Below are 110,025 nucleotides of genomic sequence, written 5' to 3' on the forward strand. Positions count from 1 at the left end.
GCATCTGGCGATCGTCGTGGCGGCGCCGACGCTGATCGCACAGCTGAGCGCAGACAGGGACCGCGGGTTTACCCTGACGCTATGGGGCACCTTCTTTGGCGTGGCGTTTGCCGTGATGGCGGTCGCAGGCCGACCACTGGCGCTGAGCTATGGGGTCCCGGCGGTCTTTGCCGCCCATGGGGCGTATATGGCGATCTGTGCGCTGTATCTGTCGTCGCGGCTGCGCAGCCTTCCTGACGAGGGGCCGCTGCCCGCGCTGTCGGTCGGGCGGCTGCTGCGGGACCATGTGGCGATCTACCGCTCGCCGCGGCAATCGGCGGCGGGTCTGGGGTGGCTGTTCTATACCTTCAGCTTCGTGTCGATCCTGACTGTCCTGCCGCCCTATCTGACCCCCGCCGCGCGGGGCTGGATCATGGGGGCGATGCCGCTGGTCAGCATCGCGGTGTCGATGACGTTCGGCGTTGTCTTGCTGCGCCGGATCTCTGCGGTCCGGGTGGTCGAGGCGGGCTTCGCCGGGTCGCTGGCGGCGGCGCTGTGGCTCTGGCTCAGTCCCGGCGCACCGCTGGCCTGTCTGGCGCTGGCGGCGGCAATGGGGCTGATCCAGGGGGCGAGCTTTGCCGCCGTGGCGCAGCTGAACGACAGCGCCGCCGCCCGGGCGCGGGCCAACGGGGCGATGGCGCAGATGGGCAATCTGGGCAACACCATCGGCACCCCGGTGATGGCCGCCGGGCTGCTCTGGCTGGGCTATGCCGCCCTGCCGGTGCTGGCCGGGGGCGCGTTCGCGGCGGGACTGCTGGTCCATCTGTGGCTGGGCCAGCGCCGCGCCGCCTGAATGTTCGCTATTGGTTCTTTATTTGCCATTGGAGAATCCGGTGCAGGCGCCTATATCGCTTGTGGGAAACGGGGTGCTGTATGGCTGAGCTGAAGAACATCGAAGTGCGCGGCGCGCGCGAACACAATCTCAAGAACATCGACGTGGACATTCCGCGCGATCAGCTGGTGGTCATCACCGGGCTGTCCGGGTCGGGCAAGTCCAGCCTGGCCTTCGACACGATCTATGCCGAGGGGCAGCGCCGCTACGTGGAATCCCTGTCCGCCTACGCGCGCCAGTTCCTCGACATGATGCAAAAGCCGGATGTGGACCACATCAGCGGCCTCTCGCCCGCGATCAGCATCGAACAGAAGACGACGTCGAAGAACCCGCGCTCGACCGTGGGCACCGTGACCGAGATCTACGACTACATGCGCCTGCTGTTCGCCCGCGTCGGCACGCCCTATTCCCCCGCCACCGGCAAGCCCATCGAGGCGCAGCAGGTGCAGGACATGGTGGACCGCATCATGACGATGGAGGAGGGGACCCGCGCCTATCTGCTGGCCCCGATCATCCGCGACCGCAAGGGAGAATACCGCAAGGAATTCGCCGAGCTGCGCAAGCAGGGCTTCCAGCGGGTCAAGGTGGACGGGGCGTTCTACGAGCTGGACGCGCCGCCGACGCTGGACAAGAAGTTCCGCCATGACATCGACGTGGTGGTGGACCGGATCGTGGTCCGCGAGGGGCTGGAGACGCGGCTGGCCGACAGCCTGCGCACCGCGCTGGATCTGGCCGATGGCATCGCGGTGCTGGAAACCGCCCCGTCCGAAGGCGAGCCCGAGCGGCACACATTCTCCGAGAAATTCGCTTGCCCGGTCAGCGGTTTCACCATCCCCGAGATCGAGCCGCGGCTGTTTTCCTTCAACGCGCCGTTCGGGGCCTGCCCGGATTGCGACGGGCTGGGGGTGGAGCTGTTCTTTGACGAACGCCTCATCGTGCCGGACCAGAACCTCAAGATCTACGACGGGGCGCTGGCGCCCTGGCGCAAGGGCAAGAGCCCGTATTTCAAGCAGACCATCGAGGCGATCGCGAAGCATTACCAGTTTGACCAGCAGACCCGCTGGAAGGATCTGCCCGACAAGGTGCAGCAGGTGTTTCTCTACGGGTCCGGCAAGGAAGAGATCAAGTTCCGCTACGACGAGGGCGGGCGCGTCTACGAGGTCAGCCGCGTGTTCGAAGGGGTGATCCCCAATATGGAGCGACGCTACCGCGAAACGGACAGCAGCTGGATCCGCGAGGAATTCGAACGCTACCAGAACAACCGGCCCTGCGGCACCTGCAACGGCTACCGTCTGCGGGCAGAGGCGCTGGCGGTCAAGATCGGCACGCCGGACGATCTGCGGCACGCGGGCCAGGTGGTGCAGATGTCGATCCGCGAAGCCTTCGACTGGTGCAACACGGTCCCCGATGCGCTGACCCCGCAGAAGAACGAGATCGCCCGCGCCATCCTCAAGGAAATCCGCGAACGGCTTGGCTTCCTGAACAACGTCGGCCTTGAATACCTGACGCTCGCCCGGTCAAGCGGGACACTGTCCGGCGGGGAAAGCCAGCGTATCCGCCTGGCGTCGCAGATCGGGTCCGGGCTGACCGGGGTGCTCTACGTGCTAGACGAGCCCTCCATCGGTCTGCACCAGCGCGACAACGACCGGCTGCTGGGCACGCTGAAGAACCTGCGCGACCAGGGCAATACCGTGATCGTGGTTGAACACGACGAAGAAGCGATCCGCGAGGCGGATTATGTCTTTGATATCGGACCCGGCGCGGGGGTGCACGGCGGTCAGGTGGTCAGCCACGGCACACCGGACCAGATTGCCGCCGACACGAATTCCGTCACCGGCCAATACCTGACAGGCACCCGCGAAATCGCCGTGCCCGCCACCCGGCGCAAAGGCAAGAAAAAGTCGGTCAAGGTCGTCAAGGCGACCGGCAACAACCTGCAGAATGTCACCGTCGATTTTCCGCTGGGCAAGTTCGTCTGCGTGACCGGCGTGTCAGGCGGCGGCAAATCCACACTGACCATCGAAACCCTGTTCAAGACCGCGTCGATGAACCTCAATGGCGCGCGGCAGACCCCGGCCCCCTGCGAGACCATCAAGGGGCTTGAACACCTCGACAAGGTCATCGACATCGACCAGCGCCCCATCGGGCGCACGCCGCGCTCGAACCCGGCGACCTACACCGGCGCCTTCACCCCGATCCGCGACTGGTTCGCGGGCCTGCCCGAAGCCAAGGCGCGCGGCTACAAGCCGGGCCGGTTCAGCTTCAACGTCAAAGGGGGGCGCTGCGAGGCCTGCCAGGGCGACGGGGTGATCAAGATCGAGATGCACTTCCTGCCGGACGTCTACGTCGAATGCGAAACCTGCAAGGGCGCGCGCTATAACCGCGAGACGCTGGAAATCAGGTTCAAGGGCAAGAGCATCGCGGATGTCCTCGACATGACGGTAGAGGACGCGCAGGACTTCTTCGCCGCCGTCCCGTCCATCCGCGAAAAGATGGATGCGCTGATGCGCGTGGGCCTTGGCTATATCAAGGTCGGCCAGCAGGCGACGACGCTTTCGGGCGGCGAGGCGCAGCGCGTGAAGCTGTCCAAGGAACTCAGCAAACGCTCAACCGGACGCACGCTCTATATCCTGGACGAACCGACCACGGGTCTGCATTTCGAAGACGTGCGCAAGCTGCTCGAAGTGCTGCATGAACTGGTGGATCAGGGCAATTCAGTCGTGGTGATCGAACATAATCTCGACGTGGTGAAAACCGCCGATCACATCATCGACATCGGCCCCGAAGGCGGCGATGGCGGGGGCCGTGTGGTGGCCACCGGGACCCCCGAAGAGGTGTCCGAGGTCACGGAAAGCTATACCGGCCAATACCTCAAACCGATGCTGACCAAGGCCCGGGCCAAGGTCGCGGCAGAGTAGGTCGCGCCCGCCCCGGCCTTCGCGCCCATCCCTAGTTTCATTGTTCAAGAAATACACCACGGGGGTCCGGGGGTGTGAAACCCCCGGTCCGCCCGTTATTCAAATGCTACCGGCCCGGATCAGAGCGCCGCGCGCGCGATCCGGATCAGTTGCAACGTCTCGTACTGGCTGTCACTCAAGCGGATCACCTGGCCGTTCAGCACCGCGTAATTCACATCCGGGGCCGGGGAGGGCAGCCGATAAAGACGGCTCAGTTCCGATTGTGTCAACGCCGCGGTGGGGGCGACGTTCACGCCGCTGTCGATGTCGACCACCTGGGCCAGCTCGTTGATCAGCAGCAGACCGTTGTAGTCGTCCTGCTCCAGAAGCACCGGCATCCCGTCGATCAGCGCATACCGCTGTCCATTCGGCGCGGGGTCGAGACCGAAAAGCCCTGCGATCTGCGCTGATTGCAACAGCAGGTTCTCGGTCGGGGTCGGGTATCTTTGCAGGTAATCGTCGCGCTGGCGAAGCCAGAGGCGGTCGTATTCCGCGTCATCATAGCTCAGCCACTGGTCCTGGGTCACACCCTGTTTCGCCAGACCCGGCGGCACGCAGGCCGGGGTCTTCTTGGCCAGGCCCGGCGGACAGTTGCGATAGGTGATCAGCTCTTCGACGGGCGTATCCGCCACCACCAGCTGCGGCCCGGCCAAGGCCAGCGCGGTCGCGCCGAGAATTTTCAGCACGTCGCGGTCGGCAGGGGCAGTCACGCGCAGCACCTCCTCCGCACGACGATCCCAGTCCTCACCGCGCACCTTGCGATTCTCTGCCTTTTGGGCCTTTTTCGCCTGTCCGGGCGCGTCGTTCTTGGCCTGCGTCGGACGATTTTTGTCGGCCTTTCCAGCCTTCTCCGGCTTGCCCTTTGCCTTTTTCGGCTTGGCCTCCTTCTTGGGGCCCTTGCCGCTGCGGGGCGACGCCTGCTTGGCCTTCTTGGGGCCACCATTGCCTTTCGCGGCTTTGGGACCCTTGCCGTTGCCATTTCCCTTGCCCTGGGTCAGCCAGACCTGCGCGCTGCCGTCACCCGCCGCCAGTGCGGCGCTGGATGTCGATGCGCCAGCAGGCAGTGTCACAGCAGGTGCCGCAAAACCGGATGATGCCATGCCCGCGCTCAGAAGGGTGGCGATTACGATATGTTTCATTTTCTTCCCTCATAAGTCTCTGCGCGGAACACGCGTCATCGTGGACCAATGATTGAAGTGGAAAGAGGTTCCGCCGTCGCGATCAGGCACCGCGTCCGCGCGCGGCCAGGCGCGGCAGCATCGCGGAAAAATCCTTGCCCTTACCATCCTCTTCCTCGACGAACGCCTTGTAAAGTTCCAGTGCGCGCGCCCCCATCGGCGTGTCCGCATCCACCAGCTCTGCCGCCTGCTGCGACAGTCCAAGGTCCTTGAGCATCAGTTCGGCGGCGAAACCCGGTTTGTACCCGTTGTCGGCGGGAGATGTCGGCCCGACCCCGGGCGCGGGGCAATAGGCGTTCATCGACCAGGAATACCCCGAAGAGGTGCTGACCACGTCAAACATGCGCTGCCGGTCCAGCCCCAGCTTGTCCGCAAGGGCGAAGGCCTCGCAGGTGGCGATCATGGTCGCGCCCAGGATCATGTTGTTGCAGATCTTGGCGGATTGGCCCGCGCCGGCCTCACCGCAGTGCACGGCCTTTTGCCCCATGATGTCGAACAGGGGGGCGGCGGCGGCAAAGGCCGCTTCGGACCCGCCTGCCATAAAGGTCAGGGTGCCGGCCTCCGCCCCGCCGACACCGCCTGAAACCGGCGCATCCACCGAAAGAAGCCCTGATTTTTCAGCAGCTTCCGAGGTGTTCCTGGCGCTTTCCACGTCAACTGTCGAACAGTCGATGAAAACCGCGCCTTCGCGCATGTGACCGATCGCCTCTGCCGCGACCTGGCGCAGGATCGACCCGTTCGGCAGCATGGTGATGACCACGTCCGCCCCGGTGACGGCCTCGGCGATGGTCTGCGCCACCTCCACACCGTCGGCGGTGGTGCCCGCCACGTCGAAACCGCGCACCTTGTGCCCGGCCTTGGCCAGGTTGACTGCCATCGGTGCCCCCATGTTGCCGAGACCGATGAAACCGATGTTGAGCGAGGCCATGATGTATCCTTTCAGAGTTTTACTGCATCTGCACCCAGGGGATGCAGCATGTCGGAGATTGCCGCCGGTGGCACCTGACCGCTGGCATGTTGCCAGCGCGGGTTCCGGTCCTTGTCGATGATCGCGGCGCGTATCCCTTCCAGAAAGTCGCCCTGCGCCATCGCGCGGTAGGTGAACCTGTATTCGAGATCCAGCGCCGCCGCCATCGTCGGCCCCGCATCGCGCAGGCGGCGGACGATCTCGATGCAGCAGGCCGCGGACAGGGGAGAGACGCGGGAGATTTTCTTGAGCGCATCCTTTGCAAATTCGCTGTCATCAGTTTGCAAACTGCTCAGAACCGCACCCAGGTCTTCGCCTGCAAAGAGCCGGTCAACCGCGTCGATCTGGTCGCGTAGGGGGCCGGATGGCGGTGTTTGCCCTGATATTTCAGACACATCACCCGAACTTTCCAATTTTGCAATCAATGCGGGCCATTGATCCTCCGGCACATAGGTATCTGCAAACCCTGCAAATATCGCGTCGTCCGGCTCCATCCGCGTCCCGGTCGTGCCCAGGTATTCGCCCAGCCTGCCGGGGGCGCGGGCCAGGATCAACGTCCCCCCCACGTCCGGCACCAGCCCGATGCCGCATTCCGGCATGGCGACCTGGCTGCTGTCACCCACGATCCGGTGCGACCCGTGACAGCCGATCCCGACCCCGCCGCCCATGGTGAACCCCTGCAGCAAGGAAACGATGGGCTTGGCGTAGCTGAACATCTTGTTGTTGAGCCGGTATTCATCGGCCCAGAACCGGCGGCCGTAGGCGTAGTCACCCTTTGTGCCGGTCTCGTACAGCTCGGCGATATCGCCGCCCGAACAGAAGGCGCGGTCTCCTTCGGCGTCGATGATCACCAGGGCCACGGCATCCTGCGTCGCCCAGTCGTCCAGCGCGGCTTCGATGGCGAGGCACATGTCATAGGTCATGGCGTTCAGCGCCTTGGGACGGGTCAGGGTGATGCGCCCCGCGCGCCCGGTGATGCGGATGTCGATGTCACTCATGGCGGCCCTCAGCGGTTCTTGAGCATGTCGCGGGCGACGATCACGCGCATGATTTCGTTGGTGCCTTCGAGGATCTGATGTACGCGCAGATCGCGCACCAGTTTCTCGATCCCGTAGTCGGCAAGATACCCGTAACCGCCGTGCAGTTGCAGGCACTGATCGACCACTTTGCTGCCGGTCTCGGTCAAGAATTTCTTGGCCATGGCGCAGAACTTGGTCGCATCCGGCGCCTTGGTGTCCAGCTTCCAGGCGGCCTGCCGCAGGAAAACCCGCGCCGCCTGAAGCTCGATCTCCATGTCGGCCAGACGAAACTGAAGCCCCTGGAACTGGTCGATGCTCTGCCCGAAAGCACGCCGTTCGCCCATGTAGTCGAGCGTCTTGGTCAGCGCCGTCTGCGCAGCGCCCAGCGAACAGGCGGCGATGTTCAACCGTCCGCCATCCAGCCCGATCATCGCATATTTGAAACCGTCACCCTCATTTCCCACAAGATTGGCAGAGGAAACATCGCAATTGTCGAACTGAACCTGCGCCGTGGGTTGGCTGCGCCAGCCCATCTTGTCCTCCAGCCCGCCAAAGCTGAGGCCCTTTGTCCCGTCCTCGACCAGCAGCGTCGACACGCCCGCCGCCCCATCGTCCGAGGTGCGCGCCATCACCACATAGGCGTCGGAATACCCCCCGCCCGAGATGAAAGCCTTGGTTCCGTTCAGCCGGTAGCCTGCGTTGGTGCGCTCGGCGCGGGTCTTGAGGGCCGCGGCGTCCGAACCGGCGCCGGGTTCGGTCAGGCAGTAGCTGAGCACCGTCTTCATCGCGACCACATCGGGCAGCACCCGGCCTTTCAGCGCGTCGCTGCCGAAGGCGTCGATCATCCGGGCGCACATGTTGTGGATCGACAGGAACGCCGCGACCGACGGGCAGGCCATCGACAGCGCCTCGAACACCAGTGTCGCGTCCAGCCGAGCAAGGCCCGCGCCGCCCGCGTCCTCCGATACGTAAAGCCCGCCAAAGCCCAGCTCGCCGACCTGCAGCCACAGATCCTTGGGGATCGTGCCTTGCTTTTCCCAGGTATGGGCGTGGGGCGCAATCTGCTCCTGCCCGAAATCGCGGGCCATGTCGAAAATGGCGGTCTGTTCCTCGTTCAGTCCGAATTCCATTGTGCCAGGCCTCCTCCGCCCGCAGTTATTGAACGTATGTTTAATTTCCTTCTTTGAGCCTGCAATGCAAGCAGGGATTTCAGGCGGTCACAGGTCGGCATGGAATTCCTCGATCAGGTGGCGCACCACGGCGGCACCGCCTGTGCCATCGGGGGCCGCGTCATGTACCGCGCGCTGGCGCTGCGCGCTGGTGCCCTCCGTCGCCAGGTCGCGCAGGCGCACGATCTCGTCAAGCGTGCCAAGTGCCTCGGCATCCTCGGCCAGCAGGGCAATCAACTCGTCCATCAGCTCGGCGAAGGGCCGGATGCGGCGCTCGCCAAAGTCGATCAGACCTTCGGTCACGCCGTAACGCTGCGCGCGCCAGCGGTTTTCGGAGATCAGGAAACGGTCGTATTCGCGCCAGGTCAGATTGCGGTCGCGCAGGCGCATCAGCATCCTGACCAGCGCCTGCGTCAACCCGGCGAGGGCGATGGAATCCGCCAGCCGGGGCTGTACATCGCAGATCCGTGCCTCCAGCGTGGGATAGCGGTCGGAGGGGCGCAGGTCCCACCAGATCTTGGTCGTGTCCTCGATCAGACCGAGGTCGATCAGCGTGCCGGTGGTGCGTTCGTATTCGCCCCAACTGGCGAAACGGGGCGGCAGGCCGGTGCGCGGCAGGTTGTCGAAGACCGACAGCCGGTAGGAGGCGAGCCCGGTGTCATCCCCCTTCCAGTAGGGCGAGGAGGTCGACAGCGCCAGCAGATGCGGCAGGAAATACGAAAGCTGCGGCATCAGATCCATGCGCAGGCGTTTCTCCTCGACGCCCACATGCACATGCATCCCGCAGATCAGCATCCTACGGGCCACCGCCTCCATCTCGCGCTGCAAGGCGTCGTAGCGGTCCTTTTCGGTGAAATCCTGGTTCTTCCAGTCCGAAAACGGGTGGCAGGACACGGCAATGGGGGCGAGGTTGTGTTGTTTCGCATGCCGCGAGATGCAGCTGCGTAGCCGGGACAGGTCGTCGCGCGCTTCGGCCACGGTTTCGCAGACCTTGGTGCCGACCTCGATCTGGCATTGCAGGAACTCGGGGCTGACCTGTTCCTGCAATTCCTCCCGACAGGCCTGCATCAGCGCATCCGGCGCCGCGGCAAGCGCAAGGCTGTCGCGGTCGACGAGCAGATATTCCTCTTCGATCCCGATGGTAAAGCTGGACTGCATGGCATCTCCCTGCCGCGCGGGGATGGACCGGCGGTGCGTCACAACCTAGCGCGGGACCGGACGCGCATCCAGTCGGATGCGCTGCGCCGACGGGACGCGGCGCCCGACCCCCGCAGGTATGCCGGGCCAGGAAAAGCAGGGCCGGGCGCGACCGGCAAAGCCTGCGCCCGGCCCGAACCGGTCATTCCATCGGGCGGAAGTTGAATTCGCCACCTTCCTTGATCCCGCTCGGCCAGCGCGCGGTCACGGTCTTGGTCCGGGTGTAGAACTTGAACGCGTCCGGCCCGTGCTGGTTCAGGTCGCCAAAGACGGATTTCTTCCAGCCGCCGAAGGTGTGGTAGGCCAGCGGCACCGGGATCGGCACGTTGACGCCCACCATGCCGATGTTGATCCGGTTGGCGAAATCGCGGGCCGCGTCGCCGTCACGGGTAAAGATCGCGGTGCCGTTGCCGTATTCGTGGTCCATCGCGAGGCTCAGCGCCTCTTCATAGTCCTTTGCCCGGACGCAGGTCAGCACGGGGCCAAAGATTTCCTGGGTGTAGATGTCCATATCCTTGGTTGCGCGGTCAAAGAGGTGCGGGCCGACGAAATAGCCATCCTCGTAGCCCTGCAGTTTGAAATCGCGTCCGTCGACAACCAGTTCCGCGCCCTGGTCGATGCCGGTCTGCACCAGCCGTTCGATGTTGGCCTTGGCAGCGGCGGTGACAACGGGGCCATAGTCCACGTCCTTGCCGGCGGTGTAGGGGCCGACTTTCAGCTTTTCGATGCGCGGCACCAGCTTTTCGATCAGCCGGTCGGCGGTTTCCTCGCCCACGGGCACGGCGACCGAGATCGCCATGCAGCGTTCGCCCGCCGCGCCGTAGCCTGCGCCCACCAGCGCATCGGCGGCCTGATCCATGTCCGCGTCGGGCATGATGATCATGTGGTTCTTGGCCCCGCCAAAGCACTGCACCCGCTTGCCGTTGGCGCAGCCCGTGGCATAGATGTATTCCGCGATCGGGGTCGATCCGACAAAGCCGACGGACTGGATCACGTCATGGTGCAGGATCGCGTCCACTGCTTCCTTGTCGCCGTTGACGACCTGCAGGATGCCCTTGGGCAGGCCCGCTTCTTCCATCAGTTCGGCCAGCATCAGCGGCACGGAGGGGTCGCGTTCGGAAGGTTTCAGGATAAAGGCGTTGCCGCAGGCGATGGCGGGCGCGAACATCCACATCGGGATCATGGCGGGGAAGTTGAAGGGCGTGATGCCCGCCGTCACACCCAGCGCCTGACGCATGGAGTACATGTCGATGCCGGGGCCCGCGCTGTCGGTGTATTCACCTTTCAGCAGTTGCGGCGCGCCGATGCAGTATTCGACCACCTCCAGCCCGCGCTGCACGTCGCCGGCAGCATCGGGCAGGGTCTTGCCATGCTCGCGGGACAGTGCCTCGGCCAGCTTGTCCATGTCGCGGTTCAGCAGATCGACGAATTTCATCAGCACCCGCGCACGGCGCTGCGGATTGGTGGCGGCCCATGCGGGCTGGGCGGCGCTGGCGTATTCGACGGCCTTGTTCATCTCGTCCCCGTTGGCCAGCGGGACCTTGGCCTGAACCTCGCCGGTGGCCGGGTTCATCACGTCGGCAAAACGGCCGGAGGTGCCTTTGACGTGGGCACCGTTGAGGTAGTGGGTCAATTCTTGCATATCGGGTCTCCCTTGGGTTTGCGGCAGATTAGTCTTGCAAAAAGGCATGAGAAAGAGGCAAGTTCTCAAAATGGCTTTGCATTTTTGCAATATGAGCGGGGCCGGGGTCTGACGCTTTGGAAAACTGGGACGACATGCGCCTGTTCCTCGCGGTGGCGCGCGAAAGCAGCCTGTCCGGCGCGGGCAAGGTGCTGCGGCTGGATCCCGCCACGCTGGGCCGCCGCGTCGCGCGGTTGGAAAAGGCGCTGGAGGTGGTGCTGTTCGTGAAATCTCCTCAGGGTTACGCGCTGACAGAGGCGGGCGCGCAGCTGATGGAACGGGCGGCGGCGGTGGAACAGGCGGTGCGGATGGCCTCTGCCGGGGTGGCGGGGCCAAGCGACCGGATGACCGGCCAGATCCGCATCGGCGCGCCGGACGGGGCCGCGAATTTCCTGCTGCCGCAGGTCTGCGCGGCGCTGGGGCGCGATCATCCCGAACTCGACATCCAGATCGTGGCCCTGCCGCGGGTGTTCAACCTGTCCCGGCGCGAGGCCGACATGGCGATCGGCGTTTCGGCCCCCACGGCGGGGCGGCTGATCGTGCAGAAGGTCAGCGATTACCACCTGCATCTGGCGGCCTCGGCGGATTATCTGGCCGCCCACGGCAGGCCGCAATCGGTCGCGGACCTGAAGGATCTGCGCATCGTGGGCTATATCCCCGACATGATCTTTGACCGCGAGCTTGACTATCTGGCGGATCTTGGGCTGTCCCGCGTGGCGCTGGCCTCGAATTCGGTGTCCGTTCAGCTTCAGATGGTCGCGCGGGGCGGGGGAATCGGCGTGGTGCATGACTTCGTGCTGCCCTTCGCACCCGAAGTCGAGCGGATACTGACCGACGCGGTGAGCCTGAAGCGGTCGTTCTACCTGATCCGACATGCAGACGACAAGTCCAACCGCAGGTTGAGCCGCTTTGCCGATCTGTTTGGCGCGGCGATCCGCGCGGAACTGAGCCGTCTGGAGGCAAAAGCTTGACAGGTCAGCACATTACGGCAACGCTTGACCCAAGGATATGCATCTACAAGGAGGATGGTCATGCTGGTGTCGCAAATTCTCAAGTCGAAGTCGGACGATGCGGTGGTGACGTCGGCGCCGACGATGCGGATATCGGAGGCCGCCCGGATGCTGTCGGACAAGCGGATCGGCACGCTGGTCATCTCGAAGGACGGCAAGACACCGGACGGCATCCTGTCCGAGCGCGACATCGTGCGCGAACTGGGCCGCCAGGGGGCGGGCTGTCTCGACATGACGGTGGACAAGCTGATGACCACCAAGCTCGTGACCTGCAGCCGGGACGACAGGGCCGACGAGATCCTGCAGAAGATGACCGATGGCCGCTTTCGCCACATGCCGGTGATCGAGGACGGCGCGCTGGTCGGGCTGATCTCGCTCGGTGACGTGGTCAAGGCGCGGCTGACCGAACTGGCGATGGAAAAGAATGCCCTGGAAGGCATGATCATGGGCCATTAGGGCCGCGAGCCCGGGCTGCGGATTACCCTGCGACGCGGGGCGCATTAGTGCTTGCGCCCGTGATGCGCACATGATTGCTTGCCCGCGACAAAAGACCAGACACAGGACAGCCCATGCGCATCGGCCTTTATCCCGGCACCTTCGACCCCATCACCCTGGGGCATATCGACATCATCCGCCGGGCCTCAAGGCTGGTGGACAAGCTGGTGATCGGCGTCGCCATCAACCGCGACAAGGGGCCGCTGTTCGACCTGGACGAACGGGTTGCGATGATCGAGGATGAATGCGCCCGGCTGACCCGCGAAACCGGGGTCGAGGTGGTGGTCCATCCTTTCGAGAACCTGCTGATCAACTGCGCCCGCGACGTCGGCGCGCAGATCATCGTGCGCGGCCTGCGCGCGGTTGCGGATTTCGAATACGAATACCAGATGGTCGGCATGAACCGGCAGCTGGACGACAGCATCGAAACGGTCTTCCTCATGGCCGAGGCGCAGCATCAGGCCATCGCCAGCAAGCTGGTCAAGGAAATCGCCCGCCTGGAAGGGGACGTGAGCAAGTTCGTCACCCCCCGCGTCAACGCCAAGCTGCTGGAGCGGTTCGGCTGAGCCTACATGCGGCTGGCGATCACGCCCGCCGTGTCGAGCATCCGGTTGGAAAACGCCCATTCGTTGTCGTACCACGCCAGCACCCGCAGCAGGGTGCCGTCCTGCACGCGCGTCTGATCGGTGGCAAAGACCGCCGAATGCGGGTTGCCGCGAAAATCGCTTGAAACCAGCTTGCGGTCGGTCACGCCGACCACCCCCTTCAGCGGCCCCTCTGCCGCCGCGGCGCGAAAGGCGTCGTTCACGTCCTCGGCGGTGGCGGGCCGGTCCAGCGTCACCACCAGATCGCAACAGGACACGTCGGGTGTGGGCACCCGGATCGCATGGCTGGTGATGTGTCCGGCAAGCTCCGGCAACACCAGATCCAGCGTGCGCGAGGCGCTGGTGGAGGTCGGCACCATCGACAGCGCCCCGGCGCGCGCGCGGTAGAGGTCTTCATGCGCGGCATCCGTCAGGCTCTGGGAATTGGTGTAGCAATGCACGGTGGTCATCATGCCGCGCTGGATGCCGAAGGCGCGGTGCAGGACATCCACCACCGGCACCAGACAATTGGTGGTGCAGGACCCGTTGGACACGACCCGGTCCGCCGTCGTCAAGCTGTCGTGGTTGATGCCGTAGACCACCGTCTTGGCCTCACCCTTGGCCGGGCCCGAGATCAGGACACGCCCCGCGCCGTTGCGCAGATGCGCCTCGGCGTGGACGGGGTCGGTCATGTGCCCGGTGCATTCCAGCGCGATGTCCACATCCTGCCAGTTCAGCCGTTCCGGCCGGGGTTCGGCAGTCACCCGGATCGGGCCGCGGCCCACGTCCATCGTGCCGTCCCCCAGTGTCACGGTGCCGGGATAGGTGCCATGCACGGAATCGAATTCGAACAGATGCGCGGCTGTTTCCAGCGGCGCGAGATCGTTGATCGCCACCACCTCTATGTCGCCGGGCGCACGCGCCATCAACGCCCGCAGCACCGAGCGGCCGATGCGTCCGAACCCGTTGATCCCCAGCCTGATGGTCATTGCGGCACCTTTTGATCAAATTGCGACGGCCAATTGATCGCGCCGCGCCGGGGCCGAGTCAACCGGGCTGGCGACAGAATCAAGTACCGATACAATTCCGTGCCCGGACAGGACCTAGCTGGTGCAGGGGGCGATCGGGATCACCGCGACCGCCTGATCCGAAAACGGCATGTCCAGCGTCGTCTCACCCATCACCAGTGTGACCATCGCGCCCTCGATCTCGCTGCCTGCGATGGTCTCGGGGCGGCCTGTACCGCTGTCGTCCACATCCAGCGAAAAGCTGACCGCGCCGCCGGAGGGCAGTCCGGCCAGGTTCAGCGTCAGCACCGTGTCTCCGTCAGACAGGTCCGGCAGGCCCAGCAGCGCGCCACGGCCCTCGATCACCTCGAACGGCTGGTGGACGTCCACGCCCGCGCCGCCCGGTGTCGTGTCGAACAGCAGACCGGCGGGGGCGGCGCCGATGTCCAGCGTCAGCGTCGCCTCGGCCAGCGGACAGGTGCCGTCGTTGGTCAGCACAAAGCGGTCCTCGGGCGCGCCTTCGATGAAGCGCAGGCTGAGGTCGGCCTGGGCGCTGCCAGCCCAAAGCAGCAGAAGGCAGGTTGCGGTACGGATCATCCGGCGGCTCCTTTTCGGTCAGCGCGACAGGTAGCGCGCGCAGGGGCCATAGCAATCAGATGATTTCGTCTTCGTCGAACAGCGGGTCGCTTTCCAGCTGGGTGGCCAGATTGTCCACCGTGGCCTCCGCCGCGCGGGGGCTCAGCTGAGCAAGGTGGAACACCGCGTCGCCCTCGTTCACCACGGGCAAAATCGCGCGGCCGATCAGGATGCCTGCCTCGGGCGCGATCAGATCCGTCTCCACCGCGCCGAAAGGGTCGGAGACGGTGGCCAGCACATCGCCTTCTTCCACGGTTTCGCCTTCGGCGCGGAAGGTCCGCAAGAGCCCGCCCGCCGGGGCCCGAAGCCAATGGGACGAGGTGCACAGATAGGGGGCGACCCGTGCATTTGCGATGCCCTTGGCGGGCAGCATGTCATGGCCGCGCAGCACCCGCAGGATGCCCGCGACACCGGCGCGCACCGCCATCTCGTCAAACCGCAGCCCTTCGCCCGCCTCGTAGAGCAGGATCGGCACGCCATGTTTGCCCGCCACCGCCCGCAGGGACCCGTCGCGCAGCCCCGAGGTCAGCACCACGGGTGCGCCGAAATCCAGCGCCATCTTCTGAGTGACCTTGTCCGAGGGCGACACCCGCACCTGCGGCAGGTTGGTGCGGTGGATTGCGGCGGAATGCAGGTCGATCCCGAAGTCGCAACGCAGGACCACCTCCTGCAGGAAGATATGCGCCAGCCGCGCGCCCAGCGACCCCGAGGGATGACCCGGAAAACAGCGGTTCAGGTCGCGCCGGTCGGGCAGGTAGCGCGAGCGGCTGAGAAACCCGAAGGAGTTGACCACCGGGATCACCAGCAGCGTGCCCCGCAGGGATCTGAGCTGCGGCGCGCGCAGCAGGCGGCGCACGATCTCGACGCCGATCACCTCGTCGCCGTGCACGGCGGCGCTGACGAACATGGTGGGGCCGGGGCGCTTGCCGTGGTGGACTTCGACCGACAGGTGAACAGGCGTGTGATCGGGCAGGATGGAGACCGGAAGGTCGACGTTCAGGCTGGTGCCGGGGGCGACGGACTGCCCGGCGATCTCGAACGGCGCGCGTCTGGCGCTCATCAGCGGTTGCCCTGACCGCCGAACCGCGCGGCATCCGCCGCGGCCCGCCGGATGGCGTTGGATTTGTGCATCGTCTCCATGTATTCGGCCTCGGGGTCGCTGTCGTAGACCACGCCGCCGCCCGCCTGGATGTAGAGCGTTTCATCCTTGATCACGGCGGTGCGCAGGGCGATGCACATGTCCATGTCGCCGCCCGCGCTGAAATAGCCCACGCCGCCGCCATAGACGCCGCGCTTCTCGGGTTCGAGTTCGTCGATGATCTCCATCGCGCGGACCTTGGGGGCGCCCGAGACGGTGCCTGCGGGCATCCCGGCAAAGAAGGCATCCAGCGCATCGCAGTCCTCGCGCAGTTCGCCCACGACGTTGGAGACGATATGCATCACGTGGCTGTAGCGTTCGACGATGAATTCCTCGGTCGGGCGGACAGTGCCGATCTTTGCCACCCGGCCCACATCGTTGCGTCCCAGGTCCAGCAGCATCAGATGCTCTGCCAGTTCCTTTTCGTCCAGCAACAGATCGGCCTCCAGCGCGCGGTCTTCCTCGGGCGTGGCGCCGCGGGGGCGGGTGCCCGCGACAGGGCGGATGGTGATCTGCCGGTCGAACACCCGCACGAGGATTTCCGGGCTGGCGCCCACGACATGGAAGCCGCCGAAGTTGAAGTAGAACATGAACGGCGACGGGTTCGTGCGCCGCAGGCTGCGGTACAGGGTAAAGGGCTCTTGCGTGAACCCCTGTGCCCACCGCTGGCTCGGCACCACCTGAAAGATGTCGCCCGCCGCGATATAGTCGCGCGCCTTTTCCACCGCGGCCTTGTAGCCGTCGCGGGTGAAGTTGCTGACCGGGTCCGGGACCTCGTCCGCGTCACCCAGATCGCGCGAGGTGGCGGGCATGGCGCGTTCCATGTCGCGCACGGCGTCCATTACCCGCTCGGCGGCCTGCGCATAGGCGGCGCGGGCCGACTGGCCCTCGGACACCCAGGCCGGGGACACCACGGTGACTTCGCCCTTGACCCCGTCGAGCACGGCAATGACCGACGGGCGGACCATGACCGCATCGGGCAGGCCCAGCGGGTCCGGGTTCACGTCCGGCAGATGTTCGACCAGGCGGATCATGTCGTAGCCCAGATAGCCGAACAGCCCTGCCGCGGCCTGCGGCAGGTCCTCGGGCAGGTCGATCCGGCTTTCCGCGATGATGTCGCGCAGAACGTCGAGCGGATTGCCCGGCATGTCCTCAAAGGCGTCGGCATCGTAGCGGGCGGCGCGGTTCACCGCCGAGGTGTCGCCCCGGCAGCGCCAGATCAGGTCGGGCTTCATCCCGATGATCGAATAGCGCCCGCGCACTTCGCCGCCGGTGACGGATTCCAGCACAAAGGCGTTTTCAGCCGCTCCGGTCAGCTTGAGCATCAGCGACACGGGCGTGTCGAGATCGGCGGCAAGGCGGGTATAGACGATCTGGTTCTCGCCCGCGCCGTACTGCGCGGCGAAATCCTCGAATGCCGGTGTCAGTGTCATATGCGCCGCCGATCAGGGAAAGTTGACATGGACGGCCTGAAGCGCCCGCTGATCGACCTGCGGTCCGGCGCGGCGCACCACATCGTCGGCGAAGACGGCGTAAAGGTCCTGCGACAGGTTCTGATCCAGCTGTTCGGAGAGCTGACCGCGCAGGGCCGCGGTTTCGTCGTCCGCCTCGGGGTCCGCGATGTCATCAAGGCGGACGATGAACACCTGACCGTCACCGGGCAGCACGCTCACATCGCCCGGTGTCATGTCGAACACCGTTTCCATGAAGTTTTCCGGCGTTCCTTCGATAAAGGCGCGGCGGGTCTGGTTCTGTGCGACCGTGGCGTCCAGCCCCGCTTCTTCGAACGACGCATCGTCGCCCAGTGACTGCGCCAGATCGTTGGCCTGTGCGCTCAACTCCTCAACCGTTTGCTGTGCCTCCCAAGCGGCGCGCACGTCGTCGCGGGCCTGCTCGAAAGGTTCGGGGCGCTCTTCCAGCTGCTCGTCCAGCCGCAGGGCAAAGACGCCGCCGTCTTCCAGCTGTTCGATCCGGGGGAAGTCCGACGCCGTGACATCGGCCGCCGCGTCGCGAAAGCCTGTGTAGGCGGCGATGCCCTCGCTGCTTTCGGGGGTCCAGTCGATGGTCCCGAGGGTCAGCTTGGTCTCTTCGGCCATCTGTTCGAGCGACGCGCCCCCCGCGAGCCGGTCGTCAAGTTCCTGGGCACGGGCCTCGACCGCGCGGGCGGCACGGCTTGCGGCCAGTTCGGCTTCCAGCGCGGGGCGCGCATCGTCAAAGCTGGTGTTCTGCGCCGGCAGCACGCCGTTCACCCGGAACAGGGCGGGCCCCAGAGAGCTGGGCAGGGGGCCGACCACATCGCCCACCTCGGCACCAAAGACCGCTTCGCCTGCGGCGTCCAGTTCCAGCCGGGACAAATCGCCCATGTCGATATCGGCCAGGTCAAGCCCGCGTTCCTGCACCAGCGCGTTGAAGGTGGTGCCATCGACCTCAAGCGCGGCGGCGGCGCGGTCGGCGGCGTCCTGATCGGCAAAGACCAGGCGTTCGACCAGACGCCGCTCGGGCTGCTGGAATTCCGCGGCGCGATCGTCATAGGCGCGGCGCAGTTCGTCTTCGGGCACTTCGACCTCGTCCAGCATGTCTTCGGGCGACAGCCAGACATATGTGATCTTCTTGGTCAGGGGCAGCATGAAGGCGTCCTGATTCTCAGCGTAGTACGCCTGCAACTGCGCCTCGGTCGGCTCTGCCACCGGTTCGGCCAGATCGTCGCTGTCCAGCACGCTCCAGGTAAAGCTGCGTTCCTGCGCGATGAAGGTCATCAGCGTCTCGGCATAGGTGTCGGGCATGACGACACCGCTGGTGACTGCCCGCTGCAACAGGGTGCGCGCCGCCTCCTCGCGCAGGGAGGTTTCGAAGTCCGCCTCGGACAGGCCGCCCTGCTGCAGGGCAAAGCGATAGGCCTCGCGGTCGAAGGTGCCATCGACGCCCTGGAAGGCGGGAATGTCCAGAATGTCCTCGCGCAGGGCTTCGTCGCCGATGGACAGGCCCAGCTGGGATGTCTCGTGATCCAGCGCGCGGTTGCGCACGAGGCGCTGAAGCACCGCACGGTCCAGCCCGATCTCCTGCGCGCGGGCAAAGGGCAGGCTTTCCCCGGTCTGCTGTTCGATGGCGCGGATCTCGTTCTGCAGCTGGCGGGCGTAGGCATCCACCGGGATCGACTTGTCCCCGACCGTGCCGATGGACCGCAGGTTGCCGGACAGGTTGACCGCCCCGAAGCCGCCCAGCCCGAGGATCAGAAGACCCATCAGAATCCACATTGCGGTTTTAGAAATGCTCGACCCTTTGGCCATGTGTCATCACCCTTTTTCGCTTTCGCAACTGTCTATGCGTCCCGCCCGCGCGGGGCAAGCAGCTATACGGTTTCGGGCATACCGATCAGCCCTGTGGCAGGTCCGCCAGCCGGTCAAAGAGACGACCGATGCCTGTCGCGTCGAGATTGGCAAAGGCGAGGCGCAGCTGCCGCTCTCCGGTGGCATCGCCCTCGGGGCAGAACATGGTGCCGGGCAGGCAGAGAATGCCCGCGCTGCGCACCAGCTCCGGCGCCAGGGTCGCGGCGCTTTGGTCAAAGGGATGGCGCATGTAGGCGAAGTACCCCCCGAGGCCCAGCAGCTTCCAGCCAAGCGGCTCCAGCCGGGGCATGTTGGCGGAAATCGCGGCGCGGCGGGCCAGGATCTCGTCCCGCTCTCCGGCCAGCCACTGGCCGAGGTTGCGCATCCCCCAGAGCGCCGCGTGCTGGCCCAGCTGCGCGGGGCAGATCGCCACGGTGTCGAGGAACTTCTCCGCCTCCGCCAGGCGTCTGTCGGAGGTGATCATCGCGCCCACGCGGTGGCCGGTCAGACGGTACGCCTTGGAAAAGGAATAGAGGTGGATCAGCGTATCGGCCCAGTCCGGGTCCTGAAACAGGGCATGGGGCGGGCCGCTGCGGCTGTCGAAATCGCGGTAGGTCTCGTCCAGGATCAGCGCGATGCCGTGCCGCCGGGCAAGGTCGAAGAAGGCCTGCACCAGATCGGCGGGGTATTCGACGCCGCCGGGATTGTTCGGCGTGACCAGTGCGATGGCGCGGGTGCGCGGGGTGATCAGCGCCGCCGCCCGGTCGGGATCGGGCAGCAGGTCCGCTTCCGTAACCAGCGGGATCGCGGCGACGCCCGACATGTCGAGCCACATTTTATGATTGAAATACCAAGGCGTTGGCAGGATGACTTCATCCCCTTCGGCACAGAGCGTGGCGATGGCGGCGGCAAAGGCCTGATTGCAGCCCGACGTGATGCAGACCTGCGCGGGATTGACCGCGCCGCCGTAATGCCGCGCGGTATTGGCGGCCAGTTCCGCGCGCAGATCCGGCAGGCCCAGCACGGGGCCGTAGAGATGCGCCTCGTCGTTTTGCAGGGCGACATCGGCCATCGCCTGTCGCAGCGCCTGCGGCGGCGGGTCCACGGGGGCGGCCTGGCTGACGTTGATCAGCGGACGGTCGGGGGCAAAGCGCACCCCGTCAAGCCAGCGCCGGGCCTCCATCACGGGCGGGGCAAAGGTGGTCGCGGTGCGGGGCAGCGGCATCGGCATGTCCTTTTGCACCGGCGGACGTGGGGGGTGCCCCTCACGTTCCCCGGCGGTCTTTACGGTCAGGGGATGGGCAAGGGGTCAGTCCCGGCCCCGGTAGGGTTCGACATATTGCAGCGCCATGTCCCAGGGAAAGAAGATCCAGGTGTCCTGGCTGACCTCGGTGATGAAGGTATCGACCTGCGGGCGGCCCTTGGGCTTGGCGTAGACGGTGGCGAAATGCGCCTTGGGGTACATCCTGCGCACGACTTCCAGTGTCTTGCCGCTGTCCACCAGGTCGTCGATGATCAGGATGCCGGTGCCGTCGCCCATCAGCGCGGCATCGGGGGATTTCAGCACCTGCGCGTCCGACTGGTCCTGATGGTCGTAGGATTTGACCGAGATCGTGTCGACCGTCCGGATGTCCAGCTCGCGCGCCGCGATCATCGCGGGGGCCATGCCGCCACGGGTGATCGCAACCACCGCGCGCCAGCCGCCATTGTCGGGGCCCATGCCGTCCAGCCGCCAGGCCAGCGCACGGCTGTCGCGGTGGATCTGGTCCCACGAGATGTGAAAGCCTTTTTCATGGGGCAGGCGGTTGGCGTCGCGTTTGTCGGACATGGCGTTACCTTTCGATCAGCAGCCGGACGCCGAAGGCCCCCAGCAGCAGGGCGGCGATGCGGTCGAAGACCGGTTTCAGACGCAGATAGCCCTGCCGCGCAACCGGGGTGCTGAGCAAGGTGGCAAAAAGACTGTAGAACAGGATTTCCAGCGTCACATGGTTGAACACGACAAAGGCGATTTCGCCCGTGGTCATGCCCTTGGGAAAGACCACGAGGATCAGGGCGGCGGCAAAGAGCATTGATTTGGGGTTGCCAAGGTTCACCAGCGCACCGGCCAGAAGGTGGCGGCCGGCCGGTCGGGGCAGTGCATCGCCGGGGGGCGTGCGGGCATGGCGCCAGGTCTGCACCGCGATCCAGATCAGATAGAGCGCGCCTGCCACCTTCAGCGTGACATAGGCCCAGGGGGCAAGTGCCAGCAGCCTGTCGAGCCCCAGAAAGGCCGAGGCGGTCCAGCAGCCCGCCGCCAGTGCCAGCCCCAGACCGCTGAGCAGCCCCGCGACGCGGCCCGCGCTGACAGTCGTCCTGATGACAAAGATCATGGCGGCACCGGGGCTCGCCAGGGCGGCCAGCAGCAGCAGGTTGAACGCGGCGAGGCTTTCCAGGCTCATCGGCTCAGGTCATTCCTTGGCCATGTCGGGCGCGTCCACCGCCTTCATGCCCACCACGTGATAGCCCGCGTCCACATGCAGGTTCTCGCCCGTGGTGCCTGAGCCTAGGTCGCTGAGCAGGAACAGCGCCGCGCGGCCCACGTCGCCGATGGTCACGTTGCGGCGCAGGGGCGAGTTGTATTCGTTCCATTTCATGATGTAGCGGAAATCGCCGATGCCGGAGGCCGCCAGCGTCTTGATCGGACCCGCCGAGATCGCGTTGACGCGGATGCCGTCCTTGCCCAGATCCTCGGCCAGGTATTGCACCGATGCCTCGAGCGCGGCCTTGGCCACGCCCATGACGTTATAATGCGGCATGACCTTTTCCGCGCCATAATAGGTGAGCGTGAGGGCGCTGGCCCCCGGGCCCATCATCTTTTCGGCGCGCTGCATGATGGCGGTGAAGGAATAGACCGAAATGTCCATCGACATGGCAAAGTTTGCGCGGCTGGTATCCACATAGCGACCGCGAAGTTCGCTTTTGTCCGAAAAACCAATGGCATGCACGACGAAGTCAATGTTTTCCCAGTGGTCTTTCAACCCGTCGAACAGCGCGTCGATGCTGGCTTCGTCGCTCACGTCGCAGGGCAGGACGATGTCGCTGCCCAGTTGCGCGGCCAGGGGGCCGACCCGCTTCTTCAGCGCCTCGCCCTGATAGGAAAAGGCAAGTTCCGCGCCGGCATCGGCCAGGGTCTGGGCAATGCCCCATGCGATGGACTTGTCGTTCGCGAGGCCCATGATCAAGCCACGCTTGCCCTGCATCAAAGTGTTTTCCATGGGCGCCGACCCTTTGCCTGTTGCTTTGACGACAACCTCTAGGACATTGCGGCGGTCCCATCAAGATGCCAGCCATTCGGATCCCGGCGGCAAACCACCGGTATGGCTGTACAAAAATCCGTCAAACGCCTTGTTGCATTATGTCGATTGATATACCGCTTGTGCGTTGGGCACGTTTTGCGGCGTGCATTCAGGAATTTGGAACGCCAGATGGAAGAACGCACCGGTATCTTTGCGGGACCGGACCCGTTTGAAATCGCCCGTCGCTGGCTTGCGGAGGCCGAAGACACCGAGCCGAACGATCCGAACGCCGTCGCATTGGCCACCGTGGATGAGACGGGGCTGCCCAATGTGCGCATGGTACTGCTGAAAGAGATCGAGGCGCACGCCTTTGTCTTTTACACCAATTACGAGAGCGCCAAGGCGATCGAGCTGGAGGGGGCGGGCAAGGCCGCCTTTGTGCTGCACTCCAAGACCCTTCGTCGGCAGATCCGGGTGCGCGGCACCATCACGCGGGAGGACGGCCCCCAGGCCGACGCCTATTACAAGAGCCGCTCGTTGGGCAGCAGGCTGGGGGCATGGGCGTCCAGGCAGTCCCGCCCGCTCAAGAGCCGTGCGGCCCTCGTGGCGGAGGTGGCCCGCGTGACCGCCCAGAAGGGCACCAACCCCGACCGGCCGCCCTTCTGGGGCGGCTACCGGATCACCCCGTCCGAGATCGAGTTCTGGGCGGACGGGGAATTCCGGCTTCACAACCGTTTCAGATGGCGACGGGCAGACCCGGCGGAAAGCTGGGAAATCGTCCGTCTCAACCCTTGAGTACCCACACCTTGTTTCATGTGATACGTTAGCCAGATTATCAGCCCGCCCGGGGCGAAAGCGACCGACAGAGGACAGACGTGCAGGACCATCGCGACACTCCCCCCGAACAGGGCATCGAAACGCCCGAAGGGACGCCGGTTTCCGGTGTTGTGAAATGGTTCGATCCGGCCAAGGGGTTCGGCTTTGTCGTGGCCGATACCGGCGGGCCGGACATCCTGTTGCATGTCAACGTGCTGCGCAACTTCGGGCAAAGCTCGGTGGCCGACGGGGCGCGGGTAGAGGTGCTGGCCCACCGCACCGAACGCGGCGTGCAGGCGACGCAGGTGCGGGCAATTCACCCACCCGAGAACGCCCAGTCCGCGGCGCTGCCAGACATCATCAGGCGCGACCGGGAGGAGGTCGCGGCGGCGCCGCTGTTGCCGGCGCGGGTCAAGTGGTTCGACAAATCCAAGGGGTTCGGCTTTGCCAATGTGTTCGGCAAGCCGGAGGATGTGTTCCTGCATATCGAGGTGTTGCGGCAGTCGGGTCTGTCCGATCTGCAACCCGGCGAGGCGCTGGCGATGCGGGTGATTGATGGTACACGCGGCAAGATGGCCGCAGAGGTGCAGGCATGGGAAACAGTATTGACGCCCCGCGACGAAGACCGGGACTGATCGCCGCCACGCTGGCGGCGCTGGCGCTGAGTGCGGTCGGGGCATGGGCCGAAAGCGCCTGCCGCGAGGACACCGTGATGCTGCGGGGCGACTGGGGCAGCGTGCGTTTCAACGTGGAAATCGCGGACGAGCCGCAGGAACAGGCGCGGGGCCTCATGGGGCGCGAAGCGATGCCGGTCTCTTCGGGCATGCTGTTCGTGTATCCCGCGCCACGGCGCGCCAGCTTCTGGATGCGCAACACGCTGATCCCGCTCGACATGCTGTTCGTGGACGCCAGCGGTACCGTGACGCACATTCACCACGAGGCCGTGCCGCTGGACGAAACCTCCATCTTCGGCGGCGACAACGTCCTTGCCGTGCTTGAGATCAACGGCGGGCTGGCACGCCGGCTGGGCATCACCGAAGGGACCCGGCTGCGCCATCCGGCGTTTTCGCCCGATGAAGCGGCCTGGCCTTGCTAGGTCGTATTGACTTTCATTTTCGCCCACCCGTTTCAGTCCAAAATTGCTCAATTCCAGGCAAGAGCGCGCAGGAATAGCCAGCTATTTCAAGCTCTCTTTGCGCGCCCCGCCTTGAAATTGAAGCGCCAATACCCTGCGCGCTACGCGCTCTCGGGACATTGGCGACGTGATTTATTTTTAAAGTAAAGGCGGGACGCTGTAACGCGGAAATGGGCAATTTTGGCGAAACCCCTTCGGGGCGCGGCGGATTTTGCCTCTGTCCTCCCGGATGTTCGCTTCCAATGATCACATTGCTGCGCTCACATCAGGGCGCCAGCGGCAAAATCCGTCTCGCGCGGGTGGGCGACAATGAATGTCAACACGACCTAGGGCGCGCAATCTAGCTCTTTTCTTTCACGGACACAGCGACTAAAGAGGCCCGGTCGGAGCGTGGCGCAGCCTGGTAGCGCACCTGTTTTGGGTACAGGGGGTCGGAGGTTCGAATCCTCTCGCTCCGACCACTTCACCACTTGTCGATCGTTAGGGCATTTGTTCTTTCGGGGCACGAAATGCCCTTTGGGTGCCGCTGCCCCCTGGCTCGGTTTGCCCGCCGCTAGAGGGCAAACTCTTTATCTGCACCTGCCGCGCGGGTGCGCCGCTTCATGAAAATCTGAAGGTCAACTTCGAGCCCGTAGCGCGCCTACAAGTCGACAGCTTCTCGCTGCATGAAGCAGTGGATCCCGGAACGACTGATCTCTTTGAAGCCATACCGCCGGTAGAGCGAGCCTACCGGGTTCCAGTGCAAGTACTCCAACCTAACAGGTAACTGCAGGCTGTCGGCCACTGCGAGACAGTGCGCGAGAATAGTCGAACCAGCTCCCTGGCCTTGATGCTCTGGGAACAAATAGAACTCTCCGAGACGCACGTGATCCGACTGCCGCTGAAGCGATAGCGTTCCAAGCCTCTGCTCCGAGCGCCTTATCTCGAAAAATGGCTTCTCGCTGTAATGACGCTCATGCAGGTCCCGTTGGAATGCTTCATCCCAAGGCCAGCGTTTGATTATGTGCGGTCCCATGGCCGCTCGTTTAGCTTCGAAAGCAAAGGCAATATCGCCGGGATGGGTGCCAAGCCGAGGGAATTTCATATCAGGAGGAAGGTCGGGCAATTTCATGCCACGAACCTTCTCAGGTCATGGCTGTGTCTGCAATGTCCGCATAGCTGCCCCCTCGGGCTGCGGCACCCCGGACAGGATTCGTGTTGAGTACGGGCGAACGGGACAAACCCTGTGCCGCTCTGCAACCACATCTGAATCGCCTCCATCCGCAGGCTGCACGCGCAGCGGGCGGAATCGCCCCGGTCGCGGTGTCGCGTGATCCCTACATCTGGTGTCCAGATCTGAATGCCCGCCCAGATGCGGTGCGAAATTGCCACTGATTCTGCGTCGTGGATCAGATCAACGTGACAGTTCTGCAAAACCGCCCGAATTTTTTGCACCCGGTCTGCGGGGCCTCGATTGCAGGTGACTTTCACACAGGCAGCCTGTGGATAAGTTCAGCCAAAGGGTGAGCGTACAGGCCTAAACCCACCCAACCATTTGCAGTTTGACGGCCTGGGCGGGCTCTCCCTCGAAACAGGGGGGCTGGGGATATTAACCTTGTGAATCGCGGCTCGCCTGCGGACCCAAACAAACTGGATTTGGTCAACGAAAATCTTTGGCGAAATTTCAAAAAAGTCCGTTGACCCCAGACCCCTCAATACGTCAGGTTGTGCAGGCCGACGATGACGCCACAAGATGTAGTGGTAAACGCTTCAAAGGCGCATCAGGGCAGATGACAGGCACCAAGACGGATTAACGGTCGATGCTGCAAGACTGCCGGGGGCGGATACCTCCCGGCGCTTGGTCAATCTGCGCCCTGATCGACGGCACACGGGGTGGGGACGGTCTGCAATGACGGGCGGTTTTCCGAATTTTGTAAACGCTGGAATGAGGCAGTAAGAAATGAAGATTGAACGTCAGTTTACGACCGCAGGCAAAGATGCATACGCGGGGCTGGATTTCATCACCACGGTATCCGAGATCCGCAATCCCGACGGCTCCACCGTGTTCAAGCTCGACAATGTCGAGGTGCCCTCCAGCTGGAGCCAGGTCGCAAGCGACGTCATCGCGCAGAAATATTTCCGCAAGGCCGGCGTTCCCTCTGAACTGAAAAAGGTCAAGGAAAAGGGCGTGCCCGAGTTCCTGTGGCGCTCGGTCCCCGCCGAAGGGGCCGAAATGGGCGGCGAGACCTCGTCCAAGCAGGTGTTTGACCGCCTTGCCGGGGCCTGGGCCTATTGGGGCTGGAAGGGTGGCTATTTCACCACCGAGGAAGACGCCCGCGCCTATTTTGACGAGATGCGCCACATGCTGGCCAGCCAGCGCGCCGCGCCGAACTCGCCCCAGTGGTTCAACACCGGCCTGCACTGGGCCTATGGCATCGACGGTCCCGCGCAGGGCCACTACTATGTCGATTACAAGACCGGCAAACTGACCCGGTCCAAGTCTTCCTACGAACACCCGCAGCCGCACGCCTGCTTCATCCAGTCCGTTCAGGACGACCTGGTGGGCGATGGCGGCATCATGGACCTGTGGGTCCGCGAGGCGCGGCTTTTCAAATACGGCTCGGGAACGGGCACCAACTTCTCCTCGCTGCGTGCGGCGGGTGAGAAACTGTCGGGCGGTGGCAAGTCGTCCGGCTTGATGGGCTTTCTCAAGATCGGCGACCGTGCAGCCGGCGCCATCAAGTCGGGCGGCACCACGCGCCGCGCGGCCAAGATGGTGATCGTCGATGCCGACCATCCCGACATCGAGGAATTCATCAACTGGAAGGTGCTCGAAGAGCAGAAGGTCGCGTCCATCGTCGCCGGCTCCAAGATGCACGAAGAGAAGCTGAACCTTCTGTTCAAGGCGATCAAGGAATGGGACGGGGCAGTGGCGGATGCCTATGACCCGGCCAAGAACGACGCGCTGAAACAGGCGATCCGCGAAGCCAAGAAGGTCGCGATCCCCGAGACCTACGTGAAGCGCGTGCTGGACTATGCCAAGCAGGGCCACACCAGCATCGAATTCCCGACCTATGACACCGACTGGGACTCCGAGGCCTACAACTCCGTTTCCGGCCAGAACTCCAACAACTCGATCCGCGTGACCAACGCCTTCCTGACCGCTGTCGAAAAGGACGCGGACTGGGAACTGACCGACCGCACGACCGGCAAGGTGGCCAAGACCATCCGCGCCCGCGACCTCTGGGCGCAGGTCGGCCATGCCGCCTGGGCCTGTGCCGATCCGGGCATCCAGTACCACGACACCGTCAACGACTGGCACACATGCCCCGAAGACGGCGCGATCCGCGGCTCGAACCCCTGCTCGGAATACATGTTCCTGGACGATACCGCCTGCAACCTGGCGTCGATGAACCTGCTCACCTTCCTTGAGGACGGCGTGTTCAACGTCGAGGACTACATGCACGCCGCGCGTCTTTGGACCGTGACGCTGGAAATCTCGGTGATGATGGCGCAGTTCCCGTCCAAGGAGATCGCGCAGCGGTCCTATGACTTCCGCACCCTGGGTCTGGGCTATGCGAACATCGGCGGTCTGCTGATGAACATGGGCTATTCCTACGACAGCGACGAGGGCCGCAGCCTCTGCGGGGCGCTGACAGCGATCATGACCGGCGTGTCCTACGCCACCTCCGCGGAAATGGCGGGCGAGCTGGGGACCTTTCCCGGATACGACAAGAACAGCAGCCACATGCTGCGCGTCATCCGCAACCACCGCAACGCGGCCCACGGCAACGACACCGGCTACGAACTGCTGTCGGTCAAGCCCGTCCCGCTCGACCACGCGAATTGCCCTCAGCCCGGCCTGATCGACGTGGCGATGTCCACCTGGGACGAGGCGTTGACCCTGGGCGAGCAGCACGGCTACCGCAACGCGCAGGTCTCGGTCATTGCGCCCACCGGCACCATCGGCCTGGTGATGGACTGCGACACCACCGGCATCGAGCCCGACTTTGCCCTGGTGAAGTTCAAGAAGCTGGCCGGCGGCGGCTACTTCAAGATCATCAACCAAAGCGTTCCGGCGGCACTGGAAAAGCTCGGTTACGGCTCCGCCCAGATCGAGGAAATCGTGTCCTACGCCGTGGGCCATGGCACCATCGGCAACGCACCGGGGATCAACCACACCTCGCTGGCGGGCCACGGTTTCGGCCCCAATGAGCTGGCCAAGGTGGACGCGGCGTTGGCCTCGGCCTTCGACATCCGCTTTGTCTTCAACCAGTGGACCCTGGGCGAGGCGTTCTGCAAGAATGTGCTGGGCATCCCGGCGGACAAGCTGAACGACCCGACCTTCGACCTGCTGAAGTCCCTTGGGTTCTCCCGCAAGGACATCGAGGCGGCCAACGACCACGTCTGCGGCACGATGACCCTGGAAGGCGCGCCGCACCTCAAGCCGGAGCATTACGGCATCTTCGACTGCGCCAACCCCTGCGGCAAGAAGGGCAAGCGGTTCCTCAGCGTGAACAGCCACATCTACATGATGGCGGCGGCACAAAGCTTCATCTCGGGCGCGATTTCCAAGACGATCAACATGCCCAACGACGCCACCATCGAGGACTGCCAGCAGGCCTATGAACTGTCCTGGAGCCTCGGCATCAAGGCGAATGCGCTTTACCGCGACGGCTCCAAGCTCAGCCAGCCGCTGGCGGCGGCCCTGGTGGAGGACGACGACGAGGCGGCAGAGGTGCTGGAAAGCGGCTCCATGCAGGAAAAGGCGACCGTGCTGGCCGAAAAGATCGTCGAAAAGGTGATCGTCAAGGAAATCGTCAAGTCGCACCGCGAAAAGATGCCCCAGCGCCGCAAGGGCTATACCCAGAAGGCCAACGTGGGCGGGCACAAGGTCTACCTGCGCACCGGCGAATACGGCGACGGCAAGCTGGGCGAGATTTTCATCGACATGCACAAGGAAGGCGCGGGCTTCCGCGCGATGATGAACAACTTCGCCATCGCGGTCTCCGTCGGGCTTCAGTACGGCGTGCCACTGGAGGAATTCGTCGATGCCTTCACCTTCACCAAGTTCGAACCGGCGGGCATGGTCCAGGGCAACGACAGCATCAAGAACGCGACCTCGATTCTCGACTATATCTTCCGCGAACTGGCGGTCAGCTACCTGGACCGGACCGATCTCGCGCATGTGAAGCCCGAAGGTGCCACATTCGACGATCTGGGTCGGGGCGACGAGGAAGAAGGCGTGGCGAATGTCTCGGAGCTTTCTGAAACTGCCGCGACCAAGAGCCTCGAAGTGCTGCGCCAGATCAGCTCCACCGGCTATCTGCGCAACCGCCTGCCGCAGGAACTGGTGGTACTGCAGGGCGGCCAGCGCGAGATGGCAGCCGCCGTCGCCGCCGCCACGCCCCAGGTCGACGGCAGCGCCGCCGTCGCCATGGCCGCCAGCACCGCTGCCGCCAGCGCGCCGACCAGCCTCGATGCGCGCACCAAGGCCAAGATGCAGGGCTACGAGGGCGAGGCCTGCGGCGAATGCGGGAACTACACGCTGGTCCGCAACGGGACCTGCATGAAGTGCAATACATGTGGTGGCACCAGTGGCTGCAGCTAAGGGAAACGGAAAGATGCCAGAAGAAAAACGTGAATTCGAAAACGCCAGGATCACCATGGGCGCCAGGACGACCGAGCCGATGACGGTCACGGTGACCGTCACAACGACACCGGAAAAGCGTTCCGGATCGGGCGAGGCGGTGCTGCCCCAGGACGTTTTCGACGAGATCGAAGCGGTCGAAGGGGCAGGGTCGGTCGAAGCACCGCAAGGCACGTTCTCGATTATGGTGCGCAAGGCCTTCAAGGACACGCGCAGGGTCGAGTTCGTCACCTCCGGTCCGGTGCCCGACGCCTGAACCCGGCCTTCCCGACAGCGGCCATGCGGCGGCTGTCGGCGCAGACACGGAGCGCGTGCGCGTGCTCTGGACGACGTTCAGGCCGCAGGCAAACAAACATCGAGCGGTTAACAAATTGAGCCTGAACGGCGAAACTAAAGGGGCACTTCGGTGCTCCTTTTTTTCTGTTCAGAAGGATGCGGGCTGACTCCGGCCTTTTCAAAGAAAAGGCCTCTGTCAGGGGAGATCGCGTTTGAAGGGCAAACGCAATCGGAACGGCGAAACTAGAGGAGAGCTTCGGCTCTCCTTTTTTCTGTTCAGAAGGATGCGGGCTGACTCCGGCCTTTTGAAGGAAAAGGCCTCTGTCAGGGGAGATCGCGTTTGAAGGGCAAACGCAATCGGAACGGCGAAACTAAAGGGGCACTTCGGTGCTCCTTTTTTCTGTTCAGAAGGATGCGGGCTGACTCCGGCCTTTTGAAGGAAAAGGCCTCTGTCAGGGGAGATTGCGTTTTCAAGGCAAACGCAATCTGAACGGCGAAACTAAAGGGGCACTTCGGCTCTCCTTTTTTCTGTTCAGAAGGATGCGGGCTGACTCCGGCCTTTTGAAGGAAAAGGCCTCTGTCAGGGGAGATTGCGTTTTCAAGGCAAACGCAATCGGAACGGCGAAACTAGAGGAGAGCTTCGGCTCTCCATTTTTCTGTTCAGGCGGCTGCGGGCTGCCTTTGTCCAACGCCTCACCGACATCCCGACATGCGCGCGCCCCCGGCTTCATTGTTCCGAAAATAACACCGGGGGTCCGGGGGCTGGCCCCCGGTCCGCGCTCACAGCAACTCCGTCACCGACCCCTCAAGCGCCATCTGCTGCCGCAGGCTCGCCCGGGCGCGCGCCAGCCGCGACATGACCGTACCCTGCGGCACCCGCAGCTTTGCCGCCAACACCTGAGGGCTTGTGTCGCCCGCCACGATCATTTCCATGCAGGCGCGCTGGTCGCGGGGCAGCCGCGCGATGGCGGCGCGCAGCTCCGCGCAGGCCAGCCGGGCCGGGCCTAGCGGCGCCGTCACCACCATGTCTTCGGTCAGTTCCTCGGTCCGGCGCGCGCCGCGCCAGCGGTACCGTGCGAGGTTGTGCAGCATGATCATCGCATAGCGGTCCGGCGCGTCGATCCGGGTGTCCTCCGCCAGCAGTTGCCACATCTTCAGCGCCACCTCCTGGGCCAGGTCCTCGGCCTCCTCGGCCGAGCGGGTCAGCCTGCGGGCACGGGCACGCAGGCGGGGCAACAGGGGGGAAAGCGCGCAGGGCGTCGCGGCTGTTTCTGTCATCGGAATGCCTCATCTCGTTTTTTCCGCAGCATGCCCGCGCCCGCGGCAACAACCAATGCGGGTGTTTCCGCCGAGCCGCCGAACCACGGCTTTTTGGGCGGCGGCTTGCCCATGCGGCGGCGCCCGATCGGCAGGGCTTCGCGCGTGGACGGACCGGCATGAACGCAAACCGCCCCTGCTGCATCTATCCCATCGAAGGCAGCAAGACCTTCGAACACAAACCGAAAAAAGGAAGTATCCCATGACCAAGACAACCAAGTTCACCTTCGCCGCCCTGACCGCGCTGTGCATGCCCGCCTACGCGATGGCAACCGGCGTGGCCGAAATGGACACGAACGGCGACGGCCTGCTCAGCGTGACGGAAGTGCAGGCGGTCTACCCTGACATCACGGCAGAGCAGTTTTCGGCGATGGATCTGAACGCCGACGGCGCGCTGGACAAGGCAGAGCTTGTGTCCGCTCAGGAAGCCGGAATGATGCCCGCCAGCGAAGAGGGCTGACGCCCACCCGAACAGGGGCATCCGGGGCGCGGCAGACCAAGGACCCCCATGCCCCGCAAGCCCGGTGCCGCGGCACCGGGCTTGCCGTTTCCGCGCAGGGCGCGTCAGGCGGGCAGATGTTTCCTGACCCGCCGCCTCAGCGCCGCATCCGGCTCACCGTCTGCCCGGTGCCGAGGCAAGGCCCAGGCCCGCCAACACCTTTGGCACATCACCTTTGACCTGCGTTCGGCTGCAACCTCATCGAGGGCAGGACCTGCCGCTGCCGGCGCGTCCGGTCCCTTTGCGCCCGGGCCAAGCGTCTGCGACCCAGGCGGCGGCAGCAATTTTATTGCGCGTTCAAAAGGTTCCCGGCATTTCTTGCCCTGCGCTGAAATTGGCCGACTGCAATCGCCCGGTTGCGCAGGTTCCGGCTCATCGCGACGGCGTGAGCAGACATCCGGCAACAAATGTCTATGTAGCGGGTTCATTCAACAGCCGCGTCTCGCGGGTGAAGAAAAGAGAAGTGCCAAGGAGCAGAACATGAAAAAGTTTACAAAGATCAGCGCAATGACACTGGCGGCAACGGCGGCCATGGGCAGCGCGGCCTACGCAGGCAACCTGGCTGAGCCGGTTGTGGAGGAACCCGTCTATGCACCGGCCCCCGCACCGGTTGCCGTGTCCGACGACTGGACCGGCTTCTACACCGGTCTGCAGCTGGGCTATGCGGATGTCGACGGCCCCGGCGTGCTGGACGGCGACAACGGAACCTACGGTTTCCACGCCGGCTACGACTATGACTTCGGCGATTACGTGATCGGCGGCGAAGTGGACTACGACAAGACCGATGTCGATCTGAACGGCGGCGCCGCGAATGTCGATTCGGTGGCACGCCTGAAGCTCAAGGGCGGCTATGACCTGGGCAACACGCTGATCTACGCGACAGCGGGTGCGGCACGCGCGGACACGTCCGTGGGTGACGAAACCGGTCCCTTTGCCGGTGTCGGTGCGACCTACAAGATCACCGACAGCTACACCGTCGGTGCCGAACTGCTGCACCACAAGTTCGATGACCTTGGCGGTGTCGCAGGCGCGGACGCGGATGCAACCACCTTCACGGTGCGCGGTTCGCTGCGCTTCTGATTGGTGAACGCCTAAAAAAAGGGCCGGGGTGGTATCACCCCGGCCTTTTTCGTGGGCGACGATCTGGTGTTCGCCTTGGCCTCAGGCCGCCTTGGCCCGATCCCGTGCGAAAGCGCAGAGCGTCTGCAGCGCCTCGGCAAAGCGGGTGTCGTCCACCGTCATTGCAACCCGCAGATGTCCGGCGGCGGCGGCGCCAAAGCTCTCGCCCGGCATCACCGCGATGTGATGCGTCTCAAGCAGCGCGTCGGCAAAGGCTTCGCCGCTCAACCCGGTGCTGCGCACATCCAGCATCAGGTACATCGCACCGTCCGATGGCACCAGCGTCACCGCATTCTGTCCGGCCAGGATATCATGCGCCAGCGCGCGGCGGCGGCGGAAGGGTTCGCCGATTTCGGCTTCGAAGGCCTCCCCCTGATCAAGCGCAAAGACGGCAGCATCCTGGATGAACCCCGGCACGCCGTAGGTGGTGTGCGTCGCGAGGTTGGTCAGGTGCTCGATCATCTCGACCGGGCCGACGATCCAGCCGCAGCGCGAGCCTGTCATGGCGTGGGATTTCGACATGGAGCCGATCACCAGCGTCCGCTCCGCCATGCCCGGCAGCGCGCGGGGGCTGATGTGTTCGCCCGCCCAGACCTGCGTGTCATAGACCTCGTCCGAGATCAGCCACAGGCCATGCGCTGTGCAGACCTGCGCGATCCCCTCCAGCGTTTCGCGGGTATAGACCACGCCGGTGGGGTTGTTGGGCGAATTGATCAGCAGGGATTTCGCCCCGTCTGCCACTGCCGCGATGTCCGCGGCGCGGGGCTGGAACCCCGCGTCGGGGCGCGCGGCCACCGCCAGCGGTTCGGCCCCGGCACCCCGGATCGTGCCGGGGTAGGTGGCATAATAGGGGTCGATGAAAAGCGCGGTATCGCCCGCGTCGCAACAGGCCACGTGGGTCGCGTAAAGCCCCGCCTGACCGCCCGGTGTTACCATCACGTTCTCGCGCGTTGTCGGCACGCCCGTCCGCCGCGTGACCCGGGCGGCGACGCGGTCGCGCAACGACGCGGTGCCCGGGACGGCGGCATAGCCGGTATGCCCCTCCATCGCCGCGCGGTGCATGTCCTGAAGGATCGGGGCCGCGGTGCGGATGTCGTGTTCGCCGATGGTCAGTTCTGTCACCGGCGTGCCCTCCGCGATCATCCGGCGCGCCTTGGAAAAAACGCCCCAGCCGTCCGATCCTCCACCCAGGATGTGGCTGATGCGATGTGATGCCTGCATGGGATGTCTCCTTTGATTGTCGCGCACCTTGTGTCCCATTGCGCGCGCCCGGACGCGTTCAATGGCGCGGGCAGGGGCGCAGAGCCGGAGGGGTTTGTCAATCAATCAGCCTTGACCTGGGACCCGCTTGGGCGTACCCCATCGCCATGACCACGATGACCTGCACCACGCGCATCATTATTACCTGCTGAGAATTCTCGCGGGCGTGCTCATGTCGTTTTCATTCTGAACCAGATGTGGCATCCCGCGCCAGACCTGGCCGAGGACGACCAATGACCACCATCAGACTGTACAACACCAAGACCCGCAAGCGCGAGGAATTCGTCCCGATTTCCGCCGATGACGTGCGGATGTATGTCTGCGGCCCCACGGTCTATGACCGCGCGCACATCGGCAACGCCCGCCCCGTGATCGTGTTTGATCTGCTCTACCGGCTGCTGCGGTACGTCTACGGCCCGGCGCATGTCAGCTACGTGCGCAATTTCACGGATGTGGACGACAAGATCAACGCGCGGGCAGCAGAAAGCGGGCGGCCGATCGGGGATATCACTTCCGAAACGACGCGCTGGTTTCTGGACGACATGGCGGCGGTGGGCGCGCTGGAGCCATCGCTGAAGGGCGAAGCGCACGACCGCGCCATGCCCCGCGCCACCGCCTATATCGGCGAGATGATCGCGATGATCGAGGATCTGATCGCGCGTGATCATGCCTATGCCGCCGAAGGCCACGTGCTGTTCCGGGTCCGGTCCTATGACGCCTACGGCGCGCTGTCGGGCCGGTCGGTGGACGACATGATCGCCGGGGCACGGGTCGAAGTCGCGCCCTACAAGGAAGACCCGCTCGACTTCGTCCTGTGGAAGCCTTCGGATGCGGACACGCCGGGCTGGGACAGCCCCTGGGGCCGGGGCCGCCCCGGCTGGCACATCGAATGCTCCGCCATGGCCGATGCCCTGCTGGGCGATACCTTCGACATCCACGGCGGCGGCAACGACCTGACCTTTCCGCACCATGAAAACGAGATTGCCCAGTCGACCTGCGCGGGCCACGGCTTTGCCAATGTCTGGATGCACAACGAGATGTTGCAGGTCGAGGGGCGCAAGATGTCCAAGTCGCTGGGCAACTTCTTTACCCTGCATGATCTGCTTGAGCAGGGCGTGCCGGGCGAGGTGATCCGCTTTGTCTTTCTGTCCACGCACTACCGCAAGCCGATGGACTGGACCGACAAGAAGCGCGAGGAGGCCGAGCGCGTGCTGCGCAAATGGTACACCCAGGTCGCCGGCGCACAGACCAGCCAACCGCCGCAGGAGGCGGTCGATCTGCTGGCCGACGATCTGAACACCCACGGGGTGCTGACCCTGTGCCACCGGCTGTCTGGCGACAACGACATCGAGGGGCTGCGCGGCACCCTGACGCTGCTGGGCCTGCTGGCGGGCCAGATCCCCGACTGGGCGGTGGAACAGGCGTTCGACCTGACCGATGTTGAAGCCTTCCTCAGCGATGCGCGGGTGACTGCGATGGAAACCAAGGATTTCGCCGAGGTGGACCGGATCAAGAAGGCGCTGACCGATCTGGGGATCGAAGTGCAGATGGGCAAGGACGGGGTCAAGCTGAAGGCGCCGCCGGGCTTTGACGGCACAGGTCTGGACGGTGTGCTGTGAGCGCGCCCGCCGGGAAGGACCGTCTCTATATCTACGATACCACCCTGCGCGACGGGCAGCAGACGCAGGATGTGCAGTTCTCGACGGATGAGAAACAGCAGATCGCCCGTGCGCTGGACGCGCTGGGGGTGGATTACATCGAAGGGGGCTGGCCCGGTGCGAACCCCACCGACAACGCCTTTTTCGATGCGGCACCCAAGACACGGGCCAGGATGACCGCCTTTGGCATGACCAAGCGGCTGGGCATCTCGGCGCAGAACGACGATGTGCTGGCGGCGGTGATGAACGCGGGAACGGCCAGCGTCTGTCTGGTGGGCAAGAGCCATGAATTCCACGTCACCCGCGCGCTTGGCATCACGCTGGACGAAAACCTGACGCTGCTGCGCGACAGCGTGGCCCACCTGGTGGCTTCGGGCCGCGAGGCGCTGTTTGACGCCGAACACTTCTTCGACGGGTACAAGGCAAACCCGGACTATGCCCTGTCCTGCCTGCGCACCGTGCTGGACGCCGGGGCGCGCTGGATCGTGCTGTGCGATACCAATGGCGGCACCCTGCCGGTAGAGGTGGGCCGGATCACCGCCGAGGTGATCGCGGCGGGCATCCCCGGCGACCGTCTGGGCATTCACACCCATGACGACACCGACAACGCGGTGGCCTGCACCCTGGCCGCCGTGGACGCGGGCGCGCGCCAGATCCAGGGCACGCTGAACGGGCTGGGCGAACGCTGCGGCAACGCCAACCTGACGGCGCTGATCCCGATCCTGATGCTCAAGGAACCCTATGCCAGCCGGTACGAGACCGGCATCACCCCTGCGGCGCTCAAGACGCTCACACGCACCAGCCGGATGCTGGACGAGATCCTCAACCGCGTGCCGCAGAAACAGGCCGCCTTTGTCGGGGCGTCGGCCTTTGCGCACAAGGCGGGGCTGCATGCCAGCGCGATCCTGAAGGACCCCAGCACCTACGAACACATCGAACCGGCGACCGTGGGCAACAGCCGCATCATCCCGATGTCGAACCAGGCGGGCCAGTCCAACCTGCGCCGCCGTCTGGCGGAGGCGGGGCTGAACGTGGCCAAGGGCGATCCGGCGCTTGCGCGGATCCTCGAAGAGGTCAAGGCGCGCGAGGCGCTGGGATATGCCTATGACACGGCGCAGGCCAGTTTCGAACTGCTGGCGCGCGACGCACTGGGCCAGATGCCGGACCTTTTCGAAGTCAAACGCTACCGTGTCACGGTCGAACGGCGCAAGAACAAGTACAACAGGATGGTCTCTGTCTCTGAGGCCGTTGTGGTGATCAAGGTCGATGGCGAAAAACGCCTGTCGGTCAGCGAATCGATGGACGAGGACGGCAACGACCGCGGCCCGGTCAATGCGCTGTCCAAGGCGCTGGCCAAGGATCTGGGGCAATATTCGGCGCTGATCGAAGACATGCGCCTGATCGACTTCAAGGTGCGCATCACCCAGGGCGGCACCGAGGCCGTGACCCGCGTGATCATCGACAGCGAGGACGGGCAGGGCAACCGCTGGTCCACCGTGGGGGTCAGCGCCAACATCGTTGACGCCAGTTTCGAGGCGCTGCTGGACGCGATCCGCTGGAAGCTTATCCGTGACCTGAAAGACCAGCAGGCATGATCTTTACGGTCCTCAAATTCGTCGCGATTTCGGTTGCGATCACCGGCGCGATTGCCCTGATCCTGATCGCGTCCCAGCGGCCCGGTCCGCGCGGCGGGGCGGCGGGACTTGATTTCAGCGGGCCGCTGTCGGCGGCAGGCGCGGCTGCGCAGCCGCAGGAAACACTCCCCCTGCGCGACGGGTTCGAGATGCAGCTCCGGTCCTACGACAGCGGGCGCGAGGGCGCGCCCTTGCTGGTGCTGGTCCACGGGTCGGGCTGGCACGGGTTGCAGTTCGACCGCCTTGCACGCCGATTGTCGGCGCGGGCGGACGTGCTGGTGCCCGATCTGCGCGGGCACGGGGCGGAACCGGGCAGGCGGGGCGATCTGGACTATATCGGACAGTTCGAGGATGACCTGGCCGATCTCATCGCGGCGCGCCGAAGGCCGGGACAGAAGATCGTTCTGGGCGGCCATTCCTCTGGCGGGGGGCTTGTGGTGCGCTTTGCCGGGGGCCCGCATGGCCAGATGCTCGACGGGGCGGTGCTGCTGGCGCCGTTCCTGAAACACGATGCCCCGCCCACGCGGCCTAACTCCGGCGGCTGGGCGCAGCCGCTGACCCGGCGGCTGATCGGGTTGAGCATGCTGAACGCGGCGGGCATTTCGGCGCTGAACCATCTTGCCGTGATTCAGTTCAACATCCCGCAGGAGGTGCTGGACGGACCGCTGGGCCGTACAGCGACAACCGCCTATTCCTACCGGCTGAATACATCCTACGCGCCGCGCGGCGATTACCTGGCCGACGTAAAGGCGCTTCCGCCGTTCCTGCTGGTGGCGGGCACGGCGGACGAAGCCTTTGACGCCGCCGCCTACCAACCCACGATGGAGACGGCGACGGACAGGGGCCGCTACCTGCTGGTCCCCGATATTGGCCATCTGGATATCGTCGACGCCCCGGAAACCGCCGCCGCCATAGAGGACTTTCTCGATGCACTCTGACGACATGACCGCGTTTTTCCAGCTGCACCGCGACCTGCCGCGCGAAGGGCCGGGCGAGGCGGCGGATGTCGCCTGGGCCGCCGCGCGGGCCGATCTGCCGCCGAACGCCCGGATGGCGGATGTGGCCTGTGGCCCCGGCGGCGACATCGCCGCCCTGCTAAAGGCCGCGCCGGACGGGCATGTGACCGCGCTGGACAAGACCGCGCATTTCGTGGACGCGGCCCGTGCGCGCTGGCAGGACGATCCGCGCGTGACGCTGCTGCGCGCCGATATGGCCGCGATCCACAACGACTATGATTTCATCTGGTGCGCGGGCGCGGTCTATTTCATCGGTGTGACAGAGGCGCTGACCGCCTGGCGCAAGGCGATACGCCCCGGCGGAATGGTCGCCTTTTCCGAGGCCTGCTGGTTCACCGAAACACCCACGGCCAGGGCAGAGGCGTTGTGGCGGCAGCACCCCGCGATGACCGATGCCGATGGCATCGCCGCCCGGGTTGCGGCGGCGGGCTACGAGACGGTGGCGATCCGCAGGTTGTCGAACGCCGCCTGGGAAGGCTACTTCGGGCCCATCGAGGCGCGCATCGCGGCCCTGCGCCCCAATGCCGACGCGGCCCTTGCCGCGGTGCTGGACGAGGCGGAGGAAGAGGCCGCCTGCTGGCGCGCGCACAGTGACGAATTCGGCTATCTTCTCAGCCTCGTGCGGCCATTGGCCAAACCGGCGCCCGCGGGCCGCTGATGGGCTTTGGCGATGATCTGAACGCCAGCGCGGCGCTGGTCGAACGGGGCGACCCGCCGCGGTTCCGCGCGGCGATGGCCGCACCCGTGGCGGCGCGGCGCGTGCTGTTCCCGCTTTATGCCTTCAACATCGAAGTCGCCCGCGCGCCCTGGGTCACGCAGGAAAGCATGATTGCCGAGATGCGCCTGCAATGGTGGCGCGACGTCTGTGAAGAGATCGCCCAGGGCGGGCCGGTGCGGCGTCACGAGGTCGCCACCCCGCTGGCCGAGGCGATCACGGCTGACGACGCGCGCCTTCTGGACGAACTCGTCGCGGCGCGGCGCTGGGACATCTACCGCGATCCTTTCGAGGACGCAGCGCATTTCGCGCGCTACATGGACCAGACCTCGGGCAATCTGACCTGGGTTGCGGCCCGCAGGCTGGGGCAGGCGGATGAAGCCGTGGTGCGCGATGCGGCGTATGGCGCGGGCATCGCCGCATGGCTGCGCGCCATCCCCGAGCTGGAGACGGCGGGCCGGGTGCCGCTGCTGGACGGCACCACCGAAGGGGTCAGGGCGCTTGCCCGCGGCGCGCAGGAGAGATTGGCTCGGGCGCGGGCCAACCGTGGTGCCGTGTCGAAACCGGCCCGCGCGGCCCTGTGGCATGTGGGGCAGGCGGATGCGATCCTCAGGGCCGCCACCGCCGATCCCGCCGCCGTGGCCGACGCCAGACTGCCCGACCCCGAACCGCGCGATCAGCGGCGTCTGGCGTGGCGGGCGCTGACCGGACGCTGGTAGAACGGGACGCTGGTAGGCGGCCTGTCTGTTTCTGCCATGTCCGGCACCGCGCGCCACCGCGTGCGACGGCCCGCAAGGCACCGGTGTCCGCTTCAGGCGGTCGCCTGGGTTCCGCGCCGTATCACCAGCCAGGTCAGCGATCCGCCCGCAAGGACAAGGAACGGGATCATCGCCCAGTTCACCGCCGCCCAGCCCTCGGCAGGCGAGCCGCCCGAGCAATTCATCAACCCGCCCGACGCCAGCGAGGCCATGGTGACGCCGCCAAAGACGATCAGATCGTTCAGCCCCTGCATCCGCCCCCGTTCGTGCGGGGCATGCGCCCCGGCCAGCATGGTCGTGGCCCCGATGAAGCCAAAGTTCCAGCCCAGCCCCAGCAGGACCAGCGCGATATAGAAGTTCTCCAGCGCCACGCCCTGCAGCGCCACCACGCCCGCAATCCCCAGGATGAGGATACCCAGCCCCATGATCCGCTCTACCCCGAAGCGCCCGATCAGATGCCCGGTGAAAAAGGACGGCGCGAACATCGCCAGCACATGGCCGGTGACCACATTCGACGCGATGTCGAGGAAGGACTTGAGCCGCTCCGTCTCGGTCATGCCGGCGGTGGCCCCCGGTCCCAGCAGGTCGCCGCTCAACCCGCAGCCGACCACGGCCAGCGGGGTCGAGGTCATCACCAGGTTCATCAGCGCATAGGACACCGTGGCACAGATCACGGCGACGGCGATGCGGGGGGTGCGGATCAGGTCCAACCGGCTGCGCCCGCGCGGGGCATCCTGGGCCGGTACCGGCGGTTTCGGGATGTCGATAAAGAGGAAAAGCAGGCTGCCCACCACGTTGACGCCGATAGCCGCCACATAGGTCCCGAGGAAGGGGATCACATAGGCATCCGCGGTCCATTTCACGATCTGGGGTCCGATGACGGCCGAGATCAGCCCGCCCGCCATGACATATGAGATGGCCCTGGGCCGAAAGTCGTCCGATGCCGTATCGGCGGCGGCGAAACGGTAAAAACCCTGCGCGGACATGTAGATGCCGGTCAGCAGCGACCCGACCAGGAAGATCGGAAAGGAGGCCACGTAAAGCCCGTAGGCCCCCACCGCGCCCCCCAGCGCCCCGCCCGCGGTGCCCAGAAAGAACCCCGCGCGCCGCCCAAAGCGTTGCATGATGGCCGAAACCGGTGTCGCCGACAGCATCGACCCCAGCACGATCATCGAGATCGGCAGCGTGGCAAAGCAGACGTTGCTGGCCAGCGACTGCCCGGCAAGCCCGCCCACCACGAAAAGCATCGGCATCTGAGCGCCCAGAAGCGCCTGCGCCAGCACAAGAATGGTTACATTGCGTTTCGCGCGGCTGTCGTCGATCATGCTGCTCGTCCTTTGGTTGAGGCAAGGCGTACTCCCGGCGGAGACGGGGGGCAAGCCCCGGCGGCCCCTTGCTCATGCGTGATGGCTGGCTAATGTCGGCCCATGACACTCAGAATCCTCCTTCTCGCGGGCAGCGCCGAGGCGCGCCGGGTCGCCGAGGCCCTGCGCGACAGGGGCGTGACGGTACAGGCCCTGGTGTCAGAGCCGCCGCGCGGGCCAGATCCGATGCCGGTGCCCTGCCGCCTGACGACATTCGACGATCCGGCGCGGCTGGCGGCAGAGATGGCACAGGTCGACGCCGTGATCGACGCGAGCCACGGATTCGACGGCCTTATGAGCCGCACGGGCCATGCCGCCGCGCAGATCGCCGGACGGCCCTTTGTCAGCCTGTCGCGCCCGGGCTGGGACCTGGAAGCCGCGAATTGGCGAGAGGTGCCGGATGTGGCCGCTGCCCTGCCGCTGATCGGGCAGGGGGCGCGGGTGTTCTCTGCCACCGGCTGGGACAGTCTGGCGCAATACGCGGCCTTTCCCGGCGCACGGCTGCTGTTGCGCCAGACGACGCGGCACGACCGGAGGCCGCCCTATGATTTCGTCGAGGCGGTGTTCGGGACCCCGCCCTTCGACGCCGCGCAGGAAGAGGCGCTGTTCCGCGAACTGGCTGTCGATATGCTGATCTGCCGCAACCTGGGCGGCCGGCCGAGCCGCCCCAAGCTGGACGCGGCCCTGGCGCTGAACCTGCCGGTGATCCTGATCGCCAGACCGCCGCTGCCTGACGGCGCGCAGGTGCTGACGCAGGTGGATGCGGTGCTGGACTGGGCCGCGTCCCTGTGAGCGGGCCGGGCCGCATCATCCGGACGGCCGCGGACCTGGCCGAAGGGGCCGAATGGCTGGCCGCGCGCGAGCCGCGATTCGCGCCGGTTCTGGCCTCTGTCGGCCCGCTGCCGCTGCGGCTGAAGCAGCCCGGATTTGCCGCGCTGATGGAGATCATCGTCAGCCAGCAGGTCAGCGTCGCCTCTGCCGATGCGATCCGTGCGCGGCTGCACGCGGCGGGACTGCGCGATGCGGCCGCCATCCGGGCGGTCGACGAAGCGGCACTCTGCGCCGCTGGTCTCAGCCGACCGAAGGCACGTTATGTCGCGGCGCTGGCACAGGCGGACATCGACTTTGACGCATTGACCGCGATGCCGGACGCCGAGGCGGAGGCGGTGCTGCGCGCGCAAAAGGGCATCGGCCCCTGGACGGCGCAGATCTACGTGATGTTCGCGCTTGGCCGGGCCGATGGTTTCGCGCCCGGCGACCTGGCCCAGCAGGAAGCGGCGCGGGCGCTGTTCGATCTGCCCGCGCGTCCGACGGCGGACGCATTGGCCGTGCTGGCGCAAGACTGGTCGCCCTGGCGGTCGGTTGCGGCCCGCGCGCTATTTGCCTACTACCGACAGCTGAAGAACAGGGAAGGGTTGGGATGACACGAGTATTGAACGCAGAACGCCGCGCGCCGGCATCGGGGGACACGCGATCGGTTGTCGTCTTTCTGCATGGCTACGGGGCCAATGGTGCGGACCTTTTGGGGCTGGCCGATCCCTTGAGCGAACACCTGCCCGACACCTTGTTCGTCGCCCCCGACGCGCCGGAGACGGTGCCGGGCATGCCGACAGGGTACCAGTGGTTCCCGATCCCCTGGCTCGACGGGTCGTCCGAAGAGGAATCCGAGCGCGGGATGAGGCAGGCGGTGGCCGACCTCAACGCCTTTCTGGATGCGCTGATGGTGGACGAAGACGTGCTGCCCGAACAGGTTGTGCTCTTTGGTTTTTCGCAGGGCACGATGATGGCCTTGCATGTGGCGCCGCGCCGCGAGGACGAAGTGGCGGGGGTTGTCGCGTTTTCCGGGCGGCTGCTGTCCCCCGACCTGCTGAAAGACGAGGCGGTGGTCCGTCCGCCGGTGCTGCTGGTGCATGGCGACGCCGACGATGTGGTGCCGCCGCAATCGCTGCCGCAGGCCGCCGAGGCGCTGCAGGAGGCGGGATGGCAGGACGTCTATGCCCATGTGATGAAAGGCACCGGCCACGGCATCGCGCCTGACGGGCTGAGCGTGGCGCTGGCCTTCATGCGCGACAAGCTGGGGCTTTGAAACGGTTATAAAACTGTCACCTTTCCGGTCTACTGCTGTCCGCGACATCTTGTGCCACGCTTGGGCTTGCCAGAGCGAAACCACGAGATATAGTCAGATTAAACGGGCAGGGGACGATACCGGACATGGACGGCGATTTCAGGACCGAATTCACCAGGCAGCCGGCGGGGCTGAAACACAGGCCCGCGCTGGTATTGAATGCCGATTACCGACCGCTCAGTTACTATCCGCTGTCGCTTTGGCCCTGGCAGGAGGCGATCAAGGCGAAGTGGCTGGACCGGGTCGATATCGTTGCCGAATACGACGAAGTGGTCCGAAGCCCCTCGACCGAGATCAGGATCCCCTCGGTGGTCGTTCTGAAAGATTACGTAAAACCTCAAAAGCGCGTGGCCTTCACGCGCTTTAATTTATTTCTGAGGGATGAATTCCGCTGCCAGTACTGCGGCGCGCGGGGGGATCTGACATTCGACCATGTGGTGCCGCGCGCCAGTGGCGGGGTGACGTCCTGGCAGAACGTGGTGGCGGCCTGTTCGCCCTGCAACCTGCGCAAGGGATCGAAGGCGCTGCATCAGACGGGGCTGTCCCTGCGCAAGCCGCCGCGCCAGCCGGGCGCGGAGGAGCTGCGCAATATGGGCCGGAAGTTTCCGCCGGGCCATCTGCACGAGAGCTGGATGGATTTCCTGTACTGGGACGCGGAACTGGAAGCGTGATCCGAAGGCGCGCGCTGCGCGCGCATGCGATTATTGATTTTGCGCTGCGGGTCTCACCGTCCCCGGGGAACGGCGCCGTCCTTGATTGATCCCCGTGCTGGCAGGCGGCCGCCGTCGCGGCAAGTAAAATAGCCGTATCCCCGCAAGCGGGGCCCCGCGTCGATTTTGCTTGCCCCGCCGTCCTCCGCATGCCCTTCGGTGCTCAAGCAAGGGCGGCTCCGGACCCGGGAGAGGCGGTCAGAAATCCAGATCGACCCAGACGGGCACGTGATCGGAGGGTTTTTCGCGACCGCGCACGTCCCGGTCGATCTGGCAGTCGCGCAGCCAGTCGGCGCAGGCCGGAGAGAGCAGGAAATGGTCGATTCGGATGCCGTTGTTGCGGTTCCACGCGCCCGCCTGGTAGTCCCAGAAGCTGTAGTGTCCGGGCCCTTGGGTGCGGGCGCGGAAGGCGTCCGTCAGGCCGAGGTTCAGCAGGCGGCGGAATTTTTCGCGCGACGCGGGGCGGAACAGCGCGTCGTCGCGCCAGCTTTCGGGTTTTGCGGCATCTTCGGCCTGCGGGATGATGTTGTAATCTCCCGCCATCAGGAACGGCGTTTCCGCGGCCAGCAGGCTTTCGGCGCGGGCGCGCAGCCGGTCCATCCACGCTAGCTTGTAGTCGAACTTGGGCCCCGGCGCCGGGTTTCCGTTCGGCAGGTAGAGCCCGCAGATGCGCAGCGCCGCGTGATCGCCCATGACGGTCGCCTCGATATAGCGGGACTGGTCGTCGTCATCGTCGCCGGGCAGGCCGCGGGTCACGTCCTCCAGCGGGTGTTTCGACAGGATCGCCACGCCGTTGAAGGATTTCTGGCCGTGGGTTTCCACGTTGTAACCGCGATCCTCGAAGAGGTCGCGCGGGAAGGCGTCGTCGACCGACTTGATCTCTTGCAGCAGCACCACGTCGGGCTGCGCCTCGTCCAGCCAGGCGGGCAGCGCCTCGGCCCGTGCCTTGATGCCGTTGATGTTGAAGGTGGCTATCTTCATCCGCGCGCTCCCTGCAGGCTGTCCCTGCTATCGCCGATCCGGCGCGAGGGGGCAAGGGGCAGGGGGATCACATGGAAAAGGAGGTGCCGCAGCCGCAGGCCGAGGTGGCGTTGGGGTTCTCAATCGTGAAACGCGCGCCGATCAGTTCTTCGGAAAAGTCGATGACCGCGTTGGCGAGGAAGGGCAGCGATACGCTGTCCACCACGACCTTCTGCCCGGACCCTTCCAGCACCAGATCGTCCTCCGTCGGTTCGTCGAGCGCGATGTCGTATTGGAACCCCGAGCATCCGCCCCCTTCGACGGCGACGCGCAGCGCCTTGCCCTGATCGCCTGCGCCGATCTCGGCCAGGCGTTCGAAAGCGCGGGAGGTGACTTTGGGCGGCATGTTCATGGCACATCTCCGATCAGGGCGTTTCAGGGCCGGTTTCCATCCCCGGTCAGCTTCAATATAGAAGTCCGCAGGACAGGCTACAAGGACCGGCCAGATGCACGCGCCCTATGCCTCTGATCCGTCGTGCGCCCGGGGACGGCGCGTGCCGGAGGAGGAAAGCACCTTTCGCTCCTGCTATCAGCGGGACCGGGACAGGATCATCCATGCCAGCGCCTTTCGCAGGCTCAAGCACAAGACGCAGGTTTTCGTGGAACACGAGGGCGATTATTATCGCACCCGGCTGACCCATTCCATCGAAGTGGCGCAGGTGGCGCGCACGATCGCCGGGGCGCTGGGGCTGAACGGCGAGCTGACCGAGGCGGTGGCGCTGGCGCATGACCTGGGCCACACGCCCTTTGGCCACACCGGAGAGGACGCGCTGCATGCGCTGATGGCGCCCTATGGCGGGTTTGATCACAATGCCCAGGCGATCCGCATCGTGACCCGGCTGGAGCGGCACTACGCCGCGTTTGACGGTCTGAACCTGACCTGGGACACGCTGGAGGGCATCGCCAAGCATAATGGTCCTGTGACGCCCCTGAAGGGCGATCGTGCTGTGACGCCACTGCGGGGCGATGGTGCTGTAACGGGCGAATTGCCCTATGCGCTGGCCGAATATGACGCGCAGCATGACTTGGAGCTGCACACCCACGCCAGTGCCGAGGCGCAGGTGGCGGCATTGTCCGACGATATCGCCTACAACAACCACGACCTGCATGACGGGCTGCGCGCGGGGCTGTTCACCGAGGACGAGATCGCCGAATTGCCGCTGGTGGGGGCCGCCTATGCCGAGGTGGACAAGCTCTATCCCGACACGGACAGCTACCGGCGCCGTCACGAGGCATTGCGGCGGGTGTTTGGCGTGATGGTCGCCGATGTGATCGACACCTCGCGGGCGCTGCTTGCGGACGCCGGGGCGCAATCCCCTGACGACATCCGTCATCTGGGCCGCCCGGTGATCCGGTTTTCGCCCGGCATGTGGCAGGACCTGCGCCAGATCCGCGATTTCCTGTTCGCGCGCATGTACCGCGCGCCCCAGGTCATGGCAGAGCGGGCCCGCGTGACCAAGGTGGTGGAGGACCTGTTTCCGCTGTTTCTGGCGCAGCCTGACCTGATGCCGCGCCATTGGGCCCGCCATATCGAGGAGGCGGCGCAGGACCGGACCACGCTGGCGCGCATGGTGGCGGATTACATCGCCGGCATGACCGACCGGTTTGCCCTGCAGGAGCATGCCCGGCTGATCGGGTCGGCCTGAGCAAGCCGCGGCCCAAGCTCGATTGACTGGCCCGTCGCAAATGGTACATGGGGGCGCAACAGGAAAGAGCCCCAGAATGAACCTATTTGCCGACATCCGCGATGTGATCCTGAACTGCCTTGACCAACTGGTCGCCGATGGCCTGTTGCCCGGTGGGCTGAACACCGACGCGATCACGGCGGAGCCGCCGCGCGATCCCGCGCATGGCGATATCGCGACCAATGCCGCGATGGTGCTGGCGAAACCCGCCGGGATGAAACCGCGTGACATTGCCGACGCGCTGGCTGCAAAGCTGACCGATGATCCGCGCATCACCTCGGCAGAGGTGGCAGGGCCGGGGTTTCTGAACCTGCGGCTGGCGGCTTCGGTCTGGCAGGGCATCGCGGGCGCGGTGCTGTCCGAGGGCACCGATTTCGGGCGCGGCGGCCTGGGGGCGGGCCAACGGGTGAACGTGGAATATGTCTCGGCCAATCCCACCGGGCCGCTGCATGTGGGCCATACCCGCGGCGCGGTCTTTGGCGATGCGCTGGCCAGCCTGCTGGATTTCGCGGGCTACGATGTGACGCGGGAATACTACATCAACGACGGCGGCGCGCAGGTCGACGTGCTGGCGCGGTCGGTCTACCTGCGTTACCTCGAAGCGCACGGACAGGAAGTGGCGTTTCCCGATGGCACCTATCCCGGCGACTACCTGATCGCGGTGGGTGAGGCGCTGAAGGACAAGGTGGGCGATGCCTATCTCGACAGGGGCGAGGACGTCTGGCTGGAGGACGTGCGCAATTTTGCGACCGAGGCGATGATGGACCTCATCCGCGCGGACCTGGCCGCGCTGGGTGTCGAGATGGATGTGTTCTATTCGGAAAAGTCGCTCTACGGCACTGGCCGGATCGAAGCGGCGCTCGACGATCTCAAGGCCAAGGGCCTGATCTATGAGGGCGTGCTGGAGCCGCCCAAGGGCAAGAAGCCCGAGGATTGGGAGCCGCGCGAACAGACGCTGTTCAAATCCACCGAACACGGCGACGACGTGGACCGTCCGGTGATGAAATCCGATGGCGGCTGGACCTATTTCGCGCCCGACATCGCCTATCACTATGACAAGGTGCAGCGCGGCTTCGACCTGCTGATCGACGTCTTCGGGGCCGATCACGGCGGCTACGTCAAGCGGATGAAGGCCGCCGTTTCGGCCCTGTCCGAGGGCAAGGTGCCGCTGGACATCAAGCTGACGCAGCTGGTCAAGCTCTACAAGAACGGCGAGCCGTTCAAGATGTCCAAGCGGGCAGGGACATTCGTGACCCTGCGCGACGTGGTGGACGAGGTGGGGCCGGATGTGACCCGTTTCGTGATGCTGACACGCAAGAACGACGCGATGCTCGACTTCGACTTTGACAAGGTGCTGGAACAGAGCCGCGAAAACCCGGTGTTCTATGTACAATACGCCCATGCACGGGTGGCATCGGTGCTGCGCAAGGCGGCGGAGGCGGGGATCGCCACGGATGATGCGACGCTCGCCCGGGCCGACCTGAGCCTGCTGGATCACGAGGCCGAGCAGGCGGTGCTGCGCAAACTGGCCGAATGGCCGCGTCTGGTCGGCACCGCCGCGCAAAGCAACGAACCGCACCGGGTCGCCTTTTACCTCTACGAACTTGCGTCGGATTTCCATTCGCTCTGGAACCGGGGCAACGAGGTGCCCGCCCTGCGCTTCCTTCAGGAAGGGGATGCGCCCACCAGTCAGGCAAAAATTGCGCTCGCCCGGTCCGTGGCGATTGTAATTGCAGCCGGTCTTGGTATTGTCGGGGTCAATCCGGCGCAAGAGATGCGGTAACGCACAGACCGCGCCGCTGACAGGCAACCCCGATCCAGACCCGCGCGGCGATGTATCTCGCGGGCAGTGAGGCACAAATGGCAGATTTCGACTCGAATTCCCCGGCGGGGGATTATCCCTATGACTCCGCGCCCGAGACAGGTGCAGCTTCGGCTGCCAAGCGGCTGAAAAAGCTGACGAATGTGGCTGGCGCGGCGATCTCTCTGGCGCTGATCGCGGGGATCGGGGTCTGGGGCTACAAGCTGCTGGTGCGGGATGTCAGCGGCATTCCCGTGGTGCGCGCGGCCAGCGGCGACATGCGCGTGCGCCCCGAAGAACCGGGCGGCGAACTGGCGGACCATCAGGGCCTGTCGGTCAACGTGATCGCCGCCGAAGGCACCGCTGGCAAGCCCGCCGACGAGCTGCGCCTCGCGCCCAGACCGGTCGATCTGACAGAGGACGATCAGGTCGTTAAGGCCGCGATGGTGACAGATGCGCCACAGGAGCGGAAACCTGCCGCGGCGGCCACGGCATCCGACGGTGGCGCTGCCGATGTCTCTGCCGAGGAAGTCGCCAGCGCGCTGCAATCCGGTGACGTCGACGATCTGGTGGCCAAGCTGACCGAGGGCGTGGCACCGCTGAGCGATATCAACGACGAGACCGACGCCATCGTGGCGGAAGTGACTGAAGATGTGGTTGCCGAGGTGGTCGAGGCGGACGAGGAACGCTCTGCCGCCGTGATGGACGCCCCCGGCGTCCGTTATTCCCTGCGGCCCAGGCGGCGGCCCGCCGAACTGGCCGTCGTCACCCGCGCGTCCCTGACCACCGTTGCCGCGACGCCTGCCGCGTCCGTGACCGAAGAGGTCGATCCCGCGACACTGGCCGCCGGCACCCGGCTGGCACAGCTGGGCGCCTTTGACAGCGCCGAGGTCGCACGCGAACAATGGGATCAGCTGCAGGGCCGGTTCGGCATGTATTTGGACGATAAGAAGCGCGTGATCCAGAAGGCATCGAGCGGCGGGCGGGTGTTCTACCGCCTGCGCGCCATGGGGTTCGAGGACATCGCCGACGCGCGCCGCTTCTGCTCTGCGCTGGTGGCCGAAAACGCGGACTGCATCCCGGTGGTGACACGTTGATGCGTCCCTTCGGGGCGACGATCCTGGATGCGGACGGGCTGGCCCTGTCGCGCGAAGAAGTGGCGTTCTTCCGCGATGTGCGGCCCTTCGGCTTTATCCTTTTCGCCCGCAACATCGACTCGCCCGACCAAGTCCGCGCGCTGTGCGACCAGCTGCGAGATGCGGCGGGCCATGACGCCGTCATCACCATCGACCAGGAGGGCGGCCGCGTGCAGCGCCTGCGCGCCCCGCACTGGCGCGAATGGCTGCCGCCGCTCGACTTTGTTGCACAGGCAGGCGATGGGGCGGAACGGGCGATGTACCTGCGGCACCGGCTGATTGCGGCGGAACTTGCGGCGCTTGGCATCGACAGCAACTGCGCGCCGATGGTCGACGTGGCCGGACCGCAGACCCATGATTTCCTGCGCAATCGCTGCTATGGCACCGATCCCGCGCGTGTCGCGACCCTGGGCCGCGCGGCGGGACAGGGGATGCTGGATGGCGGCGTGTTGCCCGTGGTCAAGCACATCCCCGGCCACGGCCGCGCCACGATGGACAGCCATTTCGACCTGCCCCGCGTGGATGCCCCCCATGCGGATCTGACGGCAGTGGATTTTGCCCCCTTCAAGGCGCTGAACGACCTGCCGATGGGGATGACCGCGCATCTGGTCTATGACGCGATTGATGCCGTACCCGCGACCTGTTCGCCCGCCGTCATGTCGCTGATCCGCGGCGAGATGGGCTTTGACAACCTGATCATGACCGACGACCTGTCAATGAAGGCGTTGCAGGGCAGCCACGTGGACAGCACCCGCGCGGCACTGGCGGCGGGCTGCGACGTGGCGCTCTACTGCAACCAGCCGCTGGCCGACCGGATCGCCGTGGCCGACGCGGCGGGCGAGATGACCGCCGCCGCCCAGGCCCGCGCCGAACGCGCCCTGGCCATGCGCCAGACCCCCGACGACATTGACATTCCCGCACTGGAAAGCGAACTTGAGGCGCTTTTGGGCGGGGCGATGCATGGCTGAAACCACATTCGAGGACGACAAGCCTTCGGTCGCCGAACGGCGCGCCGCCGAGGCGCTGATCGTGGATGTGGACGGGTTCGAAGGGCCGCTCGACCTGCTGTTGACCCTCAGCCGGACGCAAAAGGTGGACCTGCGCAAGATCTCTGTCCTGCAACTGGCGCGGCAATACCTGGCCTTTGTCGACCAGGCCAAGGCGCTGCGGCTGGAACTGGCGGCGGACTACCTGGTGATGGCGGCCTGGCTTGCCTTTCTGAAGTCGCGCCTGCTGTTGCCCCCGGATCCGGCGGAAGAAGGCCCCTCGGGCGAGGAAATGGCGGCCCATCTGGCGTTTCAGCTGGAGCGTCTGCAGGCCATGCGCGACGCTGCCGCAAGGTTGCTGGCGCGCGATCAGCTTGGGCGCGACTTCTTTGCGCGGGGCCAGACCCACGAGGTCGAGCGGGTGCGCCGCGTGACCTATACCGCCACCCTGCTTGACCTGATGCAGGGCTACGCCCGTATCCGGACCCGCGACGATTTCCGCCCCTTCGTGATGGACCGCGAAAAGGTCTTTACCATGGAACAGGCGCTGGACCGGATGCGCGGGCTGATCGGCTTTGCCGGGGACTGGGGCGATCTGATGAGCTTTCTGCCCGAGGGCTGGGAGGCAGACCCGGTGCGCCGCCGCTCGGCCACCGCCGCGACCTTTGCCGCCTCGCTGGAACTGGTCAAGGAAGGGCACCTGGAGCTGCGGCAATCGGACACCTTTGCCCCGATCCAATTGCGAAGAAGGGATGAACCGCGTGGCGGATGACATCGAAGAAAAAGAGGTGAGCCTGTTCGAAGCGCCCCCGATGGCAGAGCAGGAGCGGATGATCGAGGCGGTGCTCTTTGCCACTTCGGAGCCGATCACGCTGAAGGAGCTGGAATCCCGTCTGCCCCACGGTTGCGACGCGGGCGAGGCGATGTTGCATCTGCGCCGCCGCTACGAAGGGCGTGGCGTCCATGTGGTCAGGGTCGGAGACGGCTATGCCATGCGCACGGCGCCGGACCTGGGATTCCTGATGCAGAAAGAGACCGTCGAGGTGCGCAAGCTGAGCCGTGCGGCGATCGAGACCCTTGCCATCATCGCCTATCATCAGCCCGTCACCCGCGCCGAGATCGAAGAGATCAGAGGTGTCTCCGTCAGCCGGGGCACGGTGGACCAGTTGCTGGAACTGGAATGGATCCGCTTTGGCCGCCGCAAGATGACACCGGGCCGTCCGGTCACTTTTGTGGTGACGGAAAGCTTTCTCGATCATTTCGGGCTGGAAAACGCCCGCGATCTGCCGGGTCTCAAGGAACTGCGGTCTGCGGGCCTGCTGGAGAACCGGCCGCCGCCCGGCGCGCTGCCCCTTGCGGCCGACGGCGAGGACGAAGAGGAGGCCACGGAAGGCCAGAGCGAACTTTTCGAGGATTGACGACCCCGTTTTACGTATTTTCGGCAGCAAACGCCTGAAAATCGCCGCATTGGGTGCTATATTGAGGCCGATGCAAGAAGGGATCAGTCAATGAACCAGATCATCAACATGATTGTCCGCCAGGTCATGCACCAACTCGTCCGGCGCGGGGTCAGCGCAGGATTCAATCAGGCGTCGAAGGTGGGAAAGCGCCGCCGCCAGCCCGAGCTGGACCAAGACGGCAACCCGGTTCAACAGCGCCAGCTGACACCCGAGGAGCGCGCCGAACGGCGTGCGCGGCGTCAGGCCCGGCAGAACAACGGTCATGCCAAACAATCCATGAAGGCGATGCGCCGGTTCTCCAAGTTCTGACCCGGCCAGGTCGGGCGGCGCCGGGGCCTGACCGGAAAACGGGTGTCAGTCCGACTTGAAGTGCTTGCTCAGCTTCAGGCCCTGGCCCTGGTAGTTCGACGCGATACCGGCACCGTAAAGCTGCGTCGGCACCTCGGCCATACGCTCGTACAGCAGACGGCCCACCACCTGCCCATGTTCAAGCACGAAGGGCGCCTCGTGGCAGCGCACTTCGAGCACCCCGCGCGAGTCCGATCCGCCAGCGGCGTCATGCCCGAAGCCGGGGTCGAAGAAACCTGCGTAATGCACCCGGAATTCACCCACCACCGCCAGAAAGGGGGCCATCTCGGCCGCGTAGTCGGGCGGGATCGTGACCGCCTCGCGGCTCACCAGGATGTAGAATGCACCGGGGTCGAGAATGATGTGGCCCTGCGTGCTGTGCACTTCCTCCCAGAAATCGGCGGGGTCGTAATGGCCGATGCGGTCCAGGTCGATGACCCCGGTGTGCGGCTTGGCCCGGTAGCCCACCAGCGTCGAGCCGGGCAGCTTCAGGTCCACGGAAAAGCCCAGCCCGTCGTCGATCACGGGCGTCCCGTCGACCAACGGGGTTTCTGCGTGCAGCGCGCGCAGCGCGGCGTCGTCCAGCACCGCATCGCCACGGCCAAAGCGGATCTGGTTCAGCCGCATCCCCGGCCGCACCAGGACCGAGAATGACCGGGGGCAGATTTCAGCGTAAAGCGGGCCGGTGTAGCCCGCCGGGATACGGTCGAATTCGGTGCCGCCGTCGGTGATGGTGCGGGTCAGCAGGTCCAGCCGCCCGGTGGAGCTTTTGGCATTGGCCGCCGCAGAGATGTCGGCGGGCAGGGACAACCCCTCCATCAGCGGCACGACATAGACGCAGCCCTTTTCCAGCACGGCACCGCCGGTCAGGTCGACCTCGTGCATCTGGAATTCCTCCAGCCGCTCGGCCACGCTTTTGCCGCGTCCCGCCAGAAAGGACGCGCGCACCCGGAACGCCCGATTGCCCAGCCGCAGGTCGAGGCTGGCGGGCTGGATCTGTCCGGGGATCACGGGCAGGGGGGCGCTGATCTGGCCGGATGCGATCATCCGACTGATGTGCTGATTGGGAATCACGCCGTGCATTATTTCGGGCATCGGACCTCGGCCTTTCAAAAACGAACGCCCGCGACCCCTTGCAGGTGCGGGCGTTCGGTTTGTTTGGTCGGGCTAGCAGGACTCGAACCTGCGACCTTCCGTCCCCCAGACGGACGCGCTACCAGGCTGCGCCATAGCCCGAACTCAGGCGGTTCATACCTGATCTTGCCCGGCGTGCAAGAGGGAATTGCCACTGCGGACACGCGATCAGGTGTTCGAAGGGGGTGTGCCGCCGCTGCGCCTGCGCGCGGCCATCGAATCGCGCAGCGCCGTCAGCCGCGCGGTCAGCGGCGCGATCTTTTCCGCGCGGGCGCGGTTTAGCCTGCGGGTCCGGTAGGCGGCACTAAGCGCGGCAGGTATGACGTCAAACTGGTCTTCCGGGGTGAGTTGCAGATCGGGCAGGACGCGCGGCTTTGGCGCAGGGGCGGGGGCGGCGTCGCCCGGAACGGGCGCATTATCCCTGCCCGGAACGGGCGCATCATTCGCGTCCGGGGTGAGCGCATCATTCGCGTCCGCGATGGGCGCTTGATTCCCGTCCTGAACAGGCGCTTGATCCCCGTCCGGGACGGGCGCACTGTTACCGCCCGGAACGGGCGCTTGATTCCCGTCTGGAACGGGCGCCTGATCCTCGCCCGGAACGGCCGCGGTGTCCTCATCCCGGACGGGCGCGGTGTCCTCATCCCGGACGGGCGCGGTGTCCTCATCCGTCGAAGGGGGGGCAAAAGCCTCGGCCTCGGTCTGTTGCACGGGCGTCTCAGACGCTTGCGCGGTCTGGTCCGGTTCCGCCGGGGGCGGATTGTCACTCGCTTCCGGTGCTGGCGCGGCGTCCAGAGGTTGGCGCAGGAACGCAGGCAGGTCGTCTTCGGGAACGGCGGCGGTGTCCGGCACATCGGCCAGTTCGGGCTCTGCCGGTTCGGGCTCGGGCGCGTGCCTTTGCGCCTCCACCGCCTGCACTTCGGCTTCTGCGGGCAGTTCCGGGGCGTCCTGCGGCGTCGGTGCGGTTTCCTCCGCGTCGACGGGGTCATCCTGCGTCGGCGCGGCTTCCTCCGTCTTGGCGTCAGCTGCTTGTGCTTCGGGTCGGGGTTCCGGCGCAGGCTGCGGTTCCGGCGTGGCGGGCGCCTCCGGGGGCGGGCTTGCCATCTCTTCCGCCGCGGGGGCATCGTCCGGCGCGGGCGGGGCATCCTGGGCGGCCGTCACCTCCGCTTCGACCGGTCTACCGGGTGTCTCCTGCGGCAATTCGATTTGTTCTTCAACAGGTTCCGGATCGTCCTTCACCCCTTTGCCCGCCGGGGTTTCAAAGCTGAGCACAACACCTTTTTCCGGCTCGACCGGGGCCTGTGGCGGCGCTGGCATATCCTCCACCTGCGACGCGGTCAGTTCGTCCAGCGGTTCCGACATGGCGGCGACGTGGCTCATCCCTTCCTCGCGGAGGATCTTCTGCACGCCTTTGATCGTCAGCCCGTCGTCATGCAGCAGCTTCTTGATCCCGCCCAGCAATTGCATGTCGCTGGGACGGTAATAGCGCCGCCCGCCCGCGCGCTTGATCGGCTTCACCTGGGTGAACTTGCTTTCCCAGAACCGCAGGACATGGGCCTGAATGCCCAGCCAGCCGGCGACTTCTGAAATGGTGCGGAAGGCGTCGGGCGATTTGGCCATGTGATCAGGACTTGTTACCGTCTGCGACGCGGTCTTTCATCAGGTGGGAGGGCCGAAAGGTCAGCACCCGGCGCGGGTTGATCGGCACCTCTTCGCCGGTCTTGGGGTTGCGGCCCACGCGCGCGGTCTTGTCACGCACGGAAAAGGTGCCGAAAGACGAAATCTTGACCTGCTCACCGGCAACCAGCGCGTCCGACATATGTTCGATCACAGATTCGACAAGTTGCGCGCTTTCGTTGCGCGACAGACCCACTTCGCGGAACACCGCTTCGCTGAGATCCATCCGCGTCAAAGTCTTGTTCGACATCCTATCCCCCATTTATTTTTCGCAACTTTGGCTGCAGCCGAATGGGGAGTCAACATCAATGACCCGGCAGGCCTGGTTTCGGCGAAAATTTACGTCTAGAATTCAGGCGCTTACCAGCGCAGCACCACGGCGCCCCATGCCAGGCCGCCGCCGATCGCCTCTGTCACCAGCAGATCGCCCCGTTTGATCTGCCCGCGTTCCCGGCCCACCGACAGCGCCAGCGGTATCGACGCCGCCGATGTGTTGCCGTGGTCCTGTACCGTGACAACGACCTGCGACATCGGCAGGTCGAGCTTGTTCGCGGTGCCCTGGATGATGCGGATATTCGCCTGATGCGGCACCACCCAGTCGATGTCCTGCGCGGTGACGCCCGCCCGCTCCATCGCCGTCGTCGCGGTTGCCGCCAGCTTGCCGACCGCATGGCGGAACACCTGGTTGCCCTGCATCCGCAGGTGCCCGATGGTGCCGGTGCTGGTGCCGCCATCGACGTACAGCAATTCGCGGTGGCGCCCGTCGGAGTTGAGATCGGTGGACAGGATACCACGGTCCTGGGCGGTGCCCTGTCCCGTCTGCGCTTCGAGCAATACGGCCCCCGCGCCGTCGCCGAAGAGCACGCAGGTGCTGCGGTCGGTCCAGTCCATGATCCGGCTGAAGGTCTCGGACCCGATGACCAGCACCCGCTGCGCCTGGCCCGACACGATCAGCGCATTGGCATTGGCCAGGGCAAAGACAAAGCCCGCGCAGACCGCCTGCACGTCAAAGGCGAAGCCCTTGGTCATGCCCAGTTGCGCCTGAACCATGGTTGCCGCCGACGGAAACGTCAGGTCCGGGGTGGAGGTTGCGACGATGACCGCGTCCACGTCTTCGACGGGCACACCGGCATCCGCCAGCGCGTTCTGCGCCGCCGCGGTTGCCATTTGCGAGGTCGTCTCGCCCTCGGCGGCGAAGTGGCGGCGTTCGATTCCCGACCGCGAGCGAATCCATTCGTCGTTGGTGTCGAGCGTGGCCTCGAACTCGGCGTTCTCGACGACGCGCGACGGCAGGTAGTGGCCGCAGCCGATGACAACTGCACGGGTGATCATGTGGGGGTCTCTTCCGTCGTCAGTGTGGCGGCCACCCGCGCGGCCAGTTTGTCGTTAAAGCGGCTTTCCGACAGCTGCGCGGCCAGCCGGATGGCGGCCGAAACACCGGTGGCGTCGGCCGAGCCATGCGATTTGACCACTGTGCCGTTGAGGCCCAGAAAAACCCCGCCGTTCACCCGGCGCGGGTCGATCCTGCGGCGCAGGCGCATCAGCGAGGTATAGGCCAGCAAGGAGGCCAGCCGCGACAGGGGCGAATACTTGAACGCCTCGCGCAGGCCGTTTCCGATCATGCTGGCCGTGCCTTCGCCGGTCTTGATCGCGACGTTGCCGGTGAAACCGTCGGTCACGATCACGTCCGCCGCATCGCCGGAAATATCCCCACCTTCGACGAAACCCACGAATTCGAAGCCGGCACTCTCGCGCTGGTCCCGAATCAGGTCAAAGGCTTCTCTGAGCTCCGCGCGGCCCTTGTGTTCTTCGGTGCCGACATTCAGCAACCCGACGCGCGGGCGGGCGATGTCCATGCCGTTGCGGGCATAGGAGGTGCCCATCAGCGCGAACCTCAGGAGGTCGTCCGCATCGGCGCGCACGTCCGCGCCCACGTCCAGCATCACGTTGAACCCCTGCGGGTTGGACGAAGGGTAGAGCACCGCGATGGCGGGCCGGTTCACGCCTGGCAGCTTCTTGAGCCGGATCATCGACAGGGCCATCAGCGCGCCGGTATTGCCGCAGGACACGGCCACCGCGGCCTCCCCCGTGCGCACGGCCTCGATCGCGGACCACATGGAGGTGTCCTTGCCGGTGCGGACCACCTGGCTCGGCTTGTCCTCCATCCGCACCACATCGGCTGCATGGCGGATGTCGCACCGGCCTTGCAGTTCACGCCGCTTGGCCACCAGCGGGGCCAGCTGCGCCTCGTCCCCGTGCAGCACGAAGGCGATGTCCGGATTGGCCTTTGCAGACAGCGAACACCCGGCAACAACGGCTGCCGGGCCCTCATCACCCCCCATCGCATCGACGGATATCAGGGTGTGTCTGGCCTTCGCTGCGGTATGATCGGTCGAAGCCGTCATGGGTGCGAATGCCTTCTTATGATCTGCGGATGGTGCGTTTTTGCTCAGGCCGCGTCGTCTTCCAGGTCGATCTCGTCTGTCAGCGCAACGACTTCCGCATCATCGTAGTGGCCGCAGGCGGCGCAGATGTGGTGCGGGCGCTTCAGCTCGCCGCAGTTGGAACATTCGTTCGGGTTCGCGGCGGAAAGCGAATCGTGCGCGCGGCGGTTGTTGCGGCGCGACTTGGAGACTTTATTCTGCTGGACAGCCATGTCTGGTGCCTTTGTCGGTTCGGGGCTCTGCACCATATGGGCGCATTCAGCCGTGTTTCAATCGACCCCTCATCGGGCGTGACGCCGCTTTAGGCGAGAGGCCATGCATTGTCCAACCTTAATTGGGGTGAGGGCGGCAAAATACCCGGAAAACCTGACGATGCAAGCAGGTATTTCCGCCCCCGCCGTCCAGACATCACGGCACGGCGGGCACGGGCGCTTCGGGCGGTTTCTCAGGGGTCTTCGCGGTCCAGCTTCGCCTTGAGGCCGGCCAGCCCGGCAAAGGGTTTCGCGTCGTCGTCCGTCATGGGGGCCTGGCCCGGTTCGGTATGCACCATCTGGCCCAGCTCGGCCCCCTCGGCGCGGGGGTAATCCGGGACCGACAGCGCCAGCGCCTCGACCATGACGGCGCCGGGGTCGATCCAGTTGCCCAGCGGCTCTGTGGTGTCGTCCTCGGGCATCTCGGCCTCCGGCTCTTCGGGTTCGACGTAATCGGCCAGATACCGGCGGACCACCTGGCAGTCGATCCGGGTGGTCACTGGTGCCAGCGTCACGACGCAGGGCTGGACCACTGTGGCGCCCAGCGTGCCGGTCAGTTCCCAATCGTCGCGCCCGAGCGGTGTGATTTTCCCCTCAAAGCTGAGCTTGCGCAGCGCGCTCAGCTCCAGTTCCTGTGCGATCAGCGCCAGCGCATCCTTGTCGGGCCGCAGGGCAAAGGCATTCTCGCTGCCCTGTGACAGCTCCGCGACGCGGAGGGCGGTTGCGCTGGGGGGCTTGGGAGACATGGCAGGCCTGCTTTTCGTTTCTTGAAACCAATGGGGTCCTTGGTGTATGCGAAATAAAGCCAGACCAAACAAGGGCAAGAGGGCAGGACAGATGCACACCACGACCAGAGCCAGCGCGATGGCACTCGCGCTTGCCGGGATGCTTGCACTGGGTGCCTGTACGCCCCAGTACCGAAATCACGGCTATGTCCCGCCCGAGGAGGACCTCCAGCAGATCCAGGTGGGCGCCGACACCAAGGAAACGGTCGCCGACAAGATCGGCGTGCCCGCGTCCTCCGGCGTGCTGACCAACTCAGGATACTATTACGTCCGCATGCGCACGCGGGCCATCGGCCCCTTCGCCAAGCAAGAGATCGACCGCCAGGTGGTCGCGATCAGCTTTACAGAGCAGGGCGTGGTCCAGAACGTCGAACGCTTCGGTCTGGAACAGGGACGTGTGGTGCAGCTGACCCAGCGGGTCACATCTTCGCCGGTCAGCGACAAGTCGTTCATCCGCCAGCTATTGGGCAACATCGGCCGGTTCAACCCGGCTGGACTGGCGGGCTGACATCATGCTGTCATATCTCTTTGGCAGGCCGTGACGGAACGGCAGTGCGGAGAGGACAGCCCGATGGTGCATCTGCAAAAGGGACGCTACACCGCGCGCTTGGCTGAGGGGCCAGCGGACGTGAAGGCGGCACAGCGGCTGCGCGCCTTCTGCTTTGGTCTGAAGGTGTCGCTGGACATCGACAGCTACGACAGCACCTGCACCCATGTCCTGATCGAGGACACCGCCACCGGAACGCTGGTCTGCTGCTATCGTCTGCTGACCCTGTGCGGGGCCGATCTGCCGCGCTGCTATGCCGCGCAGTTCTACGAACTCAGCGCATTGGAAACCTACGAGGGGCTGATGATGGAGCTGGGGCGGTTCTGCATCCACCCCGACTGGCGCGACCCGGATATCCAGCGCATCGCCTGGGCGGCGATGACCGACCTGGTCGATGCACAGAATGTGCAGTTGCTCTTTGGCTGCTCTTCCTTCGCGGGGACCGAGACGGCGGCCTATCTGGACGCCTTCGCCATGCTGCGCGCGCGGCACCTGGCACCGCCGCGATGGCTGCCCCGGGTCAAGGCGCCCGATGTCTTTCGCTTCGCCGCGCGGTTGCGGCGCAAGCCCGACCTGAAAAAGGCGATGCGCCGGATGCCGCCTTTGCTGCGGACCTACCTGATGATGGGGGGCTGGGTCAGCGACCATGCGGTGGTGGACCGGCAGATGAACACGTTGCACGTCTTTACCGGGCTTGAGATCGGGGCGATTCCAGCCGCCCGCAAGCGCCTCTTGCGGGCCTTGGTCTAGAGTATTTTCGGCATAAAGAAGCAGGGGCGATTGACCTTGGCACGGGGCAGGGATAGCAGCCGCATATGGCACGCGCACCCTTACTCCAGCTCAACGAAATCTCTCTCACCTTCGGGGGCGACCCGGTGTTCGAAGACCTGTCGCTGGTCGTGCACCCGGGCGACCGGGTGGCGCTGGTCGGGCGCAACGGGTCGGGTAAATCCACCCTGATGAAGGTCATGGCCGGGCTGGTCGAAGCGGACAGCGGCGATGTCACCGCGGGGCCGGGCGTTTCCGTCGGCTATATGGAGCAGGACCCGGACCTGAGCGGTTTCGACACGCTGGGCGACTTTGCGGCCCACGGGCTGGACCCCGGCGAGATGTACAAGGTCGAACGCGCGGGCGAGGGGCTGAAGTTCGACCCCGCACGCCCCGTCGCCACCGCCTCGGGCGGGGAACGCCGCCGCGCGGCACTGGCGCGGCTGATGGCGCAGGCACCTGAACTGATGCTGCTGGACGAGCCGACGAACCATCTGGACATCGAGGCGATCGGCTGGCTGGAAGAAGAGCTGCGGACCACCCGCACCGCCTTTGTCATCATCAGCCACGACCGCGCCTTCCTGCGCGCGCTGACCCGCGCGACCCTGTGGATCGACCGCGGCCAGGTGCGGCGGCAGGAAAAGGGCTTTGCCGATTTCGAAGCCTGGCGCGACCAGACCTGGGAAGAGGAGGACACCCAGCGTCACAAGCTCAACCGCAAGATCAAGGCAGAGGCCCGCTGGGCGGTCGAAGGCATCTCGGCCCGGCGCAAGCGCAACCAGGGCCGCGTGCGCGCGCTTCAGGACCTGCGCGCGGAACGGGCCAGCCAGATCAGGCGGCAGGGCACGGCGGCGATGGCGCTGGACGCAGGCCCCAAGTCGGGCCGCAAGGTGATCGAGGCCCGAGGGATCGCCAAGCGGTTCGACGACAAGGTGATCCTGCGGGACTTTTCGCTGACCGTGCAGCGTGGCGACCGGATTGCGCTGGTGGGTCCCAACGGCGTGGGCAAGACCACCCTGCTGAACATGATGATCGGCGCCGAACAGCCCGACGAAGGGACCGTCACGTTGGGCACCAATCTGGAACTGGCGCTGTTCGATCAGGCCCGCGCGCAGCTGGATGGCGACATGTCGCTGTGGGATTCGCTGACCGGCGACCCGGACATGCGCGTCGGCGGCAAGGCGGACCAGGTGCTGGTGCGCGGCCAGCCCAAGCATGTGGTGGGCTATCTCAAGGAGTTCCTCTTTGACGAGGCGCAGGCCCGCGCGCCGGTCCGGTCGCTGTCGGGCGGGGAACGCGCGCGGCTGTTGCTGGCCAAGCTGATGGCACGGCCTTCCAACCTGCTGGTGCTGGACGAACCGACAAACGACCTGGATGTCGAAACCCTCGACCTGTTGCAGGAACTGCTGGAGACCTACGACGGCACGGTCATTCTGGTCAGCCACGACCGCGATTTCCTGGACCGGGTTGCCGCCACCACCATCGCGATGGAGGGCGACGGGCGTGCCACCGTCTATGCGGGCGGCTGGACCGACTATCTGGCGCAACGCGGTCAGGACGACTTTGCCGAAAGCGTGGCAAAGGCCAAAGAGCCGCCCCGCCAGGACAAACCCGCCAAGGCCCCGAAAAAGGGTCTGAGCTTTACCGAAAAGCACCGGCTGGAGGCGCTGCCCGCAGAGATCGAGCGGCTGGAGGCCGAGATCGGCAAGCTGGAGGAGCTGCTGGCCGACCCCGAGCTGTTCACCCGCGAACCGGTGAAGTTCAACAAGGCGACCGAAGCCCTCGCAGCGCGTCAGGCAAAGCTGTCGGCCGCCGAAGAGGAATGGCTGACGCTGGAAGACAAGGCGGAAGCCTGATCCGCGCCGGTTGGCGCGGCGGAAGCGGAAACTGAAAGGATCGGATGATGGCTTGGGTACTTCTTGGACTGGCGGCGATCTTCGAGGTCGTGTTCGCGATGGGCATGAAAATGTCGGACGGGTTTACCAAACTCACGCCGACGCTGGTGACAATTGTCGGCATCGTGTTCGGCCTTTGGTTTCTTGCCCTCGCGATGAAACAGCTGCCGGTGTCTGTGGCGTATCCGGTCTGGACCGCGCTCGGCACCTTGGGGACGGTCGCCCTGGGGACCTTGCTGCTTGGGGAAACGATGACCCCGCTCAAGGTGGTTTCGGTGCTGGCCATCGTCGCGGGCGTGATCGGGCTCAAGGTGTCCTCGGGCTGATCAGAGAGGCCGGGCAGGGGCGCCCACCACGGTTTGGCCCGCCGCCACATCCCGGGTGACGACCGCACCTGCGCCCACGATCGCGGCATCGCCGATTGTCACCCCGGGCATGACGATGGACCCCGCGCCGATCCAGACCTGCCGGCCAAGTCTGACCGGCAAGGCGATTTCCACACCTGCCGCGCGCTTGACAGGGTCCTTGTGGTGCTGGGCACAAATCAGCTGGGCGCCGGAGCCGATCATCGTGTCATCGCCGATCTCGACCCGCGCGCTGTCCAGGATCGTGCAGTTCGCATTGATGTAGATGCGCGCGCCCAGATGGATGTGACAGCCGTAACTCGCGTGGAAGGGCGCTTCGACCAGGCAGTCCGGGCCATGTTCGGCAAAGAGCCCCTGCAGCGGCGGGCTCAGCGTCTCGCGCGCCTCTGGGGGGCGATGGTTATGGGCGTGGATCGCGCGCCGCGCCGTCTGGCGCAGCACCTCCAGTTCCGCATCAAGGCAGCGGTACCAGTCGCCCGCCGCCATCTTCTGCCGCTCGGTCCGCATCGTCCTCAGCGCATCCGCAGCGCGCCGTCCAGTCGGATCACCTCGCCGTTGAGATAGCCCATCTCAACGATGAAGCCGGCCAGCCGTCCGTATTCCGACGGATCGCCCAGCCGCGCGGGGTTGGGCACATCGGCGGCAAGGCCGGCCTGCACGTCCTCGGGCAGCCCCGCCAGCATCGGCGTGCGGAAAATGCCGGGCGCGATGGTCATCACGCGGATGCCGTCCTTGGCCAGGTCGCGTGCCATCGGCAGGGTCATGCCGACAATCCCGCCCTTTGAGGCTGCATAGGCCGCCTGGCCCTTCTGCCCGTCGAAGGCGGCGATGGAGGCGGTGTTGATGATCACACCGCGTGCGCCATCGGGTTCGGGGTCATTGCCTGCCATGGCCTGTGCCGCCAGCCGCGCGACGTTGAAGCTGCCTACGAGGTTGATGTCCACGGTGCGCTGGAAATCGCCCAGGGGGTGCGGGCCGTCGCGGCCCAGCGTCTTGATGCCAAGCGCGATCCCGGCGCAATTCACGGCGGCGGTGATCTTGCCCATCTTGTCAGTGGCCAGCGCGATGGCGGCCTTGACCGAGTCTTCATCCGTCACATCCGTTTCGGCGAAATGGCCGCCGATGTCCCGGGCCACCTGCGGCCCGCGCGTGGTGTCCCGGTCCAGCAGGGTCACTTGCGCGCCACGCTCGGCGAAATGACGGGCGGTGGCTTCGCCAAGGCCGGAGGCCCCCCCGGTGATGATTGCGGCGGTGGTGTCGAGCTGCATCTGGCCCTCCCGTGTATGCATTTGAACAGGTGTTCAGATGATCACGGCACCTGCGCGGGTGCAAGGGGCGGCGGGGGTCAGAACGGACGCCATCGCAGCCATGTGCCGCCCGTCGGTCGCGCCTGGGCGCCGCTGCGCAGCTTGAAGCGGTTCAGCCCCGGCGTGCGTGGGTCCAGCGGGCCAAGGTCGAGCGTCTGACAGCCCTGCGCAGCGAGCCAGTCGCAGGCGGCGTCGAGCAGCAGGTTGTGGGCGTGATGGCGACGCCCCGCGTCGGTGGTCTGGCCAATGTGATAGGTGGCGCCATTGCCGTGGCGCAGGAACAACATCCGCGCGATCGGCTGGCCCTTGTGCCGTGCGCTGAACACACGGGTCCGGTCAGGCGCGGCGGCGGCGAAGGCGCAGGTCAGCGCCAGCGGCCAGCCGTCATAGCCGCGTTCCGCCCGCTGACCCTGTTCCGCCCGCAGCAGGGGGTGCGACAGGTCGGGGGGAAGCGGCGCATCCGTCACCTCAAGCCCCGCGTCCTGTGCCCGGCGCCACCGATTGCGCCATTTCGGGTGCATCCGGGTCCGCCGATCCGCCGCGCTGCGGTCAAGCGGCAGGACCGCCATCATGCGCGACCCGGCAAGGCGCAGGGCACGCGGCATCTTGCAGGGGACCTCGGGCGACAGGATCAGCGGCAGGCGGCCCAGCCCTGCGGCGGCCAGCTGTCGAGACAGGTCCGGCGGTGGCACCGCACGGGGCAACATGGCTATGGGCACGCCCGCGACGGATCTGCGCAACACCATCAAACCGCCGGGCAGGATCACCGGCGGCAGACCCATCAGCTGCAGCGCCGCGGCAAAGGCGGGATATTGCATCAGGGGCTGCGACATGGGGGCGGCGTCTGCTTCACACATGACACCTTCTTGACCCGACAGGGTTAACAGCCGGTTACTGCCGACCGGAACTCCGTTGCAATGTCAGCCCAGCTGCACCAGCGCGTGCCGCTTTTTGCCCGCCGACAGCTTGATCGGGCTGGCCAGCGCGGCGGCATCCAGCATCATCCCCGCGTTGGTCAGCGGCTGATCGTCCAGCCGCGCGCCGTTCTCGGCGATCAGGCGCTTGGCCTCCTTGCCAGAGGAGGCAAGCCCCGATTTCACGATCAGCTGCACGATGGAGATGCCATCGCCCAGGTCCGCGGCCGAAAGCGTGAGGGTCGGCAGGTCGTCGCCCACGCCGCCCCGTTCGAACACCTCGCGCGACGTGGCCTCGGCGGCGGCGGCGGCCTCGGTGCCATGCAGCAATGCCGTCACCTCATTGGCGAGCCGGACCTTGGCCTCGTTGATCTCGGCCCCCGCAAGCGCGCCCATGCGGTCGCATTCCTCCACCGGCAACTCGGTGTAAAGCTTCAGGAACCGGCCCACATCCGCATCCGTGGTATTGCGCCAGAACTGCCAGAATTCGTAGGGCGACAGCATGTCGCCGTTAAGCCAGATCGCGCCGCCCTGGCTTTTGCCCATTTTGCGACCGTCCGACGTGGTCAGCAGCGGCGTCGTCAGGCCATAGACCTCGGCGTCGATCACGCGGCGCGTCAGGTCGATGCCGTTGACGATATTGCCCCACTGGTCGCTGCCGCCCATCTGCAGGATGCAGCCGTAGCGGCGGTTCAGTTCCATGAAGTCATAGGCCTGCAGAATCATGTAGTTGAATTCGAGAAAGGACAGGGATTGTTCCCGGTCCAGCCGCGATTTCACGCTTTCGAAGCTGAGCATCCGGTTGACGCTGAAATGCCGCCCGATGTCGCGCAGGAAATCGAGGTAATTCAGCCCGTCGAGCCATTCGGCGTTGTTGAGCATCAGCGCGTCGGTCGCGCCGTCGCCGTACGTCAGGTACTGGGCAAAAACGCGCCCCATGCCGTCGATATTGGCGTTGATCTGGTCGGGGCCCAGAAGCGGACGTTCGTCCGAGCGGAAGCTGGGATCGCCCACCTTGGTCGTGCCGCCGCCCATCAGGGTGATCGGCTTGTGACCCGATTTCTGCAGCCAGCGCAGCATCATGATGTTCAGCAGATGGCCCACGTGCAGGGACTTTGCCGTGGCGTCATAGCCGATATAGGCGGGTTGGGTGCCGGACATCAGTGCCTCGTCCAGCCCCTGGTAATCCGTGCAATCGGCCAGAAAGCCGCGTTCCATCATCGTGTGGATGAACTCCGATTTCGGATGGTAGGTCATGATCACTTGCCTCGGGCTGGGATTGCGGGGCATCTATAGGCCCAGCAGGATCAAAGGGAAAGACCCAGGGGCGGCAACATGGGCAGGGCCATCGGAAAAACGGGCGTGGTGACGGCGCTGGGGGCGATGTCGGGCACCTCGCTGGACGGGGTGGATGCGGCTGTGCTGCGGACCGACGGGCGGGCGATCAGTGCTTTCGGCAAGACCGGGTACCGGGCCTATACCGCCGGGGAACGCCGCACCATCGCCGCGGGGTTCGGCAAATGGCACGGGCCGGAGGTGGACGCCGCGGCACGGGTGGTCGAGGAGGCGCACCGCCTGCTGCTGGGTGAATTCGACGGGGTCGAGCTGATCGGCTTTCACGGTCAGACCCTGGCCCATGCGCCGCGCAGCCACGGGACTTTGCAGGTGGGTGACGGGGCGGCGCTGGCGCGCGATCTCGGCGTGCCGGTGGTCTGGGATTTCCGCAGCGCGGATGTGCATCTGGGCGGCGAGGGCGCACCGCTGGCGCCGTTCTTTCACCATGCCTGCGCGCGCTATGCGGGGCTGACCGGTCCGGTGGGGTTTCTGAACCTCGGCGGGGTCGGGAACCTGACCTGGGTGGATCCCGCGATCGAAGCGCCCGACGCACCGGGCGCGCTGCTGGCCTTTGACACCGGGCCTGCCAACGCGCCGCTCAACGATCTGATGCAGGCGCGGCTGGGCCAGGATTTCGACGAGGGCGGCAGGCTGGCCCGGCGCGGCACCGTGGAGACCGGCGCGCTGGAGCTGTTCCTGGCGGAGCCTTACTTCGCGCGGATGCCGCCCAAGTCCCTCGACCGCAACGATTTCGCCGAGATGGTGGCGCTGGTTGGCGAATTGTCGGATGCCGATGCCGCCGCGACACTGACCGCCATGTGTGCCGCGGGTGTGGCCGAAGCGATGCAGCATTGCCCGCGCCCGCCGGAGCGGGTGCTGGTCACTGGCGGGGGACGGCATAATCCGGTGCTGATGCAGATGCTCGGCGTATCGCTCGATTGTCCGGTGGTTGCCGTGGAGGAGGTGGGCCTCGACGGGGACATGCTGGAGGCGCAGGCCTTTGCGTTTCTCGCGGTGCGGGTGGCGCGGGGGCTGCCCACGTCCTGTCCGGGCACCACCGGCGTCCGTGCGGCGGTGGGGGGCGGGACGGTCAGCCTGCCGGGGCAGTCTGACGATGCGTGATCCGAATGCCTGCGCTGCGCGCAGACGACATTATTGGTTTTCGATTGTTGGTTTTCGCTGCGGGCCCACCATCCCAGGAAAGTCTGGCGCCACCCTTGATTGATCTCTTTCATGGCACCCTCCGCCCCGCTTCCCAAGCACAATAGCCGTATCCCCTTCGGGGGCCCTCGGCGATTGTGCTTGGCAATCCGGTCGGCTGGCGCCCTGACGTGCTCAAGCAAGGGCGGCGCCAGACCAGGGATGTCGAAACTCTAGCGGGGAATGTCGAAGCCGGGCGGTGCCAGGGTGAAGCCGTCGAAGGTGAAGCCGGGAGAGACGGTGCAGCTGACGAGCGTGTAGTCGCCGGTGCTGCGCGCGGCCTGCCAGTGGTTTTCCGGTACGATGATCTGCGGTGCGCCCTGGGCGAGATCCGGGGTCAGCAGATGGTCCTCGGCGGGGCCTGTGTCGGTTTCCGACAGCGACAGGATCAGCGGCGCGCCGGCGTGGTAGAGCCAGATCTCGGTCGCGTCGACCCGGTGCCAATGGCTGTGCTCGCCAGCCTTCAAGAGGAAGTAGATGCATGTGCCGGTGGGACGGCCGGCATTCTCTGCCACCCAGGTCTGGCGGAAATGGCCGCCTTCGGGATGTGGGGCCAGGTTGAGTTGTTTGATGATGTCGTCGGCGCGCATGGGTTCAGAGCCTAGACCCGGGGTGGTCCGTTTTCAACGCGCGATTTGGAGGCAGAGGTTTTATGCAATCGGAAAGGTGTTTTGGTAGTCCTATGAGATAATTATGAAATTTACAATATATGCGTGTTCGGCATGAAGCTGAACGATCCTCGGTTACGTATCTGGATATCTGGGGGCGTCAAAGGTGACGGAGAGGCTGTGTCGGATCGTTGCCAGCGGTGGCGGAGGCTCCGGCGTGGCTGCCGGGGTAGGCGGCAGTTCCGGTGTGACAGCCGGGGTTGGGGCGACCGTGGGCGGAAACTCCGGCGCGGTTACCGGTGCGGGGCAGTGACGGCGAAGATACCGCCACGGACGGCACGACGAATGAGGGCACCGACGGTCAGTCGTGCGCGGGAAGCGACAATCGCCGGTCCAATGTCGCGCGGCCAAACGCGGTAAATACCCTTTTTCAGCATGCGATCGGGGCGGTTGTCTGGTCCTCGGACGACGTGGCCCTGGGGTTCATCGAGCGGACTACGGCGGCGAACACCGGAAGGGCGCGGCCCGGCGCCGTATCAGAGGGTCAGTTCGAAATAGCAGATCTTGTCACGGGCGAATTGGGGGATGTGCTGATAGGGGCCGCGTTCGACAAAGCCCAGCGAAAGATAGAGCGCGCGGGCGGGGGCGAAGTTCCTGGAGGTGTCGAGCAGAACCCTGCGGAAGCCGTCCGCCCGCGCCTGGTCGATCAGTGCGGCACAGATTGCCCGGCCCGCTCCCGTGCCGCGGGCGGCTTCGGTGACGAAGACGCGCTTGATTTCGGTGGCGTCCCCACCCAGCGGATGCGACATGCCGCATCCGACCGGTTCACCGTCCTTGCGCGCGAGCAGGATGAACCCGGTGGGGCGCGCGTGTTCCTCCGCCAGCCGGTCCATCAGGTGCGCATATTGGTCTTCGGGATAGAATGTTTCGGTGATGACCCGCTCGTTCGGACCGTAGTTCAGAAGGTAGTCGCGATAGCCCCAGCAGAGCGCGCGAACCGCGTCGAGATCCGGGGCGCTGTCCACGGGGTGCAGGGCGAGGGATGGATCCGGCATCGGACCTCCGGCGATTTTTGGCGTTTTCGTCCGAACTCATACCAGCGTGACGCGTTGGGCGACAGAGACAAAGGAGCAGATACCATGAAGAGCACTCTCATCACCGCAACCACCCTTCTTGCCGCCAGCACGACCCTGGCCGCCGCACAGCAGCAAATGGACCCGTCCAATGTGATTTCGGCTGATCAGATCACCGATGGCCATGTGTACCGCATGGATGTGACGGAGGGCGACACGGTCTGGACTGACAACGCCAGCTATACCGAGGTGGACGCGAGCTGGAACCGTGTAGGCGACATCGAAGATGTGCTGTTCGACCGGAACGGTCAGATCGTCGGCGTGCTGGCAGAGATCGGCGGATTTCTGGATATCGGCGACCGGGACGTGATCCTGCCGCTGGAGAACGTGCGGTTCGCAGGCAGCGGTCAGACGATCCATTATGTGACCGACCTGACCGAAGAAGAGCTGAACAATCTGCCCGAGGTCGATGAAGACATGTGGGACGATTGATCACCGCCCAGCAGTAACGGAAAAGGGAGGGCAGTGTGCCCTCCCTTTTTTGATCGCCTGTCCTTTGGACGCGCGTCCTTCAAGCCTTTGCCACTGGCTCCGGATCATGCCGGAGCGATCTGCCAACGCGTGGATCGGCAGACGCGCGCACCGGGACGCCTGCGGCCTCTTCGGGCATCATTTCAGGATGCTGCGCCCCGCGTATTCGGCGGTTTCGCCCAGAGATTCCTCGATACGGATCAACTGGTTGTATTTCGCCAGGCGGTCGGACCGCGCGAGGCTGCCGGTCTTGATCTGGCCGCAGTTGGTCGCGACGGCGAGGTCGGCGATGGTGGCATCCTCGGTTTCGCCGGACCGGTGCGACATCACATTCGTGAAGCCTGCGCGATGCGCCATGTCCACGGCTTTGAGGGTTTCGGTCAGCGTGCCGATCTGGTTGACCTTGACCAGCATTGAATTGGCCGAGCCGCGCCTGATCCCTTCGGCGAGCCGGGCGGGGTTGGTCACGAAGAGGTCATCGCCCACCAGTTGCACCTTGTCGCCCAGCCGCGCGGTCAGGGCGGCCCAGCCGTCCCAGTCGTCTTCCGACATGCCGTCCTCGATAGAGATGATGGGGTAGTCCGCCACCAGCGCGGCAAGGTAGTCGACGTTTTCTTCCGAGCTCAGCTTCTTGCCTTCGCCAGCCAGGGTGTAGACGCCGGACTGGTAGTATTCCGTCGCGGCGCAGTCGAGCGCGAGGTACATGTCCTCGCCCGGTTTGTAGCCTGCTTTTTCGATGGATTTCAGAATGAAATCAAGGGCGTCGCGTGTGGAGTTGATGTTGGGTGCGAAGCCGCCTTCGTCACCGACGCCGGTGGCGAGGCCTGCGGCGGAGAGTTCCTTTTTCAACGTGTGGAACACCTCGGCCCCCATGCGCACCGCGTCGCGGATATTCTCTGCGGCGACCGGCATGATCATGAATTCCTGAATGTCGATCGGGTTGTCCGCATGTTCGCCGCCGTTGATGATGTTCATCATCGGGACCGGCAGGATGCGGGCCGAGGTGCCGCCGACATAGCGATAAAGCGGTTGGGTGCAGAAGTCCGCCGCCGCCTTGGCCGCCGCCAGCGACACGCCCAGGATGGCGTTGGCGCCCAGGCGGCTCTTGTTGTCGGTGCCATCGAGTTCGATCATCATCGCGTCGATCTCGACCTGTTCGGTCGCGTCGATGCCCACCAGCGCCTCGGCGATTTCGCCGTTCACGGCGGCGCAGGCTTCCAGCACACCCTTGCCCAGGTAGCGCGATTTGTCGCCGTCCCGGCGCTCGACCGCCTCGTAGGCACCCGTGGACGCACCCGAGGGCACGGCGGCGCGTCCCATGGTGCCATCTTCGAGGATCACGTCGACCTCGACCGTCGGGTTGCCCCGGCTGTCGAGAATTTCGCGGGCATGGATGTCGATGATCGTGCTCATGAGATGTCCTTGGGATGAATGACTTTGCGCGGGTTTTAGCGTCAAGGCGCCGGGATGGAAAGGCGGGTTTGCATGCCGGGACGGTGATCGGGGCGTCCCGTCCGCCTTCGCATCGCCGCGGCGGGAGAAGACGGGCAAACTCGCGCCGGATCCGAGGGCCCCGGGCAGGACCCACGCCGCCCCGATCCAAAGGCGCGGACATGTCATGCAAGACATGTCAAATTTGACATGTCAGCCATGACATGTCGTCCGTCAGAGGGGCTAGCGGTCGCACCATGAAGGGCAGGGCTGCCCATGTCTCTTCAACGGTGTGGTTACGGATCAGGGCAGCACGCCGATCTTGCGCTCGCGCCACACGGTGTAGATGCCTGAGAGCACGATCACCGCAGCCCCCGCCAGCGTCAGCGCATCGGGCCGTTCGCCAAAAACCGCCACGCCGATCACCAGGGCGAACAGCAGCCGCGCATAACGGAACGGCGTGACGAAACTGACCTCGCCCACCCGCATCGCCGCGACGATGGCGTAATAGGCCAGGATACCGATGCTTGTCCCCGACAGGAAATAGACCCATTGCACCCCGCGCGGCATGACGAATGCGGTGCCCTGGAACAGCATCAGCGTCACCCCGGCGGGAATCACCACCAGAAACCCGAGGAAACTCAGCTGCATGGTTGTGAACACGGCGGGTGTGCGCCGGGTAGCCAGGTCTCGCATTGTCAGGGCAAAAACCGCCCCTACCGCCAGCAGCGACAGGACCTCAAAGCTGTCCATGCCGGGCCGGATGATCACCAGCACGCCAAACAGCCCGACGCCGATCGCGCTCCACCTGCGCCAGCCCACCTTCTCGCCCAGAAACAGCGCCGCCCCCAGTGTGACCACCAGCGGCGTGGCCTGCAGGATCGCCGAGGCGCTGGAAATCGGCGTCAGTACGATGGCCGAGACAAAGCACATCGTCCCCAGGATCTCGCCCAGCCCGCGCAGGGCGATCGGCAGGTTCAGCATACTGCGGCTCAGCGGGCGGTTGCCCTGCGCCAGAACCACGCTGCCAAAGACCAGCGCCCCGCCCAGCCCGAGCATCGTCAGGATTTGCCCGACACTCAGCGTATCCGCCAAAAGCTTGATGAACATGTCCTCCAGCGCAAAGCCCAGCATGGACAACAGCATCAGCCCCGCACCGCGAAAGTTGTCCATGTGCCCCGTCCTTTGACTGCCTGCGGCACCGATGCCCGTTTTCAGGGCAAAGGACAAGGGAGCTATGGCAGCCGGGCGGGGCGGTTGATAGACAACCGGCATGCGCTGGCCTGATACCCCTTCCTCCCTCCTGGTGACCCTGTCCACGCTGGTCGTCGGCGGACTTGGGGCGGCGGCGGCCTGGGCCATGACCGCCCCGATCTTCATTCTGCTTGGCCCCGCGGTTGCGGTGTCGCTGGCGGGGCTCGGGGGGATGCGCAGCGGCGTGGATCCGCGCCTGCGCGACAGCTGTTTCGTGGTGCTGGGCATCGCGGTGGGCGCGGGTTTCGACCAGGACGCCCTGGGCGCGATGCTGCGCTGGCCGCTGGCCTTCCTGCTGATGGGCTGCGTGCTCTGGCTGGTCTTGGTCCTCAGCCGTGCGATCCTGACCCGCTTTTTCGGTTTCGATGGCCGCTCGGCCCTGCTGGCCGGGGCGCCGGGGCACCTGAGCTTCGTGATCGCCTTTGCCGCGGACAGCCGACTTGACGTCGCGCGGGTGTCGATCGTGCAATCGGTGCGCCTGTTGGCGCTGACGCTGGTGGTTCCTTACATCGCCATCCTGCTGGGCGTGGAGGTGTCAAGCACCATCGCCCCGCAGGGCGCGCGGATCGGTCTGGTCCCGCTGGCGGTGCTGGCCTGTGCCGCCGTGCTGCTGGGCCGTGTCCTGGCCCGGCTTTCGGTGCCCGCGCCGCTGCTCTTGGGGGGCATGGTCGCATCCGCCACGGCGCATCTGTCCGGGCTTGCCACCGGGGTCCTGCCGAACTGGCTGATCCAGCCCGCATATCTGGTTCTGGGTGCGCTGATCGGCACGCGGTTCTCCGGCGTGACGCCCGCGCAGCTGCTGCGGGGGCTGGGGGCGGGCCTGACCGTGACCGCCGTGGCCGCGGGGGCCGCCGTTCTGGGCGCGCTGCCGGTTGCGCTGGCGCTGGGGATCCCGCTGGCCCATGTCATGGTGGCCTTTGCCCCCGGCGGGCTTGAGACGATGATCGCCCTGGGCGTGGTGCTGGGCGTCGTGCCGGGCTTTGTCGCCGCCAGCCACATCGCGCGGTTGCTGATCCTGACGGTGCTGCTGCCCGCGATGCTGGGCCGGGACACGCGCCGCGCCGACCCCGCCCCCCCCCAGCACGAGCGGGGGAATTAGCGGCAGTGGTTCCGGCGCAGCAGCGAATGGGGCGCGGAAATCAGCCTTCCATCCAGCCGGCCCAGGGCGCCCCCGGTGGCGTGGTGAGCTAATTCTTCGGCCGGATCACCAGCCGGTTGCCGTTCTTTTCCGTCTCCAGCGCGGTCAACGCCGCGACCAGCGCGCTCAGCTTGCCGTAGCCATAGGAACGCGTGTCGAAATCGGGATGGCTGGCCTGAATGGCCTGGCCGATCTGGCCCAGATTGTACCATCCGTCCTCGGCGTCGATCTTGTCCATCGCTTCCTCGAACAGCGGCAGGGCCTTGTCGGCCTTGGCGTTGCTTTCCCTGACGGTCTTGGGGGCATCCGGGTCGGGGATGTTCTCGATCAGGATGAAGCGGTTGTAGACGTTGCGCAGCGCCGGGTTGGTCTTGGCCTCGCCGATGCCGATCACCGTCAGCCCATCCTCGCGCAGGCGGTTCACCAGCGCGGTGAAATCGCTGTCCGACGACACGATGACAAAGGCGTCGAACTTGCCGCCATGCAGGATATCCATCGCGTGGATCACCAGCCCGATGTCGCTGGCGTTCTTGCCGGTGGAATTGGATGTCTCCTGATGCGCCACAAGCCCCAGTTCATGGATCGGCTGCTTCCAGCCCTTCAGATGCGGGTTGGACCAGTCGCCATAGACACGCCGCAGGGCCGGTTCCCCGATCGAGGCAACCTCGCGCATGATCTTGGCGGCATGTTTGGCGGGCACATTGTCCGCGTCGATCAGCACCGCCAGCAGGGGACGGTCGCGCAAAGCGGCATTGGGGATCTGTTCTGTCATGACAGCGGTGTGGCAGAGGACCGGGATGAAGTCTAGCGGCATGATGATCGCTACCGGCAGGGCGCAGCCCGGTGCGGGTCAGGTCAGGTCGTCCAACCCCTGCCGCAGCGCCTGTGCCATGCCGGCCGCCGCCATATGCTGGCGAAGGCGCAGGTTGTAGCCGCCCGGCGTGCTCAACGCCTCCAGCAGGGCCGCACTTGTCATGCCCGACAGGTTCGACGTCACCAGCGTTCGCAGAAACGCCTCCGCCTGCGGTTTGTCCGACACATGATCGCCCAGCCAGTCCGCCGCGTCCTGCACCATCTGCGCGACGGGTGACAGCACGGCCTGGGCGCAGAGGTACGCGGCCAGTTCCTCCGGGGTTTGCAGCGGAAAAATGCTGTTCCGGGCACCGAACAATTCCCTGACGAGGGCCTCGTCGCCCTGCATCATCACGGGTGTTCCGCCCTCGGCAATACCGGGAAAGGGCATCATGATCGCCACCGCCCGCGCCGGGCGCACCAAGGCATCGGCTGCCGACAGGCTGGCCCCGGCCATGAAGGTGATGATCCGCTGATCCTCGCGAAAGGTGAGGGCGCCCAGAACATCGGGCGCGGTTTCGGCCATCAGCCCCAGAAAGATCACATCGCTCGCATCCACGACCCCTTGATTGCCTGCGATGCTGACATTCGCAAAACTATTCGCCAGGGCATTCGCATGGACGGCACTTCGTTCGGACACGGTGATCCGATGGCCATCCGCCGCAATCCCCCGGACCGCTGCGCTGGCAATCATGCCGCATCCTATGACGCCAATTCTCATGGGGTCATAGGTTAGGCAAATTCGACCTCTGCGTCATCAACGGATTTGAGGCGGGAAAACCGGACCGTCGCGCGTAGCCCAGCGAAGGGCTGGAAGGAGCGCATGTTCTATTCTCAAAGCGAAGACCTATTGCCAAAGCCAAGCTTTGGCAGCGCCCGAACCGCCCCCACGGGGCGGGCGCTGCTCGCCCACCCCTCGGTTCGGGCGCGATCTGTTTCGGATGTCGGACATGACCGCTAAGTCCGCTCAGCAGACCGAGCTGCGGATCGCGGTGAAGGTCTGGTTTGGGATGCTGTCACGGCGTGCTGACACGTTTCAGAAAATCGCTAGGTTCGAGTCGCTTTCGCGCGGCATTCTTCGACAATGCCACATTCTGTGACGCCAATCCGCGGAAAACCCTCAGGTCTTCTTGATCGGCACCCCATATAGCTCAAGCCGATGGCCGCGCAGTTCATAGCCCAGCTTCGCGGCGATCTTTTCCTGCAGCGCCTCGATCTCGGCATCGACGAATTCGATCACCTCGCCCGAATACATGTCGATCAGGTGATCGTGGTGGTCGCGTTCCGCGTCTTCATAGCGTGCGCGCCCGTCGCCGAACTCCAGCTTTTCGAGAATCCCCGCCTCTTCGAACAGTTTCACGGTCCGGTAGACCGTGGCCAGCGAGATGCCCGAATCCAGCGCGGAAGCGCGGCGGAACAGCTCTTCGACGTCTGGATGATCCTCGCTGTCTTCGATGGCGCGGGCGATGGTGCGGCGCTGGCCGGTCATCCGCAGGCCCATGGCCTCGCAGCGCGTGATGATGGGTTTGCTCATGCCGGGTCTCTCGGTCTGCAGGGACCCCTCATGTAGCGGGAAATTCCGGCTTAGGCCACCGGGTTTCGACGCCGCCCCGCAGGGATCGGCAGCAGGGCGGTTGACTTCTGCACCGCGGCACGCCATGTCTGGCACAAGCGATGCCTTCTGCCGCGTGAGCAGTGCCGGTGCCAGCCCCTTTGACAGATCTCGGGGCGTAAATGCCTCCGGCTCACAAGGTTCGCCGATGTTCCCAAAATCACGCGTGGGGCCAAACGCCGATGGACAGGTATTGCGGCAGTCAGCCCGATCCCTGCGATACCGTTGGCGTGACCCTGCGGGCGCGTGATGCGCCCCTACGACAGGGCGCGGGCCGAGGCCCCGCCGGAAAGACGAAGACATGAGCGATTTCGACATGATGGAGCTGCCGCCGAAACTGGTGGCGCGGCTCAAGGACATGGGGATCACCGATCCCACGCCGATCCAGAAACAGGCGATCCCCCACGCGCTGAACGGGCGTGACGTGATGGGCCTGGCCCAGACCGGCACCGGCAAGACGGCGGCCTTTGGCGTGCCGCTGGTGGCGCAGATGCTGGAAAACCCCCGTCGCCCCGGACCGCGCTGCGTGCGGGCACTGGTGCTGGCGCCGACCCGCGAACTGGCCCAGCAGATCATGGTCAACCTCAAGGGCTACTGCGAGAATTCGCCGCTCAAGGCGCAGATGGTGGTCGGCGGCGTGTCGATCAATCCGCAGATCAAGCGGTTGGAACGGGGTGTGGACATGCTGGTGGCGACACCGGGCCGTCTGCTGGACCTGATGGACCGCCGTGCGGTGGACCTGAGCGAGACGACCTTCCTCGTTCTGGACGAAGCGGACCAGATGCTGGACATGGGGTTCATCCACGACCTGCGCAAAATCTCTGCCGTGATCCCGAAAGAGCGCCAGACGATGCTGTTTTCGGCCACCATGCCCAAGCTGATGAACGAGATCGCGAATTCCTATCTCGATCGGCCGATTCGGATCGAAGTCACCCCTCCGGGCAAGGCGGCCGACAAGGTCACACAGGAAGTCCATTTCATTGCCAAGGCGGAAAAGACCGCGCTGCTGACCGAGCTTTTGGCCAAGCACAAGGGCGAGCGCGCGCTGGTCTTTGGCCGCACGAAACACGGGTCGGAAAAGCTGATGAAGACGCTGGTCAAAGCCGGTTTCGACGCCGCGTCGATCCACGGCAACAAGAGCCAGGGTCAGCGCGACCGCGCCATCGAAGGTTTCAAGGAGGGCAAGATCACCGTGCTGGTGGCAACCGATGTGGCGGCGCGCGGGCTGGACATTCCCGACGTGAAACACGTCTACAATTATGAACTGCCCAACGTGCCGGACAATTATGTCCACCGGATCGGCCGGACCGCTCGGGCGGGCAAGGATGGCGCGGCCATCGCCTTTTGCGCGCCGGACGAGATGGGCGAACTGAAAGCCATTCAGAAGACGATGGGCATCACCATTCCCGTGGCCTCGGGGCGCGCCTGGGAAGCCTCGGAAATTCCCGACAAGCCCAAGCAGGGCGGCGGACGTCGCCGGGGTGGCGGCGGTGGCGGTCGCCCCGGTGGCGGTGGCCCGCGGGGCGGTGGCGGCGGTGGCGCAGCCAAACCCGGCGCGGGCCGCAACCGGCGTCGCGGCGGCGGCGGCGGCAAGCCCAGAGGTCAGCGCGCGGCCTGACAGGGGCGGCACTGCACCAGACGAAAGCACATGCCGCACAGCGCGGTGAGCAAAGACCGGGCAGCGGCGCCATCGGGGCGTCCGCTGCCCTTTTTCGTGTCGGCCAGAGAGGACCTGAGGCCGCCAACGGGAGGAAAGACCGGAGCCTCTTGTCAGGCCCTGAATATTACCTCTCGCGCATCCGCTTAGCCTGCCGTTTGGTGTGACGGGAGAAGCCCGGCAATCCGGGTTTGAACATGCAGGCGGGCTCTGCCGGGCTTGACCGGCTGGCGAATTCAGGTGCCGTGAATCGCGCCAGCCTTTCCGCCCGCTGCCTCAGGTGTACAGCGATGGCACGCCCATGTCGGCGTGAATTTCGTTCACCTCTTCCGGCGACATGCCATAGGCCTGCGCCAGCTTGTGCAGGTACTGCGCCTCCTGCTGGGTATCCAGGTCGATGGCCAGCAGCGACACCGCATAGATCTGCGGGCCCATGCCTTCGGGCGTGTCGCGCACCAGCGCGTCCACATCCACCGGGGCCTGCATCTGTTCCTCGATAAAGGCCGCGTCATCGGCATCGACCTCGCCCAGATGCTCCATCAGCCGCGCCTTTTCGTCATCGTCAAAGACCCCGTCGGATTTCGCCGCCTGGATCATCGCGGCCAGCATCAGGGCCGCCAATGCCTCCTGATCCTGCGAAGGTTCGATCTCGGGCTCGGGCGTGCTGTCGAACTGCGAGTTGAGCACCGCACCGAAGCTGGCGTTCTCCTTTTCCGGGTGGCGGCGCACCGCGTTACGGCTGCCTGCCAGCAGCCCGCCCGCCCCGGCAGCCCCGGCAAGCCCGCCCAGCATCCCGCCCAGACCCCCGGCGCCGCGTGAGCCGCCGATGTTTTCCAGCAGGCCACCCAGCCCGCCCGCGGCGCCGCCGGTCATGCTGGTATTTCCGCCCAGCAGACCGCCCAGCATGTCCTGAAGCCCACCTCTGCTGGTGCTCCCGGTGGTGCGCTGGCCCTGGCCCATGCCGCCCGAGGTGCCACCCGTAAGCCCCCCCAACAGACCGCCGAGCCCGCCGGACTGGCCCGTGCCACCCTTGGTATTGCGGCCCATCAAGGACTTCGCGCCTTTCGCCACCGCGACGCCGATCGCGACCTTGGCCAGTGTCTTCATCAAACTCATGTGCATCCCCTTTGCTTGCGTGTGCCTCATCGTGGCAGCTTTGGCTTTCCAGATGAGGTGAAAATCGCGATGGGCAAGTCCGTGGGCGCAAGATCGCGCATTGACTTCCGTGGCGCGCTCACGGCTTTTGGGCGGATGGAACGCAAGGATCACATGGACCTCTTCGGTGCGGTCGCGCTGATCGCCTTCGCGCTGCACCTTGCCTTCAATCAGGTGGTGGTCAAAGTCACCGCAGGCGGGTTCAGCCCTGTCTTTTCCGCCGGACTGCGGTCGGCCGGGGCCGTCGTGGTGTTGCTCATCTGGATGAAGCTGCGCGGCGTTTCGCTGCACATCCCGCGCCGCGCCATGCTGGGCGGCATTTTGTCCGGTCTGTTCTTCGCGCTCGAATTCACCGGCCTGTTCCTGGCGCTGGACATGTCGACGGTCAGCCGCGTCTCGGTGATCTTCTACACCATGCCGGTCTGGCTGGCGATCATCGGGCATTTCGTACTTCCGGGCGAAGCTCTGACGCAGGCAAAGATACTGGGGCTGCTCATGGCGGTGGCGGGGGTGGTCATCGCGATGCTGGACCGCGACGCCGCCCATGTCAGCTGGACAGGCGATATTCTGGCGCTGGCCTCGGCCTTCTGCTGGGCGGGGATCGTGCTGTGCGTGCGCATCACACCGCTGTCCGAGGTGCCGCCGGCGCAGCAGCTGTTGTTCCAGGTGTTCGTTTCCGCCCCGATCCTGCTGCTGATCGCGCCGCTGTTCGGCCCGCTGATCCGCGACATTGAACCCATTCACATCGCCGGTCTGCTGTTCCAGATCGTCGCGGTCGCAAGCCTGGGCTTCCTCGCCTGGTTCTGGCTGATGACGATATACCCGGCGTCCTCGGTCGCCTCGTTCAGCTTCCTGTCGCCGGTGTTCTCGGTGATCCTGGGCTGGTTGCTGCTGTCAGAGCGTGTGGCCCTGCCGGTCTGGGGCGCGCTGGTGCTGGTGGCGGCGGGCATCTACCTCATCAACCGCAAGCCGAGGGCCTGACGTCAGGTCCCGCAGAAGGTGGCGGGCACGATCTCGTCCTCCGTCGGGGGGTGTGCCAGATCGGGATCGGTCAGCTTGTACGGGGTGGCAAGCGCGGTCATCAGACGCTCGAAAGGGGCCATGTCGCCCGCGACGGCGGCCTCGATCATCTGTTCGATCCGGTGGTTGCGGGGGATCACGGCGGGGTTGGCGGCATTCATCACCGCCTGTGGCTCCGGCTCTGCCGCGATGCGCGCGCGCCAGCGTTCCGCCCAGGCATCAAAGGCGTCGCGGTCCAGAAACTGGTCCCGCGCAGTACCGTCGCCGAGCGCGCGGAAGGTGTTGGTGAAATCCGCCCCGTCCTTCTGCATCAGCGCCAGCAGGTCCTCGATCAGCGGCATGTCAGATGGGTCCGGCGCGCTGATCCCGATCTTGGCGGCGAAACGCCCGCGCCAGGCCTCTTCGATCTGACCGGGCATGGCGTGAATCACCTCGGTCGCCTCGTCCACCGCGGCGTCCTTGTCCGACATCTGCTGCAACAGCGCCGTGGCCAGCTGCGCCATGTTCCAGACTGCGATGTTGGGCTGATTGCCATAAGCATAGCGGCCCTGCTGGTCGATGGAACTGAAGACCCGGCCAGCGTGGAAGGCATCCATGAAGGCGCAGGGGCCATAGTCGATCGTCTCGCCCGAGATCGCGGCGTTGTCGGTGTTCATCACCCCGTGGATAAAGCCCACGGACATCCAATGCGCCACAAGGTCGGCCTGTGCGGCGCAGACCCCGCGCAGCAGATCCATCGGCCCGCTGGCGTCGGGATAATGGCGACGGATCGCATAGTCCGTCAGGGTTTTCAGCGCCTCGGTGTCGCCCCGATGGGCAAAAACCTGAAAGGTTCCGACGCGCAGATGGCTGCGGGCGACGCGGGTCAGCACCGCACCGGGCAGGGCACCCTGTTCGCGCCAGATGTCCTCGCCGGTGGCGACAGCGGCCAGCGCGCGGGTGGTGGGAATGCCAAGCGCGTGCATCGCTTCGCTCACAACGTATTCGCGCAGCACCGGCCCCAGCCAGGCGCGGCCATCGCCCATGCGGGAATAGGGGGTGGGACCGGACCCTTTCAGCTGGATGTCGCGGCGGATGCCGTCGGGGCCCAATACCTCGCCCAGCAGGATCGCGCGGCCATCGCCCAGCTGCGGGTTATAGGTGCCGAACTGGTGCCCGGCGTAAAGCTGTGCAAGCGGTGCTGCGCCGTCAGGCACCCGGTTGCCGCCGAACACCGCCGCGCGGTCCTCGGGCGGCACGCGATCAAGACCTGTCAAATATGACATGTCATCATTGAAGGCGAGCAATCTGGGGGCCTTGACCGGTGTCGGGTCCAGCCGGGTATAAAAAGTGTCCGGCAGGGCGGCATAGCTGTTGTCGAATGCGGGTGTCGTCATAATTGCCTCGACATGAAAACGTAATTGTAACGCGGGGCAAATCCAGCCCGACGATAGAGTTTCTGCGCCGCTTCGTTCGTCCGGTCGACCTCCAGGTGAATGGCGCGCAGCCCGCCGCCCGCCAGTGCACGCGGCAGCGCGATCAGCGCCTCGGATGCGATGCCGCGCCCGCGCACCCCGGGCCGGATGTAAAGCTCGTCTATGATGGCATCCAGCCCGCCAAACTCCACCGACCAGCCAAAGGTGATCACGATATAGCCGATCGGCGCGCGGGGCGGGCCGATCAGGTAGGCCGCGCCGTAAGGGATGCCGTCCAGCAGGGGGGCGACCCCCGCCCGGCGCGCCTCGTCCGACAGGTCGATCCCTTCCTCGGCGTGAAACGCCGCGACCAGCGCCAGCAGCTTGTCCAGATGCTCGGGCTTGCCAAGTGTGAGAGACGCGCTCATAGCCGCGCCAGCCTTTCGGTCAGCAGGGCAAAGAACCCGTCCGCGTCGATCCCGCCCATGAACATCGCATTGGGCGCGCGGTCCGTGACGCGCCACCAGTCGGCCACGGTCATCCCCATGGTCAGCTCCGATGTCACCTCGATCTCGACGTTGATGTGCCGTCCGGTGAACAGATCAGGCTCGATCAGATAGGCGGTGACGCAGGGGTCATGCAGCGGCGCACCGTCAGAGCCGTATTTCTCCTTGTCGAAACGCTCGAAAAAGTCGGTCATCTGCGCCACGGCGATGCCCGCACGGGTGTTCAGCGCGCGGAAGGCATCGTTGCGCGGTTTCGTCACCAGCGCCTTGTGTGTCACATCCAGTGGCATGACCACCAGCGGCACGCCTGATCTGAAAACAATATCAGCGGCTTGCGGGTCGACATAAATGTTGAATTCCGCCGTGGGCGTGATGTTGCCCCCCTCGAAATAGCCGCCGCCCATCAGGACGATCTCCTGTACCTTCGCGACGATGTCGGGGGCTTTTTCAAAGGCCGTCGCGATGTTGGTCAGCGGTCCAAGGGGGCACAGGGTAACGCTGCCCGCAGGCTCGGCGCGCAGGGTGTCGATGATGAAGTCCACCGCATGACCGTCCTGCAGCGGCATGGCGGGATCGGGCAGGTCGGGACCGTCGAGACCGGTCTTGCCATGCACGTGCTCTGCCGTGACCAGGTCGCGGCCCAGCGGCCGGTCGCAGCCGGCAAAGACCTTGATATCGGTCCGACCCGCCAGTTCGCAGACGATGCGCGCATTCCTTGACGTCAGATCAAGCGGCACGTTGCCTGCGACGCAGGTGATGCCCAGCACTTCGATTTCCTCGGGGCTGGCCAGCGCCAGCAGGATGGCGACGGCATCGTCCTGGCCGGGGTCGGTGTCGATGATGATCTTGCGTGCGGGCATGGGAAAATCCTTTGTGCTGAAATAGGCGCTTTGACGGCGGAACGAAAGGGGGCGGGATCAGGTGGCGGTCTTGCGCTCGTCGGCCTTCACGGCGTCCCACAGCGCGTCCATCTCTTCCAGCGTGCTGTCCTCGGGGCGCTTGCCCACGGCGGCCAGCCGCGCCTCCACACCGGCGAAACGGCGGGTGAACTTGGCATTTGCGGCGCGCAGCGCGGCCTCGGGGTCGATGTTCAGGTGCCGCCCCAGGTTCGCCATGACGAACATCAGATCGCCGAATTCTTCCTCCATCTCCTCCTGCCCGAGGGTGTCGCGCGCCTCGACCAGTTCGGTGGCCTCCTCTGCGATCTTGGCAATCACCGCGCCGGTCTCGGGCCAGTCGAATCCGACCCGCGCCGCGCGTTTCTGCAGCTTGTAGGCGCGCAGCAGGGCGGGCAGGCCGACCGCCACCCCATCGAGCGCGCCTTTCTGGGCCCTCCCGGCACGCTCCCGCGCCTTGATCGCCTCCCAGTCGGCGGTCTGCTGTTCGGCGGACTTTTCGCGCGATTCGTCGCCAAAGACATGCGGATGCCGTGCCACCATCTTGTCGCTGATGTTGCGCACCACGGACTGAAAGGTGAAATGCCCCGCCTCGCTGCCCATTTCCGTGTGATAGACGGTCTGCAGCAGCAGATCGCCCAATTCGCCTTCCAGGTCCGGCCAGTCGCGGCGTTGGATCGCGTCTGCAACCTCATAGGCTTCCTCGATCGTATAGGGCGCGATGCTGTCGAAATCCTGTTCGATGTCCCAGGGGCAGCCGGTCTCGGGGTCGCGCAGGCGGCGCATGATTTCCAGCAGCCTTTCGATGCCCGCGTCGGGGTCATGGATGATGTCTTGTGCCATTGCAGCCGGGTCCTGTCTGGTGTCAGATGCGAAGGTGAGTTTTTAAGGCCGAGGAGTCCAGCCCATGGTTGTCGTCAACCGCATCGCAGATTTCAGCGCGGACATGACCGCCTGGCGACGGCATCTGCACACCATCCCGGAACTGGGGTTGGAGTGTCATCAGACGGCGGCCTTTGTCGCCGCCCGCCTGCGCGACTTCGGCGTGGACGACCTGCATGAAGGGGTGGCGAAAACCGGGATCGTTGCGATCATCAACGGGCAGGGCGACGGCCCCACCATCGGGCTGCGTGCCGATATGGACGCGCTGCCGATTGTCGAGGATACCGGGCTGGCGTACGCCAGCACCCATGCGGGAAAGATGCACGCCTGCGGCCATGACGGCCATACCGCGATGCTGCTGGGGGCGGCGAAATACCTGGCCGAGACGCGCAATTTCGCGGGCCGGGTGGCGCTGCTGTTCCAGCCCGCCGAAGAGGCCGGCGGCGGCGGCGAGGTCATGGTGCGCGAGGGCGTCATGGACCGGTTCGGCATCACACAGGTCTATGCGCTGCACAATGCGCCGGGGCTGGACCTTGGGCGCTTTCACACCACCGCCGGGCCGATCATGGCGGCGGCGGACACCTTTACCATCCGGCTGACCGGGCAGGGCGGCCATGGTGCGCGGCCCCATGAATGCGTCGACCCGGTGGTGGCCGCCTGCGCGCTGGTACAGTCGCTGCAGACCATCGTCAGCCGCAACGCCGATCCGCAGTCGCAGCTGGTGATCTCGACCACGCAGATTCACACCGGCACCACCGACAACGTGATCCCCGAAGAGGTCTATATCAACGGCACCGTGCGGACCTTTGACAAGGACGTGCAGGCCATGGTCCTGCGCCGGATGCAGGCCCTGGTGGACGGCCATGCCGCCAGTTTTGACCTGCGGGCCGAACTGGATTTCGAATTCGGCTACCCGCCCACGGTCAATGACCCCCAAAGTACCGATTTCGCCGCCGAGGTGGCCGAAGAAGTGGCAGGCAGTGCCGGGGTCGAGCGGCATTTCGCGCCGGTCATGGGGGCGGAGGATTTCTCCTACATGCTGGAGGCACGGCCGGGGGCTTACCTGCTGCTGGGGCAGGGCGAGGGCGCGGGCGTGCACCATCCGAAATACGATTTCAACGACGAGATCGCGCCCATCGGCGCATCCTTCTTTGCCCGGCTGGTCGAACGGGCGCAACCGGTGGCAGGGGGCTGATCAATGGCACTAGAAGACGCGAAAACACAGGTCGATCAGGCCTTTACCCGTGAGGATCTGAAGGGGCCGAGCTTTGAGAATGCCTTTGGCGGGGCCACGTCGTTCCTGCGGCGGCGCTACACCAAGGATCTGACCGGCGTGGATATTGCCGTGACCGGCGTGCCTTTCGATCAGGCGGTGACGAACCGGACCGGCACCCGGTTGGGACCGCGTGCCATCCGCGAGGCCAGCGCGCTGCAACCCTATGATCCGCCCTACGGCTGGGACTTCGACGTGCTGAGCGAATGTGCCATCGCGGATTATGGCGACCTGGCATTCGACTACGGCCATGTCTCGCAGTTCCCGGCGGCACTCACCGCCCATATCAGGGGCATTCTGGATGCCGGTGCCGCCAGCGTGGTGCTGGGCGGCGATCACTACATCAGCTTTCCCATCCTCAAAGCCTATGCAGAGAAATACGGCCCGATCAGCCTGTTGCAGTTCGATGCCCATTCCGACACATGGCCGGATGACGACATGGACCGGATCGACCACGGCACGATGTTCTACAAGGCGGTGAAATCGGGCATCGTGGACCCGGCGACAAGCGTGCAGGTGGGCATTCGCACCACCAACCCCGACACTCTGGGCGTGACCACCATCGACGCCCGCGAGGTGCATGAAAACGGGCCCGCCGCCGCGGTGGCAAAGATCAAAAAGGTGCTGGGAAACCGTCCCTGTTACCTGACCTTTGACATCGACGCGCTGGATCCGGCCTTTGCCCCCGGTACCGGCACACCGGTCTGGGGCGGGCTGACCTCCGCGCAATGCGCCATCATGCTGCGCGACCTGGCGGGGATCAACATCGTCGGCGGCGACATCGTGGAGGTTTCGCCGCCCTTCGACACCACCGGGGCCACGGCGATTGCCGGGGCGCATGTGGCGACAGAGATCCTGTGTCTGCTGGGCCACCGGATGAGGACGGCATGAGCGGGAAGAATCAACCGATAAGCGGCAACGACCTGGCGCGGTTCTCGGGTCCGAACACATTTATGCGGCTGCCCGCGGTCAATGATCTTGCGGGGCTGGATGTGGCGGTGCTGGGCGTGCCGATGGACATCGGCACCTCCTGGCGGTCGGGCACGCGCTTTGGTCCCAAGCAGGTGCGCAGCGAAAGCGCGATGCTGCGGCCCTACAACCTGGCGACCGGCGCGGCGCCTTTCGACAGTCTGCAGGTGGCCGACATTGGCGATCTCGCCATCAACACCTTTTCCCTGAGTGACAGTTTGCGTATCATCGCAGAGAGTTACGATGCGATCCTAAACTACGATGCGATGCCGCTGGCCATCGGCGGGGACCATTCCATAACCCTGCCGATCCTGCGTGCGATGGCACGGCGGCACGGGCCCGTCGCGCTGATCCACGTGGATGCCCACGCGGATGTGAATGACGAGATGTTCGGCGAACGCGAGACCCACGGCACAGTGTTTCGCCGCGCACATGAAGAAGGTTTGCTAAACCCTTCGAAAGTCTACCAGATCGGGCTGCGCGGGACGGGATATGGCGCCGATGATTTTACCGAAGCCGCGGGCTGGGGATTCCAGCAGTTTCCCGCGCATGAGTTTTGGGGCCGCAGCCTGTCGACGCTGAGCGGCGAGATCCGCCGCGACATCGGCGACCTGCCGACCTATGTGACCTATGACATCGACAGCCTCGATCCCGCCTTTGCCCCCGGCACAGGCACGCCGGAGATCGGTGGGCTGACCACCATGCAGGCGCTTGAGCTGATCCGGGGGCTGCGGGGGCTGAACATCGTGGGCGCGGATCTGGTGGAAGTGTCCCCGCCCTACGATACCACGGGCAACACGGCACTGACCGGGGCGAATATCCTTTATGAGCTGTTGTGCGTCCTGCCGGGTGTCGCGCACCGTTGACAGGTCGGACGTGTGTATTTTTGGAACAATGAAAGAGCGGGGGTGCGCATGTATTTCGGCCTGTTTGTGATTTTGCTGCTGGTCGGTCTGCTGGCCTATGTCCGGCTGGCGCCACATAACGTGATGCGCTGGCATCATGCGGCATCCGGTGCCGCGTTGGGGGCGACACCGCTTGACGGGGGATTCATCTGGCGCGAGGACGTGGGCGCAGCGGGGCCGGCCAGGCTGGCCCGGCTGGACGGGGTTATCCGCGCGTCGCCCCGCACGCAGGTGCTGGCGGGATCGGTGGAAGACCGGCAGCTGACCTATGTCAGCCGCACCCGATGGATGGGCTTTCCCGATTACACCACCGTCACGCTTGATGATGGCATCCTGGAAATCTATGGCAGGCTGCGGTTCGGCAGGTCAGATATGGGGGTGAACGCCAAGCGGATCAGAGGCTGGCTCGACCAGCTGTGACGACAGGCAGCCCTGCTGCACTTCGCGCCACATGGGCACGTTCAGCGACATCTGGCATTGCGCCATGAACATCCGTCCGTCCACCTGCAGGCAGATGGTTTCCCCGATCTCGATCCGGTTGTGGTTGCGGTCGGTGCAATAGCAATCCACCGTCTTGCCGCTGGGCGATGTGACATCGGCGGCGGCGGGCAGGGCGATCAGCCCGGTCAGGAGTATCGCGCGGAACATGGCCCATCATAGCATGTCGCGGCCCTTGACCAAAACCTTTTCATAGGCGACATCCCTCAGAATGATACCCATGGACCGTCTTTTGCAGATCACCCAGCGTTTCCAGTACCTCGAAGCCGCGATGTCTGCAGGTTCGGGCGGGGCGGATTACGCGGCACTGGCGCGCGAATACGCAGAGCTGAAGCCCGTGGTGGAGCAGATCGACCGCTACCGTCAGTTGCAGCAGGATATCGAGGAAGCCCGCGCGATGATGGCCGATCCTGAAATGGCCGAGCTGGCGCGCGAGGAACTGCCCGCCTTGCAGCAGGAGCTGCCGGAGGTCGAGGCGGCCCTGCAGGTCACGCTGCTGCCCCGCGACGAGGCCGATGCGCGACCGGCGATGCTGGAAATCCGCCCGGGCACCGGGGGGGACGAGGCGGCGCTGTTTGCCGCCGACCTGTTGCGGATGTACCAGCGCTATGCCGAGGAACGCGGCTGGGGGTTCGAGCTGATCGAGGAACAGGCGACCGAACTGGGCGGCATCAAGGAAGTCGTGGCCCATGTCACCGGCCAGAATGTCTTTGCCCGGCTGAAGTTCGAAAGCGGTGTGCACCGGGTCCAGCGAGTGCCCAGCACCGAAAGCGGCGGGCGCATCCATACCTCTGCCGCAACCGTCGCTGTGCTGCCGGAGGCGGAAGACGTGGACATCGTCATCAACCCCAATGATCTGCGCATCGACACCATGCGGTCCTCCGGGGCGGGCGGCCAGCACGTCAACACCACCGATTCCGCCGTGCGGATCACCCATATCCCCAGCGGGATCGTCGTGACCTCTTCGGAGAAGTCGCAGCACCGCAACCGGGACAAGGCGATGCAGGTGCTCAAGGCGCGGCTCTACGATCTGGAACGGTCGCGGCGCGACGGTGAACGCTCTGCCGACCGGGCGGCGCAGGTGGGGTCCGGCGACCGGTCGGAGCGGATCAGGACCTACAACTTTCCCCAGGGGCGGATGACGGATCACCGGATCAACCTGACGCTCTACCGGCTCGATGCGGTCATGCAGGGCGATCTGGACGAGATCGTGGACGCGCTGACGGCGGATGCCCAGGCACAGCAGCTTGCGGCGATGAACGCATGACGACGGCAGGCGCGGTCATGGCCGCCGCGGCGGCGCGGCTCAGGGCGGCGGGTGTGCCGGACCCCGCGCGCGACGCGCGGCTGTTGCTGGCGCACGCGGCTTCGGTCGATGCGGGGCGGATCACCCTGATCGCGCCCGAGGAAATAGCGCCCGAGATCGCGGAACGCTTCGAACGGCTGGTGTCGCTCAGGGCGGTGCGGGTGCCGGTCAGCCAGCTGGTGGGCGCGCGCGCCTTCTACGGGCGGGATTTCAAGGTCAGCCGAGAGGTCCTTGACCCGCGACCCGAGACCGAAACGCTGATCGAACTCGCCCTGACCGAGCCGTTCGAGCGGGTGCTGGACCTGGGCACCGGGTCGGGCTGCATTCTGGTCACGCTGCTGGCAGAGCGCACGGAGGCCACGGGCCTGGGCGTCGATCTGTCTGAAGGGGCCTGCCTGCAGGCCAGCGCCAACGCGGTGGTGCATGGGGTTGCGGGGCGGGCGGACATCCGGCAGTCGGACTGGTTTGAGGCGGTCGAGGGGCGGTTCGACCTGATCGTCGCCAACCCGCCTTACCTGGCCGCCGAGGAGATGGCTCAAGTATCCCCCGAACTGCGCGATCATGAGCCGCGGATGGCGCTGACCGACGAGAGCGACGGGCTGTCGGCCTATCGGATCATCGCGGACGAAGCGCAGGGATACCTGACGGCGACAGGCCGTGTGCTGGTGGAGATCGGCTGGCAACAGGGCGATGCGGTACAGCAGATTTTCCGCAATGCGGGCTGGGGGGCGGTCACGCTGGCGCATGATCTGGGCGGGCGTTCGCGGGTTGTGAGCGCCGCAAACCCGGCCTGAAGGGCGGAAAGGTGCCCGAAACCGCATTTTTCGGCGATTTTCACTTGCTCTGCCACGCCACCCATGTTTTACGGGAGATGTTGCAGCGGTGGATGCCTTTGGCGGTCCCGCGCGGCGGTAAGCCCAACAATCCTTCGCAATCGGGTGCACATGGCGACGAGAGCCGCACCGGTTCTTATGACAACTCACCAAAGACTGATATCATTTCATGAAATCCAGCAGATCACGGTCCCGGTCCAAGAATAACCGCAACCGGCAGCAGCAGGGCGGCGGTAATGTCGTCAACCGCGTCTTTGACAGCAGCGGTCCCGAAGGCAAGGTGCGCGGCACCCCGCAGCAGGTGATTGAAAAGTACAATCAGCTTGCACGCGACGCGCAGCTGAGCAACGACCGGGTCGCGGCAGAGAATTTCCAGCAGCATGCGGAGCATTACCTGCGCCTGCTGTCTGAAGCGCAGCGCGAGATCGACCAGCGCCGCGAGGAGCAGGAGCGCCAGAACCGCGAACGCCAGGCCGAGCGTGACCGCGAGAGATCCGAGCGTCAGGAACGCGAGAGCAACCAGAGCCAGCAGGGCAACGCGCAGAACGCCGAGGCTCAGGGCGACCAGCCGCAGGGCGGCGGCGAACAGCCTCAGCCCGGTGGGCAGGACACGTCCGGGCAGGACGAACCGAAGAAAAGCAGCTCTTCCAGGGCGCCGCGCAGCAAGAAACCGGCGGCGCAGAGCGACCCGGCGCAACTGCCCGATTTCGTCACCGGCGGCAGCGATGAGGACGAAAAGGACAGTGGCCTCGTCGAAACGCCCGAGAGCAAGCCGAAGCCGAAACCGAAGCGGACGTATCGGCGCAAGCCGAAAGCGGACAGCGACGGCAATAGTGACGGCAACAGCAACGATCCCAGCCAGGCGGCGGAGTAATAGCCGCTCTGCCCGCGCCGTCCCTTCGGGGGCGGCGGGGTGCTGTCAGGGTATCAGGCCACGGGCGATGTCAGGACAGCGGGCGATGTCAGGGCAGTTCATCACAAACGCATCGCGGAGTCTGACAACGGCGATTGCCGATGTCGCGCGCTGTCCCGCGTGAGCGTGGCAAAGACCGGCCGCCTGTCGCCGCGCTCTGCCCGGCCGACAAACCAGCCCCATCCACGCGCATGATCAAGGCTGCGGTCGGATCGGTGCCGCGCGTCCGGTTCGCGCCGCCCCGGTCGGGGTCTGTGGGCCGGTAGGGATGGACGGACACAGAACCGGTCCGGGACAAGGGGGCATGATCACCCCGGTTGTAAAGAAGGCGTGCCATCCGGGTTGACGTAGGTGACGCGGCCAAGGCGGCGCAGTTCCATGACGCGTTCCTTCCAGTCGTAGCGCCCGTCCTGCATCACGGGCGACCAGAACAACGTACCGCCCTGGCGCCAGGGGTCGATGATCACGCCGCTGTGCATCGGGGCGCCCCGCGCGGTGATGACCGCGCTGGAATGTTCGATCAGGATCGGGTTGCCCGCGTTGGCGATGGCGCGCTGGATCTCCAGCGTCTGGAATGCCTCCTGGTTCAGCAGCCGCTCCATGTCGGTCGCCCAGTGATAGCATAATCCGCGCGGTTTCCGGCCCGCGTTCACCTTGGCATTGTGGATGAGCGGCGGGTCGGTGATCTGGTACTGCTGCGCAAGCTGGTAGGTATAGCGGTAGGAGAGCGCCGCGGCACGCTCGGCTTCCGCCGGGTCGACGTCCGGCGACATCGCCCGCAAGGAGCGGGCAAGCGCCGCCACATCCTGCGCCGTCCCCCGGGAGGGGCCGGTGGGCGCGCAACCGGCCATGGAACACAGCAGAGCGATCAGGGCGATCAGGCGTATCATGTCTTGGCAACCTCCCGTGCCAGGGCGCAGAACGCCTCCAGTGTGAGCTGTTCCGCGCGGTCGGTGGGCGCGATCCCGGCGGCGGTCAGCCGGTCTTCGATATCGGGGGCCAGGCCGCGCAGCGCGGCGCGCAGCATCTTGCGCCGCTGGTTGAAGGCGGTGGCGACGACGCGGTTCAGGACGGCAGGATCGGCCGGAAAGCGCGGCGTGGGCAGGGCGGTCAGATGCACCACGGCGGAGGACACCTTGGGCGGCGGGGTAAATGCGCCCGGTGGCAGATGCATGACGATACGCGCATCGGCGCGCCACTGCGCCAGCAGGGCAAGTCGGCCGTAGGCCTTGCTGCCGGGCTGCGCGACGATGCGCTCTGCCACCTCGCGCTGGAACATCAATGTCAGGCTTTCCCAGAAGGGCGGCCAGTCCGGCGGTGTCAGCCAGCGCACGAGGAGTTCTGTTCCGATGTTGTAGGGCAGGTTCGCCGCGACCCGGATCGGCGGTGTCAGATGCGCCAGCGGATCGGTTTCAAGCGCGTCGCCTTCCATCACGCTCAGCCGGTCGGGGTAGGCGGCGGCGATCTGGTCGAGCGCGGGTCGGCAGCGGTTGTCCTTTTCGATGGCCAGTACATGGCGCGCGCCCTCGGCGAGCAGACCGCGCGTCAGGCCGCCGGGACCGGGGCCGATTTCGAGCACGTCGCAGGCGGAAAGGTCGCCGGCCTGCCGTGCGATCTTGGCCGTCAGGTTCAGGTCCAGCAGGAAGTTCTGGCCCAGCGATTTGCGGGCGGAAAGTCCGTGCTGCGCGATGATCTCACGCAGGGGGGGGAGGCTGTCGATGGCGCTCATGCGGTGGGGCCGGTGCGGGGTGGCAATCCGGGCTTTCGTGTATTTGGGGAACAATGAAGGATCATGCTGCGCCCCCGCCCATGCGGTGCGCCAGGCGGATCGCCTCGATCATGCTGGTGGGGTTTGCCAGCCCCTTGCCCGCGATGTCGAAGGCGGTGCCGTGATCGGGGGAGGTGCGCACGAAGGGCAGGCCCAGTGTCACGTTCACGCCCCTGTCGAAATCCAGCGTCTTGATCGGGATCAGCGCCTGGTCGTGATACATTGCCACCGCCGCGTCGTAGCGGGTGCGGGCGGCGGCGTGAAACATGGTGTCGGCGGGCAGCGGTCCGGCCAGGTCGTAGCCCCCTGCGCGAAGGTCGGCGATCAGCGGTGCGATCCAGTCCAGTTCTTCCCGGCCCATGGCGCCGCCTTCGCCCGCGTGGGGGTTCAGCCCGGCCACGGCGATGCGGGGGGCCGCGATGCCGAAGAGATCGCGCAGGCCAGCGTGGGTGATTTCGATGGTCCGGGTCAGGCTGGCCGGGGTCAGCTGCCGGGGAACCTCGGACAGGGCGATGTGGATCGTGGCGGGCACCACGCGCAGCTGGTCCGAGGCGAGCATCATCACAACCTGGTCGACGCCAGCCAGTGCTGCGAGGTATTCGGTGTGGCCCGGATGGGCGAAACCGGCACCGTCCTTGAGGGCCTTTTTGTGGGTCGGCGCGGTGCAGAGCGCGCAGGCGTCGCCGTCGCGCACCAGATCCACCCCCAGTGCGATCATGTCGATCACGCCCTGGGCGTGACCGGCCTGCGCCCTGCCGGGGGTGGCGGGGCCGCCGAAGTCATGGGCCAGCACCGGCAGCGCGTCGCGGCTGACGCGCGCGGCTGCTGCGGCGTCCGGCACAATGCGGTGCGGCACGTCGTGGGGCAGGTGGCGCGGATCGCCGAGCCAGACCATCGGGATTTCGGCTGCAAGTGCTGCCCATGCGCGGGCGGCGACCTCTGGCCCGATGCCGGCGGGTTCCCCGCAGGAAATCGCGACTGGCCGGTCCCGGGCCGCGGCGTCGCGGGGGCCTTGGGTCATTGCCGAATGATGCGGGCGTCGGCGCGGAGTTGTTGCGTCAGCTGCTCTGCATAGCCCGAAAGCTTGCGTTGGCGCAGGTTCGACACGACGGTTTCGCGGCTGACTTCGGCGTTGGCCTCTGCGGTGCGGCTGCACAGCATCAGAAACACCAGCGTCTGGCCGTTCGACCGCGTCAGCGCGGTGGAGCTTTCGCCCGGGTCGAGTTTGGCCAGTTCGATGGCGATGTCCTGCGGAATCTCGCCGGGGGCCTTGCTGCCGCGGTCCAGCACGCTTTCCGGTTGGCCCTGGGCCACGCCGTAAAGGTCGTTGCAGGTATCCACTTCGGCGCGCACCCGGGCGGCCTGGGCCAGGGCGGGTTCGCTGCGACCGCCGGGAATGTAATAGGCGGCGTATTCGATTTCCGAGTAGCTCTTGCTGGGCGCGCCGGTTTCTTCGATCCCGCGCAGCTGGAACAGCGCCACGGCATTCGGGATGGGCAGGGGCGCCGTCACCTCGCCCGGGGCCAGCGCCAGCAGGATGGGATGCAACGAGGGCGGCAGGTTTTCGAGCGGCGTCCAGGGCATGCGCCCGCCGCGCCCGCGCGACGCGGTGGCCGAGTATTGCTGTGCGTAGCGCGAGAATTCGGCTTCGGACTGGCTTTGTGCGATGCGGTCGGCCAGCGCGTTCACCCGCGCGGCGTTCTGCGGCGGGGCGGGGATGATGATTTCGGACAGCAGCACGCGGATGCCGCCACCCGACCCGCTGCGGCCCAGTTCGCGGTCGATCTCGGCGTCCGAGATGTTGACGCGGCTGCCGTAGCGGGCCCGGATCAGTTCGCGCCAGACCAGCTGCGTCACCACGAAGTCGCGGAAGGTCTCTTGCGACACACCGGCCTGACCCAGCGCGGCGGTGAATTCGTCGAGCGTGAGATTGGCGCGGCCCGCGAATTCGGTCAGCCCGTCGCGGACGCCCTCCGGCGTCATCTCAAGATCGAAGCTTTCCGCCAGTTCCATGCGCAGCCGGTCGTCGATCAGCGCGTCGATCACGCTTTCACGGTCGGTGCCCGGCGCGTTCAGCACCTGAAGGAACCGCTGGCGCTGCTGGACCTCGAATTCGGTGATGACCTTGTCGTTCACACGGGCCACGGGCGCATAGAGGTTCTGTGCAGTCACCGGCGGCACCAGCAGGCAGAGCGCCAGCCCCAGGGCGGCAGCCCACCGCAGGATGAACGAAGGTGTGGATCTGGTCAGTTCCGGCATGAGCGCACGTATCTTTCTGTTCCATTGGTGGCGGCGAAGCCCCTGAGCCCGATGTTAAAACCGATATTGGTCGAGGGCTCAACACTAGTTGAGGTCGAATAGCGCCGATTGACGGAAAGATCGACCGACACGCATTCATTGTCATAGGTCAGGCCGATACCTGCCGAAGCGGCGCGTTCGTCGGCGACGTCAAAGCGCCAGTCGGCCGAGGCGGTCCAGTGGCGGCTGATCCTGTAATCCCCGTCCAGCGCGATTTCCGAAACCGCCTGCAGGCGGTCCTCGGCCAGGTCCGCGTCGAGCCAGACATAGCTGCCCCCCAGCCGACCGCGGGCGAAATCCCAGTCGCCGCGAAGCTCGGCCTTGGCAAAGTCGAAATTCTCGTCGAACAGGCCACGCCCGGTCAGCGACAGCCCTTCTGCCGTCTTGATCTGCCCCGCCAGCAGGAAATCCGAACTGGTCCCGGACAGACCGGAGGTGCTGGCGAAGTCGGGATCGGCTTGCTCGCGCAGGACCTGTCCGATGGTCAGGTGGGCATCCCATCCGGCGGGGTCGAACCGCGACCAGTTGACACCGATGGCCGCAATCGCATCGCGTTCGCGCCGGTCCGGGCGGGGAAACCGGGACAGCGACAGCAGATTGCCCTCGTCAAATTCGACGCGCGTGCTTTCATCGTTCGGGATCGGCAGCCGTTGGCCGCCGACCCAGGCGATCTGGGCGATCGGTTCGAGCATCTGTGTCACGCTGCCGGTCTCGCGCCGCAGCATCGGGTAGCGCAGGGCGAGGGCCGCGAAAGGCACCACTTCGGAATGGTTCTGCGAATAGGTGCTGTCCTGCACGATATCAAAGCCGCTGAAGCTGATCCCGGTCTGTCCGTCCACCACCAGCCCGTTGCCGAAGGTCAACCGGCGCAGCCATTTGATGTCACCTTGCAGGCGCGCCACGTCGCGGCCCACGATATCCTGGTCCGAGGTGCGCAGGTGGCTGTGGGGCTGGATGCGCATCCGCAGCTCTCCGCCCACGGCCCGCGGGAAGAAACGTCGCTCGTAGTCGCCATCCAGCACGATCGTCGGCAATTCGTCGTTCACCTCGGTGTCGCGCAGAGATTCGAAGTTGTAGATGCTGGCGCGCACGTAGGCGTCGCGGCGCACGCGGCTGACGGTCAGCTGGCTGGTCAGCCGGTCTTTCGGTGAATAGCCGTATTCCGTCAGATAGGCCCGGTCGCTCGTCGCCTCGATCGCGAAGTCCAGCACGTAGTCACGCGCGAGGTCGAACTGCCCGTACCCGAAAAGATAGCCGCGCGTCTTGCCGGGGCGTTCGTCGTCACGGGTATAGGCACCGTCGAACTGGATACGTCCGTTGCGGAACGCCTGCCGATAGCGGAACTCCAGCGTGCGGGTGGCGCTGGACAGGTAGGGCGTCAGCGTCAGGTCGCGGTGATCGCCGATCTTGATGAAGTAGGGGATCTTGACCCCGGTGCCCAGCCGCGAGGTTGTCCTGAGCGAGGGCCGCAGGAAGCCGGTGGCCCGTTCGAGTGTCGGATCCGGCAGCCGCAGTCTGGGCAGGTAGAAGACAGGAATATTGCGGATGTGAAATGAGGCTTCGTCGAAGTAGAGCTGCTGCTCCAGCTTGTCATGCACCACCCGCCGGGCCCGGATCTGCCACAGCGGCGCGCGCCCGTCCTCGCAGACTTTGCAGGAGGTCACGGCGGTCTTGTAAAGCTGGCTGTAGCGGCCATCGACCTGGTTGATCTGGTTCGCGGCAAGCTGCAATTGCTGGTTCAGCACCAGCCGCGCGCCCCGCAGCAGACCGTTCTGCAGGTCGGGGTCAAGCTCTGCCGCATCGGCAAGGATCAGCGTATCCGCGCCCTCTGTTATGACGATGGGGCCCTCGATGCTCAGTGCCCCGGATGCCTGATCGTAGCGGATGGCGTTGGCGCGCAGACGCGTCTCTCCCTGAAACGCCTCCACATTGCCCTGCGCCACAAGGGTCCGGTCACGGGTCAGAAACACCCGGTCGGCGACCAGCACCGCGGCAGGATCCGTGCTTTGCTGCGCCTTGGCGGACGTCAGCGGCATCATGGACAGGGCCAGTATCAGCAGCCAGCGGCGCACGTGTCTATCCGTCCTCCGCGTGCAGCAGCAGTCCGAGCGCCAGCAGAATGGCCACAGCGGGCGGCGCCCAGGCGGCCAGCACAACCGGGATCTGGCCGTTCTCTCCAAGGATTTGCGCAAAGCTGCGAATGAAATACAAGGTGAACCCCAATAGCACAGATGCCAGTACAGCGACCCCTGTACCACCAAATCTGGTATGCCGCATGGTGAAGGCGCTCGCAACAAGAACCATGGCCAGCAGGAAGAAAGGCCGCGCGAATTCGGCCTGGAACGACACCTTGTGTTTGCGCGGACTAAACCCGGCCTGTTCCAGCTGTCGGATGAAGGTGGGCAGTTCGTAGATCGACACCACCCCGGGTTCGCCGATGCTTTCGCGAATGCGGTCCACCGTCAGCGAGGAAGGGATGGTCAGCAATTCATGGGTGGTGGCGTTGCCTTCGGCGTTGACGCCATCTTCCAGCGGCCAGAACTTGGCGTCCCGCAGGCGCCATTCGCGGTCCAGCAGCGCGGCCGATCCCGCTTCAACCCGGCTGACCGGACCCTTGCCGTTCTCATAGGTGATGAAGGTGACATCGTAGAGCACCGACGCGTCGGCGTTGGACCGCCAGGCGCGGATCACGGTCTGCCCGTCGAGGTTGCCCTGCCGCAGCCACAGGCCCTCTTCGCTGATCGACAGGGCCGAGGCCCCGTTCGACCGGTAGCTTTCCGACAGTTGCAGATAGCGGTTGTTGGTGGCGGCCACGATGGGGTTCAGCATGCCCACCGCCATGACCCCGATCAGCAGCGCCACCACCGCCGGTGCGATCAGCGCCCGCAGCGCCGACCGCCCGGCAGCCCGCGTCACCACCAGTTCGGACGACCGGGCAAGCGAGATGAAAAGCGCCACGGTCGCCAGGATCATGATCAGCGGCAGGATCAGGTTGATGGTCTGCGGCGCGTTCAGCAGGGTCAGCCCCAGAATGCGCTGCCAGCCCAGATCGTAGCTTCCAAAGCGGCGCGCCTGCTCGACCGCGTCCACCAGCATCACGAGGGCAAACAGAATGGCGGTGATCGCGACAAAGGTGATCGCAAAGCGGCGGGCAAAGTAAAAGTGCAGGATCATGCCCCGGCCTCCCGCCGCCGACGGCGCAGCAGGCCGGGCCGTGCCGCCAGCGTCAGTTCGGCCACCACCAGCAGCGCACCGGCCAGCACCGGCACATACATCAGCGGCCACTTCGCCGGGTCGGTCAGCACCTCGTCCACCAGCGCCCCGCGGAAGCCGTCGATGGCGATCAGCAGGCCAAAGGCGATGACCACCTCCCGCCACACGCCAAAGCGCGAAAAGCCGCCCAGCAAAAGCGTGGCGAACCCCACCATCGCCGCCACGACGCAGAACAGCGGCTGTGCAAAGCGGGAATGAAACTCCTCCGTTATGGTGCCCAGGCTGTCGCCGGATTCTTCCGACAACCTGGGCCACGAGGTCATGAACGACAGCGTGGTCAGGTTCTGGCTGGAGATCGCGCGCCCCGCCGATCTGCTGACCAGTGCCGAGATGTCAAAGGAGAAATCGCGGAACTTTGCCGTGGCCAGCCGGTTGTCGGTGCGGTCCAGCCGCTGTGCCAGCCCATCCACCATGATCAGCGTCGCCGCCTCGCCGTTGCGGACAAGATAGGCTTCGGCGGCGGTATAGATCACCCCTTCGTCCGCGTCGCGGCGGTCCGACAGGAAGACATCGCGCAACACCCCGTCCGCGTCGATCTGGCGGGTGTAGAAGGTGACCTTGTCACCCGGATGCAGAAAGGTGCCCTCGGTCAGCAGCCGCGCTGTCACGTTCTGGGAAATCTCCGTCTCGCGCTGGCTGAGCTGGGCCTGGGCCAGCGGGACGAGGAAATGGCTCAGCACCGACATCATGCCCGCCACGCACAGGCCGTATATGAACACGGGCCGCGCCAGCCGCCAGGGCCCCCAGCCGGTCGCCTGCATCACCGTCAGCTCGCTTTCGCCGCTCAGCCGGTTGGTGACATAGGCCGCCCCCGCGAAGGCGGCGATGGGCAGCACCGTCAGGATCAGCTTGGGCAGGCCAAGCGCGGTAAACTCCAGGAAAACCAGCGCCGATTGCCCGTCCCCGATCAGCCGGTCGAACAGCAGCACCGCGCGATTGATCCAGAACAGCGCCACCAGCACCAGCGCGAAGAATCCGAAAAGCAGCAGAAACTGCGACAGCATATAGCGGTCAAGGCGTGCCACTGCGTTCCCCCCAAGGTCTGATCCGGTGCTCTCACGGCGATTTTCGGCGACATTACTGTAAAACCCCGGGGTGGAAAACTGATATCTGGCGCTTGGCGGGCGGGCGCGGTAGGTCTGTGCGGGAAACCAGGACAAGGGCCTCCACATGACCGATCTCACCCCGATCACCTTTACCGAAACCGCCATCGACCGGATCGCCGCGCACGAGGGGCGGATCGCCGTCTTCGTCAACCCCGAGGGACGGATGGACGCGGGCGCGCGGCGGGTGAACAAACTGACGCGGGGGGCGCTCGCCCGGCTGGTGGAAAGCGAGAAGTTCACCAAGCTGAAGCCGGGGCAGGGCGTCGCGATGGCCTATCCCTCGGGTCTGGCCGCCGAAGCGGTGGACGTGATCCACATGCCCCGCCGCGTCAGCGTGACCGAAGCCCGCCGCGCCGGTGCGACCCTGGCCAAGACGCGTGGCACCGCCGACCTGCTGGTGCTGGCGGCGGGCATGCGCCGGGTGGCAGAGGCCGCCTTCGGTCTCGCCATGCGCGACTACGGGTTCGAGGATCACAAGAGCAGCCCGAAGGATCGCGAGGGCGCGGTGACGATCATGTGCAGCAAACCGGACGACGCGCAGGCCGCGGCAGACCCGCTGATGGCAGTGGCCGAGGGCGCCTTCATGACCCGCGACCTGATCAACGCCCCCGCCAACGTGCTGACCACGACCGAATTCGCCGACCGCCTCGTTGCGATGGAGAAACTGGGCCTGAAGGTCGAGGTGCTGGAAGAGGCCGACCTGGAAGACCTGGGCATGCGCACGCTGCTGAGCGTGGGACAGGGCTCCGACAGCCCCTCCAAGGTCGTGGTGATGCGCTGGGAGGGCGGCAAGAAGGACGCCGCCCCGCTCGCCCTGGTGGGCAAGGGGGTCGTCTTCGATACCGGGGGCATCAGCCTCAAACCCGCTGCGGGGATGGAGGACATGACCATGGACATGGGCGGCGCGGGCGTCGTCGCGGGCGTCATGCGCAGCCTCGCGCTGCGCGGCGCAAAGGCCAACGTGGTCGGCCTCGTGGGGCTGGTCGAAAACATGCCGTCGGGCAATGCGACCCGTCCGGGCGATGTCATCACCTCGATGAAGGGCGACACCGTTGAGGTGATCAACACCGACGCCGAAGGCCGGCTCGTCCTGTGTGACGTCATGTGGTACGCGCAGGACCGGTTCAAACCTGCCGCGATGGTCGATCTCGCCACGCTGACCGGGGCCATCGTCGTCGGCCTCGGCCACGAGAATGCGGGCGTCTTTTCCAACAACGACGGGTTCTGCGGCGATTTCCTCAAGGCGGCGGAAGCCGAGGGCGAAGGCGCCTGGCGGATGCCCCTGGGCCAGGCCTATGACGACCTGCTGAAAAGCCGCATCGCGGATATGAAGAACATCGGCGGGCGGGCGGCAGGCTCGATCACGGCGGCGCAGTTCCTGCAGCGTTTCGTCAAGGACGAAACCCCTTGGATCCACCTCGACATCGCCGGTGTCGCCTCGGTCAAATCCGAAACCGCGCTGGCGCCGACGGGGGCGACGGGCTGGGGCGTCGCGGCGCTGAACCGCCTCGTGGCGGACCGCTTCGAGACGGCGTGACCCGGCCATGGGGGCGGCCTATTTCTACCACCTGACCCGGCGGCCCCTGGCCGAAACCCTTCGGATGCTGCTGGAACGGTCGCTGGCGCAGGGCTGGCGGGTCGCGGTGCGGGGCACCGATCCCGCCGGGCTGGAGGCCCTGGATCGCGCGCTCTGGCTAGGACCCGAGGAGGGCTTCCTGCCGCACGGCCTCGCGGGCGGTCCGCATGACGCCGCCCAGCCCGTGCTGCTGACCACTGCGCCCGACGCCCCCAACGCCCCGGCCTGCGTGATGTCGTGCCACGGGGCCGAGGTGACGCCAGAAGAGGTCGCCGCGCTGGAACGGGTCTGCGTGCTCTTCGACGGGGACGACCCCACAGCCCTCGACCGCGCGCGGCACCAATGGATGGCGCTGAAACAGGCCGGAGTTTCCGCCCAATACTGGTCAGAAGCCTCGGGCCGCTGGGAGAAAAAGGCCGAAACCTGACCCCCGCCCAACCCGCGCAAGGCGTCGCGGCAAGGGCGGGCCCCCGGCTTCTTTATGCCAAAAATACCTCATCCCAAGCCGTCAGCCCGCGCCGCGGCCCGATCCGCTGGCGGGACACCGGACCTACCGCGTCAGGATCAGCTCGTCGTTCGCGATCTCGATCCGGCCCCAGCGTTGCAGGTACCCCATCCCCAGAAGCGATTGCCGCATCTCACCCTCGTTGACGACCGCGGGCACGTTGCGGTCTGTCACGGGGCCAAGCGTGACCTGATCCAGCCGGACGTAGGCGGTGCGGACCATGCCGTTGGCGGTATTGGCTGAGCCATGGAAATTCAGGCTGTCCGGGTCGATCCCGGCCAGCCGCGCGTCGTCGCGGGTCAACACCAGGTCCGTGGCACCGGTATCGACCACAAAGCGGATCGGCGTGTCGTTGACGTCGAGCGTCAGGTAATAATGGCTGTCGCGGGCCCTGGGCACGACAATCCGGTCGTCGTCGGTCAGCACCATCTGCGGGCGCGCCGCATCCCGGCTGATGTCCTGCCACAGCCCGACCGCCGCCGCCCCGCCGACAAAGATCAGCGCCCAGACAGCCATGTATTGCAGGCTGCGGTTCAGGCTCTCGCGCGATTGCAGAAAAAACCACCCGGCCAGCACCGCCCCCAAGACGGACAGATAGACCAGTTGCATCGTGTCGGTTTCACCCATCGGCGTCGGCTCCCTCTCGCTTGCCTTCCGATATAGGGCCGAAGCGGCCCGCTGTCAGCCCGCGCCGGGGCCGAAGCCGAAGGCGATCAGCCCGTCCAGAACAAACTGCACCGAAAGCGCGGCCAGCAACATGCCCAGAAGGCGGGTGATCACGTCGATCCCGGTCTTGCCGATCAGATGCTCCACCCCACCGGCGGCCTGCAGCACCAGCGCCATCACCAGCAGGGTCAGCGCCGTGATGCCCAGCACCGTCACCAGCCCCTCCGCGCCGGGGCGTTCCCCGGCAAGCAGGATGACCGATGCGATGGAGCCGGGTCCGGCCATCAGCGGAATCGCCAGCGGAAAGACGGAAGGGTCGGTGGCCTCGGCCTCTTCGGTGCGGTCCTCGCGCCGCTTGGTGCGCCGCTCGAACAGCATGTCGAGCGCGGTGAGAAACAGCAAGATCCCGCCCGCAATCCGGAAGGCGGGCATCGAGATGCCGACAAAGCCCAGCACCGCTTCGCCCAGAAAGGCAAACAGCGTCAGCACGAAACCCGCCACCAGCACAGCACGCCAGGCGATGCGCCGCCGCTCGGCGCGGGACATGCCCGGGGTCAGCGCGATGAAGAGCGGCGCAATGCCGATGGGGTCGATCACCACGAACATCGTGACCAGCGCGGTGATCATGTAAGCGGTGTCGAAGGTCATGTCCCGCCCCCGCGCCAGCGCAGACGGAACGCGGGATGCCCGACAGGCCCGGACCGGGGAATGCGCGCGGCAAAACTCTTGCAAGAGTTTTGGCCCCGCACATCGGTTCGTGCCCTATGACGCGCGGCGGGGATCATGCACTGGCCTTTTCCAGCTTCTCCAGCGCGCTCATCCACAAGCCCTCCGCCCGTTCAAGCGCCTGCATCACCTCGGCGTATTTCTTGTTCCAGACTTCCAGCTCGCCGACCTTGGTGTCCTCGTAGAGGGCCGGATCGGCCAGCTTCTGGGCCAGCTTGTCGCGCATGTCGTTGATCTTTTCCACGCGTGCCTCGGACTTGCGGACCTCGGCGCGCAGGGCAAGGATGTCCTCGCGGCTGGCGCGCTTGGGCTTGGGCGCCTCTGCCGGTTTGCTGTTCTTGCTGACCGGTTTCGTCGGCTGAAGCAGCATCTTGCGGTAGCTTTCCAGATCCTCCTCGTAAGGGGTCACGGTGCCGTTCGACACCAGCCACAGCCGGTCCGCCACCATCGACAGCAGGTGCATGTCGTGGCTGACCAGGATCACCGCGCCGGAATACTGCGTCAGCGCCTCCACCAGCGCCTCGCGGCTTTCGATGTCGAGGTGGTTGGTCGGCTCATCGAGGATCAGCAGATGCGGCGCGTCCAGCGTGGCCAGCAGCAGCGACAGCCGCGCCTTCTGCCCGCCCGACAGGCGGCCCACCTCGGTTTCGGCCTGGTCCGCCCCCAGGCCAAAGCCCGCCAGCTGTGCGCGCAGTTTCGAATGCAGCACGCCGGGCCGGGCGCTGATCATGTGCTGCAGCGGCGTTTCAGTCACGTGCAGCTCGTCCACCTGGTGCTGGGCGAAAAAGCCGATGCGCAGCTTGTTGGCCTTCACCGCCTTGCCGTCCATCAGCACCAGCCGGTCCGACAGCAGCTTGGACAGTGTCGATTTGCCCTGGCCGTTCTTGCCCAGCAGCGCGATGCGGTCGTCCTGGTCGATGCGCAGGTTCAGCCGCGACAGCACAGGTTTGCCGGGGGTATAGCCGGTCGATCCGCCCTCGATCGAGATGATGGGCGGCGACAGTTCCTCCGGTTCGGGGAAGGTGAATACCCGCTTCGCCGCCTGTTCAGGGGTCGAGATCATGTCCATCTTCTCGATCATCTTGACGCGGGACTGGGCCTGCTTGGCCTTGGATGCCTTGGCCTTGAACCGGTCCACGAAGGCTTGCATGTGATCGCGGCGGGCCTGCTGCTTCTTGGCCATGGCGGCCTGCACCGCGCGCTGTTCGGCCCGCTGGCGGGCGAACTGGTCGTAGGGGCCCTGATAGAAGGTCAGCTTGCGGTCTTCGAGATGCAGGATCCCGTTCACCGCACGGTTCAGCAGACCGCGGTCGTGGCTGATGATGATCACCGTATGGGGGTATCGGGCCAGATAGCTTTCCAGCCAGAGCGCGCCTTCGAGGTCGAGATAGTTGGTCGGTTCGTCCAGCAGCAAAAGGTCGGGCTGGGCAAAGAGCACGCCCGCCAGCGCCACGCGCATGCGCCAGCCGCCCGAAAAGTCCGAGCAGGGCATTTGCTGTTCCGCGTCGTCGAAACCCAGCCCCTTGAGGATCGCCGCCGCGCGCCCTTCGGCGGACCAGGCGTCGATATCGGCCAGCCGCGACTGGATGTCGGCGATGCGCCCTGCCTCTGTCGCGGTCTCGGCCTCCGCCATCAGCGCCGCGCGCTCGGTGTCGGCGGCAAGGACGGTGTCGATCAGCGACACGTCGGAGGAGGGGACCTCCTGCGCCACCCCGCCGATCCTGGCCCGGCTGGGCAGGCTGATGTCGCCACCATCCAGCGCCAGTTCGCCGCGGATGATGCGGAACAACGTGGTTTTGCCCGCGCCGTTGCGCCCGACCAGGCCCACCTTGTGGCCTTCGGGGATCACGGCGCTGGCCTCTTCGAACAGGGGGCGCCCCTCGACGGAGTAGCTGATTTCGGAAATGCGTAACATGCGCGGGGTGTGGACCAAGTTGCAGGCCCCGTCAATCGCGGCTTTTCAAGGCCGGGACCCCATGCTAGGAGGCGCCAAATTCAACACCCCCGAAGGAGCAAGCCACATGGCCCTTGAGCGTACATTCTCGATCATCAAGCCCGACGCCACCCGCCGCAACCTGACCGGCGCCATCAACAAGAAGTTCGAGGACGCAGGTCTGCGCATCGTGGCGCAAAAGCGGATTCACCTGACCAAGGCCCAGGCAGGCGAGTTCTACAAGGTGCACGCCGAGCGTCCCTTCTATGACGAGCTGTGCGAATTCATGGCCTCCGCCCCGATCGTCGCGCAGGTGCTGGAAGGCGAAGGTGCGATTGCCAAGAACCGCGAAGTGATGGGCGCCACCAACCCCGCCGATGCCGAAGCGGGCACGATCCGCGCCGAATTCGCCGAGAGCGTGGGCGAGAACTCCGTTCACGGATCCGATGCTCCCGAGACAGCGGCGGTCGAGATCGCCTATTTCTTCTCCGGTCTCGAACTGGTCGGATAAGTCCTGTTCCATCCGGCAGCAGCCGGTCGACAATAGATTTCAGACACCCTCGCGGGATGCCGCGGGGGTGTTCGCGTTTTCGGGGGGATCAGCCGCGCAGATCCGGGTGATGCGACGACAGATTGCCCTCGACATCTTCGTTGCGCGGTGCGCGGGCCGCTGTGTCGCGCAGGTGGCGCTCCAGCAGGTCGACATTGCGGATCTTCGATTTCCAGCCCACGTCGAAAATGTCACCGATCAGCGGCACCGACCCGACGACCAGGTCGATGCCGGAATTCAGCATCATCCGCGCCAGCAGGTGCTTCGGCGCGCCCAGCCGGTGCGATTTGTGAATGATATAGGCGGAGGGCGCGAGCGCCAGGGTGTCGCCGACGCCGGGCAGAAGGCCGATGATCGCGTCCCAGCCAAACCGGATGCCTGTCCCGGGGATGCGAAAGGCGGTGTCCATCCGTGTCGCGAGCCGCCGCAGGCGGGCGAGTTCGTCAGCGTGGGCGTGTTCTTCCAATGTCCCGATCCTTTCTGCCGTTCAAACGGAAAAGGTGGCGCGGGATGCATCGGGTTCAAGGGTGGAGGTCGTGCAGCGCAGCTCCGGTGCCGCTCAGATACTCGCGTAATCCGTGATGATCGGCGGTTTCGGCTTGGGCTTGCCGTTCTGGTCCTCGCCGGTTTCGGGCGGCTTTTGCGGCTGGGGCGCCGGTTTCGGGTCGTGACGTGCCATCTCGCGTCTCCTGCTGGGGCGCGGGGGCTGCGCCCGACGCCGAGGGTGGCGGCAAGGCGTGCCGACAGCAGGGCAGAATAAAGGCAAAATCGTGCCAGCGTCAGCCCGTCGCCAATCTGTAACAGGTGGTCTGCCGCCATAACTGGCCAGGCGCCAGCATGATCTGTGGAAATTGCGGATTGTTCGGGGCATCGGGCCAGTACTGCGGCTCCAGCGCCATCGCGTGAAAGGGCCGCAAGCCGCGGCCACCGGGCAGGGCGTTTTTCGTGGCGGGCAGAAAAGCCCCGTTATAGACCTGAAGCCCCGGCGCGTCCGTCGTGATCTGCAACGCGGTGCCAGTCGCGCCGGTCAGGGTGGCCACATGACGGGGCACGGCCAAGCTGGCGTCGGACAGACAGTAGTTGCGGTCAAGCGGCGCGTCGCGGGGCACCGGGCGCGGACAGCGGAAATCAAGCGCGGTGCCCGCCACAGGCCGCAGCTTGCCGGTGGGCAGGCCCTGCGCGTCTACGGCCAGCACATGCGTCGCCGCGACATCAAGCCGGTGGGTCGAGACGTCGCCGCGTCCGTCGAGGGTCCAGTAGGGATGATGCGCGAGGTTCATCGCGGTGAGCCTGTCGGTCGTGGCCTCCAGCGCCAGTGTCAGGGTATCGCCCGCAAGCGCATATTGCGCGGTGATTTCGCGCTTTCCGGGCAGGCCGCAGGCCCCGTCCGGCAGGGTCAGGCCCAGACACAGCCGCGCGGCGTCCTTTGCGCGGACCTCCCAGTGTCGGGCGTGCAGCCCCTCGGGCCCGGAGTGCAGGCAGGTGTCGCCTTCGTTCCGGGGCATCTGGTGGGTCTGTCCAGCCACGCGCAGACGTCCGCCCGCGATCCGGTTGGCGACCGGTCCCACGACGGCCCCGGCATAGACCGGAATGCGGGCGTGGTCCTGCGGGTCGGCGAACCCCAGCACGAGGTTGTCGGCCCCGCCCGCCAGATGCAGACCGACCAGGGCCGCCCCGAAGGGCAGGATATGCGCGGTCAGCGCCTCGGACCGGAGGGTGAGGGGGGAAAAGGCGGTCATGCGCCCTTGATGCGGTGTCTCTCGGGCGCAGGCAAGCGGCTGGCGTGCGGTCCGCCTAAAAATTCATCACGTCGATCTGAAACAGGGCAAAAGGCCATCCCCCAGGCGCGCATTCAATTGCGGCGGGGCGGCGTGGCGCTAGGCTGGGTTGGACCTTACCGGGAGGGAAAGCCCATCACCGCCGCCGCGCCTCAGAACTGGCAGGATGCCAACCCCCTTCAGCCGCGCACGCGGGGCGCGGGCCGGATCGCTGTGCGCGCCGACGACCGCGGGGTGACGCGGCTGGAACGGTTGCGCCAGTCGGGCGCAATGAAGCTGATCCTGCCGCGGGTCTTCCGCCCGGATGTGGAAGCCGTGATCGTGAACACGGCGGGCGGTGTCACCGGCGGCGACCGGCTGGCCCTTGCCGCGTCGGCGGCGCCGGGGGCATGCCTGACCCTCAGCACTCAGGCGGCAGAGCGGATCTACCGCGCGCAGCCCGGTGAACTGGGCCGGATCGACACCCAGCTCAGCGCCGCAACGGGCGCGCGGATCAACTGGCTGCCGCAAGAAACGATCCTGTTCGATCACGCGGCGCTCGACCGGCGGCTGAAGGCAGAGCTTGCCGGGGACGCGACCCTGTTGATGGTCGAGACGCTGGTCTTTGGCCGCGCGGCGATGGGCGAGGTGCTGCGCGCCGCGCATCTGCGCGACCGCATCCGCATCGACCGTGACGGCGTGCCGCTGTTCCGCGACGGGATCGCGCTGGACGGCGCGGTGCAGGCGCATCTGGCGCGCGGGGCCATCGCGGGCGGCGCGGGCGCCGTGGCGACGGTGGTTCTGGCCGGTCCGGGCGCCGACGGTCTGCTGGCGCCGCTGCGTGCGCTGATGCCGCGAACCGGCGGGGCCAGCCTGCTGCCCGGTGGCCTTCTGGTGGCGCGGCTGCTGGCGGGCGACAGCTTCGAGCTGCGCCGCTACCTGATCCCGGCGCTGATGCTGCTGAACAACGGCCATCTGCCCCTGAACTGGAGACTTTAGGATGCAACTGACCCCACGGGAAAAGGACAAGCTGCTGGTGGCCATGGCCGCCGAAGTGGCGCGCAGGCGGCTGGCGCGGGGGGTCAGGCTGAACCACCCGGAGGCCATCGCCCTGATCACCGACGTCGTGGTCGAAGGTGCCCGCGACGGCCGTTCCGTGGCCGACATGATGGAGGCGGGCGGCCAGGTGCTGACCCGCGACCAATGCATGGAGGGCATCGCCGAGATGATCCACGAGGTCCAGGTCGAAGCGACCTTTCCCGATGGCACCAAGCTGGTGACAGTCCACAACCCGATCCGCTGAAAGGAAACCCGCATGAAACATCTGATCCTTCCGCCTGCGCTGCTGCTGGCACATCCGGCACTTGCGCACCCGGGCGTTCACATCGCCCCGCATGGGGCCGAATGGATGCCGGTCTTCATGGGGCTTGCCCTGATCGTGGCCGCCGCCGCGGTGGCGCTGCACGGTCGGGTAAAGCTGCGGCGGGGCGCGCGCAGATGATCCCCGGCGAGGTCATCACCGCAGCGGGGGACATCACCCTCAACGCGGACCGAGAGGCGGTCACGCTGATGGTGGCCAATACCGGCGACCGCCCGGTGCAGGTGGGCAGCCACTATCACTTCGCCGAAACCAACCCGGCGCTCGAGTTCGATCGCGCCGCCGCGCAGGGCCTGCGGCTGGACATCGCCGCAGGGACGGCCGTGCGGTTCGAACCCGGCCAGCGCCGCGAGGTGGCGCTGGTGCCCTATGGCGGCAAGCGGGTGGTGTTCGGGTTCAATGGCAAGGTGATGGGGGCGTTGTGACCCGGAATGCAATCCAATCGGCGGGGCAGACACGCTGTTTCACGCCTACGACGACCACAGGAGCCTGACATGCCCGTTTCGATTCCCCGTGCGCAATACGCTGCCATGTACGGCCCCACCACCGGGGACCGGGTCAGGCTGGCGGACACCGACCTGATCATCGAGGTCGAGCGCGACCTGACCACCTATGGCGAAGAGGTGAAGTTCGGCGGCGGCAAGGTGATCCGCGACGGCATGGGGCAATCCCAGGTGACACGCGCGGGCGGGGCGGTGGATACCGTCATCACCAATGCGCTGATTGTCGACCACGCGGGCATCTACAAGGCCGATGTGGCGCTGAAGGACGGGCTGATCCATGCCATCGGCAAGGCGGGCAACCCCGACACGCAACCGGGCGTGGACATTATCATCGGGCCGGGGACCGAGATCATCGCGGGCGAGGGGCGCATCCTCACCGCTGGCGGCGTGGACAGCCACATCCACTTCATCTGCCCGCAGCAGATGGAGGATTCGCTGCACTCCGGCGTCACCACCTGTTTCGGCGGCGGCACCGGTCCGGCCCACGGCACGCTGGCCACCACCTGCACGCCGGGGCCCTGGCACATCGGGCGGATGCTGCAGGCCTTCGACGGCATCGCGATGAACGTCGGGCTTTCGGGCAAGGGCAACGCCAGCCAGCCCGAGGCGCTGGTCGAGATGGTCAGGGCCGGGGCTGCGGCGCTGAAGCTGCACGAGGATTGGGGCACCACCCCCGCCGCCATCGACTGCTGCCTCAGCGTGGCCGACGACATGGACGTGCAGGTGATGATCCATACCGACACGCTGAACGAATCCGGTTTTGTCGAACACACCGTGGCCGCGATGAAGGGCCGCACGATCCACGCCTTCCACACCGAGGGCGCGGGCGGCGGCCATGCCCCGGACATCATCAAGATCTGCGGCGAAGGTTTCGTCCTGCCGTCCTCCACCAACCCGACGCGGCCCTTCACCGTGAACACCCTGGAAGAGCATCTGGATATGCTCATGGTCTGTCACCACCTGGACAAGTCGATCCCCGAAGACATCGCCTTTGCCGAAAGCCGCATCCGGCGCGAGACCATCGCCGCCGAGGACATCCTGCACGACATGGGCGCCTTCAGCATCATCGCCTCCGACAGCCAGGCGATGGGCCGCGTGGGCGAGGTGCTGATCCGCACCTGGCAGACCGCCGACAAGATGAAGAAACAGCGCGGGCGACTGGCCGAGGAAACCGGCGAGAACGACAATTTCCGCGTCCGCCGCTATATCGCGAAATACACCATCAACCCCGCCATCGCGCAGGGCGTCTCGCATGCCGTCGGCTCCATCGAGGTGGGCAAGCGGGCGGATCTGGTGCTGTGGAGCCCGGCGTTCTTCGGGGTGAAACCGGAGATGGTGCTGATGGGCGGCACCATTGTCGTGGCGCAGATGGGCGATCCGAATGCATCCATCCCCACGCCGCAGCCGGTCTATACCCGGCCCATGTTCGGCGCCTACGGGCGGTCGCTGGAACACGCCAGCGTGACCTTCGTGTCCGGCGCGGCGCAGGCCGACGGCATCCGCGCCACCTTGGGGCTGGCCAAGCAGACCGTTGCGGTCGCGGGTACCCGCAACATCGGCAAGGCGGACCTGCTGTTGAACGACGCCACCCCCGAGATCGAGGTGAACCCCGAAACCTACGAGGTGCGCGCGGATGGCGAATTGCTGACCTGCCAGCCCGCCGAGGTGCTGCCGATGGCGCAAC

111 protein-coding genes and 2 tRNA genes (2 of these 113 cut by a window edge) are annotated in these 110,025 nt (G+C 65.7%); 54 read left to right on the forward strand and 59 right to left on the reverse strand.

What is annotated here, in order from left to right; genetic code table 11:
- Positions 1–832: the 3' portion of an MFS transporter gene (locus tag FIU94_RS12595; RefSeq protein ID WP_152466124.1), read on the forward strand. It extends 329 nt beyond the left edge of the window; only the last 832 of its 1,161 coding nucleotides appear in the window; the start codon falls outside the window, past its left edge; its stop codon occupies positions 830–832.
- Positions 833–912: 80 nt separating this feature from the next.
- Positions 913–3,789, forward strand: coding sequence for an excinuclease ABC subunit UvrA (uvrA, locus tag FIU94_RS12600; RefSeq protein ID WP_152466125.1), 2,877 nt, complete (start codon positions 913–915; stop codon positions 3,787–3,789).
- Positions 3,790–3,908: 119 nt separating this feature from the next.
- On the opposite strand, the gene FIU94_RS12605 is transcribed toward uvrA, so the two are convergent.
- The 6 genes from FIU94_RS12605 to FIU94_RS12630 form a co-directional block, all read right to left on the reverse strand.
- Positions 3,909–4,967 carry a hypothetical protein gene (locus FIU94_RS12605; RefSeq protein ID WP_216643253.1) on the reverse strand — a complete coding sequence of 353 codons (1,059 nt, stop codon included), beginning with the start codon at positions 4,965–4,967 and terminating at the stop codon, positions 3,909–3,911.
- Between the two features lie 82 nt (positions 4,968–5,049).
- Complete coding sequence (gene mmsB, locus FIU94_RS12610) at positions 5,050–5,934, reverse strand: 3-hydroxyisobutyrate dehydrogenase (protein WP_152466126.1); 885 nt, start codon at positions 5,932–5,934, stop codon at positions 5,050–5,052.
- Positions 5,935–5,945: 11 nt separating this feature from the next.
- On the reverse strand, positions 5,946–6,971 hold the full coding sequence (locus FIU94_RS12615; protein ID WP_152466127.1) for an enoyl-CoA hydratase/isomerase family protein: 1,026 nt from the start codon (positions 6,969–6,971) through the stop codon (positions 5,946–5,948).
- Between the two features lie 8 nt (positions 6,972–6,979).
- Positions 6,980–8,122, reverse strand: a complete 1,143-nt coding sequence (locus FIU94_RS12620; RefSeq protein WP_152466128.1) for an acyl-CoA dehydrogenase family protein — start codon at positions 8,120–8,122, stop codon at positions 6,980–6,982.
- Between the two features lie 87 nt (positions 8,123–8,209).
- Positions 8,210–9,319 carry a carboxylate-amine ligase gene (locus tag FIU94_RS12625; RefSeq protein ID WP_152466129.1) on the reverse strand — a complete coding sequence of 370 codons (1,110 nt, stop codon included), beginning with the start codon at positions 9,317–9,319 and terminating at the stop codon, positions 8,210–8,212.
- Positions 9,320–9,500: 181 nt separating this feature from the next.
- A complete protein-coding gene (locus FIU94_RS12630) occupies positions 9,501–11,000 on the reverse strand; it encodes a CoA-acylating methylmalonate-semialdehyde dehydrogenase (RefSeq protein ID WP_152466130.1) in 1,500 nt (499 codons plus the stop codon).
- A 134-nt stretch (positions 11,001–11,134) separates the two neighbouring features.
- Here FIU94_RS12630 and FIU94_RS12635 point away from each other — a divergent pair, with 134 nt between their 5' ends.
- The 3 genes from FIU94_RS12635 to coaD all read left to right on the forward strand — a co-directional run bounded on the left by FIU94_RS12635 (position 11,135) and on the right by coaD (position 13,110).
- Positions 11,135–12,010, forward strand: coding sequence for a LysR family transcriptional regulator (locus FIU94_RS12635; RefSeq protein ID WP_152467044.1), 876 nt, complete (start codon positions 11,135–11,137; stop codon positions 12,008–12,010).
- Between the two features lie 60 nt (positions 12,011–12,070).
- Complete coding sequence (locus tag FIU94_RS12640) at positions 12,071–12,505, forward strand: CBS domain-containing protein (RefSeq protein ID WP_152466131.1); 435 nt, start codon at positions 12,071–12,073, stop codon at positions 12,503–12,505.
- A 113-nt stretch (positions 12,506–12,618) separates the two neighbouring features.
- Positions 12,619–13,110, forward strand: coding sequence for a pantetheine-phosphate adenylyltransferase (gene coaD / locus FIU94_RS12645; protein WP_152466132.1), 492 nt, complete (start codon positions 12,619–12,621; stop codon positions 13,108–13,110).
- A 2-nt stretch (positions 13,111–13,112) separates the two neighbouring features.
- Here the strand turns inward: coaD and gap are convergent, their stop codons facing one another.
- The 9 genes from gap to fabI form a co-directional block, all read right to left on the reverse strand.
- Positions 13,113–14,117, reverse strand: coding sequence for a type I glyceraldehyde-3-phosphate dehydrogenase (gap, locus tag FIU94_RS12650; RefSeq protein ID WP_152466133.1), 1,005 nt, complete (start codon positions 14,115–14,117; stop codon positions 13,113–13,115).
- A 114-nt stretch (positions 14,118–14,231) separates the two neighbouring features.
- On the reverse strand, positions 14,232–14,732 hold the full coding sequence (locus tag FIU94_RS12655; protein ID WP_152466134.1) for an aggregation factor core: 501 nt from the start codon (positions 14,730–14,732) through the stop codon (positions 14,232–14,234).
- Between the two features lie 55 nt (positions 14,733–14,787).
- Positions 14,788–15,831 carry a succinylglutamate desuccinylase/aspartoacylase family protein gene (locus FIU94_RS12660; RefSeq protein WP_152466135.1) on the reverse strand — a complete coding sequence of 348 codons (1,044 nt, stop codon included), beginning with the start codon at positions 15,829–15,831 and terminating at the stop codon, positions 14,788–14,790.
- Complete coding sequence (trpE, locus tag FIU94_RS12665; RefSeq protein ID WP_152466136.1) at positions 15,831–17,342, reverse strand: anthranilate synthase component I; 1,512 nt, start codon at positions 17,340–17,342, stop codon at positions 15,831–15,833. The genes FIU94_RS12660 and trpE overlap by 1 nt, the downstream gene beginning before the upstream one ends.
- A 12-nt stretch (positions 17,343–17,354) precedes the next feature.
- Entirely contained in the window at positions 17,355–19,196 is a 1,842-nt protein-coding gene (locus FIU94_RS12670) for a peptidyl-prolyl cis-trans isomerase (RefSeq protein ID WP_152466137.1), read from the reverse strand.
- An 85-nt stretch (positions 19,197–19,281) separates the two neighbouring features.
- Entirely contained in the window at positions 19,282–20,460 is a 1,179-nt protein-coding gene (locus FIU94_RS12675; RefSeq protein ID WP_152466138.1) for an aminotransferase, read from the reverse strand.
- 84 nt (positions 20,461–20,544) lie between these two features.
- Positions 20,545–21,063: a xanthine phosphoribosyltransferase gene (gene gpt, locus FIU94_RS12680; protein ID WP_071972110.1), complete on the reverse strand. Its 519-nt coding sequence runs from the start codon at positions 21,061–21,063 to the stop codon at positions 20,545–20,547.
- Positions 21,064–21,067: 4 nt separating this feature from the next.
- Positions 21,068–21,673, reverse strand: a complete 606-nt coding sequence (locus FIU94_RS12685) for a LysE family translocator (protein WP_152466139.1) — start codon at positions 21,671–21,673, stop codon at positions 21,068–21,070.
- A gap of 9 nt (positions 21,674–21,682) precedes the next feature.
- Positions 21,683–22,489 (reverse strand): enoyl-ACP reductase FabI, encoded by an 807-nt coding sequence (fabI, locus tag FIU94_RS12690; RefSeq protein ID WP_152466140.1) that lies wholly within the window; start codon positions 22,487–22,489, stop codon positions 21,683–21,685.
- Between the two features lie 210 nt (positions 22,490–22,699).
- On the opposite strand from fabI, the gene pdxH reads away from it, so the two are divergent.
- From pdxH to FIU94_RS12710, 4 genes are all read left to right on the forward strand, one after another.
- Entirely contained in the window at positions 22,700–23,305 is a 606-nt protein-coding gene (gene pdxH / locus FIU94_RS12695; RefSeq protein ID WP_152466141.1) for a pyridoxamine 5'-phosphate oxidase, read from the forward strand.
- Between the two features lie 116 nt (positions 23,306–23,421).
- The gene (locus FIU94_RS12700) at positions 23,422–23,961 is read left to right on the forward strand and encodes a cold-shock protein (protein ID WP_152467045.1); all 540 of its coding nucleotides are present in this window, start codon (positions 23,422–23,424) and stop codon (positions 23,959–23,961) included.
- On the forward strand, positions 23,919–24,422 hold the full coding sequence (locus tag FIU94_RS12705) for a DUF192 domain-containing protein (RefSeq protein WP_152466142.1): 504 nt from the start codon (positions 23,919–23,921) through the stop codon (positions 24,420–24,422). Before FIU94_RS12700 ends, FIU94_RS12705 begins: the two co-directional genes overlap by 43 nt.
- A 423-nt stretch (positions 24,423–24,845) precedes the next feature.
- A tRNA-Pro gene (locus FIU94_RS12710) sits at positions 24,846–24,922 on the forward strand.
- Between the two features lie 179 nt (positions 24,923–25,101).
- On the opposite strand, the gene FIU94_RS12715 is transcribed toward FIU94_RS12710, so the two are convergent.
- Positions 25,102–25,572 (reverse strand): N-acetyltransferase, encoded by a 471-nt coding sequence (locus tag FIU94_RS12715; RefSeq protein ID WP_152466143.1) that lies wholly within the window; start codon positions 25,570–25,572, stop codon positions 25,102–25,104.
- A gap of 828 nt (positions 25,573–26,400) precedes the next feature.
- On the opposite strand from FIU94_RS12715, the gene FIU94_RS12720 reads away from it, so the two are divergent.
- On the forward strand, positions 26,401–30,051 hold the full coding sequence (locus tag FIU94_RS12720; protein ID WP_152466144.1) for a vitamin B12-dependent ribonucleotide reductase: 3,651 nt from the start codon (positions 26,401–26,403) through the stop codon (positions 30,049–30,051).
- Between the two features lie 13 nt (positions 30,052–30,064).
- Positions 30,065–30,346: a hypothetical protein gene (locus FIU94_RS12725; protein WP_152466145.1), complete on the forward strand. Its 282-nt coding sequence runs from the start codon at positions 30,065–30,067 to the stop codon at positions 30,344–30,346.
- An 800-nt stretch (positions 30,347–31,146) separates the two neighbouring features.
- Here FIU94_RS12725 and FIU94_RS12730 read toward each other — a convergent pair.
- Both FIU94_RS12730 and FIU94_RS12735 read right to left on the reverse strand, forming a co-directional pair.
- The gene (locus FIU94_RS12730; RefSeq protein WP_152466146.1) at positions 31,147–31,644 is read right to left on the reverse strand and encodes an RNA polymerase sigma factor; all 498 of its coding nucleotides are present in this window, start codon (positions 31,642–31,644) and stop codon (positions 31,147–31,149) included.
- Positions 31,641–31,898 carry a hypothetical protein gene (locus FIU94_RS12735; RefSeq protein WP_152466147.1) on the reverse strand — a complete coding sequence of 86 codons (258 nt, stop codon included), beginning with the start codon at positions 31,896–31,898 and terminating at the stop codon, positions 31,641–31,643. Before FIU94_RS12735 ends, FIU94_RS12730 begins: the two co-directional genes overlap by 4 nt.
- On the opposite strand from FIU94_RS12735, the gene FIU94_RS12740 reads away from it, so the two are divergent.
- Positions 31,886–32,143: a hypothetical protein gene (locus FIU94_RS12740; protein ID WP_254702535.1), complete on the forward strand. Its 258-nt coding sequence runs from the start codon at positions 31,886–31,888 to the stop codon at positions 32,141–32,143. The genes FIU94_RS12735 and FIU94_RS12740 overlap by 13 nt on opposite strands.
- Positions 32,144–32,662: 519 nt before the next feature.
- On the forward strand, positions 32,663–33,262 hold the full coding sequence (locus FIU94_RS12745; RefSeq protein ID WP_152466148.1) for an outer membrane protein: 600 nt from the start codon (positions 32,663–32,665) through the stop codon (positions 33,260–33,262).
- Between the two features lie 81 nt (positions 33,263–33,343).
- On the opposite strand, the gene FIU94_RS12750 is transcribed toward FIU94_RS12745, so the two are convergent.
- A complete protein-coding gene (locus tag FIU94_RS12750) occupies positions 33,344–34,522 on the reverse strand; it encodes a pyridoxal phosphate-dependent aminotransferase (protein ID WP_152466149.1) in 1,179 nt (392 codons plus the stop codon).
- Between the two features lie 272 nt (positions 34,523–34,794).
- Here FIU94_RS12750 and cysS point away from each other — a divergent pair, with 272 nt between their 5' ends.
- Genes cysS through FIU94_RS12775 form a run of 5 tightly spaced genes read left to right on the forward strand, consistent with a single transcriptional unit; the run spans position 34,795 to position 40,303 of the window.
- Positions 34,795–36,180, forward strand: a complete 1,386-nt coding sequence (gene cysS / locus FIU94_RS12755; RefSeq protein ID WP_152466150.1) for a cysteine--tRNA ligase — start codon at positions 34,795–34,797, stop codon at positions 36,178–36,180.
- On the forward strand, positions 36,177–37,814 hold the full coding sequence (gene cimA, locus FIU94_RS12760; RefSeq protein WP_152466151.1) for a citramalate synthase: 1,638 nt from the start codon (positions 36,177–36,179) through the stop codon (positions 37,812–37,814). The genes cysS and cimA overlap by 4 nt, the downstream gene beginning before the upstream one ends.
- Positions 37,811–38,791, forward strand: coding sequence for an alpha/beta hydrolase (locus tag FIU94_RS12765; protein WP_152466152.1), 981 nt, complete (start codon positions 37,811–37,813; stop codon positions 38,789–38,791). Before cimA ends, FIU94_RS12765 begins: the two co-directional genes overlap by 4 nt.
- Positions 38,781–39,527: a trans-aconitate 2-methyltransferase gene (locus FIU94_RS12770; protein ID WP_254702536.1), complete on the forward strand. Its 747-nt coding sequence runs from the start codon at positions 38,781–38,783 to the stop codon at positions 39,525–39,527. Before FIU94_RS12765 ends, FIU94_RS12770 begins: the two co-directional genes overlap by 11 nt.
- Positions 39,527–40,303 (forward strand): squalene/phytoene synthase family protein, encoded by a 777-nt coding sequence (locus tag FIU94_RS12775; protein ID WP_152466153.1) that lies wholly within the window; start codon positions 39,527–39,529, stop codon positions 40,301–40,303. The genes FIU94_RS12770 and FIU94_RS12775 overlap by 1 nt, the downstream gene beginning before the upstream one ends.
- A gap of 92 nt (positions 40,304–40,395) precedes the next feature.
- Here FIU94_RS12775 and FIU94_RS12780 read toward each other — a convergent pair whose 3' ends face one another.
- Positions 40,396–41,667, reverse strand: a complete 1,272-nt coding sequence (locus FIU94_RS12780; protein WP_152466154.1) for an MFS transporter — start codon at positions 41,665–41,667, stop codon at positions 40,396–40,398.
- 102 nt (positions 41,668–41,769) lie between these two features.
- Here FIU94_RS12780 and FIU94_RS12785 point away from each other — a divergent pair, with 102 nt between their 5' ends.
- The 4 genes from FIU94_RS12785 to FIU94_RS12800 all read left to right on the forward strand — a co-directional run bounded on the left by FIU94_RS12785 (position 41,770) and on the right by FIU94_RS12800 (position 44,502).
- Positions 41,770–42,498 (forward strand): precorrin-6A/cobalt-precorrin-6A reductase, encoded by a 729-nt coding sequence (locus FIU94_RS12785; RefSeq protein ID WP_152466155.1) that lies wholly within the window; start codon positions 41,770–41,772, stop codon positions 42,496–42,498.
- Positions 42,495–43,130, forward strand: a complete 636-nt coding sequence (locus tag FIU94_RS12790; RefSeq protein ID WP_152466156.1) for a DNA-3-methyladenine glycosylase — start codon at positions 42,495–42,497, stop codon at positions 43,128–43,130. The genes FIU94_RS12785 and FIU94_RS12790 overlap by 4 nt, the downstream gene beginning before the upstream one ends.
- On the forward strand, positions 43,127–43,792 hold the full coding sequence (locus FIU94_RS12795; RefSeq protein ID WP_152466157.1) for an alpha/beta hydrolase: 666 nt from the start codon (positions 43,127–43,129) through the stop codon (positions 43,790–43,792). Before FIU94_RS12790 ends, FIU94_RS12795 begins: the two co-directional genes overlap by 4 nt.
- A 125-nt stretch (positions 43,793–43,917) precedes the next feature.
- Positions 43,918–44,502, forward strand: a complete 585-nt coding sequence (locus FIU94_RS12800; protein ID WP_152466158.1) for an HNH endonuclease — start codon at positions 43,918–43,920, stop codon at positions 44,500–44,502.
- Positions 44,503–44,739: 237 nt separating this feature from the next.
- On the opposite strand, the gene xth is transcribed toward FIU94_RS12800, so the two are convergent.
- Both xth and FIU94_RS12810 read right to left on the reverse strand, forming a co-directional pair.
- Positions 44,740–45,522, reverse strand: a complete 783-nt coding sequence (gene xth / locus FIU94_RS12805; RefSeq protein WP_152466159.1) for an exodeoxyribonuclease III — start codon at positions 45,520–45,522, stop codon at positions 44,740–44,742.
- Between the two features lie 67 nt (positions 45,523–45,589).
- A complete protein-coding gene (locus FIU94_RS12810) occupies positions 45,590–45,913 on the reverse strand; it encodes an iron-sulfur cluster assembly accessory protein (protein ID WP_152466160.1) in 324 nt (107 codons plus the stop codon).
- A gap of 94 nt (positions 45,914–46,007) precedes the next feature.
- Here FIU94_RS12810 and FIU94_RS12815 point away from each other — a divergent pair, with 94 nt between their 5' ends.
- The 7 genes from FIU94_RS12815 to FIU94_RS12845 all read left to right on the forward strand — a co-directional run bounded on the left by FIU94_RS12815 (position 46,008) and on the right by FIU94_RS12845 (position 52,938).
- On the forward strand, positions 46,008–47,207 hold the full coding sequence (locus tag FIU94_RS12815; protein ID WP_152466161.1) for a deoxyguanosinetriphosphate triphosphohydrolase: 1,200 nt from the start codon (positions 46,008–46,010) through the stop codon (positions 47,205–47,207).
- Between the two features lie 76 nt (positions 47,208–47,283).
- Entirely contained in the window at positions 47,284–49,029 is a 1,746-nt protein-coding gene (gene argS / locus FIU94_RS12820; RefSeq protein WP_152466162.1) for an arginine--tRNA ligase, read from the forward strand.
- Positions 49,030–49,106: 77 nt separating this feature from the next.
- Complete coding sequence (locus tag FIU94_RS12825) at positions 49,107–50,144, forward strand: SPOR domain-containing protein (protein ID WP_172975902.1); 1,038 nt, start codon at positions 49,107–49,109, stop codon at positions 50,142–50,144.
- Positions 50,144–51,151 carry a beta-N-acetylhexosaminidase gene (gene nagZ, locus FIU94_RS12830; protein ID WP_152466164.1) on the forward strand — a complete coding sequence of 336 codons (1,008 nt, stop codon included), beginning with the start codon at positions 50,144–50,146 and terminating at the stop codon, positions 51,149–51,151. The genes FIU94_RS12825 and nagZ overlap by 1 nt, the downstream gene beginning before the upstream one ends.
- Positions 51,144–51,941, forward strand: coding sequence for a ScpA family protein (locus FIU94_RS12835; protein WP_152466165.1), 798 nt, complete (start codon positions 51,144–51,146; stop codon positions 51,939–51,941). The genes nagZ and FIU94_RS12835 overlap by 8 nt, the downstream gene beginning before the upstream one ends.
- Entirely contained in the window at positions 51,931–52,587 is a 657-nt protein-coding gene (gene scpB / locus FIU94_RS12840) for an SMC-Scp complex subunit ScpB (RefSeq protein WP_152466166.1), read from the forward strand. Before FIU94_RS12835 ends, scpB begins: the two co-directional genes overlap by 11 nt.
- A gap of 90 nt (positions 52,588–52,677) precedes the next feature.
- Positions 52,678–52,938 carry a hypothetical protein gene (locus FIU94_RS12845; protein WP_152466167.1) on the forward strand — a complete coding sequence of 87 codons (261 nt, stop codon included), beginning with the start codon at positions 52,678–52,680 and terminating at the stop codon, positions 52,936–52,938.
- Positions 52,939–52,983: 45 nt separating this feature from the next.
- On the opposite strand, the gene FIU94_RS12850 is transcribed toward FIU94_RS12845, so the two are convergent.
- The 8 genes from FIU94_RS12850 to FIU94_RS12885 all read right to left on the reverse strand — a co-directional run bounded on the left by FIU94_RS12850 (position 52,984) and on the right by FIU94_RS12885 (position 59,226).
- The gene (locus FIU94_RS12850; RefSeq protein WP_152467048.1) at positions 52,984–54,060 is read right to left on the reverse strand and encodes a 2'-deoxycytidine 5'-triphosphate deaminase; all 1,077 of its coding nucleotides are present in this window, start codon (positions 54,058–54,060) and stop codon (positions 52,984–52,986) included.
- A gap of 76 nt (positions 54,061–54,136) precedes the next feature.
- Positions 54,137–54,213, reverse strand: a tRNA-Pro gene (locus FIU94_RS12855).
- 66 nt (positions 54,214–54,279) lie between these two features.
- Positions 54,280–55,728: a MerR family transcriptional regulator gene (locus tag FIU94_RS21050; protein WP_254702537.1), complete on the reverse strand. Its 1,449-nt coding sequence runs from the start codon at positions 55,726–55,728 to the stop codon at positions 54,280–54,282.
- 4 nt (positions 55,729–55,732) lie between these two features.
- Positions 55,733–56,035 carry an integration host factor subunit alpha gene (gene ihfA, locus FIU94_RS12865; RefSeq protein WP_152466168.1) on the reverse strand — a complete coding sequence of 101 codons (303 nt, stop codon included), beginning with the start codon at positions 56,033–56,035 and terminating at the stop codon, positions 55,733–55,735.
- 110 nt (positions 56,036–56,145) lie between these two features.
- The gene (locus FIU94_RS12870) at positions 56,146–57,117 is read right to left on the reverse strand and encodes a beta-ketoacyl-ACP synthase III (RefSeq protein ID WP_152466169.1); all 972 of its coding nucleotides are present in this window, start codon (positions 57,115–57,117) and stop codon (positions 56,146–56,148) included.
- Positions 57,114–58,190, reverse strand: a complete 1,077-nt coding sequence (plsX, locus tag FIU94_RS12875) for a phosphate acyltransferase PlsX (RefSeq protein ID WP_152466170.1) — start codon at positions 58,188–58,190, stop codon at positions 57,114–57,116. Before plsX ends, FIU94_RS12870 begins: the two co-directional genes overlap by 4 nt.
- Before the next feature lie 44 nt (positions 58,191–58,234).
- Entirely contained in the window at positions 58,235–58,441 is a 207-nt protein-coding gene (gene rpmF / locus FIU94_RS12880; RefSeq protein ID WP_071972078.1) for a 50S ribosomal protein L32, read from the reverse strand.
- Between the two features lie 233 nt (positions 58,442–58,674).
- The gene (locus FIU94_RS12885) at positions 58,675–59,226 is read right to left on the reverse strand and encodes a DUF177 domain-containing protein (protein WP_152466171.1); all 552 of its coding nucleotides are present in this window, start codon (positions 59,224–59,226) and stop codon (positions 58,675–58,677) included.
- Between the two features lie 91 nt (positions 59,227–59,317).
- On the opposite strand from FIU94_RS12885, the gene FIU94_RS12890 reads away from it, so the two are divergent.
- From FIU94_RS12890 to FIU94_RS12905, 4 genes are all read left to right on the forward strand, one after another.
- Complete coding sequence (locus FIU94_RS12890) at positions 59,318–59,773, forward strand: outer membrane protein assembly factor BamE (protein ID WP_152466172.1); 456 nt, start codon at positions 59,318–59,320, stop codon at positions 59,771–59,773.
- 63 nt (positions 59,774–59,836) lie between these two features.
- Complete coding sequence (locus FIU94_RS12895; protein WP_152466173.1) at positions 59,837–60,562, forward strand: GNAT family N-acetyltransferase; 726 nt, start codon at positions 59,837–59,839, stop codon at positions 60,560–60,562.
- A gap of 65 nt (positions 60,563–60,627) precedes the next feature.
- On the forward strand, positions 60,628–62,436 hold the full coding sequence (locus tag FIU94_RS12900; protein ID WP_152466174.1) for an ABC-F family ATP-binding cassette domain-containing protein: 1,809 nt from the start codon (positions 60,628–60,630) through the stop codon (positions 62,434–62,436).
- A gap of 47 nt (positions 62,437–62,483) precedes the next feature.
- The gene (locus FIU94_RS12905; protein ID WP_152466175.1) at positions 62,484–62,801 is read left to right on the forward strand and encodes a multidrug efflux SMR transporter; all 318 of its coding nucleotides are present in this window, start codon (positions 62,484–62,486) and stop codon (positions 62,799–62,801) included.
- Here FIU94_RS12905 and FIU94_RS12910 read toward each other — a convergent pair whose 3' ends face one another.
- From FIU94_RS12910 to tyrS, 4 genes are all read right to left on the reverse strand, one after another.
- Complete coding sequence (locus FIU94_RS12910; RefSeq protein WP_152466176.1) at positions 62,802–63,347, reverse strand: sugar O-acetyltransferase; 546 nt, start codon at positions 63,345–63,347, stop codon at positions 62,802–62,804.
- A gap of 5 nt (positions 63,348–63,352) precedes the next feature.
- Positions 63,353–64,108, reverse strand: coding sequence for a 3-hydroxyacyl-CoA dehydrogenase (locus FIU94_RS12915; protein WP_152466177.1), 756 nt, complete (start codon positions 64,106–64,108; stop codon positions 63,353–63,355).
- Positions 64,109–64,185: 77 nt separating this feature from the next.
- Complete coding sequence (locus FIU94_RS12920) at positions 64,186–65,004, reverse strand: GNAT family N-acetyltransferase (RefSeq protein ID WP_152466178.1); 819 nt, start codon at positions 65,002–65,004, stop codon at positions 64,186–64,188.
- Positions 65,005–65,067: 63 nt separating this feature from the next.
- Positions 65,068–66,318, reverse strand: a complete 1,251-nt coding sequence (tyrS, locus tag FIU94_RS12925) for a tyrosine--tRNA ligase (RefSeq protein ID WP_152466179.1) — start codon at positions 66,316–66,318, stop codon at positions 65,068–65,070.
- 78 nt (positions 66,319–66,396) lie between these two features.
- On the opposite strand from tyrS, the gene FIU94_RS12930 reads away from it, so the two are divergent.
- Positions 66,397–67,518, forward strand: coding sequence for an anhydro-N-acetylmuramic acid kinase (locus FIU94_RS12930; RefSeq protein ID WP_152466180.1), 1,122 nt, complete (start codon positions 66,397–66,399; stop codon positions 67,516–67,518).
- A 251-nt stretch (positions 67,519–67,769) separates the two neighbouring features.
- Here the strand turns inward: FIU94_RS12930 and FIU94_RS12935 are convergent, their stop codons facing one another.
- Both FIU94_RS12935 and FIU94_RS12940 read right to left on the reverse strand, forming a co-directional pair.
- Complete coding sequence (locus FIU94_RS12935) at positions 67,770–68,186, reverse strand: cupin domain-containing protein (RefSeq protein ID WP_152466181.1); 417 nt, start codon at positions 68,184–68,186, stop codon at positions 67,770–67,772.
- Positions 68,187–68,740: 554 nt separating this feature from the next.
- Positions 68,741–69,259 (reverse strand): GNAT family N-acetyltransferase, encoded by a 519-nt coding sequence (locus FIU94_RS12940; protein WP_152466182.1) that lies wholly within the window; start codon positions 69,257–69,259, stop codon positions 68,741–68,743.
- Between the two features lie 84 nt (positions 69,260–69,343).
- Here FIU94_RS12940 and FIU94_RS12945 point away from each other — a divergent pair, with 84 nt between their 5' ends.
- Entirely contained in the window at positions 69,344–69,769 is a 426-nt protein-coding gene (locus tag FIU94_RS12945) for a PRC-barrel domain-containing protein (RefSeq protein ID WP_152466183.1), read from the forward strand.
- Positions 69,770–69,946: 177 nt separating this feature from the next.
- Here FIU94_RS12945 and eno read toward each other — a convergent pair whose 3' ends face one another.
- Complete coding sequence (gene eno / locus FIU94_RS12950; protein ID WP_152466184.1) at positions 69,947–71,221, reverse strand: phosphopyruvate hydratase; 1,275 nt, start codon at positions 71,219–71,221, stop codon at positions 69,947–69,949.
- A gap of 321 nt (positions 71,222–71,542) precedes the next feature.
- On the reverse strand, positions 71,543–72,412 hold the full coding sequence (locus tag FIU94_RS12955; protein ID WP_152466185.1) for a DMT family transporter: 870 nt from the start codon (positions 72,410–72,412) through the stop codon (positions 71,543–71,545).
- 100 nt (positions 72,413–72,512) lie between these two features.
- Between FIU94_RS12955 and FIU94_RS12960 the strand changes: the two genes are divergently transcribed.
- Positions 72,513–73,592 carry an AbrB family transcriptional regulator gene (locus FIU94_RS12960; protein ID WP_152466186.1) on the forward strand — a complete coding sequence of 360 codons (1,080 nt, stop codon included), beginning with the start codon at positions 72,513–72,515 and terminating at the stop codon, positions 73,590–73,592.
- A gap of 88 nt (positions 73,593–73,680) precedes the next feature.
- Here the strand turns inward: FIU94_RS12960 and FIU94_RS12965 are convergent, their stop codons facing one another.
- From FIU94_RS12965 to FIU94_RS12975, 3 genes are all read right to left on the reverse strand, one after another.
- Complete coding sequence (locus FIU94_RS12965) at positions 73,681–74,403, reverse strand: NYN domain-containing protein (protein WP_152467049.1); 723 nt, start codon at positions 74,401–74,403, stop codon at positions 73,681–73,683.
- Between the two features lie 78 nt (positions 74,404–74,481).
- Positions 74,482–75,204: an NAD(P)-binding domain-containing protein gene (locus tag FIU94_RS12970; protein WP_152466187.1), complete on the reverse strand. Its 723-nt coding sequence runs from the start codon at positions 75,202–75,204 to the stop codon at positions 74,482–74,484.
- Positions 75,205–75,603: 399 nt separating this feature from the next.
- On the reverse strand, positions 75,604–76,017 hold the full coding sequence (locus FIU94_RS12975) for a Fur family transcriptional regulator (RefSeq protein ID WP_152466188.1): 414 nt from the start codon (positions 76,015–76,017) through the stop codon (positions 75,604–75,606).
- 379 nt (positions 76,018–76,396) lie between these two features.
- Between FIU94_RS12975 and FIU94_RS12980 the strand changes: the two genes are divergently transcribed.
- Positions 76,397–77,713 carry a DEAD/DEAH box helicase gene (locus tag FIU94_RS12980; protein ID WP_152466189.1) on the forward strand — a complete coding sequence of 439 codons (1,317 nt, stop codon included), beginning with the start codon at positions 76,397–76,399 and terminating at the stop codon, positions 77,711–77,713.
- Positions 77,714–78,028: 315 nt separating this feature from the next.
- Here FIU94_RS12980 and FIU94_RS12985 read toward each other — a convergent pair whose 3' ends face one another.
- Positions 78,029–78,868 carry a tellurite resistance TerB family protein gene (locus FIU94_RS12985; RefSeq protein WP_152466190.1) on the reverse strand — a complete coding sequence of 280 codons (840 nt, stop codon included), beginning with the start codon at positions 78,866–78,868 and terminating at the stop codon, positions 78,029–78,031.
- A gap of 135 nt (positions 78,869–79,003) precedes the next feature.
- Here FIU94_RS12985 and FIU94_RS12990 point away from each other — a divergent pair, with 135 nt between their 5' ends.
- Positions 79,004–79,888, forward strand: coding sequence for a DMT family transporter (locus FIU94_RS12990; RefSeq protein WP_152467050.1), 885 nt, complete (start codon positions 79,004–79,006; stop codon positions 79,886–79,888).
- Between the two features lie 2 nt (positions 79,889–79,890).
- On the opposite strand, the gene FIU94_RS12995 is transcribed toward FIU94_RS12990, so the two are convergent.
- From FIU94_RS12995 to mazG, 4 genes are read right to left on the reverse strand one after another with little or no spacing between them, the layout of a single operon-like run.
- The gene (locus tag FIU94_RS12995) at positions 79,891–81,303 is read right to left on the reverse strand and encodes a YdiU family protein (protein ID WP_152466191.1); all 1,413 of its coding nucleotides are present in this window, start codon (positions 81,301–81,303) and stop codon (positions 79,891–79,893) included.
- On the reverse strand, positions 81,300–81,749 hold the full coding sequence (locus FIU94_RS13000; RefSeq protein WP_152466192.1) for an N-acetyltransferase: 450 nt from the start codon (positions 81,747–81,749) through the stop codon (positions 81,300–81,302). The genes FIU94_RS12995 and FIU94_RS13000 overlap by 4 nt, the downstream gene beginning before the upstream one ends.
- Positions 81,746–82,687 carry a nucleoside hydrolase gene (locus FIU94_RS13005; RefSeq protein WP_152466193.1) on the reverse strand — a complete coding sequence of 314 codons (942 nt, stop codon included), beginning with the start codon at positions 82,685–82,687 and terminating at the stop codon, positions 81,746–81,748. Before FIU94_RS13005 ends, FIU94_RS13000 begins: the two co-directional genes overlap by 4 nt.
- A 57-nt stretch (positions 82,688–82,744) precedes the next feature.
- Positions 82,745–83,566: a nucleoside triphosphate pyrophosphohydrolase gene (mazG, locus tag FIU94_RS13010; protein ID WP_152466194.1), complete on the reverse strand. Its 822-nt coding sequence runs from the start codon at positions 83,564–83,566 to the stop codon at positions 82,745–82,747.
- 64 nt (positions 83,567–83,630) lie between these two features.
- On the opposite strand from mazG, the gene FIU94_RS13015 reads away from it, so the two are divergent.
- The 4 genes from FIU94_RS13015 to FIU94_RS13030 are packed head-to-tail and all read left to right on the forward strand — an operon-like array spanning position 83,631 to position 87,172.
- Positions 83,631–84,800 carry a M20 aminoacylase family protein gene (locus FIU94_RS13015; protein WP_152466195.1) on the forward strand — a complete coding sequence of 390 codons (1,170 nt, stop codon included), beginning with the start codon at positions 83,631–83,633 and terminating at the stop codon, positions 84,798–84,800.
- Between the two features lie 3 nt (positions 84,801–84,803).
- Positions 84,804–85,769, forward strand: coding sequence for an agmatinase (gene speB / locus FIU94_RS13020; RefSeq protein WP_152466196.1), 966 nt, complete (start codon positions 84,804–84,806; stop codon positions 85,767–85,769).
- On the forward strand, positions 85,766–86,713 hold the full coding sequence (speB, locus tag FIU94_RS13025; protein WP_152466197.1) for an agmatinase: 948 nt from the start codon (positions 85,766–85,768) through the stop codon (positions 86,711–86,713). Before speB (FIU94_RS13020) ends, speB (FIU94_RS13025) begins: the two co-directional genes overlap by 4 nt.
- A 48-nt stretch (positions 86,714–86,761) precedes the next feature.
- Positions 86,762–87,172 (forward strand): DUF1499 domain-containing protein, encoded by a 411-nt coding sequence (locus tag FIU94_RS13030; protein WP_152466198.1) that lies wholly within the window; start codon positions 86,762–86,764, stop codon positions 87,170–87,172.
- Here the strand turns inward: FIU94_RS13030 and FIU94_RS13035 are convergent.
- Positions 87,119–87,400: a hypothetical protein gene (locus FIU94_RS13035; RefSeq protein ID WP_152466199.1), complete on the reverse strand. Its 282-nt coding sequence runs from the start codon at positions 87,398–87,400 to the stop codon at positions 87,119–87,121. The genes FIU94_RS13030 and FIU94_RS13035 overlap by 54 nt on opposite strands.
- 61 nt (positions 87,401–87,461) lie before the next feature.
- Here FIU94_RS13035 and prfA point away from each other — a divergent pair, with 61 nt between their 5' ends.
- The 4 genes from prfA to FIU94_RS13055 are packed head-to-tail and all read left to right on the forward strand — an operon-like array spanning position 87,462 to position 90,263.
- Entirely contained in the window at positions 87,462–88,517 is a 1,056-nt protein-coding gene (gene prfA / locus FIU94_RS13040; protein WP_152466200.1) for a peptide chain release factor 1, read from the forward strand.
- Positions 88,514–89,350: a peptide chain release factor N(5)-glutamine methyltransferase gene (gene prmC, locus FIU94_RS13045; RefSeq protein ID WP_254702538.1), complete on the forward strand. Its 837-nt coding sequence runs from the start codon at positions 88,514–88,516 to the stop codon at positions 89,348–89,350. Before prfA ends, prmC begins: the two co-directional genes overlap by 4 nt.
- Positions 89,351–89,361: 11 nt before the next feature.
- Positions 89,362–89,562, forward strand: a complete 201-nt coding sequence (locus FIU94_RS13050) for a hypothetical protein (protein ID WP_152466201.1) — start codon at positions 89,362–89,364, stop codon at positions 89,560–89,562.
- The gene (locus tag FIU94_RS13055; RefSeq protein ID WP_152466202.1) at positions 89,559–90,263 is read left to right on the forward strand and encodes a DUF4167 domain-containing protein; all 705 of its coding nucleotides are present in this window, start codon (positions 89,559–89,561) and stop codon (positions 90,261–90,263) included. The genes FIU94_RS13050 and FIU94_RS13055 overlap by 4 nt, the downstream gene beginning before the upstream one ends.
- Positions 90,264–90,610: 347 nt before the next feature.
- Here the strand turns inward: FIU94_RS13055 and FIU94_RS13060 are convergent, their stop codons facing one another.
- The 7 genes from FIU94_RS13060 to lptF form a co-directional block, all read right to left on the reverse strand.
- On the reverse strand, positions 90,611–91,192 hold the full coding sequence (locus FIU94_RS13060) for a hypothetical protein (protein WP_152466203.1): 582 nt from the start codon (positions 91,190–91,192) through the stop codon (positions 90,611–90,613).
- Entirely contained in the window at positions 91,189–92,031 is an 843-nt protein-coding gene (rsmA, locus tag FIU94_RS13065; protein WP_152466204.1) for a 16S rRNA (adenine(1518)-N(6)/adenine(1519)-N(6))-dimethyltransferase RsmA, read from the reverse strand. The genes FIU94_RS13060 and rsmA overlap by 4 nt, the downstream gene beginning before the upstream one ends.
- A 61-nt stretch (positions 92,032–92,092) precedes the next feature.
- Entirely contained in the window at positions 92,093–93,091 is a 999-nt protein-coding gene (gene pdxA / locus FIU94_RS13070) for a 4-hydroxythreonine-4-phosphate dehydrogenase PdxA (RefSeq protein ID WP_152466205.1), read from the reverse strand.
- Entirely contained in the window at positions 93,088–94,329 is a 1,242-nt protein-coding gene (locus FIU94_RS13075; RefSeq protein ID WP_152466206.1) for a peptidylprolyl isomerase, read from the reverse strand. The genes pdxA and FIU94_RS13075 overlap by 4 nt, the downstream gene beginning before the upstream one ends.
- Positions 94,317–96,440, reverse strand: a complete 2,124-nt coding sequence (locus FIU94_RS13080) for an LPS-assembly protein LptD (RefSeq protein WP_368407130.1) — start codon at positions 96,438–96,440, stop codon at positions 94,317–94,319. Before FIU94_RS13080 ends, FIU94_RS13075 begins: the two co-directional genes overlap by 13 nt.
- A gap of 4 nt (positions 96,441–96,444) precedes the next feature.
- Positions 96,445–97,542, reverse strand: a complete 1,098-nt coding sequence (gene lptG, locus FIU94_RS13085) for an LPS export ABC transporter permease LptG (protein WP_152466207.1) — start codon at positions 97,540–97,542, stop codon at positions 96,445–96,447.
- Entirely contained in the window at positions 97,539–98,666 is a 1,128-nt protein-coding gene (gene lptF, locus FIU94_RS13090; protein WP_152466208.1) for an LPS export ABC transporter permease LptF, read from the reverse strand. Before lptF ends, lptG begins: the two co-directional genes overlap by 4 nt.
- 145 nt (positions 98,667–98,811) lie before the next feature.
- On the opposite strand from lptF, the gene FIU94_RS13095 reads away from it, so the two are divergent.
- Positions 98,812–100,284, forward strand: a complete 1,473-nt coding sequence (locus FIU94_RS13095; protein ID WP_152466209.1) for a leucyl aminopeptidase — start codon at positions 98,812–98,814, stop codon at positions 100,282–100,284.
- A gap of 7 nt (positions 100,285–100,291) precedes the next feature.
- A complete protein-coding gene (locus FIU94_RS13100) occupies positions 100,292–100,750 on the forward strand; it encodes a DNA polymerase III subunit chi (protein ID WP_152466210.1) in 459 nt (152 codons plus the stop codon).
- A gap of 123 nt (positions 100,751–100,873) precedes the next feature.
- Here the strand turns inward: FIU94_RS13100 and FIU94_RS13105 are convergent, their stop codons facing one another.
- The 3 genes from FIU94_RS13105 to FIU94_RS13115 all read right to left on the reverse strand — a co-directional run bounded on the left by FIU94_RS13105 (position 100,874) and on the right by FIU94_RS13115 (position 104,135).
- Positions 100,874–101,455 carry a TIGR02281 family clan AA aspartic protease gene (locus FIU94_RS13105; protein WP_152466211.1) on the reverse strand — a complete coding sequence of 194 codons (582 nt, stop codon included), beginning with the start codon at positions 101,453–101,455 and terminating at the stop codon, positions 100,874–100,876.
- Between the two features lie 54 nt (positions 101,456–101,509).
- Positions 101,510–102,142 carry a MarC family protein gene (locus tag FIU94_RS13110; RefSeq protein WP_152466212.1) on the reverse strand — a complete coding sequence of 211 codons (633 nt, stop codon included), beginning with the start codon at positions 102,140–102,142 and terminating at the stop codon, positions 101,510–101,512.
- Positions 102,143–102,275: 133 nt separating this feature from the next.
- Positions 102,276–104,135, reverse strand: coding sequence for an ABC-F family ATP-binding cassette domain-containing protein (locus FIU94_RS13115; protein WP_172975903.1), 1,860 nt, complete (start codon positions 104,133–104,135; stop codon positions 102,276–102,278).
- 106 nt (positions 104,136–104,241) lie between these two features.
- On the opposite strand from FIU94_RS13115, the gene ndk reads away from it, so the two are divergent.
- Complete coding sequence (ndk, locus tag FIU94_RS13120; RefSeq protein WP_071972037.1) at positions 104,242–104,664, forward strand: nucleoside-diphosphate kinase; 423 nt, start codon at positions 104,242–104,244, stop codon at positions 104,662–104,664.
- Positions 104,665–104,752: 88 nt separating this feature from the next.
- Here ndk and FIU94_RS13125 read toward each other — a convergent pair whose 3' ends face one another.
- Both FIU94_RS13125 and FIU94_RS13130 read right to left on the reverse strand, forming a co-directional pair.
- The gene (locus FIU94_RS13125) at positions 104,753–105,169 is read right to left on the reverse strand and encodes a DUF4112 domain-containing protein (protein WP_152466214.1); all 417 of its coding nucleotides are present in this window, start codon (positions 105,167–105,169) and stop codon (positions 104,753–104,755) included.
- A gap of 313 nt (positions 105,170–105,482) precedes the next feature.
- Positions 105,483–106,442 (reverse strand): aldose epimerase family protein, encoded by a 960-nt coding sequence (locus FIU94_RS13130; protein ID WP_152466215.1) that lies wholly within the window; start codon positions 106,440–106,442, stop codon positions 105,483–105,485.
- Between the two features lie 132 nt (positions 106,443–106,574).
- Here FIU94_RS13130 and FIU94_RS13135 point away from each other — a divergent pair, with 132 nt between their 5' ends.
- From FIU94_RS13135 to ureC, 5 genes are all read left to right on the forward strand, one after another.
- A complete protein-coding gene (locus FIU94_RS13135) occupies positions 106,575–107,459 on the forward strand; it encodes an urease accessory protein UreD (RefSeq protein ID WP_254702539.1) in 885 nt (294 codons plus the stop codon).
- Between the two features lies 1 nt (position 107,460).
- Positions 107,461–107,763, forward strand: a complete 303-nt coding sequence (locus FIU94_RS13140; RefSeq protein ID WP_152466217.1) for an urease subunit gamma — start codon at positions 107,461–107,463, stop codon at positions 107,761–107,763.
- 12 nt (positions 107,764–107,775) lie between these two features.
- Entirely contained in the window at positions 107,776–107,961 is a 186-nt protein-coding gene (locus FIU94_RS13145) for a hypothetical protein (RefSeq protein ID WP_152466218.1), read from the forward strand.
- A complete protein-coding gene (locus FIU94_RS13150) occupies positions 107,958–108,263 on the forward strand; it encodes an urease subunit beta (protein WP_152466219.1) in 306 nt (101 codons plus the stop codon). The genes FIU94_RS13145 and FIU94_RS13150 overlap by 4 nt, the downstream gene beginning before the upstream one ends.
- Positions 108,264–108,332: 69 nt before the next feature.
- A protein-coding gene (ureC, locus tag FIU94_RS13155; RefSeq protein WP_152466220.1) for an urease subunit alpha crosses the window boundary here: on the forward strand, positions 108,333–110,025 show its 5' portion. 17 nt of this gene lie beyond the right edge of the window; 1,693 of the gene's 1,710 nt are visible here — the first part of the coding sequence; its start codon is at positions 108,333–108,335; its stop codon lies beyond the right edge, outside the window.

It is taken from the genome of Sulfitobacter sp. THAF37, assembly GCF_009363555.1.
Classification (GTDB): domain Bacteria; phylum Pseudomonadota; class Alphaproteobacteria; order Rhodobacterales; family Rhodobacteraceae; genus Sulfitobacter.

Bases quoted from the DNA above. Each gene is read 5' to 3' on its own strand.
- uvrA (WP_152466125.1), top strand. From the start codon at position 913: ATGGCTGAGCTGAAGAACATCGAAGTGCGCGGCGCGCGCGAACACAAT.
- FIU94_RS12605 (WP_216643253.1), bottom strand. From the start codon at position 4,967: ATGAAACATATCGTAATCGCCACCCTTCTGAGCGCGGGCATGGCATCA.
- mmsB (WP_152466126.1), bottom strand. From the start codon at position 5,934: ATGGCCTCGCTCAACATCGGTTTCATCGGTCTCGGCAACATGGGGGCA.
- FIU94_RS12615 (WP_152466127.1), bottom strand. From the start codon at position 6,971: ATGAGTGACATCGACATCCGCATCACCGGGCGCGCGGGGCGCATCACC.
- FIU94_RS12620 (WP_152466128.1), bottom strand. From the start codon at position 8,122: ATGGAATTCGGACTGAACGAGGAACAGACCGCCATTTTCGACATGGCC.
- FIU94_RS12625 (WP_152466129.1), bottom strand. From the start codon at position 9,319: ATGCAGTCCAGCTTTACCATCGGGATCGAAGAGGAATATCTGCTCGTC.
- FIU94_RS12630 (WP_152466130.1), bottom strand. From the start codon at position 11,000: ATGCAAGAATTGACCCACTACCTCAACGGTGCCCACGTCAAAGGCACC.
- FIU94_RS12635 (WP_152467044.1), top strand. From the start codon at position 11,135: ATGCGCCTGTTCCTCGCGGTGGCGCGCGAAAGCAGCCTGTCCGGCGCG.
- FIU94_RS12640 (WP_152466131.1), top strand. From the start codon at position 12,071: ATGCTGGTGTCGCAAATTCTCAAGTCGAAGTCGGACGATGCGGTGGTG.
- coaD (WP_152466132.1), top strand. From the start codon at position 12,619: ATGCGCATCGGCCTTTATCCCGGCACCTTCGACCCCATCACCCTGGGG.
- gap (WP_152466133.1), bottom strand. From the start codon at position 14,117: ATGACCATCAGGCTGGGGATCAACGGGTTCGGACGCATCGGCCGCTCG.
- FIU94_RS12655 (WP_152466134.1), bottom strand. From the start codon at position 14,732: ATGATCCGTACCGCAACCTGCCTTCTGCTGCTTTGGGCTGGCAGCGCC.
- FIU94_RS12660 (WP_152466135.1), bottom strand. From the start codon at position 15,831: ATGAGCGCCAGACGCGCGCCGTTCGAGATCGCCGGGCAGTCCGTCGCC.
- trpE (WP_152466136.1), bottom strand. From the start codon at position 17,342: ATGACACTGACACCGGCATTCGAGGATTTCGCCGCGCAGTACGGCGCG.
- FIU94_RS12670 (WP_152466137.1), bottom strand. From the start codon at position 19,196: ATGGCCAAAGGGTCGAGCATTTCTAAAACCGCAATGTGGATTCTGATG.
- FIU94_RS12675 (WP_152466138.1), bottom strand. From the start codon at position 20,460: ATGCCGCTGCCCCGCACCGCGACCACCTTTGCCCCGCCCGTGATGGAG.
- gpt (WP_071972110.1), bottom strand. From the start codon at position 21,063: ATGTCCGACAAACGCGACGCCAACCGCCTGCCCCATGAAAAAGGCTTT.
- FIU94_RS12685 (WP_152466139.1), bottom strand. From the start codon at position 21,673: ATGAGCCTGGAAAGCCTCGCCGCGTTCAACCTGCTGCTGCTGGCCGCC.
- fabI (WP_152466140.1), bottom strand. From the start codon at position 22,489: ATGGAAAACACTTTGATGCAGGGCAAGCGTGGCTTGATCATGGGCCTC.
- pdxH (WP_152466141.1), top strand. From the start codon at position 22,700: ATGGAAGAACGCACCGGTATCTTTGCGGGACCGGACCCGTTTGAAATC.
- FIU94_RS12705 (WP_152466142.1), top strand. From the start codon at position 23,919: ATGGGAAACAGTATTGACGCCCCGCGACGAAGACCGGGACTGATCGCC.
- FIU94_RS12715 (WP_152466143.1), bottom strand. From the start codon at position 25,572: ATGAAATTGCCCGACCTTCCTCCTGATATGAAATTCCCTCGGCTTGGC.
- FIU94_RS12720 (WP_152466144.1), top strand. From the start codon at position 26,401: ATGAAGATTGAACGTCAGTTTACGACCGCAGGCAAAGATGCATACGCG.
- FIU94_RS12725 (WP_152466145.1), top strand. From the start codon at position 30,065: ATGCCAGAAGAAAAACGTGAATTCGAAAACGCCAGGATCACCATGGGC.
- FIU94_RS12730 (WP_152466146.1), bottom strand. From the start codon at position 31,644: ATGACAGAAACAGCCGCGACGCCCTGCGCGCTTTCCCCCCTGTTGCCC.
- FIU94_RS12740 (WP_254702535.1), top strand. From the start codon at position 31,886: ATGACCAAGACAACCAAGTTCACCTTCGCCGCCCTGACCGCGCTGTGC.
- FIU94_RS12745 (WP_152466148.1), top strand. From the start codon at position 32,663: ATGAAAAAGTTTACAAAGATCAGCGCAATGACACTGGCGGCAACGGCG.
- FIU94_RS12750 (WP_152466149.1), bottom strand. From the start codon at position 34,522: ATGCAGGCATCACATCGCATCAGCCACATCCTGGGTGGAGGATCGGAC.
- cysS (WP_152466150.1), top strand. From the start codon at position 34,795: ATGACCACCATCAGACTGTACAACACCAAGACCCGCAAGCGCGAGGAA.
- FIU94_RS12765 (WP_152466152.1), top strand. From the start codon at position 37,811: ATGATCTTTACGGTCCTCAAATTCGTCGCGATTTCGGTTGCGATCACC.
- FIU94_RS12770 (WP_254702536.1), top strand. From the start codon at position 38,781: ATGCACTCTGACGACATGACCGCGTTTTTCCAGCTGCACCGCGACCTG.
- FIU94_RS12775 (WP_152466153.1), top strand. From the start codon at position 39,527: ATGGGCTTTGGCGATGATCTGAACGCCAGCGCGGCGCTGGTCGAACGG.
- FIU94_RS12780 (WP_152466154.1), bottom strand. From the start codon at position 41,667: ATGATCGACGACAGCCGCGCGAAACGCAATGTAACCATTCTTGTGCTG.
- FIU94_RS12785 (WP_152466155.1), top strand. From the start codon at position 41,770: ATGACACTCAGAATCCTCCTTCTCGCGGGCAGCGCCGAGGCGCGCCGG.
- FIU94_RS12795 (WP_152466157.1), top strand. From the start codon at position 43,127: ATGACACGAGTATTGAACGCAGAACGCCGCGCGCCGGCATCGGGGGAC.
- FIU94_RS12800 (WP_152466158.1), top strand. From the start codon at position 43,918: ATGGACGGCGATTTCAGGACCGAATTCACCAGGCAGCCGGCGGGGCTG.
- xth (WP_152466159.1), bottom strand. From the start codon at position 45,522: ATGAAGATAGCCACCTTCAACATCAACGGCATCAAGGCACGGGCCGAG.
- FIU94_RS12810 (WP_152466160.1), bottom strand. From the start codon at position 45,913: ATGAACATGCCGCCCAAAGTCACCTCCCGCGCTTTCGAACGCCTGGCC.
- FIU94_RS12815 (WP_152466161.1), top strand. From the start codon at position 46,008: ATGCACGCGCCCTATGCCTCTGATCCGTCGTGCGCCCGGGGACGGCGC.
- argS (WP_152466162.1), top strand. From the start codon at position 47,284: ATGAACCTATTTGCCGACATCCGCGATGTGATCCTGAACTGCCTTGAC.
- FIU94_RS12825 (WP_172975902.1), top strand. From the start codon at position 49,107: ATGGCAGATTTCGACTCGAATTCCCCGGCGGGGGATTATCCCTATGAC.
- nagZ (WP_152466164.1), top strand. From the start codon at position 50,144: ATGCGTCCCTTCGGGGCGACGATCCTGGATGCGGACGGGCTGGCCCTG.
- FIU94_RS12835 (WP_152466165.1), top strand. From the start codon at position 51,144: ATGGCTGAAACCACATTCGAGGACGACAAGCCTTCGGTCGCCGAACGG.
- FIU94_RS12845 (WP_152466167.1), top strand. From the start codon at position 52,678: ATGAACCAGATCATCAACATGATTGTCCGCCAGGTCATGCACCAACTC.
- FIU94_RS12850 (WP_152467048.1), bottom strand. From the start codon at position 54,060: ATGCACGGCGTGATTCCCAATCAGCACATCAGTCGGATGATCGCATCC.
- FIU94_RS21050 (WP_254702537.1), bottom strand. From the start codon at position 55,728: ATGGCCAAATCGCCCGACGCCTTCCGCACCATTTCAGAAGTCGCCGGC.
- ihfA (WP_152466168.1), bottom strand. From the start codon at position 56,035: ATGTCGAACAAGACTTTGACGCGGATGGATCTCAGCGAAGCGGTGTTC.
- FIU94_RS12870 (WP_152466169.1), bottom strand. From the start codon at position 57,117: ATGATCACCCGTGCAGTTGTCATCGGCTGCGGCCACTACCTGCCGTCG.
- plsX (WP_152466170.1), bottom strand. From the start codon at position 58,190: ATGACGGCTTCGACCGATCATACCGCAGCGAAGGCCAGACACACCCTG.
- rpmF (WP_071972078.1), bottom strand. From the start codon at position 58,441: ATGGCTGTCCAGCAGAATAAAGTCTCCAAGTCGCGCCGCAACAACCGC.
- FIU94_RS12885 (WP_152466171.1), bottom strand. From the start codon at position 59,226: ATGTCTCCCAAGCCCCCCAGCGCAACCGCCCTCCGCGTCGCGGAGCTG.
- FIU94_RS12890 (WP_152466172.1), top strand. From the start codon at position 59,318: ATGCACACCACGACCAGAGCCAGCGCGATGGCACTCGCGCTTGCCGGG.
- FIU94_RS12895 (WP_152466173.1), top strand. From the start codon at position 59,837: ATGGTGCATCTGCAAAAGGGACGCTACACCGCGCGCTTGGCTGAGGGG.
- FIU94_RS12900 (WP_152466174.1), top strand. From the start codon at position 60,628: ATGGCACGCGCACCCTTACTCCAGCTCAACGAAATCTCTCTCACCTTC.
- FIU94_RS12905 (WP_152466175.1), top strand. From the start codon at position 62,484: ATGGCTTGGGTACTTCTTGGACTGGCGGCGATCTTCGAGGTCGTGTTC.
- FIU94_RS12910 (WP_152466176.1), bottom strand. From the start codon at position 63,347: ATGCGGACCGAGCGGCAGAAGATGGCGGCGGGCGACTGGTACCGCTGC.
- FIU94_RS12915 (WP_152466177.1), bottom strand. From the start codon at position 64,108: ATGCAGCTCGACACCACCGCCGCAATCATCACCGGGGGGGCCTCCGGC.
- FIU94_RS12920 (WP_152466178.1), bottom strand. From the start codon at position 65,004: ATGTGTGAAGCAGACGCCGCCCCCATGTCGCAGCCCCTGATGCAATAT.
- tyrS (WP_152466179.1), bottom strand. From the start codon at position 66,318: ATGACCTACCATCCGAAATCGGAGTTCATCCACACGATGATGGAACGC.
- FIU94_RS12930 (WP_152466180.1), top strand. From the start codon at position 66,397: ATGGGCAGGGCCATCGGAAAAACGGGCGTGGTGACGGCGCTGGGGGCG.
- FIU94_RS12935 (WP_152466181.1), bottom strand. From the start codon at position 68,186: ATGCGCGCCGACGACATCATCAAACAACTCAACCTGGCCCCACATCCC.
- FIU94_RS12940 (WP_152466182.1), bottom strand. From the start codon at position 69,259: ATGCCGGATCCATCCCTCGCCCTGCACCCCGTGGACAGCGCCCCGGAT.
- FIU94_RS12945 (WP_152466183.1), top strand. From the start codon at position 69,344: ATGAAGAGCACTCTCATCACCGCAACCACCCTTCTTGCCGCCAGCACG.
- eno (WP_152466184.1), bottom strand. From the start codon at position 71,221: ATGAGCACGATCATCGACATCCATGCCCGCGAAATTCTCGACAGCCGG.
- FIU94_RS12955 (WP_152466185.1), bottom strand. From the start codon at position 72,412: ATGGACAACTTTCGCGGTGCGGGGCTGATGCTGTTGTCCATGCTGGGC.
- FIU94_RS12960 (WP_152466186.1), top strand. From the start codon at position 72,513: ATGCGCTGGCCTGATACCCCTTCCTCCCTCCTGGTGACCCTGTCCACG.
- FIU94_RS12965 (WP_152467049.1), bottom strand. From the start codon at position 74,403: ATGACAGAACAGATCCCCAATGCCGCTTTGCGCGACCGTCCCCTGCTG.
- FIU94_RS12970 (WP_152466187.1), bottom strand. From the start codon at position 75,204: ATGAGAATTGGCGTCATAGGATGCGGCATGATTGCCAGCGCAGCGGTC.
- FIU94_RS12975 (WP_152466188.1), bottom strand. From the start codon at position 76,017: ATGAGCAAACCCATCATCACGCGCTGCGAGGCCATGGGCCTGCGGATG.
- FIU94_RS12980 (WP_152466189.1), top strand. From the start codon at position 76,397: ATGAGCGATTTCGACATGATGGAGCTGCCGCCGAAACTGGTGGCGCGG.
- FIU94_RS12985 (WP_152466190.1), bottom strand. From the start codon at position 78,868: ATGAGTTTGATGAAGACACTGGCCAAGGTCGCGATCGGCGTCGCGGTG.
- FIU94_RS12990 (WP_152467050.1), top strand. From the start codon at position 79,004: ATGGAACGCAAGGATCACATGGACCTCTTCGGTGCGGTCGCGCTGATC.
- FIU94_RS12995 (WP_152466191.1), bottom strand. From the start codon at position 81,303: ATGACGACACCCGCATTCGACAACAGCTATGCCGCCCTGCCGGACACT.
- FIU94_RS13000 (WP_152466192.1), bottom strand. From the start codon at position 81,749: ATGAGCGCGTCTCTCACACTTGGCAAGCCCGAGCATCTGGACAAGCTG.
- FIU94_RS13005 (WP_152466193.1), bottom strand. From the start codon at position 82,687: ATGCCCGCACGCAAGATCATCATCGACACCGACCCCGGCCAGGACGAT.
- mazG (WP_152466194.1), bottom strand. From the start codon at position 83,566: ATGGCACAAGACATCATCCATGACCCCGACGCGGGCATCGAAAGGCTG.
- FIU94_RS13015 (WP_152466195.1), top strand. From the start codon at position 83,631: ATGGTTGTCGTCAACCGCATCGCAGATTTCAGCGCGGACATGACCGCC.
- speB (WP_152466196.1), top strand. From the start codon at position 84,804: ATGGCACTAGAAGACGCGAAAACACAGGTCGATCAGGCCTTTACCCGT.
- speB (WP_152466197.1), top strand. From the start codon at position 85,766: ATGAGCGGGAAGAATCAACCGATAAGCGGCAACGACCTGGCGCGGTTC.
- FIU94_RS13030 (WP_152466198.1), top strand. From the start codon at position 86,762: ATGTATTTCGGCCTGTTTGTGATTTTGCTGCTGGTCGGTCTGCTGGCC.
- FIU94_RS13035 (WP_152466199.1), bottom strand. From the start codon at position 87,400: ATGTTCCGCGCGATACTCCTGACCGGGCTGATCGCCCTGCCCGCCGCC.
- prfA (WP_152466200.1), top strand. From the start codon at position 87,462: ATGATACCCATGGACCGTCTTTTGCAGATCACCCAGCGTTTCCAGTAC.
- prmC (WP_254702538.1), top strand. From the start codon at position 88,514: ATGACGACGGCAGGCGCGGTCATGGCCGCCGCGGCGGCGCGGCTCAGG.
- FIU94_RS13055 (WP_152466202.1), top strand. From the start codon at position 89,559: ATGAAATCCAGCAGATCACGGTCCCGGTCCAAGAATAACCGCAACCGG.
- FIU94_RS13060 (WP_152466203.1), bottom strand. From the start codon at position 91,192: ATGATACGCCTGATCGCCCTGATCGCTCTGCTGTGTTCCATGGCCGGT.
- rsmA (WP_152466204.1), bottom strand. From the start codon at position 92,031: ATGAGCGCCATCGACAGCCTCCCCCCCCTGCGTGAGATCATCGCGCAG.
- pdxA (WP_152466205.1), bottom strand. From the start codon at position 93,091: ATGACCCAAGGCCCCCGCGACGCCGCGGCCCGGGACCGGCCAGTCGCG.
- FIU94_RS13075 (WP_152466206.1), bottom strand. From the start codon at position 94,329: ATGCCGGAACTGACCAGATCCACACCTTCGTTCATCCTGCGGTGGGCT.
- lptG (WP_152466207.1), bottom strand. From the start codon at position 97,542: ATGATCCTGCACTTTTACTTTGCCCGCCGCTTTGCGATCACCTTTGTC.
- FIU94_RS13095 (WP_152466209.1), top strand. From the start codon at position 98,812: ATGACCGATCTCACCCCGATCACCTTTACCGAAACCGCCATCGACCGG.
- FIU94_RS13100 (WP_152466210.1), top strand. From the start codon at position 100,292: ATGGGGGCGGCCTATTTCTACCACCTGACCCGGCGGCCCCTGGCCGAA.
- FIU94_RS13105 (WP_152466211.1), bottom strand. From the start codon at position 101,455: ATGGGTGAAACCGACACGATGCAACTGGTCTATCTGTCCGTCTTGGGG.
- FIU94_RS13110 (WP_152466212.1), bottom strand. From the start codon at position 102,142: ATGACCTTCGACACCGCTTACATGATCACCGCGCTGGTCACGATGTTC.
- FIU94_RS13115 (WP_172975903.1), bottom strand. From the start codon at position 104,135: ATGTTACGCATTTCCGAAATCAGCTACTCCGTCGAGGGGCGCCCCCTG.
- ndk (WP_071972037.1), top strand. From the start codon at position 104,242: ATGGCCCTTGAGCGTACATTCTCGATCATCAAGCCCGACGCCACCCGC.
- FIU94_RS13130 (WP_152466215.1), bottom strand. From the start codon at position 106,442: ATGACCGCCTTTTCCCCCCTCACCCTCCGGTCCGAGGCGCTGACCGCG.
- FIU94_RS13140 (WP_152466217.1), top strand. From the start codon at position 107,461: ATGCAACTGACCCCACGGGAAAAGGACAAGCTGCTGGTGGCCATGGCC.
- FIU94_RS13145 (WP_152466218.1), top strand. From the start codon at position 107,776: ATGAAACATCTGATCCTTCCGCCTGCGCTGCTGCTGGCACATCCGGCA.
- FIU94_RS13150 (WP_152466219.1), top strand. From the start codon at position 107,958: ATGATCCCCGGCGAGGTCATCACCGCAGCGGGGGACATCACCCTCAAC.